General features: G+C 61.6%; 93 protein-coding genes, 2 tRNA genes, 1 other RNA gene and 1 pseudogene. 38 read left to right on the forward strand and 59 right to left on the reverse strand.

Going from position 1 to position 109202, the window contains the following annotated elements; genetic code table 11:
* Window positions 1-73 precede the first annotated feature (73 nt).
* The 10 genes from msrQ to mrcB all read right to left on the reverse strand — a co-directional run bounded on the left by msrQ (window position 74) and on the right by mrcB (window position 9917).
* A complete protein-coding gene (gene msrQ, locus ACQ4N9_RS05600; protein ID WP_390966848.1) occupies window positions 74-685 on the reverse strand; it encodes a protein-methionine-sulfoxide reductase heme-binding subunit MsrQ in 612 nt (203 codons plus the stop codon).
* On the reverse strand, window positions 685-1698 hold the full coding sequence (gene msrP, locus ACQ4N9_RS05605) for a protein-methionine-sulfoxide reductase catalytic subunit MsrP (RefSeq protein ID WP_390966846.1): 1014 nt from the start codon (window positions 1696-1698) through the stop codon (window positions 685-687). The genes msrQ and msrP overlap by 1 nt, the downstream gene beginning before the upstream one ends.
* A 74-nt stretch (window positions 1699-1772) precedes the next feature.
* Entirely contained in the window at window positions 1773-2624 is an 852-nt protein-coding gene (gene pssA / locus ACQ4N9_RS05610) for a CDP-diacylglycerol--serine O-phosphatidyltransferase (protein ID WP_110995968.1), read from the reverse strand.
* A 152-nt stretch (window positions 2625-2776) separates the two neighbouring features.
* Window positions 2777-3793, reverse strand: a complete 1017-nt coding sequence (gene ilvC / locus ACQ4N9_RS05615; protein WP_110995969.1) for a ketol-acid reductoisomerase — start codon at window positions 3791-3793, stop codon at window positions 2777-2779.
* A gap of 54 nt (window positions 3794-3847) precedes the next feature.
* Window positions 3848-4339, reverse strand: a complete 492-nt coding sequence (gene ilvN, locus ACQ4N9_RS05620) for an acetolactate synthase small subunit (protein ID WP_003250040.1) — start codon at window positions 4337-4339, stop codon at window positions 3848-3850.
* Between the two features lies 1 nt (window position 4340).
* Entirely contained in the window at window positions 4341-6065 is a 1725-nt protein-coding gene (locus tag ACQ4N9_RS05625) for an acetolactate synthase 3 large subunit (protein WP_390966843.1), read from the reverse strand.
* A 193-nt stretch (window positions 6066-6258) separates the two neighbouring features.
* Entirely contained in the window at window positions 6259-6426 is a 168-nt protein-coding gene (locus tag ACQ4N9_RS05630) for a hypothetical protein (RefSeq protein ID WP_390966841.1), read from the reverse strand.
* A 46-nt stretch (window positions 6427-6472) separates the two neighbouring features.
* Complete coding sequence (locus tag ACQ4N9_RS05635; RefSeq protein WP_390966839.1) at window positions 6473-6805, reverse strand: YqcC family protein; 333 nt, start codon at window positions 6803-6805, stop codon at window positions 6473-6475.
* Window positions 6802-7569, reverse strand: a complete 768-nt coding sequence (locus tag ACQ4N9_RS05640) for a tetratricopeptide repeat protein (RefSeq protein ID WP_390966837.1) — start codon at window positions 7567-7569, stop codon at window positions 6802-6804. Before ACQ4N9_RS05640 ends, ACQ4N9_RS05635 begins: the two co-directional genes overlap by 4 nt.
* Window positions 7570-7595: 26 nt before the next feature.
* Window positions 7596-9917, reverse strand: a complete 2322-nt coding sequence (gene mrcB, locus ACQ4N9_RS05645; RefSeq protein ID WP_390966835.1) for a penicillin-binding protein 1B — start codon at window positions 9915-9917, stop codon at window positions 7596-7598.
* Window positions 9918-10034: 117 nt separating this feature from the next.
* Between mrcB and ACQ4N9_RS05650 the strand changes: the two genes are divergently transcribed.
* The 3 genes from ACQ4N9_RS05650 (at window position 10035) to ACQ4N9_RS05660 (ending at window position 12474) form a co-directional block, all read left to right on the forward strand.
* Window positions 10035-11597: an AAA family ATPase gene (locus ACQ4N9_RS05650; RefSeq protein ID WP_390966833.1), complete on the forward strand. Its 1563-nt coding sequence runs from the start codon at window positions 10035-10037 to the stop codon at window positions 11595-11597.
* A gap of 99 nt (window positions 11598-11696) precedes the next feature.
* Window positions 11697-12044, forward strand: coding sequence for a pentapeptide repeat-containing protein (locus ACQ4N9_RS05655; protein WP_110995974.1), 348 nt, complete (start codon window positions 11697-11699; stop codon window positions 12042-12044).
* A gap of 151 nt (window positions 12045-12195) precedes the next feature.
* Window positions 12196-12474 (forward strand): TfoX/Sxy family protein, encoded by a 279-nt coding sequence (locus tag ACQ4N9_RS05660; RefSeq protein WP_110995975.1) that lies wholly within the window; start codon window positions 12196-12198, stop codon window positions 12472-12474.
* 171 nt (window positions 12475-12645) lie between these two features.
* Here ACQ4N9_RS05660 and ACQ4N9_RS05665 read toward each other — a convergent pair whose 3' ends face one another.
* Genes ACQ4N9_RS05665 through ACQ4N9_RS05680 form a run of 4 tightly spaced genes read right to left on the reverse strand, consistent with a single transcriptional unit; the run spans window position 12646 to window position 16224 of the window.
* Window positions 12646-13527 carry a ChaN family lipoprotein gene (locus tag ACQ4N9_RS05665; RefSeq protein WP_390966831.1) on the reverse strand — a complete coding sequence of 294 codons (882 nt, stop codon included), beginning with the start codon at window positions 13525-13527 and terminating at the stop codon, window positions 12646-12648.
* A gap of 11 nt (window positions 13528-13538) precedes the next feature.
* Window positions 13539-14306, reverse strand: a complete 768-nt coding sequence (locus tag ACQ4N9_RS05670; protein WP_125462564.1) for a heme ABC transporter ATP-binding protein — start codon at window positions 14304-14306, stop codon at window positions 13539-13541.
* A complete protein-coding gene (locus ACQ4N9_RS05675) occupies window positions 14306-15289 on the reverse strand; it encodes a FecCD family ABC transporter permease (protein ID WP_390966863.1) in 984 nt (327 codons plus the stop codon). The genes ACQ4N9_RS05670 and ACQ4N9_RS05675 overlap by 1 nt, the downstream gene beginning before the upstream one ends.
* Before the next feature lie 50 nt (window positions 15290-15339).
* On the reverse strand, window positions 15340-16224 hold the full coding sequence (locus ACQ4N9_RS05680) for a heme/hemin ABC transporter substrate-binding protein (RefSeq protein WP_390966829.1): 885 nt from the start codon (window positions 16222-16224) through the stop codon (window positions 15340-15342).
* A 162-nt stretch (window positions 16225-16386) separates the two neighbouring features.
* On the opposite strand from ACQ4N9_RS05680, the gene ACQ4N9_RS05685 reads away from it, so the two are divergent.
* Window positions 16387-16704 carry a Rieske (2Fe-2S) protein gene (locus ACQ4N9_RS05685; RefSeq protein WP_390966827.1) on the forward strand — a complete coding sequence of 106 codons (318 nt, stop codon included), beginning with the start codon at window positions 16387-16389 and terminating at the stop codon, window positions 16702-16704.
* On the opposite strand, the gene sfsA is transcribed toward ACQ4N9_RS05685, so the two are convergent.
* Window positions 16694-17410: a DNA/RNA nuclease SfsA gene (gene sfsA / locus ACQ4N9_RS05690; RefSeq protein ID WP_390966825.1), complete on the reverse strand. Its 717-nt coding sequence runs from the start codon at window positions 17408-17410 to the stop codon at window positions 16694-16696. The genes ACQ4N9_RS05685 and sfsA overlap by 11 nt on opposite strands.
* Window positions 17410-18582 (reverse strand): pyridoxal phosphate-dependent aminotransferase, encoded by a 1173-nt coding sequence (locus ACQ4N9_RS05695; protein ID WP_390966823.1) that lies wholly within the window; start codon window positions 18580-18582, stop codon window positions 17410-17412. Before ACQ4N9_RS05695 ends, sfsA begins: the two co-directional genes overlap by 1 nt.
* A gap of 212 nt (window positions 18583-18794) precedes the next feature.
* On the opposite strand from ACQ4N9_RS05695, the gene dksA reads away from it, so the two are divergent.
* The 13 genes from dksA (at window position 18795) to ACQ4N9_RS05760 (ending at window position 37590) form a co-directional block, all read left to right on the forward strand.
* The gene (dksA, locus tag ACQ4N9_RS05700) at window positions 18795-19241 is read left to right on the forward strand and encodes an RNA polymerase-binding protein DksA (RefSeq protein WP_153784930.1); all 447 of its coding nucleotides are present in this window, start codon (window positions 18795-18797) and stop codon (window positions 19239-19241) included.
* A 100-nt stretch (window positions 19242-19341) separates the two neighbouring features.
* Window positions 19342-20229 carry a tRNA glutamyl-Q(34) synthetase GluQRS gene (gene gluQRS, locus ACQ4N9_RS05705; protein ID WP_347150364.1) on the forward strand — a complete coding sequence of 296 codons (888 nt, stop codon included), beginning with the start codon at window positions 19342-19344 and terminating at the stop codon, window positions 20227-20229.
* Window positions 20230-20463: 234 nt separating this feature from the next.
* Window positions 20464-20640, forward strand: coding sequence for a hypothetical protein (locus ACQ4N9_RS05710; RefSeq protein WP_003250005.1), 177 nt, complete (start codon window positions 20464-20466; stop codon window positions 20638-20640).
* Window positions 20624-23599 (forward strand): sensor histidine kinase, encoded by a 2976-nt coding sequence (locus ACQ4N9_RS05715; RefSeq protein WP_189654515.1) that lies wholly within the window; start codon window positions 20624-20626, stop codon window positions 23597-23599. The genes ACQ4N9_RS05710 and ACQ4N9_RS05715 overlap by 17 nt, the downstream gene beginning before the upstream one ends.
* A gap of 4 nt (window positions 23600-23603) precedes the next feature.
* On the forward strand, window positions 23604-25052 hold the full coding sequence (locus tag ACQ4N9_RS05720) for a sigma-54-dependent transcriptional regulator (protein WP_390966820.1): 1449 nt from the start codon (window positions 23604-23606) through the stop codon (window positions 25050-25052).
* Between the two features lie 782 nt (window positions 25053-25834).
* A complete protein-coding gene (locus ACQ4N9_RS05725) occupies window positions 25835-27229 on the forward strand; it encodes a polynucleotide adenylyltransferase PcnB (RefSeq protein ID WP_347150362.1) in 1395 nt (464 codons plus the stop codon).
* A gap of 2 nt (window positions 27230-27231) precedes the next feature.
* The gene (gene folK / locus ACQ4N9_RS05730; protein WP_390966818.1) at window positions 27232-27711 is read left to right on the forward strand and encodes a 2-amino-4-hydroxy-6-hydroxymethyldihydropteridine diphosphokinase; all 480 of its coding nucleotides are present in this window, start codon (window positions 27232-27234) and stop codon (window positions 27709-27711) included.
* Between the two features lie 250 nt (window positions 27712-27961).
* Complete coding sequence (gene panB / locus ACQ4N9_RS05735; protein WP_390966816.1) at window positions 27962-28762, forward strand: 3-methyl-2-oxobutanoate hydroxymethyltransferase; 801 nt, start codon at window positions 27962-27964, stop codon at window positions 28760-28762.
* Complete coding sequence (gene panC, locus ACQ4N9_RS05740; protein WP_390966814.1) at window positions 28759-29622, forward strand: pantoate--beta-alanine ligase; 864 nt, start codon at window positions 28759-28761, stop codon at window positions 29620-29622. The genes panB and panC overlap by 4 nt, the downstream gene beginning before the upstream one ends.
* 194 nt (window positions 29623-29816) lie before the next feature.
* Window positions 29817-31481 carry a glucose-6-phosphate isomerase gene (gene pgi, locus ACQ4N9_RS05745; protein WP_390966812.1) on the forward strand — a complete coding sequence of 555 codons (1665 nt, stop codon included), beginning with the start codon at window positions 29817-29819 and terminating at the stop codon, window positions 31479-31481.
* Window positions 31482-31730: 249 nt separating this feature from the next.
* Window positions 31731-33665, forward strand: a complete 1935-nt coding sequence (acs, locus tag ACQ4N9_RS05750; RefSeq protein WP_390966811.1) for an acetate--CoA ligase — start codon at window positions 31731-31733, stop codon at window positions 33663-33665.
* A gap of 40 nt (window positions 33666-33705) precedes the next feature.
* The gene (locus ACQ4N9_RS05755) at window positions 33706-34575 is read left to right on the forward strand and encodes an oxygenase MpaB family protein (RefSeq protein ID WP_390966809.1); all 870 of its coding nucleotides are present in this window, start codon (window positions 33706-33708) and stop codon (window positions 34573-34575) included.
* 78 nt (window positions 34576-34653) lie between these two features.
* On the forward strand, window positions 34654-37590 hold the full coding sequence (locus ACQ4N9_RS05760) for a DUF748 domain-containing protein (RefSeq protein WP_390966807.1): 2937 nt from the start codon (window positions 34654-34656) through the stop codon (window positions 37588-37590).
* A gap of 222 nt (window positions 37591-37812) precedes the next feature.
* Here the strand turns inward: ACQ4N9_RS05760 and ACQ4N9_RS05765 are convergent, their stop codons facing one another.
* Entirely contained in the window at window positions 37813-38226 is a 414-nt protein-coding gene (locus ACQ4N9_RS05765) for a VOC family protein (protein WP_110995995.1), read from the reverse strand.
* A gap of 60 nt (window positions 38227-38286) precedes the next feature.
* On the opposite strand from ACQ4N9_RS05765, the gene ACQ4N9_RS05770 reads away from it, so the two are divergent.
* Window positions 38287-38589 carry a putative quinol monooxygenase gene (locus tag ACQ4N9_RS05770; protein ID WP_110995996.1) on the forward strand — a complete coding sequence of 101 codons (303 nt, stop codon included), beginning with the start codon at window positions 38287-38289 and terminating at the stop codon, window positions 38587-38589.
* Window positions 38590-38668: 79 nt separating this feature from the next.
* Here ACQ4N9_RS05770 and ACQ4N9_RS05775 read toward each other — a convergent pair whose 3' ends face one another.
* The 16 genes from ACQ4N9_RS05775 to rlmE all read right to left on the reverse strand — a co-directional run bounded on the left by ACQ4N9_RS05775 (window position 38669) and on the right by rlmE (window position 54670).
* The gene (locus ACQ4N9_RS05775) at window positions 38669-39019 is read right to left on the reverse strand and encodes a BON domain-containing protein (RefSeq protein WP_390966805.1); all 351 of its coding nucleotides are present in this window, start codon (window positions 39017-39019) and stop codon (window positions 38669-38671) included.
* A 294-nt stretch (window positions 39020-39313) separates the two neighbouring features.
* A complete protein-coding gene (gene pnp, locus ACQ4N9_RS05780) occupies window positions 39314-41419 on the reverse strand; it encodes a polyribonucleotide nucleotidyltransferase (RefSeq protein ID WP_390966803.1) in 2106 nt (701 codons plus the stop codon).
* Between the two features lie 244 nt (window positions 41420-41663).
* Window positions 41664-41933: a 30S ribosomal protein S15 gene (rpsO, locus tag ACQ4N9_RS05785; RefSeq protein ID WP_009404303.1), complete on the reverse strand. Its 270-nt coding sequence runs from the start codon at window positions 41931-41933 to the stop codon at window positions 41664-41666.
* A 149-nt stretch (window positions 41934-42082) separates the two neighbouring features.
* Complete coding sequence (gene truB, locus ACQ4N9_RS05790; protein WP_110995211.1) at window positions 42083-43000, reverse strand: tRNA pseudouridine(55) synthase TruB; 918 nt, start codon at window positions 42998-43000, stop codon at window positions 42083-42085.
* A 3-nt stretch (window positions 43001-43003) separates the two neighbouring features.
* A complete protein-coding gene (gene rbfA / locus ACQ4N9_RS05795) occupies window positions 43004-43402 on the reverse strand; it encodes a 30S ribosome-binding factor RbfA (protein ID WP_110995210.1) in 399 nt (132 codons plus the stop codon).
* A 116-nt stretch (window positions 43403-43518) separates the two neighbouring features.
* The gene (infB, locus tag ACQ4N9_RS05800) at window positions 43519-46059 is read right to left on the reverse strand and encodes a translation initiation factor IF-2 (protein WP_390966800.1); all 2541 of its coding nucleotides are present in this window, start codon (window positions 46057-46059) and stop codon (window positions 43519-43521) included.
* Between the two features lie 27 nt (window positions 46060-46086).
* Complete coding sequence (gene nusA, locus ACQ4N9_RS05805) at window positions 46087-47568, reverse strand: transcription termination factor NusA (RefSeq protein ID WP_110995208.1); 1482 nt, start codon at window positions 47566-47568, stop codon at window positions 46087-46089.
* Window positions 47569-47628: 60 nt separating this feature from the next.
* Window positions 47629-48087, reverse strand: a complete 459-nt coding sequence (gene rimP / locus ACQ4N9_RS05810) for a ribosome maturation factor RimP (protein WP_016391791.1) — start codon at window positions 48085-48087, stop codon at window positions 47629-47631.
* Between the two features lie 129 nt (window positions 48088-48216).
* Window positions 48217-48293: transfer RNA gene (locus ACQ4N9_RS05815), tRNA-Met, on the reverse strand.
* 99 nt (window positions 48294-48392) lie between these two features.
* Window positions 48393-48478: transfer RNA gene (locus tag ACQ4N9_RS05820), tRNA-Leu, on the reverse strand.
* Between the two features lie 20 nt (window positions 48479-48498).
* Window positions 48499-48891, reverse strand: a complete 393-nt coding sequence (gene secG, locus ACQ4N9_RS05825) for a preprotein translocase subunit SecG (RefSeq protein WP_011532138.1) — start codon at window positions 48889-48891, stop codon at window positions 48499-48501.
* A gap of 3 nt (window positions 48892-48894) precedes the next feature.
* Window positions 48895-49650, reverse strand: coding sequence for a triose-phosphate isomerase (gene tpiA, locus ACQ4N9_RS05830; RefSeq protein WP_390966798.1), 756 nt, complete (start codon window positions 49648-49650; stop codon window positions 48895-48897).
* 65 nt (window positions 49651-49715) lie between these two features.
* The gene (gene glmM / locus ACQ4N9_RS05835) at window positions 49716-51056 is read right to left on the reverse strand and encodes a phosphoglucosamine mutase (RefSeq protein WP_390966796.1); all 1341 of its coding nucleotides are present in this window, start codon (window positions 51054-51056) and stop codon (window positions 49716-49718) included.
* A gap of 16 nt (window positions 51057-51072) precedes the next feature.
* Complete coding sequence (folP, locus tag ACQ4N9_RS05840) at window positions 51073-51924, reverse strand: dihydropteroate synthase (RefSeq protein ID WP_390966794.1); 852 nt, start codon at window positions 51922-51924, stop codon at window positions 51073-51075.
* 8 nt (window positions 51925-51932) lie between these two features.
* A complete protein-coding gene (ftsH, locus tag ACQ4N9_RS05845) occupies window positions 51933-53840 on the reverse strand; it encodes an ATP-dependent zinc metalloprotease FtsH (protein WP_110995204.1) in 1908 nt (635 codons plus the stop codon).
* Between the two features lie 203 nt (window positions 53841-54043).
* Window positions 54044-54670, reverse strand: a complete 627-nt coding sequence (rlmE, locus tag ACQ4N9_RS05850; RefSeq protein WP_011532133.1) for a 23S rRNA (uridine(2552)-2'-O)-methyltransferase RlmE — start codon at window positions 54668-54670, stop codon at window positions 54044-54046.
* 102 nt (window positions 54671-54772) lie between these two features.
* On the opposite strand from rlmE, the gene ACQ4N9_RS05855 reads away from it, so the two are divergent.
* A complete protein-coding gene (locus ACQ4N9_RS05855) occupies window positions 54773-55081 on the forward strand; it encodes a YhbY family RNA-binding protein (RefSeq protein ID WP_027595032.1) in 309 nt (102 codons plus the stop codon).
* A 12-nt stretch (window positions 55082-55093) separates the two neighbouring features.
* Here the strand turns inward: ACQ4N9_RS05855 and ACQ4N9_RS05860 are convergent, their stop codons facing one another.
* The 8 genes from ACQ4N9_RS05860 to grpE all read right to left on the reverse strand — a co-directional run bounded on the left by ACQ4N9_RS05860 (window position 55094) and on the right by grpE (window position 65516).
* Window positions 55094-55543, reverse strand: a complete 450-nt coding sequence (locus ACQ4N9_RS05860; protein ID WP_347150346.1) for an MFS transporter — start codon at window positions 55541-55543, stop codon at window positions 55094-55096.
* Window positions 55521-56003, reverse strand: a complete 483-nt coding sequence (gene greA / locus ACQ4N9_RS05865; protein ID WP_178125730.1) for a transcription elongation factor GreA — start codon at window positions 56001-56003, stop codon at window positions 55521-55523. Before greA ends, ACQ4N9_RS05860 begins: the two co-directional genes overlap by 23 nt.
* Window positions 56000-59221, reverse strand: coding sequence for a carbamoyl-phosphate synthase large subunit (carB, locus tag ACQ4N9_RS05870; RefSeq protein WP_347150345.1), 3222 nt, complete (start codon window positions 59219-59221; stop codon window positions 56000-56002). The genes greA and carB overlap by 4 nt, the downstream gene beginning before the upstream one ends.
* 106 nt (window positions 59222-59327) lie before the next feature.
* Complete coding sequence (carA, locus tag ACQ4N9_RS05875) at window positions 59328-60464, reverse strand: glutamine-hydrolyzing carbamoyl-phosphate synthase small subunit (protein WP_125857392.1); 1137 nt, start codon at window positions 60462-60464, stop codon at window positions 59328-59330.
* A gap of 327 nt (window positions 60465-60791) precedes the next feature.
* Entirely contained in the window at window positions 60792-61598 is an 807-nt protein-coding gene (gene dapB, locus ACQ4N9_RS05880) for a 4-hydroxy-tetrahydrodipicolinate reductase (RefSeq protein ID WP_316906424.1), read from the reverse strand.
* 13 nt (window positions 61599-61611) lie between these two features.
* Window positions 61612-62736 (reverse strand): molecular chaperone DnaJ, encoded by a 1125-nt coding sequence (gene dnaJ / locus ACQ4N9_RS05885; RefSeq protein ID WP_347150342.1) that lies wholly within the window; start codon window positions 62734-62736, stop codon window positions 61612-61614.
* Between the two features lie 198 nt (window positions 62737-62934).
* Window positions 62935-64860, reverse strand: a complete 1926-nt coding sequence (gene dnaK / locus ACQ4N9_RS05890; RefSeq protein ID WP_110995197.1) for a molecular chaperone DnaK — start codon at window positions 64858-64860, stop codon at window positions 62935-62937.
* Between the two features lie 101 nt (window positions 64861-64961).
* Window positions 64962-65516, reverse strand: a complete 555-nt coding sequence (grpE, locus tag ACQ4N9_RS05895) for a nucleotide exchange factor GrpE (RefSeq protein ID WP_390966788.1) — start codon at window positions 65514-65516, stop codon at window positions 64962-64964.
* A 182-nt stretch (window positions 65517-65698) separates the two neighbouring features.
* On the opposite strand from grpE, the gene recN reads away from it, so the two are divergent.
* The gene (gene recN, locus ACQ4N9_RS05900) at window positions 65699-67372 is read left to right on the forward strand and encodes a DNA repair protein RecN (protein ID WP_110995195.1); all 1674 of its coding nucleotides are present in this window, start codon (window positions 65699-65701) and stop codon (window positions 67370-67372) included.
* 175 nt (window positions 67373-67547) lie between these two features.
* Here recN and fur read toward each other — a convergent pair whose 3' ends face one another.
* Window positions 67548-67952, reverse strand: a complete 405-nt coding sequence (fur, locus tag ACQ4N9_RS05905) for a ferric iron uptake transcriptional regulator (RefSeq protein WP_028691268.1) — start codon at window positions 67950-67952, stop codon at window positions 67548-67550.
* 97 nt (window positions 67953-68049) lie between these two features.
* On the opposite strand from fur, the gene ACQ4N9_RS05910 reads away from it, so the two are divergent.
* On the forward strand, window positions 68050-68571 hold the full coding sequence (locus ACQ4N9_RS05910) for an outer membrane protein assembly factor BamE (protein ID WP_110995194.1): 522 nt from the start codon (window positions 68050-68052) through the stop codon (window positions 68569-68571).
* Window positions 68572-68656: 85 nt separating this feature from the next.
* Here the strand turns inward: ACQ4N9_RS05910 and ACQ4N9_RS05915 are convergent, their stop codons facing one another.
* On the reverse strand, window positions 68657-69091 hold the full coding sequence (locus ACQ4N9_RS05915; RefSeq protein WP_110995193.1) for a type II toxin-antitoxin system RatA family toxin: 435 nt from the start codon (window positions 69089-69091) through the stop codon (window positions 68657-68659).
* A 161-nt stretch (window positions 69092-69252) separates the two neighbouring features.
* Here ACQ4N9_RS05915 and smpB point away from each other — a divergent pair, with 161 nt between their 5' ends.
* The gene (gene smpB / locus ACQ4N9_RS05920) at window positions 69253-69735 is read left to right on the forward strand and encodes an SsrA-binding protein SmpB (RefSeq protein ID WP_011532120.1); all 483 of its coding nucleotides are present in this window, start codon (window positions 69253-69255) and stop codon (window positions 69733-69735) included.
* A gap of 122 nt (window positions 69736-69857) precedes the next feature.
* Here smpB and ACQ4N9_RS05925 read toward each other — a convergent pair whose 3' ends face one another.
* Entirely contained in the window at window positions 69858-70625 is a 768-nt protein-coding gene (locus ACQ4N9_RS05925) for an FCD domain-containing protein (RefSeq protein ID WP_125462528.1), read from the reverse strand.
* Between the two features lie 259 nt (window positions 70626-70884).
* Between ACQ4N9_RS05925 and ACQ4N9_RS05930 the strand changes: the two genes are divergently transcribed.
* The 8 genes from ACQ4N9_RS05930 to ACQ4N9_RS05965 all read left to right on the forward strand — a co-directional run bounded on the left by ACQ4N9_RS05930 (window position 70885) and on the right by ACQ4N9_RS05965 (window position 80282).
* A complete protein-coding gene (locus ACQ4N9_RS05930; protein ID WP_110995191.1) occupies window positions 70885-72555 on the forward strand; it encodes a lactate permease LctP family transporter in 1671 nt (556 codons plus the stop codon).
* Window positions 72556-72618: 63 nt separating this feature from the next.
* On the forward strand, window positions 72619-73764 hold the full coding sequence (lldD, locus tag ACQ4N9_RS05935; RefSeq protein WP_390966784.1) for an FMN-dependent L-lactate dehydrogenase LldD: 1146 nt from the start codon (window positions 72619-72621) through the stop codon (window positions 73762-73764).
* Window positions 73765-73833: 69 nt separating this feature from the next.
* The gene (locus ACQ4N9_RS05940) at window positions 73834-76644 is read left to right on the forward strand and encodes an FAD-binding and (Fe-S)-binding domain-containing protein (protein ID WP_390966782.1); all 2811 of its coding nucleotides are present in this window, start codon (window positions 73834-73836) and stop codon (window positions 76642-76644) included.
* A gap of 788 nt (window positions 76645-77432) precedes the next feature.
* Window positions 77433-77672, forward strand: coding sequence for a hypothetical protein (locus ACQ4N9_RS05945; protein WP_125857381.1), 240 nt, complete (start codon window positions 77433-77435; stop codon window positions 77670-77672).
* Complete coding sequence (locus ACQ4N9_RS05950) at window positions 77669-77914, forward strand: DUF3077 domain-containing protein (RefSeq protein WP_258705681.1); 246 nt, start codon at window positions 77669-77671, stop codon at window positions 77912-77914. The genes ACQ4N9_RS05945 and ACQ4N9_RS05950 overlap by 4 nt, the downstream gene beginning before the upstream one ends.
* 147 nt (window positions 77915-78061) lie before the next feature.
* The gene (locus ACQ4N9_RS05955; RefSeq protein WP_125462523.1) at window positions 78062-78355 is read left to right on the forward strand and encodes a hypothetical protein; all 294 of its coding nucleotides are present in this window, start codon (window positions 78062-78064) and stop codon (window positions 78353-78355) included.
* Window positions 78356-78449: 94 nt separating this feature from the next.
* Window positions 78450-78841: a transfer-messenger RNA gene (gene ssrA / locus ACQ4N9_RS05960) on the forward strand.
* A gap of 184 nt (window positions 78842-79025) precedes the next feature.
* Window positions 79026-80282 (forward strand): integrase domain-containing protein, encoded by a 1257-nt coding sequence (locus tag ACQ4N9_RS05965; RefSeq protein WP_430932420.1) that lies wholly within the window; start codon window positions 79026-79028, stop codon window positions 80280-80282.
* Between the two features lie 208 nt (window positions 80283-80490).
* Here ACQ4N9_RS05965 and ACQ4N9_RS05970 read toward each other — a convergent pair whose 3' ends face one another.
* From ACQ4N9_RS05970 to ACQ4N9_RS05980, 3 genes are read right to left on the reverse strand one after another with little or no spacing between them, the layout of a single operon-like run.
* A complete protein-coding gene (locus tag ACQ4N9_RS05970; protein WP_430932390.1) occupies window positions 80491-80985 on the reverse strand; it encodes a hypothetical protein in 495 nt (164 codons plus the stop codon).
* 14 nt (window positions 80986-80999) lie between these two features.
* Window positions 81000-81500, reverse strand: coding sequence for a hypothetical protein (locus tag ACQ4N9_RS05975; protein WP_152989702.1), 501 nt, complete (start codon window positions 81498-81500; stop codon window positions 81000-81002).
* A 12-nt stretch (window positions 81501-81512) separates the two neighbouring features.
* Window positions 81513-82910, reverse strand: a complete 1398-nt coding sequence (locus tag ACQ4N9_RS05980; RefSeq protein WP_430932393.1) for a hypothetical protein — start codon at window positions 82908-82910, stop codon at window positions 81513-81515.
* Window positions 82911-83746: 836 nt separating this feature from the next.
* Between ACQ4N9_RS05980 and ACQ4N9_RS05985 the strand changes: the two genes are divergently transcribed.
* The 6 genes and pseudogenes from ACQ4N9_RS05985 to ACQ4N9_RS06010 all read left to right on the forward strand — a co-directional run bounded on the left by ACQ4N9_RS05985 (window position 83747) and on the right by ACQ4N9_RS06010 (window position 86819).
* Window positions 83747-84019 carry a hypothetical protein gene (locus tag ACQ4N9_RS05985; protein ID WP_430932422.1) on the forward strand — a complete coding sequence of 91 codons (273 nt, stop codon included), beginning with the start codon at window positions 83747-83749 and terminating at the stop codon, window positions 84017-84019.
* A 75-nt stretch (window positions 84020-84094) separates the two neighbouring features.
* Window positions 84095-85063, forward strand: a complete 969-nt coding sequence (locus tag ACQ4N9_RS05990) for a DUF932 domain-containing protein (protein ID WP_430932395.1) — start codon at window positions 84095-84097, stop codon at window positions 85061-85063.
* A gap of 31 nt (window positions 85064-85094) precedes the next feature.
* Window positions 85095-85751, forward strand: a pseudogene (locus ACQ4N9_RS05995) (hypothetical protein); the annotation flags it as partial.
* Window positions 85723-86220, forward strand: a complete 498-nt coding sequence (gene radC, locus ACQ4N9_RS06000) for a RadC family protein (RefSeq protein ID WP_430932397.1) — start codon at window positions 85723-85725, stop codon at window positions 86218-86220. The pseudogene ACQ4N9_RS05995 and the gene radC, both read left to right, overlap by 29 nt.
* Window positions 86221-86231: 11 nt before the next feature.
* Window positions 86232-86393 carry a hypothetical protein gene (locus tag ACQ4N9_RS06005; RefSeq protein ID WP_312352335.1) on the forward strand — a complete coding sequence of 54 codons (162 nt, stop codon included), beginning with the start codon at window positions 86232-86234 and terminating at the stop codon, window positions 86391-86393.
* 123 nt (window positions 86394-86516) lie between these two features.
* On the forward strand, window positions 86517-86819 hold the full coding sequence (locus tag ACQ4N9_RS06010; protein ID WP_312352336.1) for a hypothetical protein: 303 nt from the start codon (window positions 86517-86519) through the stop codon (window positions 86817-86819).
* A 47-nt stretch (window positions 86820-86866) separates the two neighbouring features.
* On the opposite strand, the gene brxL is transcribed toward ACQ4N9_RS06010, so the two are convergent.
* The 9 genes from brxL to ACQ4N9_RS06055 form a co-directional block, all read right to left on the reverse strand.
* Complete coding sequence (brxL, locus tag ACQ4N9_RS06015; RefSeq protein ID WP_430932400.1) at window positions 86867-88945, reverse strand: BREX system Lon protease-like protein BrxL; 2079 nt, start codon at window positions 88943-88945, stop codon at window positions 86867-86869.
* A gap of 3 nt (window positions 88946-88948) precedes the next feature.
* On the reverse strand, window positions 88949-91471 hold the full coding sequence (locus tag ACQ4N9_RS06020; protein WP_430932402.1) for a PglZ domain-containing protein: 2523 nt from the start codon (window positions 91469-91471) through the stop codon (window positions 88949-88951).
* Window positions 91471-91617: a hypothetical protein gene (locus tag ACQ4N9_RS06025; protein WP_430932404.1), complete on the reverse strand. Its 147-nt coding sequence runs from the start codon at window positions 91615-91617 to the stop codon at window positions 91471-91473. The genes ACQ4N9_RS06020 and ACQ4N9_RS06025 overlap by 1 nt, the downstream gene beginning before the upstream one ends.
* A complete protein-coding gene (gene pglX, locus ACQ4N9_RS06030) occupies window positions 91614-95498 on the reverse strand; it encodes a BREX-1 system adenine-specific DNA-methyltransferase PglX (RefSeq protein WP_430932406.1) in 3885 nt (1294 codons plus the stop codon). Before pglX ends, ACQ4N9_RS06025 begins: the two co-directional genes overlap by 4 nt.
* Window positions 95499-95501: 3 nt before the next feature.
* Window positions 95502-99140, reverse strand: coding sequence for a BREX system P-loop protein BrxC (gene brxC, locus ACQ4N9_RS06035; protein WP_430932408.1), 3639 nt, complete (start codon window positions 99138-99140; stop codon window positions 95502-95504).
* Between the two features lie 15 nt (window positions 99141-99155).
* Window positions 99156-99728: a BREX protein BrxB domain-containing protein gene (locus ACQ4N9_RS06040; protein WP_430932410.1), complete on the reverse strand. Its 573-nt coding sequence runs from the start codon at window positions 99726-99728 to the stop codon at window positions 99156-99158.
* On the reverse strand, window positions 99709-100494 hold the full coding sequence (locus tag ACQ4N9_RS06045) for a BrxA family protein (RefSeq protein WP_430932412.1): 786 nt from the start codon (window positions 100492-100494) through the stop codon (window positions 99709-99711). Before ACQ4N9_RS06045 ends, ACQ4N9_RS06040 begins: the two co-directional genes overlap by 20 nt.
* Window positions 100491-100991, reverse strand: a complete 501-nt coding sequence (locus ACQ4N9_RS06050; RefSeq protein ID WP_430932414.1) for a BrxE family protein — start codon at window positions 100989-100991, stop codon at window positions 100491-100493. The genes ACQ4N9_RS06045 and ACQ4N9_RS06050 overlap by 4 nt, the downstream gene beginning before the upstream one ends.
* 966 nt (window positions 100992-101957) lie before the next feature.
* A complete protein-coding gene (locus ACQ4N9_RS06055) occupies window positions 101958-102188 on the reverse strand; it encodes a helix-turn-helix transcriptional regulator (protein ID WP_330080672.1) in 231 nt (76 codons plus the stop codon).
* Between the two features lie 371 nt (window positions 102189-102559).
* Here ACQ4N9_RS06055 and ACQ4N9_RS06060 point away from each other — a divergent pair, with 371 nt between their 5' ends.
* On the forward strand, window positions 102560-103411 hold the full coding sequence (locus ACQ4N9_RS06060) for a hypothetical protein (RefSeq protein ID WP_430932416.1): 852 nt from the start codon (window positions 102560-102562) through the stop codon (window positions 103409-103411).
* Window positions 103412-103694: 283 nt separating this feature from the next.
* Here ACQ4N9_RS06060 and ACQ4N9_RS06065 read toward each other — a convergent pair whose 3' ends face one another.
* Complete coding sequence (locus ACQ4N9_RS06065) at window positions 103695-105233, reverse strand: MFS transporter (protein WP_390966762.1); 1539 nt, start codon at window positions 105231-105233, stop codon at window positions 103695-103697.
* A 187-nt stretch (window positions 105234-105420) separates the two neighbouring features.
* Here ACQ4N9_RS06065 and ACQ4N9_RS06070 point away from each other — a divergent pair, with 187 nt between their 5' ends.
* A complete protein-coding gene (locus ACQ4N9_RS06070; protein WP_390966760.1) occupies window positions 105421-106296 on the forward strand; it encodes a LysR family transcriptional regulator in 876 nt (291 codons plus the stop codon).
* On the opposite strand, the gene ACQ4N9_RS06075 is transcribed toward ACQ4N9_RS06070, so the two are convergent.
* Together ACQ4N9_RS06075 and gabP are read right to left on the reverse strand one after the other, a co-directional pair.
* Complete coding sequence (locus ACQ4N9_RS06075) at window positions 106260-107294, reverse strand: PDDEXK nuclease domain-containing protein (RefSeq protein WP_390966759.1); 1035 nt, start codon at window positions 107292-107294, stop codon at window positions 106260-106262. The genes ACQ4N9_RS06070 and ACQ4N9_RS06075 overlap by 37 nt on opposite strands.
* A 129-nt stretch (window positions 107295-107423) precedes the next feature.
* Window positions 107424-108815 carry a GABA permease gene (gene gabP, locus ACQ4N9_RS06080; RefSeq protein WP_390966757.1) on the reverse strand — a complete coding sequence of 464 codons (1392 nt, stop codon included), beginning with the start codon at window positions 108813-108815 and terminating at the stop codon, window positions 107424-107426.
* Window positions 108816-109202 lie beyond the last annotated feature (387 nt).

Genomic DNA, 109202 nt, shown 5'->3' on the forward strand with positions numbered 1-109202 from the left:
CGTCAACCATTAATTTCAAGAAACAGAAATATGGGAGATCGATGGGTTGAAGACGGCAAGATATCGCCCAGGCTCAGGCCGCCCTCTTACGCCCTCCCGCAAACCTGGGCACTCGCTTCGCCACCGCCGGAATTCGCAGCGCCATCAGCAATACCCCTACCCCTGCATAGATGGCCCATTCCTTCATATCTGAACGCACGATCCACAAGAAATGCAGCAACCCCAATCCAAGAATCACATACACCAGCTTGTGCAGCTTCTTCCAGCGCGCACCTAGCCGTCGCTGACTGTAGCGATTGGAGGTGACCGCCAAGGCCAGCAACCCAAGGAAACCCAACGCGCCGACAATGATGTACGGCCGCTTGCGCAGCTCAACCCCCAGCTGCCCCCAATCCAGGCCCAGGATGAACACCATATAAGAAGTCATGTGCAGCACTATATAAGCAAAGCACCACAAGCCCAGCTGCCGGCGCACCACGATCCAGCCCGACCACCCTGTCAGTTTCTGCAGCGGCGTCATGCTCAAGGTAATCAATAGAAAGACCAACGCCCCCAACCCAAGCCGATCCACCAGGATCTTGCCCGGATCTGGATCGAGCTGCCCCGTCGCCGCCTGATACAGCCACCAGGCAGGAAACAGGCAGCCGAGCACAAAGATCGCCAATCGCAACCAGGGATAACGCATCAATAGTTCTTCCGCAGATCGAGCCCGGCGTACAACGACGCTACCTCATCGGCATAACCATTGAACATCTGCGTTTCCCGCACATTGGGGCTGAACAGCCCGCTGGGCAAGCGCCGCTCGCGGGCCTGGGTCCAGCGCGGGTGATCGACCGTCGGGTTGACGTTGGCATAGAAACCATATTCATCCGGCGCCAGCCCTTGCCAGGTGGTATGCGGCTGCTCCGCCACCAGGCTGATGCGCACGATCGACTTGATGCTCTTGAAGCCATACTTCCACGGCACCACCAGGCGCAGTGGCGCGCCGTTCTGGTTAGCCAACTCCCGGCCGTACATGCCCACAGCCAGGATCGCCAACGGGTTCATCGCCTCGTCCAGGCGCAGCCCTTCTACATAAGGCCAGTCGATCAGGGCAAAACCGGAGCGCTGCCCGGGCATGCTCTTTGGGTCCTGCAGCGTTTCGAAACGGATATAGCGCGCCTTGGAAGTTGGCTCGACCTGCTTGAGCACTTGCGCCAGCGGAAAGCCCAACCACGGGATGACCATCGACCAGGCCTCTACGCAGCGCAGCCGATAAATGCGCTCCTCGAGCTGATAGGGCTTGACGAAGTCCTCCAGCGCATAGCGCCCGGGCTTCGCCACCTCGCCATCGACCACCAGGCTCCAAGGCTCGGTCTTCAGGCTGCCCGCATTGGCTGCAGGGTCGCCCTTGTCGGGCCCGAACTCATAGAAGTTGTTGTAGTGAGTGGCGTCCTTGAACGGTGTGATGGCCTCATCCTTCACGGTGACCGCCTGCCAGCGCGTGGCACCCAGCTTTTCGGTGAACCACGCAGGCGCCGCTCCGCCTGCGGCATCAGCATAGCGCGATGGCTCTGCGGCCACTCCCAAACGCGGCAAAGCGCCCAGGGCCATGCCTGCCAAGGTGCCACCCAGCATGCTGCGACGGGAAAGGTAGATGTGTTCGGGGGTGATCTGTGCCGACGTGCAGTCGGATGATCGGGGGAGTTTGATGAGCATGACGGCTCCACAGTACGGGCAACTGATGTACCCGTAAGACTATGGAGCCGGCAGGTTATTCCACGATTAAATCTTCATGAGGTTTTACGACGACCGCGCAGCAGGTACTGCAGCGGGCCGGAAACCGCATAAGCGAGGAAAATCAGCAGCAGGATGCGGGGCGGATCGCTGAACACGACCGCGAACACCAGCACCACGGCCAGGATCGCAACAAAGGGCACACGCCCCTTGAGATCCAGCTCCTTGAAGCTGTTGTACTTGATGTTGCTGACCATCAGCATGCCGGCAGCAGCTACCAGCAAGGCCACCAGGAACGACAGCTTGGAACCCTGGATACCGAAATCGCTGAACGCCCACACAGTGCCAGCCACAACGCCAGCCGCGGCTGGGCTGGCCAGGCCGATGAAGTAGCGTTTGTCGGCGGTACCGACCTGGGTGTTGAAGCGCGCCAGGCGCAGTGCAGCACCGGCCACATAGATGAAGGCGACCATCCAGCCGACCTTGCCCATGTCGCCCAGTGCCCAACCGAAGGCCAACAAGGCCGGCGCCACACCAAAGGCGACCATGTCCGACAGCGAGTCGTACTCGGCACCGAAGGCGCTCTGGGTGTTGGTCATGCGCGCCACACGGCCATCGAGGCCGTCGAGAACCATGGCGACGAAGATCGCGATGGCGGCGAAGGCGAAATACTTGCTCGCTTCGCGCGGATCACCAGCGCTCAGGGCGCTCTGCGCGCTCATCGAACTGATGATGGAATAGAAGCCGGCAAACAGGTTGGCAGTGGTGAACAAGTTGGGCAGCAGGTAGATGCCGCGGTGACGGACCTTGCGGCCTTCGGCGTCATGCCCTTCTTCGACATGCTCATCGATCGGTAGCAGGCTTTCGGCGTCGGAGGGCTTGTTCGGCTCTTCGGGACGTTCGCTCATGAAAAGTACCTTGCAACGGGGGTGGAATATGTTCGACACGGGCTCGCGAAATGGGTTCTGACGGCGAGCCACTGGTCGCTTTATACCAGAAGCCGGCAGTGCAAACGAAAAAACGCGGCCGAAGCCGCGTTTTTCATTTAGCCAAGCAAGACTTAGTTCTTGCTCTTGTCGACGATCTTGTTGGCCGAGATCCACGGCATCATCGAACGCAGTTGTTCGCCGATGATTTCGATACCGTGGGCGGCGTTGTTACGGCGCTTGGCGGTCATCGATGGGTAGTTGGTGGCACCTTCGCTGATGAACATCTTCGCGTATTCGCCGTCCTGGATGCGCTTCAGAGCGTTACGCATGGCCTTGCGGGATTCTTCGTTGATGACTTCAGGGCCGGTGACGTACTCACCGTACTCGGCGTTGTTGGAGATCGAGTAGTTCATGTTGGCGATACCGCCTTCGTACATGAGGTCAACGATCAACTTCAGTTCGTGCAGGCACTCGAAGTAGGCCATTTCTGGCGCGTAGCCAGCTTCAACCAGGGTTTCGAAGCCGGCTTTGACCAGCTCGACGGTACCGCCGCACAGAACGGCCTGCTCACCGAACAGGTCGGTTTCGGTCTCGTCCTTGAAGGTGGTTTCGATGATGCCGGTACGGCCGCCGCCCACGCCCGAAGCGTAGGACAGCGCGACGTTCTTGGCGTTGCCCGAAGCGTCCTGGTAGATAGCGATCAGGTCAGGGATGCCGCCGCCTTTGACGAACTCGGAGCGAACGGTGTGGCCCGGGGCTTTCGGCGCGATCATGATCACGTCGAGGTCGGCACGCGGAACAACCTGGTTGTAGTGGATCGAGAAGCCGTGGGAGAAGGCCAGGGTAGCGCCCTTCTTGATGTTCGGCTCGATTTCGTTCTTGTACAGAGCGCCCTGGAACTCGTCCGGGGTCAGGATCATGACCAGGTCAGCCGCAGCGACAGCGGTAGCAACGTCAGCAACTTTCAGGCCGTGGGCTTCAGCCTTGGCAACGGTAGCCGAACCTTTACGCAGACCGACGGTAACGTCTACACCGGAGTCCTTCAGGTTGCACGCCTGAGCGTGGCCCTGGGAGCCGTAACCGATGATGGCGACTTTCTTGCCCTGGATGATGGAAAGGTCGCAGTCTTTATCGTAGAAAACTTTCATGAAATACCCCTGGTTATATCTCGGCCCCTGCGGAGCCATCGCTAATTTTTGAAGTTAGATGCTGAGCACTTTGTCGCCACGGGCAATGCCGGTGACGCCACTGCGCACGGTTTCGAGAATCGATGCGGTGCCGATGGCCTGGATGAAGCTGTCCAGTTTGTCGCTGGTACCGCTCAGCTGCACGGTGTACACGCTGGCGGTCACATCGACGATCTGGCCGCGGAAGATATCCGTGGTGCGCTTGATCTCGGCGCGCTGGGCACCGGTGGCCTTGACCTTGACCAGCATCAGTTCGCGCTCGATGTGAGCGCTTTCCGACAGGTCGACCAGCTTGACCACTTCGACCAGCTTGTTCAGGTTCTTGGTGATCTGTTCGATCACTTCATCATGGCCGACGGTGGTCAACGTCAGACGCGACAGGGTCGGGTCTTCGGTCGGAGCCACGGTCAGGCTTTCGATGTTGTAGTTGCGCTGGGAGAACAGGCCGACCACGCGAGACAAGGCACCGGGTTCGTTTTCCAGCAGCAGGGAAATGATGTGCCGCATATCAGGTACGCTCCGTCTTGCTCAGCCACATGTCACGCATCGAGCCATCCTTGATCTGCATCGGATAGACGTGCTCGGTACGGTCGATCGCGATGTCGATGAAGACCAGGCGGTCCTTCATGGCAAACGCTTCTTCCAGCTTCGGCTTGAGGTCCTTCAGGCTGGTGATGCGGATACCCACATGACCATAGGCCTCGGCCAACTTGACGAAGTCAGGCAGCGACTCGACATAGGAATGCGAGTGGCGACCGTTGTAAGCCATGTCCTGCCACTGGCGGACCATGCCCAACACACCGTTGTTCATGTTGACGATCTTCACCGGCAGGCCGTACTGCATGCAGGTGGACAGCTCCTGGATGTTCATCTGGATGCTGCCTTCGCCAGTGACGCAGGCCACGTCATGATCCGGGAAGCTGAGCTTGATGCCCATGGCCGCCGGGAAACCGAAGCCCATGGTGCCCAGGCCACCGGAGTTGATCCAGCGGTTGGGTTTGTTGAAGCGGTAGTACTGCGCCGCGAACATCTGGTGCTGGCCCACGTCGGAGGTGACAAAGGCATCGCCCTTGGTCACTTCGCACAGCGTCTCGATGACCTGCTGCGGCTTGATGACGTTGCCGTCGCCCTTGTCGTAAGGGAACAGGCCACCGTCGCCACGCCATTCGTCGATCTGCTTCCACCAGGCATCCAGCGCCGCCTTGTCAGGCTGCTCGCCGATTTCCTTGAGGATGCCGAGCATTTCGTTGAGCACGCTTTCGACCGGGCCGACGATCGGCACGTCGGCCTTGATCATCTTCGAGATCGACGCCGGGTCGATGTCGATGTGGATGATCTTGGCGTTCGGGCAGAACTTGGCCGGGCCGTTGACCACGCGGTCGTCGAAACGCACGCCGACAGCGAAGATCACATCGGCATTGTGCATCGCCAGGTTGGCGGTGTAGCTGCCGTGCATGCCGAGCATGCCGAGGAACTGGCGGTCGGTACCCGGGAAGCCACCGAGGCCCATGAGGGTATTGGTGACCGGCAGGTTCAACGACTTGGCGATTTCGGTGAGGGCTTCGGAGCCACCACCAAGGATGACGCCACCGCCGGAGTAGACGATCGGGCGCTTGGCTGCCAGGAGCATTTCGGCTGCCTTGCGGATCTGGCCGGAGTGACCACGTACAGCCGGGCTATACGAACGCAGCTTGACCTTTTTCGGGTAGATGTACTCGAACTTCTCAGCCGGGTTGGTCATATCTTTTGGAATGTCGACCACGACCGGGCCGGGACGGCCGGATTGCGCAAGATAGAAAGCTTTTTTCAGAACTTCCGGGATTTCCGAAGCATGCTTGACCATGAAGCTGTGCTTCACGATAGGCCGGGAAATACCGATCATGTCGGTTTCCTGGAAGGCATCGGTGCCGACCATGGTGCTGGGCACCTGACCAGACAGGATGACCATCGGAATGGAATCCATGTAAGCGGTGGCAATGCCGGTGATGGCATTGGTCGCACCTGGGCCGGAAGTCACCAGTACCACGCCGGCCTTGCCGGTGGCACGGGCGTAACCGTCCGCCATATGGGTGGCAGCCTGTTCGTGACGGACCAGGATGTGCTGGACTTCCGGTTCCTTGAACAGAGCATCGTAAACATGAAGGAGAGCACCGCCAGGGTACCCGTAGATGTGCTTAACGCCCTCGTCACGCAAGAAGCGGACGACCATCTCAGCGCCAGATAAAAGCTCCACGTTGTTCACCTCTAAAACGCCAGAATACCGTCCTCACTGGACGGGTCTTATTAGGTTTACTGCCAAGCAGAGCATGAGCGAACGTCAGCACTGACTGAGCAAGTATTGGGAATGCCCTGGTGTGTTGCGGGCTTTCCCACCCAGCGCGAGGTAACGCGTTGCGGGGTGTTACAAGTCGGCGCGGGTGTGCGCCTCATGATCTGCTTAGCGGGTCTGCTTCTGGCAGTCCCTCTACAGCGGAATCTGGATTCTTGTGATTTGGCGCCAACAAGTCAAGAAAAATTATTGCCAATTTTTCCGCAAGATGAATCGCCAGCACCACTAAAAAGGCGCTCAGCAGCAGAACAATAAAGATTTCCATAAAAAAGGGCCACAATCTGCGGCCCTTAAAGGAAAAAGAGAAGAAATCAGGCGGAAGGCGCGATCAATTGATCGAATTCTGCCAACAGGCGCCGTAGCGCGCGGCTTTGTTCCGGACGATCGACAAACACCGTCTCGGCCATCACCAGGATGCCCGAGGCGTTCGGCAACGCCAGCCCATGCTCCAGGATCAGCTTCATGCGTGGCAGGAAGATCCACTGCAGCCACTGCTCGAAGCTCATGCTGTCCACCGCGAACGGCACCGTGCTGGCCAGCATCTCGTCGCTGGGCATATCAGCGCTCCACCAGCCCTGGACCTTGAGCTCTTGCTCGATCAGCAGCAGATGGTCGGCGATATCGAGAATGCGCTGCTCCATCACAGGTTGACCCGCGCCTTCTGCCGCGCCAGTGCGGCACCGGCGCTGTCGCCTTGTTTCTCGCGGGCCTGAGCGATGGTGTTCCACAACTGAGCCTGAAGGTCTGGACGGCCGTTGGCGTAGGTCAGCGCGCGACGGGCCAGTTGCTCGGACTGCGCCGCGTCACCTTGCGACAGGCGCACCTGGGCCAGGCGGAACAGCACCTGCGGCTCGCGCGGGGCGATGCGCTGGGCACGCTCCAGGCTCGAAGCGGCGCCGTTGAAGTCACCACTGCCCTGCTGCTGCTGGGCGGTGGTCAGCAGCGCCAGCACCGGGCCATCGAGTTGCTCGTCGGCGGACAGGCCGCCGGTGTTGGCGCGCGGGATGCCGGTCGGCGCCTGGGTGACGGCCGGAGGGTTGCTCATCGAGGCGATGTCGAACGGCTCATCGACCACCGGGTTGGGGTTGCTGGTGATGGGGCCAGTGCTGATCGGGCCCGGGGTGATCGGCCCGCTGCTGACCGGGCCAGGAGTGATCGGCCCGGTGCTGATCGGCGCGCCGCCGGTGCCTTGCGGGATCATCACGGTGACGCCGCCTTCTTCGGGCAACGACTGCGCCTGGCTGCTGCCGCCACTGGTCGGATAGGCCGAAGTGCGCTTGGCCTGGACCCGCTCACTGTTGGAGACCCGGGTGCTCGAATCCACCACCGGGATGTTGCCACGCTGGACGCTGGAGCAGCCTTGCAGCACAGCTACCGCGGTCAAGACAGGAATCCACCACTTCTTCACTTCACACCCTCTTCAAAAGCTCGTGCTCAATTCATCCACCCCTTGACCCAATCCATGACCGAGTCGGCCGGGTTCTGTTCGCCACCACAGGTGGCACCAGCGGGCGGTTCGCTGCCGCGAATATACGGCATCTGCACAGCTCCCGGACAGCTACCGTCGGACCCCTGGCCGCTGTAAGGGTCGATCCAGGCCTGCACCACGTTATCTGGTAGCGGCATGTCCAGCGGCAACGGGTCGGCCTTTTTCATGAAGCTGGTCCACACCTGCAACGCGCCGGTGGCGCCGGTGAACGGCGTCTTGCCGTTGTCGTCGCGGCCCAGCCAGACCACTGCCAGCAGGTCCTGGCTGAAGCCGGAGAACCAACTGTCGCGCGAGTCGTTACTGGTGCCGGTCTTGCCCGCCAGCGTCAGCGAGCTGGGCAGCACGCTATACACCGAACGCCCGGTACCTTCACGCATTACCCGCTGCATGGCGTTCTGCACCAGATAGATGGCACCGGGGTCGAAGGTTTGCTGGATCTGGAACGGGTAGCGCTTGAGCGGCTCACCTTCGGCGGTGAGCACGCTGCGAATGCCACGCATCGGTGTATTGAAGCCACCGTTGGCGATGGTCTGGTACATGGTCGCAACCTGCATCGGCGACATGCCGCCAGCGCCCAGCAGCATCGACGGGAACGCCGGCCAGTCGACCTGCACACCCAGGCGGCCGATGGTCTTGATCACGTTCGGCACGCCCACTTCCAGGCCGAGCTTGGCGGTCGACAGGTTGTAGGAGTTGGCCAGGCCCTGGTACAGGTAGATGGTGCCATGGGGACGGCGATCGTAGTTCTGCGGGCGCCACACCTGGCCGTCGGCGCCTTTGACCGAGAACGGCTCGTCCTGCACCCGGGTGGTCAGGCTGTACTTGCTCGGTTGCTCAAGCGCGGTGAGGTAGACCGCAGGCTTGACCAGCGAGCCGATCGGCCGCACGGCGTCGATGGCACGGTTGAAGCCGGCAAAGCCCGACTGACGGCTGCCGATCAGCGCCTGCACCTCGCCGGTTTCCGGGTTGGTGACGACCATCGCCGACTCCACCTCGTCGGCGCCCTTGCGCCCGGCCAAGCGCTTGAACGTCTCGCTCATGGCGGTTTCGGCCTTCATCTGCAGGATCGGGTCGAAACTGGTGAAGATGCGCAGGCCTTCTTCGGTCAAGTCTTCGTCGCGGTAGTCCTGGCGCAGCTGACGCTTGACCAGGTCGAGGAATGCCGGGAACGAGCTGTCGGCCAGGCTGCCGCGCTTGGTCACGCCCAGCGGCATCTTCTTCGCAGCATCGATCACTTCCTGGCTGGCCACGCCTTGCTCAGCCAGCAGGTCGAGCACCAGGTTGCGGCGCTGCAGGGCGCGCTCGGGGTAACGACGCGGGTTGTAGTAGGACGGTCCCTTGACCATGCCCACCAGCAAGGCAATCTGGTGCAGCTTGAGCTCCTGCAGCGGCTGGCTGAAGAAGAACTGGCTGGCCAGGCCGAAACCATGCACCGCGCGCTGGCCGTCCTGGCCGACGAAGACTTCGTTCAGGTACGCCTCGAGGATCTCGCGCTTGTCGTAGTGCATCTCCAGCAGCACGGCCATCATGGCCTCGGTCAGTTTGCGGCTGAGGCTGCGCTCATTGGTGAGGAAGAAGTTCTTCACCAACTGCTGGGTCAAGGTACTGCCGCCCTGACGCATGGCGCCCGAGGAGGTGTTTACCCAGATGGCCCGGGCGATGGACTTGGGCGATACGCCGAAGTGGCTGTAGAAATCGCGGTCTTCCGTGGCGATCAGGGTCTCCAGCAGGTACGGCGGGACCTGGTCGATCTTGATCAGGATGCGGTCTTCAAGATTCTTCGGGTAGATACCGCCGATCATCAGCGGCTCCAGGCGCACCACGTCGAGCTTGCCGCCGTTGGCACCGCTGAGCCCCGCAACGTAGTCACCGGAGAACCGTACACGCACGAACTGCGCCGGCTCCATGCCTTCATAGAACTGGAAGCCGCGGGTATTGAGGTCGACGTTGTTACCATTGATCGACGCCGCGCCCGGGCCATTGGCCGCACTCTCGCGACGGTAGCCGAGGGCATCGAGCTCGGTGAGGAAGTCGTTCTTGCTCAGTTTCTGGCCGACGAACAGCTCCAGCGGCCGGGCATACACCTTGGCCGGGATGGTCCAGCGCTTGCCGGAAAACTTCTCCTGCACAGTCGCATCGAGGTAGACCGCAAAACCGGCGATCAGGACAAGGCCGACTAGGCTGAGCTTGAGTGCCCAGCCCAACCAGGCGCGCGCACGGCCGGTCGGCTGCTTTTTAGGGGGGCGGGAATTTCGGGTACGAGTCATGGCGGCGGAGTATACGCACTTTCAAAAAGGGAGGCAGGCGCCCACAGGCGGTTTGCAGGGACGTCACCATTGACCATAATGGCGCCTTCGAATTCCCTGACCCCGAAAGGATCACTTGTGAGCCAAGCCCTGATCAGCGCGCTGCAGAACCCAGCACTTTACCCGCACCCTGTCGAGGGCTTCCAGCTCATCGAAACGCACATTTCCTGGGTCCTGCTCACCGGCGAGTTCGCCTACAAGATCAAGAAGCCCATGAACTTCGGCTTCCTCGACTTCACCGGCCTGGATCAGCGTGGGCATTTCTGCAACGAAGAACTGCGCCTGAACCAGCGCCTGACCGAAGGCCTGTACCTGGAAGTGCTGCCAATTACCGGCAGCGCCGAAGCCCCGCAACTGGGCGGCGCAGGCACGCCGATCGAGTACGCGCTGAAAATGCGCCAGTTCCCCCAGGGCCAGATGCTCAGCACCCTGCAGGCCAACGGTGAGCTGAACGCCGACCACATCGACCAGATGGCCCAGCAGATTGCCGAGTTCCACCTGCAGGCACCGAAAGTCGCCGTCGAGCACCCGCTGGGTACGCCAGAGGCCGTCATGGCCCCGGTGGAGCAGAACTTCGAGCAGATTCGCCCGTTCCTCAGCGACAAGGCCGACCTGCAACAGCTCGACAACCTGCAAGCCTGGGCCCAGGACAGCTTCAAACGCCTGCACGGCCTGCTCGAGGCGCGCAAGGCCGACGGTTTCATCCGCGAATGCCACGGTGACATCCACCTGGGCAACGCCACCCTGATCGACGGCAAGGTGGTGATCTTCGACTGCATCGAGTTCAACGAGCCGTTCCGCCTGACCGATGTCTACGCCGATGTCGGCTTCCTCGCCATGGACCTCGAAGACCGCGGCCTCAAGTGCCTGTCGCGGCGCTTCATCAGCCAGTACCTGGAGCTGACCGGCGACTACCAGGGCCTGGAGCTGCTGAACTTCTACAAGGCTTACCGCGCCCTGGTACGGGCCAAGGTCGCGCTGTTCAGCATGCCGGCCGACGCCGACGGCGTGCAGCGCGCCACCACCCTGCGCACCTACCGCAACTACGCCAACCTGGCGGAAAGCTACAGCGCCATCCCGTCGCGCCTGCTGGCGATCACCCACGGTGTTTCGGCGGTGGGCAAAAGCCATGTGGCCATGCGCCTGGTCGAAGCGCTGGGCGCGGTGCGCGTGCGCTCCGATGTCGAACGCAAGCGCCTGTTCGGTGAGCAGCAGCAGGCCCAAGCCGGTCAGTTGCAGGCAGGTATCTATGACCAGCAATCCAGCGCCGCGACCTACCAGCGCCTGCATGCGCTTGCAGAAATCATCCTGCGTGCCGGCTTCCCGGTAGTGCTGGACGCCACTTACCTCAAGCACGACCAGCGCAAGGCCGCGGCACAGGTCGCCAGCGAGACCGGCGCACCTTTCCTGATTCTCGACTGCCAGGCCCCCGAGGCCGTCATCGAGAGCTGGCTGGCGCAGCGCCAGGCCGGCAAGGCCGACCCTTCGGATGCCACCCTCGAAGTCGTCAAGGCCCAGCAGGCCAACCGCGAACCGCTCGATGGCGAAGAACAGAAGCACAGCAAGCGCGTCGAGACCCAGGAAAGCGCCAGCATGGACCAGCTGATCGACCAGATCCGCCAGCACCTGCCCGGCCTTTGACCCTCCAGGCGTGAAGCAGTCGACAGTTCACGCCTGAAGTCCGGCGCCTCTTCAGTGATGTCATTACAATGGCATCACACCCCACGAGGAGGCGCCGCCATGAACCAACCCCGGCAGCTGGACAACGTCCTGTACGCCCTGGTCCGCGACGAGAAGATCGCGACCTTCAACCGCGAAAAGCCAACGGACGCCCCCATCGATTTTCGCGGCGGCGATTTTCGTGGCCTGGACCTGCGCAACCTCGACGTGCGTGGCATCGACTTCACCGATGCATACTTTCGCGCCGCCGACCTGCGCGGCCTGGACCTGCGGGAAACCGGCCTGGAAGGCGCGAGCATCGCCCATGCGCAGATCTCCGGAACCTACTTCCCCAGCGAATTGAGCGCTGACGAGATACTCATGTCACTGAAATTCGGTACGCGCCTGCGCTATCGCACCGCGCGCTGACCCTCGGCCAGGCACCGCCCCGCGCCCCGGGGCGGCAACCGGTCGGGCCCCGATGGCAAAAGGCCGCGCATTTCCCAACCCCCGCTACACTCCTCTCTGACCTGCTCGCGATTTATCCCCAAGACCCGTTCAGCCATCGCAAGGAGGCTCGATGAACGATGAATTGCAGCACCTGAAAAATCTTGGCAAGACCTCCGCGCAATGGCTGCACGCCGTCGGTATCCACAGTGCATCGGACCTTCGTCGCCTGGGCGCGGTGGGTGCCTATCAAGCCGTAAGAACGCGAGGTTTCCGGGCTTCCAAGGTGTTGTTGTACGCCATAGAAGGCGCCTTGCTGGACATGCACTGGAACGATCTGCCGGTTGAACGCAAAGAGGCGCTCAACCAGCAGCTCGACGCGAAGAGCCCGGCACAGAAGATGGAAAAATAATTCACAGAAAGTCATTGACTCGGTAATGAGAATCGTTATGATTATCACGACTGGTCGCGAGACTGGTTGGGTAACCTGAAAGCCCCTGGTTCGGACTCTCAGATTATCTCCTCATCAGGCTAATCACGGTTATTGACCCGGCACTTTGCCGGGTCTTTTTTTGCCTGCGATTTACTGCCCTTTGCGCAGCTGGGCGCAATAATCCTGCTCGGGCAACGCCGCGGTGTACCAGACAAAATCAGCCTTGCCCGGCTCGACCGCCTCCCCCACTTGCGCCAGCAGCAACACCTTGCTGTCGCCTTTGGCCCCCAGGTCTGCCAGGTGCAGGGGCACGCCCAGGTCCTTGCGCGCGTGATAGCTGCCAGCGAACAGCAGCGCAGGTTGCGGCGCGCTCAGCAGGCGTTCGGCAATGCGCCGGTCGCGCTGTTGCTGAACGGCGAGCATTGCCGGCAGCTGGCTGTCCGGCAGCAGGTTGCAATGCCCGGCACGGACCTGTTCGCGCAATGCCTGCAACACATTCGCCGCATTGCTGCGCGCGCCTGGCGGGTTCACTGGCTGGCGATAAGCCTGGCGAATCTCGCCGGGGGACAAATTGGCCGACAGCAGCGGATAAGGTTGCGCCAGGGCTTCCCTCACGATCGGCCCGTAAAACGTCCAGTCCCAGCCATCCTGCCAGGCGAGGGCCTTGGGCAGGTCTTGTGGCAGTGGCCCGCCGTGCTGCAAGGCATCGACCAGCGGCTGCTGTTCGGGCTGCAGCATTTCCAGCAGCAGGCTGCCTTGCGGGCGGCGGCTCTCCAGGGCGCGCAGCAACCAGAGTTGTAGCGCATGGTGGTCAGGGTTGTCGTGCTGCTCGCCGACCAGTACCCGAGGTGCGCTGGCGAGTTGCTCGACCAGTTGCTCCGGGTTGATCAACCGGCCGCTGGCCAGATCGCGGATCTGGCCCAGCTGCGCGCTGTCACGGCCCTCGCTGCTTTGCCAGGCCGGCAGTGGTGGCAGGCTGGCCTGGCACCCCGCCAATGCCAGCACCAGGCAGACCGACAAGAGGTGACGCATGGCTGAAGCTCCTATCGCGTGATGATCAACGGATGGCCCCGCTCCGGATGCGCCTGCACCAGCACATCGATGCCGAACACCGCCTTGAGGGCCACTGGGGTCAGCACCGCCTGCGGCGTATCCAGCGCGTGGCAGCGCCCCTGCTCCAGCAGCAGGATATGGTCACAGTAGCGGGCCGCCAGGTTCAGGTCATGCAGGATCACCAGCACCGCTGCACCACGGTCGGCAAAACTGCGTACCGCCTGCAGCGTGGTGTGCTGGTGCAACGGGTCGAGCATGGATGTGGGCTCGTCGAGCAACAGCGTGGTGCCGGCCTCACCCGGCCACAGCTGGGCCAGCACTCGGGCCAGGTGCACTCGCTGGCGCTCCCCCCCAGAGAGGGCCAGGTAGCTGCGCTCGCCCAGGTGCCCGGCATCTGCCGCCTGCAATGCCGCATCGACGATCTCCCGATCGCGCTGCCGGCCACTGGCATGGGGCAGGCGGCCCAGGCCGACCACCTCTTCGACACTGAAGCCGAAGCCCAGGCTGGACACCTGCGGCAACACCGCCAGCCGCCGTGCCCGCTCCTGCCCAGGCCAGTCCTCCAGCCCCCGCCCGTCCAGACGCACTCGCCCGGCACTGGGCGCCAGCTCACCGCACAGGGCGCCAAGCAGGCTGCTCTTGCCGGCTCCGTTGGGGCCCAGCACGCCGAGGATCTGCCCTGGGTGAAGTTGCAGATGGATATCGTGCAGCACCTCGCTGCTGCCGCGCTTGAGCGACAGGCCTTCGACATCGAGCATCAGTTGCGCCCCTTGACCAGCAAGAACAGGAAGAACGGTGCCCCGATGAAGGCCGTGACGATGCCGATCGGCAGCTCTGCCGGCGCCAGGGCCAAGCGCGCGATCAGGTCGGCGAATAACAGCAGGGTGCCACCGGCCAGCAGCGACGCCGGCAACAACACACGGTGATCCGGCCCCGCCAGCAAGCGCACCAGGTGCGGCACCACCAGGCCGATGAAGCCGATCAGGCCTGCCGCCGCCACCGCCGCGCCGACACCCAGCGCGGTGCAGAACACCAGCTCACGTTTCAGCGCTTCCACTTCAACACCGAGGTGGCGGGCCTCCGACTCGCCCAGCAGCAAGGCATTGAGCGCCTGCGCCCGCCGTGGCAACCACAGCGCCACTGCCACCGTCACCAGCAGCAGCGGCCACAGGCGCTCATAGCTGGCGCCGTTGAGGCTGCCGAGGTTCCAGAACGTCAGGGTGCGCAAGGTCGCGTCATCCGCCAGATAGGTGAACAGCCCGACCGCCGAGCCGCCCAGGGCGGTCATGGCGATACCGGCCAGCAGCATGGTCGCCACGTTGGTCTGGCCGTCACGCCGGCCAAGGCGATAGACCATCGCCGTCACCCCCAGGCCGCCGATGAAGGCACATAACGACAGCAGGTACGGCGCGAACCACTCGGCTATGCCGCCCAGCCAGCTGCCCCCCACGATCGCCACAGCCGCCCCCAGGGCGGCACCACTGGCGACCCCCACCAGCCCAGGGTCGGCCAGCGGGTTGCGGAACAGCCCCTGCATGGCCACCCCCGACAGCGCCAGCACCCCGCCCACCGCCAGCCCCAGCAAGGTGCGCGGCAGGCGGATCTGGCCGAGGATCATTTCTGCCTGCTCAAGCCCCGCACCGCTGATCGGCACGCCGATCAGGCGCAAGCCGGCGCGCAGGGTATCGAACAGCGGCAGGCTGACCGGCCCCAGCGCCAGCGACAGCCAGACCGCCAGCAGGCACAACAGCGCAAGGCCAGTGAAAAGCGTGCGTGGCTGGACCCGCTGCCTCATGGGGCGAGGCTGGCCTTGGCGGCCGGGTAAAAGTTGGCGGCCAGCTCATGCAAGGTAGCGGGCAAGCGCGGGCCGAGGCCACCGACCAGCAGCGTCGGGTCGAGCGACAGCAGGCGCTTGTCGCGCACCGCACGCGAGCCGGCCAGGGCCGGGTTCTCCTTGATCAGCGCCTGCAGGGCGGCCTCGCCTGCCAGAGCACGGTCGGAGAACACCACCACGTCCGGGTCCAGCGCGGCCAGGGCCTCCACCGAGAAGTTCTTGTAGCCCTGGTGGTCGGCCAGGTTGCGCGCCCCGGCCTGGCGCAGCAGCCAGTCGCCGGAAGTGCCAAGCCCGGCGATCAGTGGCTTGGCCCCGGCGTGCCCGACCAGCAGCAGGACGCCTGGTGCTTTCTGGCTGGCCTGGGCCTGCTTGATCTTGTCTTGCAGCCCTTGCAACTGGCGGTGGTAGTCACTGGCCAGGGTTGCCGCCTGCTGCTCGCTGCCCAGCAATGCACCCAAGTGCTTGAGGTTCTCGTCCACCGCGGCCAGCTCGGCCTTGCTGGAGAACAGCTCGACCCGCACGCCAGCCTTGCGGATCTGCGCCAGCACCGGTGGCGGGCCCATTTCCTCGGTCCCCACCAGCACATCCGGGCGCAGGCTGAGGATGCCTTCGGCCGACAACTGGCGCTGGTAGCCGATGCTGGGCAATGCCTTGAGCGACTCGGGGTGCTGGCTGGTGGTGTCCACGCCGACCAGCCGCTGCTCCCCACCCAGCGCGCTGATCCACTCGCTCAGCGCGCCACCGGCACTGACCCAGCGCTGCGGCAGTTCGCCGGCCAGCGTCGGGGTAGATAAAAGCAGACCGGCACACAGGGCGATCAGGGCAGCGGGACGGCGCATCATCGAATTCCTTTGCTTGAAGGCGGGCCGCGCGCCTTGTGGCGGGCGGTGGAACTGCGCACCATAGGCAGCCTGGCGCGGCGAATGCGGGCAATTTGATAATTATTCGCATTGAAGCGTCAAGCCATCCCTTGTCACACGGCTTAACAGAAAGCACACCCCATCATGCATTTTCTCTGCGCCTCCACCAGCCTCAGCGAAGGCCAAAGCCGCGCGTTCAGCGTAGCCGGCATGCCACTGCTAGGCGTACGTCGCCATGGCCAGGTGTTCATCTACCGCAACCGCTGCCCCCATCGCGGCATTACCCTCAACTGGGCGCCAGACAGCTTCCTCGACGACAGCGCCAGCCTGATCCAGTGCGCCCATCATGGCGCGCAGTTCCTGATCGAGAGTGGCGAATGCGTGGCCGGCCCGTGCGCGGGCGAGTGGCTGGAAGCCCTGGACTGCCTGGAAGACAGCCAGGGCATCTGGCTTACCGAGTGAGCAGCACCGGCAGCGGCCGGTCGACCACGATCTGCTGTGCGTCCAGCCGGGTACCGTAGGCCAGCACCTCTACCCCATCCGCCACCGCCGTGCGCAGGGCCTGGGCGTACGCGGCGTCGATTTCCTGCGCCGGGCGCACGGCCTCGATGCCGGTGAGGTTCACACAATACAACTGCACCGCGCGAACACCCTGACGCGCCAACCCCGCCAGCTCGCGCAGGTGCTTGGCACCGCGCTGGGTCACGGCATCGGGGAAGGCCGCCACCGGGGTGTCCGGGTAACCGAGGGTCACGCTCTTGACCTCGACGTAAGCCTTGCTGCCGTCGGCATACTCCAGATAGAAGTCGATGCGGCTGCGCTCCTCACCGTAGGCCACCTCGCGCTTGAGCACGGTGAAACCGGCCAGTTCAGTGATGGTGCCCGCACGCAGCGCTTCTTCGACCAGCGCGTTGGCCCGCCCGGTGTTGACGCAGGCCAGCCGGCCCTGGGGCGTTTCGCTGATTTCCCAGGTACCGGGCAGCTTGCGCTTCGGGTCGTTGGAGCGGCTGAACCAGACCCGCCCGCCTTCACTCATGCAGTTGAGCATCGAGCCGGTGTTGGGGCAGTGGATGGTCATCTGCTCGCCATTGGCCAGCTCGATGTCGGCCAGGAAGCGCTTGTAGCGGCGCAGCAGGCGCGCCTCTTCCAGTTCGGGGAAAAGCGCCATCAGCCTTGCCAGCTCCGCAGGCCCCGGGCGATGCGCTGCACCGCCTCTTCCAGGCGCGGCAAGCTCTGGGTGTAAGCGAAACGCACATGGTGGCCGGCCTGGTGGCGACCAAAGTCCAGGCCCGGCGTGAAGGCCAGGTGTTCGGTTTCGAGGAAGTGCCGGCAGAAGGCGAAGGCATCGCCACCGAAGGCACTGATGTCGGCATACAGATAGAAGGCGCCCTGGGGCTCGACGGCGATGCCGAAGCCCAACTCGCGCAGGGCCGGCAGCAGGTAGTCACGGCGACGGGCGAACTCGGCGCGGCGCTCCTCGAGAATCGCCAGTGTTTGCGGCTCGAAGCACGCCAACGCCGCATGCTGGGCCATGCTCGGGGCACTGATGTAGAGGTTCTGTGCCAGCTTTTCCAGGTCAGCCACTGCCGACGGCGGTGCCACCAGCCAGCCAAGGCGCCAGCCGGTCATGCCGAAATATTTGGAAAAGCTGTTCAGGACGAAGGCTTCATCGTCCACTTCCAGCACGCTCGGTGCGTCCATGCCATAGGTGAGGCCGTGATAGATCTCGTCCACCACCAGGTGGCCATGGCGCTCGCGGCTCGCCCTGGACAGGCTGGCCAACTGGTCACGGTCGAGCACCGTGCCGGTCGGGTTGGCTGGCGAAGCCACCAGCGCGCCGACGGTGTCCTTGTCCCAGTAGCGCTCGACCAGGTCGGCGGTCAGCTGATAGTTCACCTCCGGCCCGACCGGCACCAACTGCGCGCCGCCTTCGACCAGGCGCAGGAAGTGGCGGTTGCACGGGTAGCCCGGGTCGGCCAGCAGCCAGTGCTTGCCAGGGTCGACCAGCAGGCTGCTGGCCAGCAGCAATGCGCCCGAGCCACCCGGGGTGATGAGCACGCGCTCGGGGTCGAGGTCTACGCCGTAGCGCTGGCCATAGAAGCCGGCAATCGCCTCGCGCAACTGCGGCAGGCCACGGGCCGCGGTGTAGCGGGTATGCCCTGCGGCCAGGGCAGCCTGGCCGGCGGCAACGATGGGGGCGGCGGTGGTGAAGTCCGGCTCGCCGATCTCCAGGTGGATCACGTCGTGGCCAGCGGCTTGCAGTTCGTTGGCACGGGCCAGCAAGGCCATGACGTGGAAGGGTTCGATGGCGCGACTGCGCGCACTGTGTGGCTGAGCCATGGGCCTTCTCTCAATTGGGTCTAAACTGGTGATTCCACCTGTACATACCAGCGAACGTGCCGCCCGCGCCGCTGTCAATAGCAGGCATAGGGCGGGGTAGCGCACCCCGTATCTATCTGGTAAGTTCGGCGGCTCGCAGTCGCAGGGCCGGCGGTCGCCGGAGATGGAAGTATCCTGCGCATTGGATCAGATGAGTGAGAGGCGGTCTATTCATGTCCACCCTAGAAAAGCAAAAAGCCAGTCAAACGCTCTATGGCGTCGAGCCGTACAAGGAAACCAAGGGTGAAGAATACATGGGTGCCCCGATGCGGGCCCACTTCACCAAGCTCCTGAACGGCTGGAAGCAAGAGCTCATGGCCAGTGTCGACAAAACCATGGACCACATGAAGGACGAGGCAGCCAACTTCCCCGATCCAGCCGACCGCGCCAGCCAGGAAGAAGAATTCGCCCTGGAACTGCGCAACCGCGATCGCGAGCGCAAGCTGATCAAGAAAATCGACAAGACCTTGCAACTGATCGTGGACGAAGACTACGGCTGGTGCGAGTCCTGCGGCATTGAAATCGGCCTGCGTCGCCTGGAAGCCCGTCCGACTGCGGACCTGTGCTTCGACTGCAAGGAAATCGCCGAGAAAAAGGAAAAGACGGTCGGCAAAGGCTGATCCGAATCCCGAAAAGACGGGGCGTACTGGTTGTGGGAGCGGGCTTGCCCCTTCCCACATCAGCTACGCCCCGTTTTCATTTATATAGCTCGCACAGCCCATGACCCCAGCCCCCTACATCGGACGCTTCGCCCCCACGCCCAGCGGTTACCTGCACTTCGGCTCGCTGGTCGCCGCCCTCGCCTCCTGGCTCGACGCCCGCGCCGTCAACGGCCGCTGGCTGCTGCGCATGGAAGATACCGACCCGCCACGCGAGATGCCCGGTGCCCGTGATGCCATCCTGCAGACCCTTGAACGTTACGGGCTGGAGTGGGATGGCGAGGTGGTTTGCCAGAGCCAGCGCCACGACGCCTATGCTGCCGTCGTCGATCGGCTGTTCAACATGGGCCTGGCCTATGCCTGCACCTGCTCGCGCAAGCAATTGGAGGGGCATCACGGCATCTACCCGGGTTTTTGCCGCAATGCCGGGCATGCCCGCGAAGGCGCGGCGATCCGCCTGCGGGTGCCAGAGCTGATCTACCGCTTCGATGACCGGGTGCAAGGCCGGTTCGAGCAGCACCTGGGGCGCGAAGTGGGCGATTTCGTCATCCAGCGCCGCGACGGGCTCTACGCCTACCAGCTGGCCGTCGTGCTGGACGATGCCTGGCAGGGGGTGACCGATGTCGTGCGCGGCGCCGACCTGCTGGACAACACACCGCGCCAGCTCTACCTACAGGAACTGCTGGGTTTCTCGCAGCCGCGCTACCTGCATATCCCACTGATCGTCCAGCCCGACGGGCACAAGCTGGGCAAGTCGTACCGCTCGCCGCCGCTCGAGCCGGACCAGGCCACGCCGCTGCTGCTGCGAGCATTGCGCGCGCTGGGGCAGCACACCGACCCGGCGTTGTTGGGTGCCAGCCCGGCTGAGGTGCTGGCGGTGGCGCGAACGCAGTGGCGGCCGGAACACATTGCGCGGCAGATGACGGTGCCAGAGGCCGAATTGCGCTGAGGTCTTGAAGGCCCTTTCGCGGGTAAGCCCGCTCCCACAGGGATCGAGGCGCTCGCAGTGCCTGTGGGAGCGGGCTTACCCGCGAAGAGGCCAATCCGGACGACCGCTATTACCAGTACAAAAGCCCAACAAATTCAAACCCTTGGCTAACCCTACCGATACCCGCTAGCATCGCCTGCGCCATTTTCACCAATAATAAGTCCAAACCCGCAGCGCCCAACCCTCGAGGCCAGCATGTACATCTATCGTTTGGTCCTGCTTCTGGTCGTGGGGATCTACCTGTTCTCCCCGGCCATCATGGACTGGTGGATCGAACCGACCGGAGCCTGGTACCGCCCCTACCTGCTCTGGCTGATCCTCATCGTCGTCACTTTCATCCTGCAGAGCCAACGAGATGCCGATGAGCTTTAGCCTGACCCAGATGATCCTGATCAGCGCCGCCTACCTGCTGGTGCTGTTCGGCGTGGCCTGGATCAGCGAACGCGGGCTGATCCCGCGCTCGGTCATCCGCCACCCGCTGACCTACACCCTGTCGCTGGGCGTCTATGCAAGTGCCTGGGCCTTCTACGGCTCGGTGGGGCTGGCCTACCAGTATGGCTATGGGTTCCTCGCCTGCTACCTGGGGGTGTCCGGCGCGTTCCTGCTGGCACCGGTGCTGCTCTACCCGATCCTCAAGATCACCCGCACCTACCAGCTCTCGTCGCTGGCCGACCTGCTGGCGTTCCGTTTCCGCAGCACCTGGGCCGGCGCGCTGACCACCATCTTCATGCTGATCGGCGTGCTGCCATTGCTGGCCCTGCAGATCCAGGCGGTGGCCGACTCCATCAGCATCCTCACTGGCGAGCCGGTCAAGGCGCGGGTGGCATTCGCCTTCTGTGCGCTGATCACCCTCTTCACCATTTTCTTCGGCTCGCGCCATATCGCCACCCGCGAGAAGCACGAGGGCCTGGTGTTCGCCATCGCCTTCGAGTCGGTGATCAAGCTGCTGGCCCTGGGCGGCATCGGCCTTTACGCGCTGTACGGCGTGTTCGGCGGCCCGCATGGGCTGGAAGTGTGGCTGCTGCAGAACCAGACCGCCCTCGCCGCCCTGCACACGCCATTGCAGGAGGGCCCGTGGCGCACCCTGCTGCTGGTGTTCTTCGCCTCGGCGATCGTCATGCCGCACATGTACCACATGGCCTTCACCGAGAACCTCAGCCCACGCTCGCTGGTCAGCGCCAGCTGGGGCCTGCCGCTGTTCCTGCTGCTGATGAGCCTGGCCGTGCCGCTGGTGCTGTGGGCCGGCCTGCGCCTGGGCGCCAGCACCAACCCGGAGTACTTCACCCTGGGGCTGGGCATCGCCGCCAACAACCAGGCCCTGGCCTTGCTGGCCTACGTCGGCGGGCTGTCGGCCGCCAGCGGGCTGATCATCGTCACCACCCTGGCGCTGTCGGGCATGGCCCTCAACCACCTGGTGCTGCCGCTGTACCAGCCACCGGCTGAAGGCAACATCTACCGCTGGCTGAAATGGACCCGCCGGGCGCTGATCGTCGCCATCATCACCGCCGGCTTCGTCTTCTACCTTACCCAGAACAACCACCAGAGCCTGGCCAACCTCGGCATCGTCGCCTTCGTCGCCACCCTGCAGTTCCTGCCCGGCGTGCTTTCGGTGCTGTACTGGCCGACCGCCAACCGCCGCGGCTTCATCGCAGGCCTGCTGGCCGGCATGCTGGTGTGGATGGTGACCATGCTGCTGCCGCTGCTGGGCAACCTGCAGGGCTTCTACATTCCGCTGCTGGACATGATCTACGTGCTGGACGACACCAGCTGGCACATGGCGGCCATTGCTTCGCTGGCGGCCAACGTCCTGCTGTTCACCCTGATTTCGCTGTTCACCAATGCCAGCAGCGAAGAGGTCAGTGCCGCCGAAGCCTGCGCGGTGGACAACGTGCGTCGCCCGCAACGCCGCGAGCTGCACGCTGCCTCGCCCCAGGAATTCGCCACCCAGCTGGCCAAGCCACTGGGCGCCAAGGCTGCGCAGAAGGAAGTCGAGCAGGCCCTGCGTGACCTCTACCTGCCGTTCGACGAGCGCCGCCCCTACGCCCTGCGTCGCCTGCGCGACCGCATCGAGGCCAACCTCTCCGGCCTGATGGGCCCGAGCGTGGCGCAGGACATGGTCGAGACCTTCCTGCCGTACAAGTCCGGCAACGAAAACTACGTCACCGAAGACATCCACTTCATCGAGAGCCGCCTCGAGGACTACCACTCGCGCTTGACCGGCCTCGCCGCCGAGCTCGACGCCCTGCGCCGCTACCACCGCCAGACCTTGCAGGAGCTGCCCATGGGCGTCTGCTCGCTGGCCAAGGACCAGGAGATCCTGATGTGGAACAAGGCGATGGAAGAGCTGACAGGCATCGCCGCCAAGCACGTGGTCGGCTCGCGCCTGGTGACCATCGGCGAGCCTTGGCGCGGCCTTTTGCAGGGGTTCATCAACGTCCCCGACGAGCACCTGCACAAGCAGCGTCTGGCCCTCGATGGCCAGCCACGCTGGCTCAACCTGCACAAGGCGGCCATCGACGAGCCACTGGCACCGGGCAACAGCGGCCTGGTGCTGCTGGTCGAGGACCTCACCGAAACCCAGGCGCTGGAAGACAAGCTGGTGCACTCCGAGCGCCTGGCCAGCATCGGCCGCCTGGCCGCAGGCGTTGCCCACGAAATCGGCAACCCGATCACCGGCATCGCCTGCCTTGCGCAGAACCTGCGTGAAGAGCGCGAGGGCGATGGCGAGATCATCGAGCTGTCCAGCCAGATCCTCGAACAGACCAAGCGCGTCTCGCGCATCGTCCAGTCACTGATGAGCTTTGCCCATGCCGGCGGCAGCCAGCAGAACAGCGAAGAGCCGGTGTGCCTCGCCGAAGTGGCGCAGGACGCCATTGGTCTGCTGGCACTGAACCGGCGCAATTTCGAAGTACAGTTCTTCAACCTCTGCGACCCCGACCACTGGGCCGAGGGCGACCCGCAGCGCCTGGCCCAGGTGCTGATCAACCTGCTGTCCAACGCCCGCGACGCCTCTCCGGCCGGCAGCGCCGTGCGCGTGCGCAGCGAAGTCAGCGATCACACCGTCGACCTGATCGTCGAGGACGAGGGCAGCGGCATCCCGAAAAGCATCATGGACCGCCTGTTCGAACCCTTCTTCACCACCAAGGACCCAGGCGAGGGAACCGGACTGGGGCTCGCTCTGGTCTATTCCATCGTGGAAGAGCATTATGGGCAAATCACCATCGACAGCCCGGCCGACATCGAGCGCCAACGTGGTACCCGGATCCGCGTGACCCTGCCCCGGCATGTCGTAGCGACGTCCCCTGTAATTCGAGACCGTCGAGAGAATTGAATCAATGCCGCACATTCTGATCGTCGAAGACGAAACCATCATCCGTTCGGCCCTGCGCCGCCTGCTCGAACGCAACCAGTACCAGGTCAGCGAAGCCGGCTCGGTGCAGGAAGCCCAGGAACGCTTCAGCATCGCCACCTTTGACCTGATCGTCAGCGACCTGCGCCTGCCCGGTGCCCCAGGCACCGAGCTGATCAAGCTTGGCCAGGGCACGCCGGTGCTGATCATGACCAGCTACGCCAGCCTGCGCTCGGCGGTGGACTCGATGAAAATGGGCGCGGTGGACTACATCGCCAAGCCCTTCGACCACGACGAAATGCTGCAAGCCGTCGCGCGCATCCTGCGCGACCGGCAGAACGCGCCAGCCGCAGCGGCGGTCGCCGAACCGCGGCCCACCAATGGCAAGGCCGGCGCGGACAAGTCCAGCCCCGCAGCCGCCAATGGCGAAATCGGCATCATCGGTTCCTGCGCGCCCATGCAGGACCTGTTCGTCAAGATCCGCAAGGTCGCGCCCACCGACTCCAACGTGCTGATCCAGGGCGAGTCGGGCACCGGCAAGGAGCTGGTCGCCCGCGCCCTGCACAATCTTTCGCGCCGGGCCAAGGCACCGATGATCTCGGTGAACTGCGCGGCGATCCCGGAAACCCTGATCGAATCCGAACTGTTCGGCCACGAAAAAGGGGCGTTCACCGGTGCCAGCGCCGGCCGTGCCGGCCTGGTCGAAGCGGCCGATGGCGGCACCCTGTTCCTCGACGAGATCGGCGAGCTGCCGCTTGAGGCACAAGCCCGCCTGCTGCGTGTGCTGCAGGAAGGCGAAATCCGCCGGGTCGGCTCGGTACAGTCGCAAAAGGTCGATGTGCGCCTGATCGCCGCGACCCACCGTGACCTGAAGAACCTGGCCAAGGCCGGCCAGTTCCGCGAAGACCTGTATTACCGCCTGCACGTGATTGCGCTCAAGCTGCCCGCCCTGCGCGAGCGCGGCAGCGACGTCAACGAAATCGCCGATACCTTCCTCGCCCGCCAGAGCGCGCGCATCGGCCGCGACGACCTGCACTTCTCCCACGAAGCCGAACAGGCCATCCGTCACTACAGCTGGCCGGGCAACGTGCGCGAGCTGGAGAACGCCGTGGAGCGCGCGGTGATCCTGAGCGAGAGCGCGGAGATTTCCGCAGACCTGCTGGGCATCGACATCGAGCTCAGCGACCTCGAGGAGGTCGATGGCCTGGCCCACCTGCCCGCCCTGGTAAGCAACGGTGCCGGCAACGCCAGCCACGAGCCCACCGAAGACCTGTCGCTGGAGGACTATTTCCAGCACTTCGTCCTTGAACACCAGGACCACATGACCGAGACGGAACTGGCGCGCAAGCTGGGCGTGAGCCGCAAGTGCCTGTGGGAGCGTCGCCAGCGCCTGGGCATCCCGCGGCGCAAGAGCAACGCCACCAGCGACAACTGATACACCGTCATACCTATCGCGGGGCAAGCCCGCTCCCACGCTTGATGCCCCTTCTGGAGCACCTGGCGTGGGAGCGGGCTTGCCCCGCGATGCTTTTGAGGGAAGCGCGGTAACAGATCAGTTCCCGCAAAAATCTGTTACCTCTGCCCTTCGGCGTAACAGCCCACGAGGCGTACGGTAACGAAATTTCTACATTTGCCCGGCGCGGACAGCCGTCGAAATGGCCAAAACCCCCGGATTCATTGGCTTTTCAAAAGTTGGCACGGCATCTGCTATATGTCTGGTACAAGAACAATAACAAGCACTGCAACTCAGAATAAGAACAAGACGAAACGGCTCACGCACAATAAAAACAAGACGGCGGAGGCGCAGCTAACTGATTCTTTTGGAGAGGAGCTGTGTTTGGGGCTTGCCCCACGATCAGACAGAGAACAACAAAAACTGCACTCAAAAGCAGCACCTGAACTGATTGGATCGAAAGATCAGCATCAACTCGGCGACCAAAGCAATCCGTTTGCTCTTCACCCCTGGTTTAGGGGTCGTTCACAAGCTTCGAGATTTGTGAACAGGGCACTCAACAAAAACAAGAAGCCCAGCAAAAAAACAATAAGAGCACACAACGACTTGGTGGGGAGCTTCGGCTCCCCATTGTCGTTTCTGGGCGTCTGCCACGCCCCTTGGCACGCCGCCTACACCATTCCCCCAGTAAATGCTAGAATCCCCGCCCATCATGCGGCCATTCTCCTATCCTTGGCCGAACATTCCTTCAAACAGTGCATCCCATGCTGAAGAAGCTGTTCCAGTCGTTCCGCCCGCCGGTCCCCGGCCAGCACCACAGGCGCACCACGCCTGAAGTGATCAACAAGAGCCAGCACTCGCTGCAGCGCAGCCAGTTCAGCCGCCATGCCGTGGGCATCGTCGAGCGCCTGCAGGCGGCCGGCTACCAGGCCTACCTGGTCGGTGGCTGCGTGCGCGACCTGATGCTGGGCATCACGCCCAAGGACTTCGACGTCGCCACCAGCGCCACCCCCGAACAGGTGCGTGCCGAGTTCCGCAACGCCCGCATCATTGGCCGGCGCTTCAAGCTGGTTCACGTGCATTTCGGTCGCGAGATCATCGAAGTCGCCACCTTCCGTGCCCCGCACTCGGACGAGGACCAGGCCGACAGCCACCGCTCCTCGCACAATGCCAGCGGCCGCATCCTGCGTGACAACGTGTACGGCACCCTTGAGGAAGACGCGCAGCGCCGCGACTTCACCATCAACGCCCTGTACTACGACCCGGTCAACGAGCGCGTGCTCGATTACGCCAACGGCGTGCACGATGTGCGCAACCGCCTGCTGCGCCTGATCGGCGACCCGACGCACCGTTACCAGGAAGACCCGGTGCGCATGCTGCGTGCCGTACGCTTCGCCGCCAAGCTGAACTTCGGCATCGAAAAGCACACCGTGCAACCGATCCGCCAGCTGGCCAAGCTGCTGCGCGAGATCCCGCCGGCGCGTTTGTTCGAAGAAACCCTCAAGCTGTTCCTTAACGGCCAGGGCGCGTTGGCCTTCGAGATGCTGGTCGACCTGGAGTTGTTCGAGCCGTTGTTCCCTGCCAGTGCCCATGCCCTGGAAGAGCGCCCGACCTACACCCACACGCTGATCAGCCAGGCCCTGGCCAACACCGACCTGCGCGTCAAGCAGGGCAAGCCGGTCACCCCTGCGTTCCTCTTCGCCGCCCTGCTCTGGCCAGCCCTGCCAGGCCGCGCGCTGCACCTGCAGAGCCAAGGCGTGCCGCCGATCCCGGCCATGAATGGCGCGGCCCACGACCTGATCGCCGAGCAGTGCCAACGCATTGCCATCCCCAAGCGCTTCACCCTGCCGATCCGCGAGATCTGGGACATGCAGGAGCGCCTGCCACGGCGCAGCGGCAAACGCGCCGACATGCTGCTCGACAACCCGCGTTTCCGCGCCGGCTACGACTTCCTGCTGCTGCGTGAAAGCGCAGGCGAGGAAACCGATGGCCTGGGCCAATGGTGGACCGACTACCAGGACGCCAATGACAGCCAGCGCCGCGACATGATTCGCGAACTGGGCAACCGCGACGACGGTGCCAGCACAGGCGCCGGCCCGCGCAAGCGCAAGCGCAGCCCCAGCAAACGCAAGCGTGACGACGACCAGGCGTGGGACTGAGCATGTATACCCGCGCTTACATCGGCCTGGGCAGCAACCTCGACGAACCCGCCGAGCAGCTGCGCAGCGCCCTGCAGGCGCTGGATGTACTCGCCGATACTCGCCTGGCAGCGGCTTCGGCGCTGTACACCAGCGACTCGCTGCTGCCCGGCCAGCCGCGCTACACCAATGCCGTAGCGGCCATCGATACCCGGCTGGCGCCGCTTGACCTGCTCGACGCCCTGCAAGCCATCGAGAACGACCAGGGCCGGGTCCGCCAGGAACGCTGGGGGCCGCGCACCCTCGACCTGGACGTGCTGCTGTTCGGTGACCAGCTCATCGACGTACCGCGCCTGAAAGTACCGCATTACCACATGCACGCCCGCCCCTTCGTGCTCTACCCGCTCGCCGAGCTGGTCGACGCCGACTTCCGCCTCGCCGATGGCCGCAGCCTGCAGCAAATGCTTCAGGATTGCCCGTTCGTCGGCCTGGAACGCCTGTAAAACGGGCGTTTCAGACGGCGGTAACGCCAGTAACACCCACCGCGTAACAATGCGGTAACACGGGTCATTGACTTCCCCCACCTCGCTCACGACTATAGGCGTCCCGCGGCGCCACTATGCCGCAATCACCCATTTAGGCCCGGACGGACCTGTGCCCGAACATCACAGACGATGATGTGCCGCTCCGCTTGATGAATACACGCGTTGTACGCAGTTGTCTTTCACAGCGCCTGAACGAGGATGCCCCTACATGCCTGAAGTAACCCTGACCACCCTGCATGGCCTGAAGGCCAAGGGTGAAAAAATCACCATGCTGACCTGCTATGACGCAACCTTCGCCAAGGCCGCAAGCCAAGCCGGCGTGGAAGTACTGCTGGTGGGCGATTCCCTGGGAATGGTCCTGCAAGGGCATGACAGCACCCTGCCCGTCAGCAACGACGACATGGCCTACCACACCGCCTGCGTCAAACGCGGCAACGACGGCGCGCTGATCCTCAGCGACCTGCCCTTCATGGCCCATGCCACCCCTGAGCTGGCGTTCAGCAACGCCGCCCAGTTGATGCGCGCCGGCGCCCACATGGTCAAGATCGAAGGCGCCGCCTGGCTGGCCGAGACCATCCGCCTGCTGGCCGAACGCGGCGTGCCGGTGTGCGCGCACATGGGCCTCACGCCACAGACCGTCAACGTGCTCGGCGGCTACAAGGTCCAAGGCCGCCAGGAAGCCCAGGCACGGCAGATGCGCGCCGATGCCATCGCCCTGGAGCAAGCCGGCGCCGCCATGCTGCTGCTCGAGTGCGTGCCCAGCGAGCTGGCCGCCGAGATCACCCAGGCGGTGGCCATTCCGGTGATCGGCATCGGTGCCGGTAGCGCCACCGATGGCCAGGTGCTGGTACTGCACGACATGCTCGGCCTGTCCCTCAGCGGCCGTGTGCCGAAGTTCGTGAAGAACTTCATGGCCGGCCAGGCGGACATCGACAGCGCGCTCAAAGCCTATGTGCAAGCCGTGAAAGACGTCAGTTTCCCTGCCAGTGAACATGGGTTCAGCGCATGAATACCGTCAAGACCGTCCTTGAACTGCGCGCCGCCGTGGCCCGTGCCCGCGGCGAGGGCAAGCGCATCGCGTTCGTGCCGACCATGGGCAACCTGCACAGCGGCCACGCCGCGCTGGTGACCAAGGCCGCCCAGCGCGCCGACTTCGTGGTTGCCAGCATCTTCGTCAACCCGCTGCAGTTCGGTGCCGGCGAAGACCTGGACAAATACCCCCGCACCCTCGCCGCCGACCAGGAAAAACTGCTCGAAGCGGGCTGCCACCTGCTGTTCACCCCCACCGTCGAGGAGATGTACCCCGATGGCATGGCCGTGCAGACCCGGGTCAGCGTGCCGCAGCTGTCCGAAGGCCTGTGCGGTGCCAGCCGCCCCGGGCACTTCGAAGGCGTGGCGACCGTGGTCAGCAAGCTGTTCAACATGGTCCAGCCCGACCTTGCCGTATTCGGTGAGAAGGACTTCCAGCAACTGGCGGTGATTCGCGCCATGGTTCGCGACCTGAACATGCCGATCCAGATCCTCGGCGAGCCGACCGTGCGCGCCGAGGATGGCCTGGCGCTGTCGTCGCGCAACGGTTACTTGAGTGCCGAGCAGCGTGCGGCGGCGCCTGCGCTGTACCGCGTGCTCAGCGCCATGGCCGAGGCGATCCGCCGTGGCCAGCGTGACTTCGCGGCGCTGATCGCTGAAGGGCAGGCGCAACTTGAAGCGGCGGGGTTCCGTAAGGACTACCTGGAGGTACGCCATGCACTGACCCTGCGCCCGGCACAGGTCGATGACCGTGACCTGGTAGTGATTGCGGCGGCGTACATGGGTAACACTCGGTTGATCGACAACCTGTACCTGCACCTGGAAGAACGCACCGCCTGACATAGCGCGGTCCTGTAGGAGCGGCCCATCGCGACACAAGGCCGCTCCTACAGCCTGAGCCCCAAACAATATTTCATCCCCCGCCCCGCCTGCCCCCATTCCCGCTTCCCGACCAATGCCTATAATGAGCAGCTTGCAACTGGCAAAGATCGCCAGTGTCATAGCCTGACCATGCACCAAGGAAACCATCCGCAATGGCGTATTACCGTACTCCCCACGATGTGACGGCGCTGCCCGCCTGGCAGGCGCTTCAGCAACACCGCGACGCCATGCAGGGCTTCAGCATGCGCGAAGCCTTCGCCGCCGACGGCAAGCGCTTCGAACAGTTTTCCCTGAGCTGCTGCGGGTTGTTCCTCGACTACTCGAAGAACCTCATCAACGAGCAGACCCGCGAACTGCTGGTGAACCTGGCCAACGAAGTCGAACTGGGCGACGCCATCAAGTCGATGTTCAGCGGCGAAATCGTCAACGGCTCGGAAGGCCGCCCGGTGCTGCACACCGCACTGCGTCGCCCGGTCGGCGACAAGCTCAGCGTCAACGGCGTCAACGTGATGCCGGAAGTGCACAAGGTGCTGAACCAGATCACCGAGCTGGTCGGCCGCATCCACGACGGCCTGTGGCGCGGCTACAGCGAAAAGCCGATCACCGACGTGGTAAACATCGGCATCGGCGGCTCGTTCCTCGGCCCGGAACTGGTCTCCGAGGCCCTGCTGCCCTATGCCCAGCGCGGTGTCCGTTGCCACTACCTGGCCAACATCGACGGCAGCGAATTCCATGAACTTTCGGCCAACCTGCGCGCCGAGACCACCCTGTTCATCGTCTCGTCGAAGTCGTTCAACACCCTCGAAACCCTGAAGAACGCCATGGCCGCCCGCACCTGGTACCTGGCCCAGGGTGGTTCGGAAGCCGAGCTGTACCGCCACTTCATCGCCGTGTCGAGCAACAAGGCCGCCGCCGTGGCCTTCGGCATCCGCGAAGAGAACATCTTCCCGATGTGGGACTGGGTCGGCGGGCGTTACTCGCTGTGGTCGGCCATCGGCCTGCCGATCGCCCTGGCCATCGGCACCGCCAACTTCAAGGAGCTGCTGTCTGGCGCCTACACCATGGACCAGCACTTCCAGACCGCGCCGTTCGACAAGAACATGCCGGTGCTGCTGGCCCTGCTGGGCGTGTGGTACGGCAACTTCTGGGGCGCCAAGAGCCACGCGATCCTGCCGTACGACCACTACCTGCGCAACATCACCAAGCACCTGCAGCAGCTGGACATGGAGTCCAACGGCAAGAGCGTGCTGACCGACGGCACCCCGGTGAAAACCGATACCGGCCCGGTGATCTGGGGCGGCGTGGGCTGCAACGGCCAGCACGCCTACCACCAGTTGCTGCACCAGGGCACCCAGATGATCCCGGCCGACTTCATCGTGCCGGTGGTGAGCTTCAACCCAGTGGCCGACCATCACCAGTGGCTGTATGCCAACTGCCTGTCGCAGAGCCAGGCGCTGATGCTCGGCAAGACCCGCGAGGAAGCCGAGGCCGAACTGCGCGCCAAGGGCCTCAACGAAGCCGACATCGCCAAGCTCGCCCCGCACAAGGTGATCCCGGGCAACCGCCCGAGCAACACCCTGGTGGTCGAGCGCATCAGCCCGCGCCGGCTTGGCGCGCTGGTGGCCATGTACGAGCACAAGGTCTTCGTGCAGAGCGTGATCTGGGGGATCAACGCCTTCGACCAGTGGGGCGTGGAGCTGGGCAAGGAGCTGGGCAAGGGCGTGTATCAGCGCCTGGTCGGCAGCCTGGAAGAAAGCGCCGAGGACGGCTCTACCCAGGGCCTGATCAACTACTTCCGCGGCCGTCATCGCGGTTGATGCCAAGCTGATAGACGACCGCTCTCACAGGCCTGCAAATAACTCGCTGATTTGCACGGGCCTGTGGGAGCGGCTTCAGCCGCGAACACCGGCGAAGCCGGTGCCCTCCACCGCGCCGCCTGCTTCGCGGCTAAAGCCGCTCCCACAGATCGCATGATTTCCGCGCCTCCAGGAACACCCCCGCCTTCTACACTGTCCATCGAATAGCCGCCGCAGTCCCACTCCTCTACAAGAGCAGGACCACTCGCCATGTTCGATATTCGCAACTACCCCCGGGCCCTGGCCGTCTGCCAGGCCGCCGAATTGACCGACGACGACTACCGCCGCCTCTACCGCCAGTCGGTGGAGAACCCCGACACTTTCTGGGCCGAACAGGCCAAACGCCTGGACTGGATCAAGCCCTGGGCCAGCGTGCAGCAATGCGACCTGAAAACCGGCTCGGCACGCTGGTTCGACGGCGGCCAGCTCAACGTCTCCTACAACTGCATCGACCGCCACCTGGCCCAGCGCGGCGAGCGGACGGCCTTGCTGTGGGAAGGCGACGACCCGAACGACAGCAAGACCATCAGCTACCGCGAACTGCACCGCCAGGTCTGCCGCCTGGCCAATACGCTCAAAGCACGCGGGGTAAAGAAAGGCGACCGGGTCTGCCTGTACATGCCGATGATCCCCGAAGCCGCCTACGCCATGCTCGCCTGCACACGCATCGGCGCCATCCACTCGGTGGTGTTCGGCGGTTTCTCGCCCGACGCCCTGCGTGACCGCATCCTCGACGCCGACTGCCGCACCGTGATCACTGCCGACGAAGGGGTGCGTGGCGGCAAGCGCATACCGCTCAAACAGAACGTCGACAAAGCCCTGGCCAACTGCCCCAATGTCAGCAGCGTGCTGGTGGTGCGCCGCACCGGGGGCGATGTGGCATGGAGCGATGGCCGCGACCTCTGGTACCACGAGGCCACCGCAAAGGCCGGCGATGACTGCCCCCCCGAACCCATGGCGGCCGAAGACCCGCTGTTCATCCTCTACACCTCCGGCAGCACCGGCAAACCCAAGGGCGTGCTGCACAGCACCGCCGGCTACCTGCTGCAGGCCACGATGACCTTCAAGCTGGTGTTCGACTACCGTGACGGCGAGGTGTTCTGGTGCACCGCCGATGTCGGCTGGGTAACCGGCCACAGCTACATCGTCTACGGCCCGCTGGCCAACGGGGCGATCTCGCTGATGTTCGAGGGCGTGCCCAACTACCCCGACACCTCGCGCTTCTGGCAGGTGGTGGACAAGCACCGGGTGAATATCTTCTATACCGCGCCCACCGCCCTGCGCGCCTTGATGCGCGAAGGTTCAGGCCCCTTGCAAGGCACCTCACGCGATAGCCTGCGCCTGCTCGGCAGCGTCGGCGAACCAATCAACCCCGAAGCCTGGGAGTGGTATTTCGAGGCGGTCGGGCAGCAGCGCTGCCCCATCGTCGACACCTGGTGGCAGACCGAGACCGGCGGCATCATGCTCACCCCTCTCCTCGGCACCCAGCGCCTCAAGCCCGGCTGCGCCACCCAGCCCATGTTCGGCGTGCAACCTGTATTGCTGGACGAAAAAGGCAAGCTCATCGAAGGCCCCGGCGCCGGGCTGCTGGCGATCAAGGCCAGTTGGCCAGGGCAGATCCGCAGTGTCTACGGCGATCATCAGCGCATGGTCGACACCTACTTCAAACCCCTGCCCGGCTATTACTTCACCGGCGACGGCGCCCGCCGCGACGCCGATGGCGACTACTGGATCACCGGGCGCATCGACGATGTGATCAATGTCTCCGGCCACCGCATCGGCACCGCTGAGGTCGAGAGCGCGCTGGTGCTGCACGACAGTGTCGCCGAGGCCGCGGTGGTGGGCTACCCGCACGACCTGAAGGGCCAGGGCGTGTATGCCTTCGTCACCCCCATGAATGGTGTCACCCCGGGCGATGCACTCAAGGCCGAACTGCTGGCGCTGGTCAGCAAGGAGATCGGCAGTTTCGCCAAGCCAGAGCTGATCCAGTGGGCCCCGGCCCTGCCCAAGACCCGCTCAGGCAAGATCATGCGGCGTATACTGCGCAAGATCGCCTGCAACGAACTGGACAACCTGGGAGATACCTCCACCCTCGCCGACCCGAGCGTGGTCCAGGGCCTGATCGACAAGCGTCTCAACCAGTAACCCGCGGCCCGGGCAGGGCTGCCCAGCCCGCAAGGTCGCCATGGAAGCCCTACGCCGCCGCATCGAAACCCAGGTCATGAGCCTTACCGGGCTGGCCCTCGGCCAGCTCGACCTGGAAACGCCCAAAGGCGACCCCGGGCTGTTCGGCCCTCAGAGCATCAGCTGGCAGGTGCACGGTGACTTCCCGAGCATGCTGGTGGGTGGCATCAGTGCGTTGATGCTGCAGCTGCTGCACCCACTGGCACTGGCGGGCGTGTGGGACCATTCGAACTTTCGCGAAGACCTGCTCGGCCGCCTGCGCCGTACCAGCCAGTTCATCTCCGGCACCACGTTCGGCTCGACCCGCGACGCCGAGTGGCTCATCGACAAGGTACGCACCATCCATCTCAAGGTGGTCGGCACCGCCGCGGACGGGCGCCCTTATGCCGCCAGCGACCCCGACCTGCTGACCTGGGTGCACGTGGCCGAAGTGAGCAGCTTCCTCGCCGCCCATCTGCGCTACCGCAACCCCGGCCTGCCTCGTGCCGATCAGGACGCCTACTACAACGAGATCGCCCTGATCGCCGAGCGCCTGGGCGCCCGCAACGTGCCACGCTCCTGCAGCCAGATCGAGGATTACCTGCAACACATGCGCCCACAGCTGCTCTGTGATGCCCGCAGCCTGGAAGTGATCGACATCCTGTTCAAGGCCCCGGCGCCCAGCCGCCTGGCCGAGCCGGTGGGCAAACTGATGCTCAAGGCGGGAGCGGACCTGCTGCCAGGCTGGGCCCAGCAAATGCTTAGCCTGCAACAAGGCCCGCTGGCCAGGCGCCTGATCCGCCTGGGCCTGGCCAACACCGCCCCGGTGCTTCGCTGGGCCATGCGCGACGGTTCGGCGCACCGCGCAAGGCGGCGCATGGGGATTGAATGAGGTGTTTTCTGACCCCGGCGGAACCTGTTGAACGTGCCATACTCCAAGCACTCCAGCCTGCTACAGACGAAGCGACACATGCACAAAGGATTGACTCGCGCCTTCGGCGCATTGCTGGCCCTGGTGGCCCTGTACAGCCTGCTCGGCTTCCTGATTCTCCCCGGCATCGCACTGCGCATTGCCAACCAGCAGCTGGCGCAGCACGCCACCGTGCCGGCGCACCTGCAGCGCATCGAACTCAACCCGTTCAGCCTCGAGCTGACGCTGTGGGGCCTGCAGATCGGTGAGCCCGGCAAGGAGCAGGTCGGTTTCGAACGGCTGTACGCCAACCTGGCGCTCGACAGCCTGTGGACCAAGGCCCTGCACCTGGAAGCCGTCGAGCTGGACAAGCCGCGCACCGAGCTGCTGTTCGCCAAGGATGGCAGCCTCAACCTGACCCAGCTGTTCAAGCTGCCACCCAGTGAGCCAAAAGCCGAAGAGCCACCCAGCGACCCGTTCCCGCTGCGCATCGGCAGCATCAAGCTCAGCGAAGGCTACCTGCACTTCGAGGACCAGCGCCCCAGCGAGCCGATCGAGTTCATCTACGACTCGATGAACCTGGAGCTCAAGAACCTCAGTACCCTGCCTGACGACAACGCCGACATGACCCTGGTGGCCAACGGCCCCAACGGCGGGCGCATCGATTGGAGCGGTACCCTGAGCCTCGCGCCGATCGCCTCCGAAGGCACGCTGAAAGTCACCGACGGCAAGATGAAAGCGTTCTGGCCCTATGTACGCGATGCAGTGCCCCTGGTGCTGGAAGATGGCGTCATCAACCTCGACACCCATTACAAGCTCAGCCTGGCCAAAGAAACCGAGCTGTTGCTGGACCAAACCGCCGTGCGCATTGCACCGTTCGCCATCAAGGCCCCCGACGGCCGACCGCTGGCGCGCCTGGCCAGCCTGGAGGTCAGCGAAACCTCCATCGACCTGGCCAAGCAGTTGGTGACCGTCGGCAAGATCCGCAGCGAAAAACTCGAAACCTGGGCGGCACTGGAGAAGGACGGCCAGCTCGACTGGCAGAAGCTGTTCGCCAGCCAGCCGGCCAAGGCCACCCCCAAGGAAAAGGCCGAACCTGCCGCCGCCGAACCCACCGACAAGGAAAAGGCCGCCAAGGCGCCGAGCAAGCCCTGGCAGGTATTGCTCAAGGACGTACAGGCGCGCAACTACATGATCCATCTGGCCGACCGCAGCCAGAAGGAACCTGTGGCGCTGGACGTCGGCCCGCTCAACCTCGACCTGCAGAACTTCGACAGCCTCAACCAGTCGCCCTTCACCCTCAAGCTCGATACCGGCGTGGGCAAGCAGGGCAAGCTGCAGGCCGCCGGCGTTGTCAACCTGGCACCGATCACCGCCAAGCTCGATGTGGCCACCCGCGACATCGACCTACGCGTGGCGCAGGCCTACATCAGCCCGTTCATTCGCCTGGAACTGCGCAGCGGCATGCTGTCCAGCGACCTCAAAGTGAACCTGAAGAGCACCGAGCCGCTGGCGTTCGACATTGGCGGCAAGGCCCAGGTCAACCAGCTGCATACCCTGGACACCATCAAGAACCGCGACTTCGTCAAATGGCAGCAGGTCAACGTCGATGGCCTGTCCTATGTGCATGGCGACGCCCTGTCGATCGACAAGGTGACCCTGCTGCAACCCTATGCGCGCTTCATCATCAACGAAGACCGCACCACCAACGTCAGTGACCTGCTGATCCCGCAACCCGCCGGGGCACCTGCGGCCTCCCAGAGCAAGCCTGCCACTGCCGGCAGCAGCAAGCCGCTGGGCATCCGCATCGGCCAGATCAACATCAACGACGGCTCGGCCAACTTCGCCGACCTGACCCTGACCCCCAACTTCGCCACCGCCGTGCAACAGCTCAACGGCCAGGTCGGCACCCTCGACAACCGCAAGCCGCAACCGGCCAAGGTGGACATCAAGGGCAAGGTCGACCGTTACGCGCCGGTGACCATCAAGGGCGCGCTCAACCCATTCAACCCGCTGGCCAGCCTGGATATCGCCACCAGCTTCAAGCGCGTCGAACTGACCACCCTGACCCCCTACTCGGGCAAGTTCGCGGGCTTTCGCATCCGCAAGGGACGCCTGAACCTCGACCTGCATTACCTGATCACCAACGGCCAGCTGAAAGCCGAAAACAAGCTGGTGGTCGAGCAACTGCAGTTGGGCGAGAAGGTCGACAGCCCGGACGCAGTGGACCTGCCGATCCGCCTGGCAGTGGCACTGCTCAAGGATACCGAGGGCAAGATCTCCATCGAGCTGCCGATCTCCGGCGACCTCAACAACCCGCAGTTCAGCGTGATGCCAATCGTCTGGCAGACCCTGCGCAACCTGGTGCTGCGCGCAGCCCAAGCGCCGTTCAAGTTCATCGGCGGGTTGGTCTCTGGCGGTGGTGCGGAAGATCTGGGCAATGTCTCGTTCGCCGCAGGTTCAAGCGAGCTCAGCCCCGACGCCCAGGCCTCGCTGGACAAACTGGCCTCTGCGCTCAAGTCGCGCCCGGAGCTGCGCCTGGAGATCGAAGGTACCGCCGCCCAGGGCAGCGATGGCCCGCTGATCGCCCAGCAGCGCCTGGAGCGCGAATACCAGGCCACCTGGTACAAGGTACTGCAGCGCCGTGGCGACAAGGTGCCGGCCAATCCGTCACTGCTGGTGGTCGATGACAGCGACAAGCCGCCCATGCTCGAAGGTATCTACCGCACCCGACTGAAGCAGCAACCGCCCGCCGAGTGGGAAAAGCTCGGTCGTGATGAGCGCACCACCAAGCTGCGCGAGGCAGTGATCAAGTCCTGGGCCGAGAGTGCCCCGCTGCTGCGTACCCTCGGCCAGGAACGGGCCAGCAGCATCAAGGACTACCTGGTGGACAAAGGGCAGCTCGAAGATGACCGGGTGTACTTCATCGACGCATCCCTCGGCCAGGCCGAGAGTGATGGCCGGGTAGTGACGCCGCTGCATCTGGATGCCGAGTAACTCGGCATCCGCCCATACCGCCCGATGATGCCTGTGCTGGGCTCATCGCTGCGGTTCGTCGCCACGACAAGCCAGCTCCCACAGGGATCGCGTGATCGTCAAGGTCAGCGCCGTACCTGTGGGAGCCGGCTTGCCGGCGATGAGGCCGACAGCCACAGCACAGGTAAGTCGCTCCCAGCGGCGCAGGATCAGCCACACCTGCGATCGCCATAAATCAAACACTCAAACCAACCGCTGCCCCGACACCGACGGGTGATACAGCGGCTGTACCTTGTTCCCCGCCGGGTCCAGCAAATGGAAGCTGCGCGCACCGTCGCCGTGGTTGAACGGGCGGTCGAGCAAGGTTACGCCACGGGCCTTGAAGTACTGGTACCAGGCTTCCAGCTCCTCCACGCTGTCGACGATGAAGCCATAGTGATCCAGGGTTTGCAGGCCATTGGCAGCACCTGCGCCGCGCCCCAACGAGAGGTTGTCGTTACCGCAGGTGAGATAGACCAGGTCCTCGTTGGCGCGATTGAGTACTTCCATACCCAGCACATCGACATAGAAGCGCTCGCACTCCTCCAGATTGGGCACCAGCAGGGCAATGTGGCGCAGGCCGTTGAGTCGGCCCGGGCGGGCAGGTAGATCGGTCATGGTCAGGACTCCATTTTTGTATACAATTCGAATGCGAATTTAAAACAAAAGGAAGCGCCTGTGTATAGCCTGTTTATCAAGACGCGCGTGAAGCCCGGTACGACCGAAGCCTTTCTCAGTGCCATCAAAGCCAATGCGGCTGCCTCGGTCGCTACCGAGCCAGGCTGCCTGGTGTTCGATGTGTCGGTGGACCGCGAAGACCCGCAGGTGATCTACCTGTACGAGATCTACCGCGACGATGCGGCCTACGAGGCCCATACCCAGACCGCGCACTTTCGCGACAGCCGGCCATTGGTGGAGCCGTTGATCCTGGAGCAGGTGTGTTTCGAGAGTGATGTGATCGCCCGCAATCCCGGGGTCTGATGAATAGTCAAAAGCCCCGGCAGGTGCCGGGGCTTTTGCGTCAAAAGTGGCCAATTCCCTTTGGCCGACGGGACATCCCTTATTCGGACTTCAGGCCATCAGCCGAGACGGCCTGTACGCCCTTGATTTTCTTGGCGATGGCGACTGCCATCTCTTTCTGCGCATCGGTAATCGCCGTTTCGGACGACAGCGACACAACGCCCTTGTTGGTTTCGACCTTGATATCGCTGCCCGGTACACCTTTCTCGGTCATCAGGTCAGCCTTCACCTTGGTGGTGATCCAGGTATCGGAGGTAGCTTCCTTGGCTTTGGTCACCTCACCGGCCGCAAGCGTCATCGGGGCCTGGGTGGACTGGGCAGCAAACGCCGCGTTAGCCATGGTCAGGGTCAGCGCGGTAGCAGTAGCGGCAGCAATGGCGAATTTCTTCATGAGAGTCACTCCTGTTTTTCGAAAGGTCTGCGCCGTGGTTCCTGGCGTCAGGTAGGAGTGATATTGCAGGGGCTGTGCCAGGTTTTTGTATTTAAATTAATCCTTATAAATCAGTTACTTATAAAAATCGCACGACATGATGGATCGTGCAATTTGCAAGTATGAGGGTATTGTTGAGTGCAAGTTGCAAGCTCGCCCGCAGGAAATGTGCCCAGCCTCCAGCGGCTCGACGGGCATGACCGACGCCCATAAAAAAAGGACCCCGAAGGGTCCTTCTTTGCAGCATCGAAATGCTTAGACGCCCGATGCCTTGGCAGCGGCAACGTCTTTGATCGACAGCTTGATACGGCCGCGGTTGTCCACGTCCAGTACCAGTACTTCGACTTCCTGGCCTTCCTTCAGGATGTCGGTGACCTTCTCTACACGCGCATCGCTGAGCATGGAGATGTGCACCAGGCCGTCCTTGCCCGGCAGGATGTTGACGAAGGCGCCGAAGTCGACGATGCGCTCGACCTTGCCGACGTAGATCTTGCCGATCTCGGCTTCTGCGGTGATGCCCAGGATGCGCTGCTTGGCAGCTTCAGCCGCTTCCTTGGTTTCGCCGAAGATCTTGATCGAACCGTCGTCTTCGATGTCGATCGAAGCCTTGGTCTCTTCACAGATACCGCGGATGGTGGCGCCGCCTTTACCGATGACGTCACGGATCTTGTCGGTGTCGATCTTCATCGCGATCATGGTCGGTGCGTTGGCCGACAGCTCGGTGCGCGACTGGCCAATGATCTGGTTCATCTGGCCGAGGATGTTCAGGCGCGCTTCCAGGGCTTGGCCCAGGGCGATTTCCATGATCTCTTCGGTGATGCCGTTGATCTTGATGTCCATCTGCAGCGCGGTAACACCTTTGGCGGTACCAGCTACCTTGAAGTCCATGTCGCCCAGGTGGTCTTCGTCACCCAGGATGTCGGTCAGAATGGCGAACTTCTCGCCTTCCTTGACCAGGCCCATGGCGATACCGGCCACCGGTGCTTTCATCGGCACACCAGCGTCCATCAGGGCCAGGGAAGCGCCACAGACCGAAGCCATGGAGCTGGAGCCGTTGGACTCGGTGATTTCCGATACGACGCGGATGGTGTACGGGAACACGTCAGCAGCCGGCAGCATGGCCTGGACCGAACGACGGGCCAGACGGCCGTGACCGATTTCGCGACGGCCAGCACCGCCCATGCGGCCACACTCGCCTACCGAGAACGGTGGGAAGTTGTAGTGCAGCATGAAGGGGTCTTTCTTCTCGCCTTCGAGGGTGTCCAGCAGCTGGGCGTCACGCGCGGTGCCGAGGGTGGCAACCACCAGGGCCTGGGTTTCGCCACGGGTGAACAGGGCCGAACCGTGGGTCTTCGGCAGTACGCCGACTTCGATGTTCAGCGGACGCACGGTCTTGGTGTCGCGGCCGTCGATACGTGGCTTGCCGTTGACGATGTTTTCGCGAACGGTGCGGTATTCGATCTCGCCGAAGATGTCTTTGACTTCACCGGCCGATGGCTGGCCTTCTTCACCGGAGAACTTGGCAACCGCCTGGTCGCGCAGCTCGCCCAGGCGCGCGTAACGGTCGGCCTTGACGGTGATGGTGTAGCCCTGGGAGACCGCCTCGCCGAACTCGGCGCGGATGGCGTTGAACAGCTCGGTGTTGGCAACGGCCGGTTTCCAGTCCCAGGTCGGCTTGGCGGCTTCGGCAGCCAGCTCTTTGACAGCCTTGATCACGGCCTGGAATTCGTCGTGGGCGAACAGCACGGCGCCCAGCATCTGGTCTTCGGTCAGCTCTTTGGCTTCCGATTCAACCATCAGTACGGCATCGGCGGTACCGGCGACGACCATGTCCAGGCTCGAAGCGGCCTGCTGCTCGTAAGTCGGGTTCAGCAGGTAGCCGGTGCTTTCGTGGAAGGCAACGCGGGCGGCGCCGATCGGGCCTTCAAACGGAATGCCGGAAATGGCCAGGGCAGCCGAGGTACCGATCATCGCAGCGATGTCCGGATCGGTCTTCTTGCTGGTGGAAACCACGGTGCAGACGACCTGCACTTCGTTCATGAAACCTTCTGGGAACAGCGGGCGGATCGGGCGGTCGATCAGGCGCGAAGTCAGGGTTTCTTTTTCGGATGGGCGGCCTTCACGCTTGAAGAAACCACCTGGGATCTTGCCAGCGGCGTAGGTCTTTTCCTGGTAGTGCACGGACAGCGGGAAGAAGCCCTTGCTCGGGTCTGCATGCTTGGCACCGACCACGGTCACCAGCACGGTGACATCGTTGTCGACGGTGACCAGCACAGCGCCGGTGGCCTGACGGGCAATGCGGCCCGTTTCGAGGGTAACGGTCGATTGACCGAACTGGAATTGCTTGATTACCGGGTTCACGGTTTCCTACCTTTTTCAGTGGCTCTGGGGGAACTGGTTTCTTGCGAATTCTTGGGCAGAACAGGGAATCGGCCCCGTTGACCGTCCAGATACAACACGAGGCTGGGAGCCTGGCGCCGAGCGGAAATCCCGCTCGGCATTGCCAGGCTGCCAACCTCGAAGATACGCATGGCGTGCCCAACGGGAACGCTGCCAGGCAGCGTTGCCGATGAATCCGCCATGCACACCACTGACCAGGCCGCTATTAGCGACGCAGGCCCAGGCGACCGATCAGGGCGCTGTAACGAGTGGTGTCTTTGCCCTTCAGGTAGTCCAGCAGCTTACGACGCTGGTTAACCATACGGATCAGGCCACGACGCGAGTGGTGGTCTTTGCCGTTGGCCTTGAAGTGGCCTTGCAGCTTGTTGATGTTCGCGGTCAGCAGAGCAACCTGAACTTCCGGGCTACCAGTATCGCCAGCAGCTTGCTGGTAGTCGGCAACGATTTGAGCTTTTTCTTCAACGCTGAGGGCCATGTGGCTTCTCCTGATAAACGGATCCCGCAAGCGGGGTCCAATAGGCCAGGGACTTGATCCCTGTATTAATAAAAAAGGTGTGACCGTGCCTACTGACAGCCACCCTTGTATCCGCAGGCTTTAGCCGAAGCCTGGGCCTGCGGTTTCGGTCATTCCGACCGAATCAGCCGACGTGGCGCCACGCGCCCGTCTTCGCTCACTTCACCGATACCGATGAAGCGACCGTTGTGATCCTGTACGCGGACCATGCCGAACTGCGGCGCATCCGGAGCACGCACGGCCTGGCCATGCAGCCAGTAGAACGCACTGTGCTCGGAAAGGCTCAACAGCGGCCAGTCCTGCAGCCCGCTGTCGGACGGCATGAGGAAGCGATCGAGCGCTTCGTTGCCACCTTCGGCGTGGGCCTGTTCGAGCTCCTCGAGGGTCACGGTCTGTGCCAGTGCGAAGGGCCCGGCCTGGGTCCTGCGCAGCTCGGCGACATAGGCGCCGCAGCCAAGTGCCTCGCCAATATCCTCCACCAGGGTGCGGATATAGGTGCCTTTGCTGCATCCTACGCTCAGCCGTGCACGGGTGCCTTCGCACTCGAGCAACTCCAAGCGGCCAATAGTAACAGAACGCGCCTCGCGCTCCACTACCTCTCCTGCACGTGCCAGCTTGTAAAGCGGCTGGCCGTCACGCTTGAGCGCCGAGTACATCGGCGGTATCTGGCTGATCGGGCCGCGAAAACGCGGCAGCAGTGCCTCGATGTCGGCGCGACCGACGGTCACCTCACGGGTCTGCAGGACTTCGCCCTCGGCATCACCGGTGTTGGTAGTCTGCCCCATCTGCATGACCGTTTCGTAGCCCTTGTCGGACTCGAGCAGGTATTGCGAGAACTTGGTCGCTTCACCGAAGCACAGCGGCAGCACGCCGCTGGCCAGCGGGTCGAGGCTGCCGGTGTGGCCGGCCTTCTCGGCATTGAGCAACCAGCGGACCTTCTGCAACGCGGCGTTGGAGGTGAACCCCAGCGGCTTGTCGAGCAGGATGATGCCGCTGACGTTGCGGCGGATACGTTTGACCTGGGCCACCGCTTACTCCTTGGCGCCCGGCTCGTCGGCATCCTTGTGCAGACGGTCTTCGGCGACCGCTCGCTCGATCAGTGCCGACAGGTGCACGCCACGGCTGACGCTTTCATCAAAGTGGAAATGCAGTTGCGGCACGCTGCGCAGCTGCATCGAGCGGCCCAGGTGCAGGCGCAGGAAGCTGGCGGCACTGTTGAGGGCCTTGAGCGACTGCTGCACGGCGTCCGGGGTTTCTTCACCCATGACGGTGATGAAGACCTTGGCATGGCCCACGTCGCGGCTGACGTCGACGGCGGTGATGGTCACCAGGCCCACGCGTGGGTCCTTGACTTCGCGGCGGATCAGTTCGGCCAGCTCACGCTGCATCTGATCGCCGATACGTTGGGTACGGCTGTATTCTTTTGCCATTTTTGCTACCTGTTTCTAAAGCGGCAAACGCCCGGTTCAGACACAAGCCTGACCGGGCGCTACCTGCAGAGGCGCTGCCAACCGCCGTACGACGGGGGTTGGCAGCGGGCTCGCCCTTAAAGGGTACGAGCCACCTGGACTTTCTCGAAGACTTCGATCTTGTCGCCGACCTTGACGTCGTTGTAGCTCTTGACGCCAATACCGCACTCCATGCCGTTACGCACTTCGGCAGCATCGTCCTTGAAGCGACGCAGCGATTCCAGCTCGCCTTCGAAGATCACAACGTCGTCGCGCAGTACGCGGATCGGACGGTTGCGGTACACGGTACCCTCGATAACCATACAGCCAGCGATGGCGCCGAACTTCGGCGAACGGAACACGTCACGCACTTCGGCGACACCCAGGATGTTCTCGCGAACATCGCTGCCGAGCATGCCGGTCAGGGCTTTCTTGACGTCTTCGATGATGTCGTAGATCACGTTGTAATAACGCATATCCAGACCTTCCTGCTCGACGATCCGGCGCGCACCGGCATCGGCACGCACGTTGAAGCCGAACAGCACCGCGTTCGAGGCCAGTGCCAGGTTGGCGTCGCTTTCGGTGATACCACCGACGCCGCCACCGATCACACGTACCTGAACTTCGTCGTTGCCCAGGCCGCCGAGCGAGCCCTGCAGCGCTTCCAGGGAGCCACGCACATCGGTCTTGAGGACGATGTTGAGGGTCTTCTTCTCTTCCTGACCCATGGTCTCGAAGATGTTTTCCAGCTTGCCGGCGTGAGCACGGGCCAGCTTGACCTCACGGAACTTGCCTTGACGGAACAGGGCAACTTCACGGGCTTTCTTCTCGTCGGCCACCACGGACATTTCGTCACCGGCGTCCGGGGTGCCATCCAGGCCGAGGATCTCGACCGGGATCGACGGGCCGGCTTCCTTCACAGGCTTGCCGTTCTCGTCGAGCATGGCGCGCACGCGGCCATAGTTGGAGCCGACCAGGACCATGTCGCCCTGACGCAGGGTACCGTCCTGAACCAGGATGGTGGCAACCGGGCCACGGCCTTTGTCCAGACGCGATTCAACCACGACACCGCGACCTGGAGCAGTCGGGGTGGCGGTCAGTTCGAGAATCTCGGCCTGCAGCAGTACGGCTTCGAGCAGTTCGTCGACACCGGTACCCATCTTCGCCGACACCTTGACGAACGGCGTGTCACCACCCCAGTCCTCGGAGGTGACGCCTTCGACGGCCAGCTCGTTGCGGATGCGATCGAGGTCGGCACCCGGCTTGTCGATCTTGTTCACGGCAACCACCAGCGGCACGCCAGCAGCCTTGGCATGCTGAACGGCTTCGCGGGTCTGCGGCATCACGCCGTCGTCCGCCGCCACCACCAGGATGACGATGTCGGTAGCCTTGGCACCACGGGCACGCATCTGAGTGAACGCAGCGTGGCCTGGGGTGTCGAGGAAGGTGACCATGCCACGGTCGGTTTCGACGTGGTAGGCACCGATGTGCTGGGTGATACCACCGGCTTCGCCAGCAGCAACCTTGGCACGACGGATGTAGTCGAGCAGCGAGGTCTTACCATGGTCAACGTGACCCATGACGGTAACGACCGGCGCGCGCGATTCGACTTCACCTTCGAATTTCAGCGATTCGGCCAGGGAGTCTTCCAGGGCGGTATCGCTGACCAGGGTGACCTTGTGACCCAGCTCTTCTGCTACCAGCTGAGCGGTTTCCTGGTCGAGCACCTGGTTGATGGTAACCGGAGTGCCCATCTTGAACATGAACTTGACGACCTCAGCACCTTTGACCGACATGCGCTGGGCCAGGTCCGAAACCGTGATGGTCTCGCCGATGGTCACGTCACGGATGACGGGGCCGGACGGGCTCTGGAAGCCATGCTGGTTGCGCTTCTTGCCTTTGCTCTTGCCACCGCGGCCACGACGGAAACCATCGCTTTCTTCTTCGGTGGTACGTGGCGCGGCACGTGGAGTCGGAGCCTTTTCCTTCTCCTTGACCTTGACCTTGACCGACATGCGCGGCGCTTCGCCACGGCCGGCAGCAGCTGGGCCACCACCACGACGATCGTCATCACGGCTGCGGCTTTCGTTGCGACGGGTCTCGTCTTTCTTGCGCTCGGCAGCACGTGCGGCGGCGTCTTCGGACACCGGCGCATTGGCCACTACCGGGGCAGCAACAGCGGCAGGCTCGGCCTTGGCTATCGGGGCAGCGGCCGGGGCATCGGCGGCCTGACGGCGTGCCTGCTCCTCGTTGCGCTGGCGCACTTCGGCTTCGACCTTCTCGCGAGCGGCGTTTTCAGCCGCGCGGCGCTCTTCCTGCTCGCGCTTCTGCTCAGCCTGGATCTCTTCCGGGCTGCGCTGCACGAATACTTTCTTCTTGCGTACTTCTACGCTGATGCTCTTGCTACCGGCGACACGCAGGGTGCTGGTGGTCTTGCGCTGCAAGGTAATCTTGCGCGGCTCTTCCGCCTTGCTCTTGTGGCTGCTCTTCAAATGGGTCAGCAGGGTCTGCTTCTCATTATCGGTCACTACCTGACCGGCGTCGGTGTGCGGCAGACCTGCCTCACGCATCTGCTGCAGCAGGCGCTCTACCGGTGCCTCGACCTCTTGGGCCAGTTCTTTCACCGTGACTTGCGTCATGCACTTCTCTCCTCAGGCCGCGCCTAATTACTCGAACCAGTGGGCTCGGGCGGCCATGATCAACTTGCCGGCACGCTCTTCGTCGATGCCGTCGATGTCGAGCAGATCGTCGATCGACTGCTCGGCCAGGTCTTCGCGGTTAACCACGCCGCGCACCGCCAGTTCGGCCGCCAGGTCCTTGTCCATACCCTCGAGGGAGAGCAGGTCTTCGGCCGGATGGGCGTCTGCCAGTTTTTCTTCGGTAGCGATGGCCTTGGTCAACAAACGGTCCTTGGCTCGAGCGCGGAGCTCATTGACGATTTCTTCGTCAAAGCCATCGATGTTGAGCATTTCTTCCAACGGTACGTAGGCAATTTCTTCAAGGTTGGTGAAGCCTTCGTCGACCAGCACTTGTGCCAGTTCTTCGTCGACTTCCAGTTCCTCGACAAAATTACGCAGGATGTCGCCGGTTTCAGCCTGTTGCTTGGCCTGGATGTCCGACTCGGTCATCACGTTCAGGGTCCAGCCGGTCAGCTGACTGGCCAGACGAACGTTCTGACCGCCACGACCAATGGCCTGAGCCAGGTTGTCGGCACCAACGGCGATATCCATCGCATGGGCGTCTTCGTCAACGATGATCGCGGCAACCTCTGCCGGCGACATGGCGTTGATGACGAACTGCGCCGGGTTCTCGTCCCACAGGACGATATCCACACGCTCGCCACCCAGCTCGCCGGATACGGCTTGGACGCGCGAACCACGCATGCCGATACAGGCACCTTGTGGGTCGATGCGCTTGTCCTTGGAGCGGACGGCGATCTTGGCACGCGATCCCGGATCACGGGAGGCGGCCATGACTTCGATGAGGCCTTCGGCGATTTCCGGCACTTCGATGGTGAACAGCTCGATCAGCATCTGTGGCGCAGTGCGCGACAGGATCAGCTGTGGGCCACGGTTCTCGGTGCGGATTTCCTTGAGCAGTGCACGCAGGCGCACACCGACCCGGAAGGTCTCACGGGGGATGATGTCTTCACGGGCCAGCAGCGCTTCGGCGTTGTTGCCCAGGTCGACGATGACGTTGTCGCGGGTGACCTTCTTCACGGTACCGGAGATGATCTCGCCAACGCGTTCGCGATAGGCGTCGACCACCTGGGCGCGCTCAGCTTCGCGAACCTTCTGCACGATGACTTGCTTGGCGGTTTGCGCAGCAATGCGACCGAACTCGATCGATTCGATCTTCTCTTCGATCACGTCGCCAACTTTGGCTTCAGGATGACTTTCCTGAATCTTTGCTGGCCAGACCTCGATTGCCGGATCATCCAGATCCGCTTCCTCGACGACCGTCCAGCGACGGAACGTTTCGTAGCTACCGGTGTGGCGGTTGATTTCCACACGCAGGTCGACTTCGTCCTCAAAACGCTTTTTGGTTGCAGTGGCCAGAGCCACTTCCAGCGCCTCGAAAATGACGCCGGGCGGTACACCCTTTTCGTTGGATACCGATTCAACAACCAGCAGTACTTCTTTGCTCATCGTACGCCTCGCCTTGCGCAAGCCATTGGGCCCGTAAATTTCCGCCGGGCCCGGCACGTCTCAGTCAAAACTGGGAATAATATTGGCCTTGTCGATCGAGTCGATCGGCAGCAGGAACTCATGGTTATCCACCTGGACCACCACATCCTGCTCCTCCACACCGCGGAGAAGGCCCTGGAAGTTACGACGACCTTCGAAGGGCGTACGCAGCTTGATCTTCACTTGCTCGCCGGCATGCGAGGCAAACTGTTCCAGAGTGAACAGCGGGCGATCCATGCCTGGAGAGGAAACCTCGAGGGTGTATTCACTGCTGATCGGGTCTTCCACATCCAGGATGGCACTGGCCTGACGGCTGACCGCTTCACAGTCCTCCACCAGAATGCCGCCTTCCTTGTCGATGTAGATACGCAGTACCGAATGCTTACCTTGGGAGACGTATTCGATCCCCCAGCACTGATAGCCCAGCCCCTCGACCACTGGGGCCAACAAGGCCTGCAACTGTTCTAGCTTGCTCGACACCTGAACCCCCTCGTGCATGCTGTGCAAATAAAAAATGGGCGAAGCGCCCATCCCTGAAAGCGCCGTAGGACAACGACGCCGAAAACTGTTGGCTAGCAAAAAGCCCCTGAAAAGGGGCTCCGCTGAAGCTGGTTGCGGGGGCTGGATTTGAACCAACGACCTTCGGGTTATGAGCCCGACGAGCTACCAAGCTGCTCCACCCCGCGACAAAGCTGGGGCGAAAGTATAAGACCGAACCCCCTTGAGGGTCAATCCAACCTCCACCTACAAGAAAGCCCGCTTAAAGCGGGCTCTCTTGCTTCAATTGGTACCGAGAAGGGGACTCGAACCCCTACACCCTATGGGCACAACCACCTCAAGGTTGCGTGTCTACCAATTCCACCACCTCGGCAATACTACATTTGAAACCCGTTACTGCTGCTCTTTGGCCGGAGGAGGTACATCACCAGAGTTGGTGGTTTCGCTCTTCTGCTGCTGGAGCACCGGTACATCATCGTTGACTGCCGGCTTTTGCTCTTTGACTTCCAGCACTGCTGGATCTGGCAGACCAGCTTGAGTCAGCTGGTGAGCCTGCTGCTTGGCGAAGTATCCTAACCCAAGTGCAGTCAAAAAGAAAGTGGCGGCAAGTATAGCAGTAACTTTACTCAAAAAGGTAGCGGAACCTTGGCTTCCGAACACAGTATTTGAAGCACCTGCGCCGAAAGATGCACCTGCTTCCGCACCTTTACCCTGTTGCAGCAGCACCATTACTACCAGTGCCAACGCCGCCAACAGATGAAAAACAACTACGACTGTTTCCAGCATTGTTCAGTTTCCTGCGGCGCGACAAATTGCACCGAATTCGTCTGCATTCAGGGACGCTCCACCAATGAGCCCCCCATCGATATCCGGCATGCCGAACAGTTCGGCCGCATTGGCCGCCTTCACGCTGCCGCCGTAGAGAAGCTGCACGTTAGCTGCAACTTCGGCGTCCTTCGCCGCCAACTGCTCACGGATGGCTGCATGCACATCCTGGGCTTGCTGTGGCGAGGCCGTCAAACCAGTACCGATGGCCCATACAGGCTCATAGGCAATTACTGCATTGGCAAAAGCGGCAACACCGAACGCGTCGATAACACTGCTTAGTTGACGCTCTACAACTTCAAGCGTCTTGCCTGCCTCGCGCTCCTCGAGAGTTTCCCCTATACAGAGCACTGGCGTCAAACCACTTTTCTGAGCAGCTGCAAACTTTTGATTCAGCACTTCGTTAGTTTCACCAATAATTTGGCGACGCTCGGAGTGCCCGACCAGAACATATTTGCAACCAACTTCAGCCAACTGACTCGGTGCAACTTCGCCGGTCAGCGCGCCTTGTTCAGGCTGTACAGCAGAATTCTGTGCGCCGACGGTGACTCCCTTTCCTTCCAGGCCCTTGATCACTTGATCAATGAACAGGGACGGCGGAAACACCGCGACTTCCACACCGCTTGGCAGGGGCATATTGCCCAAGCCCTGAGTCAGCTCAGCGACGCTGGCGCGGGTACCGTGCATCTTCCAGTTACCAGCTACCATGGGGCGACGCATGCTTTACCTCGTCGGTCAAAGTGGGCGCAGATCTTACCCAACCCGATCTGCGCTGGCAAGCCTCTTCAGGCACAAACTTCAGCGACCAGCTTGGCCAGGGCTTCGGCATGGCCACGCACCTGGTTTTCGTCGTCGCCCTCGACCATCACGCGCACCAGTGGCTCGGTGCCGGACTTGCGCAACAGCACACGCCCGCGGCCCGCCATGTCTTCGGTCGCCTTGTCGCTTGCGGCCTTCACCAGCGGGTTTTTCAACGGGTCGCTCTTGCCTGCTTCGAAGCGCACATTGATCAACACCTGAGGGCACTTGCGCACGCCCTGGCGCGCCTGGGCAAGGGTTTCGCCGCGACGCTTGAGGGCCATCAGCACCTGCAGCGCGGCGATGATCGCATCACCGGTGGTGGTGTGGTTACAGCACACGACATGCCCGGAGTTTTCACCCCCCAGCAGCCACTCACGCTCAATCAGTTCGGCCATGACATAGCGGTCGCCGACTTTCGCCCGCACGAACGGAATGTCCAGTTCCTTGAACGCCAGCTCCAGGCCGAGGTTGCTCATCAAGGTACCCACCACGCCGCCCTGCAGCTTGCCGCGCTCGTGCAGGTCACGGCCGATGATGTACAGCAGTTCGTCACCGTCGACGATGGCGCCGGTGTGATCGACCATCAGCACCCGGTCGCCATCACCGTCGAAGGCGATACCCAGGTCGGCATGCCCGACCAGCACCGCAGCCTGCAACGACTCGATGTGCGTCGAACCGCAGCCCTCGTTGATGTTCAGGCCATCCGGTGCGGCATGCAGCACCGTCACATCGGCGCCCAGTTCACGGAACACGCTGGGGGCAACTTTGTAGGTGGCGCCATGGGCGCAATCCACGACGACCTTGAGGCCGTCGAAGTTGGTACCGGTAGGCACGCTGCTCTTGCAGAATTCGATGTAGCGGCCCGCCGCATCGTTGATGCGCGAGACCTTGCCCAGCTTGCCCGAATCGACGACGGTCATCGGCTGGTCGAGCAATTCCTCGATCATCAGTTCGACTTCATCCGGCAGCTTGGTGCCATTACCCGAGAAGAACTTGATGCCATTGTCGTCGTGCGGGTTGTGCGACGCACTGATGACGATGCCGGCTTCGGCGTGGAAGGTGCGAGTGAGGTAGGCGATCGCCGGGGTCGGCATCGGCCCGAGCAGCATCACGTCGGCACCGGCGGCAGAAAGGCCGGCCTCGAGCGCCGACTCGAACATGTAGCCGGAGATACGGGTGTCCTTGCCGACCAGTACACGGCAGTGGCCCTGCTTGCGGAAGGCCATGCCCGCGGCCCAGCCGAGTTTCAGCATGAAGTCCGGGGTGATGGGGAACTGGCCAACGCGACCACGGATACCATCGGTACCAAAGTATTTTCTGCTCATAGGGACTCCAGTTTTCTTATTCGGCGCTCTGCACGGCGGCGATCATGCGCACTACATCGACCGTTTCGGCGACATCATGAACACGCAGGATGCTCGCGCCCTTGGTCATGGCCAATGCCGCCAGCGCCAGGCTGCCGTAGAGCCGCTCACCGACTGGGCGATCCAGCGTGAGGCCAATCATGCTCTTGCGCGAAACGCCCACCAGCAGCGGCCGCCCAAGGCGGTAAAGCGCTTCCATGTGTTTGAACAGGCTCAGGTTGTGCTCGAGGGTCTTGGCAAACCCGAACCCGGGATCGAGGACGATACGATCGGCGTCGATACCGACCGCCGCACAAGCCGCCATGCGCTGCTCAAGATAGCGCGTGACATCGGCGGTCACATCCTCGTAATGCGGATTGTCCTGCATGTTGCCCGGCTCGCCGCGCATGTGCATCAGGCATACCGGCAGCCCTGTAGCGGCAGCCGCATCAAGCGCACCGTCGCGTTCCAGGGCGCGCACGTCGTTGATCAGGCCAGCGCCGACGCGGGCCGACTCGCGCATGACTGCGGGCGTCGAGGTATCCACGGAGATGATCACATCAAGGCGGCTGCTGATCGCTTCGACGATGGGCGCCACGCGCTCCAGCTCCTCGAGGGGCGAAACAGCCCGGGCACCGGGACGCGTGGACTCGCCGCCGACATCGACCAGGGTCGCGCCGGCGGCCACCATCGCCTCGGCGTGACGCAGCGCTGCGTCGCGCTGGCTGAAGTGCCCGCCGTCGGAGAAGGAATCGGGGGTGATATTGAGGATACCCATGACATGGGTACGGGACAAATCAAGAACCCGGTTGCCGCAAGGCAACCGGGTCGGGTACTGCTGTGAACTCATGGCTACCCTTAGTGTTGAGCCGCTGGGCCGCCGATCGGCGACTCCGGACGATCACCCTGGGAGGCCTGGTTGCCGGAAGTGCCGGCATCATTGTCCCAGTCACGAGGTTCACGCGGGGTGCGGCCGGCCATGATGTCGTCGATCTGGTCGGCATCGATGGTTTCATACTTCATCAATGCTTCGGCCATGGCGTCGAGCTTGTCACGGTTGTCGGTGAGGATCTGCTTGGCTGTGGCGTAGCACTGATCGATGATCGCACGCACTTCCGAGTCGATCATCTTGGCGGTCTCGCCCGACACGCTGGCGTGCTGGCTGCCGGCGCTGCGGCCGAGGAACACTTCGCCCTCTTCTTCCGCGTACATCAGCGGCCCGAGCTTTTCGGACAGGCCCCACTTGGTGACCATGTTCCGGGCAATCTGGCTGGCACGCATGATGTCGTTGGAGGCACCGGTGGTGACGCCATCGAAGCCCAGGGTCATTTCTTCAGCGATACGGCCACCGTACAGCGAGCAGATCTGGCTGATCAGCGCGCGCTTGGACAGGCTGTAGCGGTCTTCTTCCGGCAGGAACATGGTCACACCCAGCGCGCGACCACGCGGGATGATCGACACCTTGTAGACAGGATCATGCTCAGGCACCACGCGACCAACGATGGCGTGACCGGCTTCGTGATAAGCGGTGTTCTGCTTCTCTTTCTCGGACATGACCATGGTCTTGCGCTCGGCGCCCATCATGATCTTGTCCTTGGCCAGCTCGAACTCCTTCATCTCGACCACGCGCTTGCTGGCGCGGGCGGCGAACAGCGACGCCTCGTTGACCAGGTTGGCCAGGTCGGCACCGGAGAAGCCAGGGGTACCGCGAGCGATGACCGCCGGGTTGACGTTCTCGCCAATCGGGACCTTGCGCATGTGGACCTTGAGGATCTGCTCACGACCACGGATGTCCGGCAGGCCGACCACCACCTGGCGGTCGAAGCGGCCCGGGCGCAGCAGCGCCGGGTCGAGTACGTCCGGACGGTTGGTGGCGGCGATGACGATGATGCCATCGTTCATCTCGAAGCCATCCATCTCGACCAGCAACTGGTTGAGGGTCTGCTCACGCTCGTCGTGACCGCCACCCATGCCGGCGCCACGGTGGCGACCGACGGCGTCGATTTCGTCGATGAAGATGATGCAAGGGGCGTGCTTCTTCGCCTGCTCGAACATGTCGCGCACACGGCTGGCACCGACACCTACGAACATTTCAACGAAGTCGGAACCGGAGATAGTGAAGAACGGCACCTTGGCTTCGCCGGCGATGGCCTTGGCCAGCAGGGTCTTACCGGTACCTGGCGGGCCCACCATCAGCACGCCACGCGGGATACGGCCACCCAGGCGCTGGAACTTGCCCGGGTCGCGCAGGAACTCGACCAGCTCGCCAACCTCTTCCTTGGCCTCGTCGCAACCCGCGACGTCAGCCAGCGTGGTCTTGACCTGGTCTTCGGAGAGCAGGCGCGCCTTGCTCTTGCCAAAGCTCATCGGCCCGCCTTTACCGCCGGCACCGCCCTGCATCTGGCGCATGAAGAACATGAACACGGCGATGATCACCAGGATCGGGAAGCTTGCCACCAGCAACTGAGTCCAGATGCTCTGCTGCTCGGGCTGCTTGCCTTCGACGGTCACGTGGTTGTCGACCAGGTCGCCAATCAGGCCGTTGTCGGTGATGGCCGGGCGGACGGTCTTGAAGTTGTCGCCGTCGGTGCGCTTGCCGGTAATGATGTAGCCGTCGACGGTCACGCGCTCGACCTTGCCATCCTTGACCTGCTGGATGAAGTCGGAATAGTTGAGGGTCTGCGGCTCGTTAGGGCTGGAGAAGTTGTTCATCACCGTCACCAGGACGGCGGCGATGATCAACCACAGGATCAGATTCTTTGCCATGTCGTTCAATTCGCTACCCTCTGAGGCCGGCGCACGACGCAGCCGTGCCTCGCATGATATTCATCGCCCTAACTTACTACATTACCTACGCAACCGCAGGCACCGTCTGTAACCCTTTGTGAAAGCTAGACTACACGAAGTTCGGACGATCCAGACGGGGTAGCTGATTGGAATTAACTATCGGCCACCCCGCAGCACGCCTTTCATGCCCCTTTGAAACCCTTGCCCAACAGGTACTGTTCGCGGGAACGATCCCGCGAGGACGATGGCTTGCGCATCTGCACCTTGTCGAACTTGCTGCGCACGTCCTTCAGGTACATGTCGAAACCTTCGCCCTGGAAGATCTTGATCAGGAAATCCCCGCCTGGCTTGAGCACGCGGGTTGCCAGATCCAGGGCCAGCTCACAGAGGAACATGGCGCGCGGCATGTCCACCGCGGGCGTACCACTCATATTGGGGGCCATATCGGAAATCACAAGGTCTACGTGCGAATCGCCGACCGCTTGCAGGATTTGCTGCAGCACTTCGTCCTGGGTGAAGTCACCCTGGATGAAGGTCACGTCCGGGATCGAGTCCATTTCCAGGATGTCCGAGGCGATCAACCGTCCTTGGCCACCAATCAGACGACTGGTCACCTGCGACCAGCCCCCTGGCGCCGCGCCGAGGTCGATCACGCTCATGCCGGGACGGATCAGGCGGTCTTTCTCCTGGATCTCCAGCAGTTTGTAGCTCGCACGGGAGCGGTAGCCATCCTTCTGTGCCTGTTTCACAAAAGGGTCGTTGAAATGCTCGCGCAGCCAGTTTGCGCTGCTTTTGGAACGTTGTACCACGGGGCACCTCGATGATATGCGTCGTGTTTGACTGGGCGGAGCCAGGGGCCCTCGGGTAAAATGCCCGTCAATTTTACAGAATCAGACGAAAAGGGTCAGATTATGCCGCTCAATAACGAGCAGAAGAAGCAATACAAGTCCATTGGTCATGACCTGAAGCCGGTCCTGATCGTTGCTGGCAACGGTGTGAACGAAGGCGTCGCCGCCGAACTGGAGCGCGCCCTGGCCGATCACGAGCTGATCAAGGTCGAAATCCGTTCGGAAGACCGTGAAGAGCGCGCCGCCGCGATCGCCGAACTGTGCAAGGTCGGCCGCGCCGAGCTGGTGCAGACCATCGGCAAGAAAGCGCTGATCTATCGCAAGAACCCACAGCCGAACAAGCAGCTGTCCAACATCCACCGCTTCAAGTAAGGGTGGAGCCGATCAGTGGCGCGCCTTGCGCGCCCTGACCGGAACCGGCTGGGCCACCAGCACGATGCCGGAAAAACCCAGCACCAGGAAGCAGAACATCTGCCAGCGTTCGCCCACGGAAATACCGTAGCGCAGCGTGTAGTAGCTGACACAGGCAGCAAAGCCAAGCAGCAACATCTGCCCACGGAACTGCTGCCACCAGGCCGCCAGGCCGTCCACCCTCGCCAATACCGCCAACTGGGTCAACAGCCCGAGCATCGCCACGCCGATCAACCAGCGGTCGATCTGCGCGGCCACATCATGCACCAGCAACGGCGCAAGGCCACTGACCTTGAGCGCCGGCACCAGCCCCACATGGAACACCCACAGGCCACCGACCCAGAATACCTGGGCCAGTTGCCAGAGGATCCCCTCGAGGGATGGCGCCCGCAGGCGCCGGTCAGATGTGCTGGACTTCGACAATCTCGTACTCGACAGTGCCGCTTGGCGTCTTGATGACGACTACGTCGCCTTCTTCCTTGCCGATGATGGCCTTGGCGATAGGCGCACCGCTCGAGAGCTTGCCTTGCTTCACGTCAGCTTCATCTTCACCGACGATCTGGTATTTCACCCGTTCGTCGGTCTCGGTATTGGCCAGCTCCACGGTGGTACCGAAGATGACCTTGCCGGTGTGGGCAATAGTGGTCACATCGATTACCACAGAGTTCTGCAGACGGCCTTCGATATCACGGATACGCGCCTCGACCATGCCCTGCTCTTCGCGGGCGGCGTGGTATTCGGCGTTTTCCTTGAGGTCACCCAGCTCACGGGCTTCACCGATCGCCTGGCTCAGGCGCGGGCGCTCGGTCTTGCTCAGGAACAGGTGCTCCTCTTCCAGGGCGCGAGCGCCCTGGACGGTCATCGGGTACTTGGTAATGCTCATGCTTTGAGTCCTGCATGCAGATCCTGCAAGCGACGAACGGTCTTTTCAGGGCCGAATTTCAGCGCTTCGCAGATGGCTTCACCAGCCGCAATGGTAGTGGTGCAGTAAATCTTGTGCTGCAGCGCATTGCGACGAATCGAGTACGAGTCGGCGATCGACTGGCGGCCTTCGGTGGTGTTGATGATCAGCGACACTTCGTCGTTCTTGATCATGTCGACCACGTGCGGGCGACCTTCGGTCACCTTGTTAACGCGACGCACCTTCAGGCCAGCAGCTTCGATGATCTTCGCGGTGCCAACAGTGGCGACCACTTCGAAGCCCAGGGCGATCAGGTCGCGGGCAACGCCAGCCACTTGTGGCTTGTCGTCGTCACGCACGCTGATGAACGCGGTACCGCCGGTCGGCAGCACTTCGCTGGCGCCCATCTGGGCCTTGGCGAAGGCTTCACCGAAGCTATCACCGACGCCCATCACTTCACCAGTGGACTTCATCTCTGGGCCGAGGATCGGGTCGACGCCTGGGAACTTGGCGAACGGGAATACCGCTTCCTTGACGCTGTAGAAGTTCGGGATGATTTCCTGGGTGAAGCCCAGCTCTTTCAGGGTTTTGCCGGCCATGACACGGGCGGCGATCATCGCCAGCGAGGTGCCGATGCACTTGGAAACGAACGGCACGGTACGCGAAGCGCGCGGGTTGACTTCGATCACGTAGATCTTGTCGCCCTGCAGGGCCAGCTGCACGTTCATCAGGCCAACCACGCCCAGTTCCAGGGCCATCTTCTTGACCTGGTCGCGAACCTGGTCCTGCACGTCCTGGCTCAGCGAGTACGGCGGCAGCGAGCACGCCGAGTCACCGGAGTGAACGCCGGCCTGCTCGATGTGCTGCATGATCGCGCCGATCACCACGTCGGTGCCGTCGCACACCGCATCCACGTCCATCTCAATGGCGCAGTTGAGGAAGTGGTCGAGCAGTACCGGGCTGTCGTTCGACACTTGAACCGCTTCACGCAGGTAGCGTTTCAGCTCGTCCAGCTCATAGACAATTTCCATGGCACGGCCGCCCAGTACGTAGGACGGGCGCACCACCAGCGGGTAACCGATCTTGCCGGCGGCAACGATGGCTTCGTCTTCGCTGCGCACGGTGGCGTTTGGCGGCTGCAGCAGGCTCAGGCGCTGAACCATCTGCTGGAAGCGCTCACGGTCTTCGGCACGGTCGATGGCGTCAGGGCTGGTGCCGATGATCGGTACACCGGCCTCTTCCAGGGCGCGGGCCAGTTTCAGCGGGGTCTGGCCACCGTAGTGGACGATGACGCCCTTCGGCTTCTCGACGCGGCAGACTTCCAGCACGTCTTCCAGGGTCAGCGGCTCGAAGTACAGACGGTCGGAGGTGTCGTAGTCGGTGGAGACGGTTTCCGGGTTGCAGTTGACCATGATGGTCTCGTAACCGTCTTCACGCAGGGCCAGCGCCGCGTGCACGCAGCAGTAGTCGAACTCGATGCCCTGGCCGATACGGTTAGGGCCACCGCCGAGGATCATGATCTTGTCACGGGTCGACGGGTTGGCCTCGCACTCTTCCTCATAGGTCGAGTACAGGTAGGCGGTGTCGGTGGCGAACTCGGCGGCGCAGGTGTCGACGCGCTTGTACACCGGGAACACTTCCAGCTTGTGGCGGTGGCGGCGCAGGTTCTTGTCGGTGATGCCCAGCAGCACGGCCAGACGCTGATCGGAGAAGCCCTTGCGCTTGAGGCGCAGCATGTAGTCCTTGTCGATCGCCGACAGGGCCAGGGTCTTGACCTTCTCTTCTTCCTTGATCAGATCTTCCATCTGCACCAGGAACCACATGTCGATGCCGGTCAGGGCAAAGATTTCTTCGCAGGTCATGCCCGAACGCATGGCGTCGGCCACGTACCAGATACGCTCGGCGCCCGGCACGGTCAGCTCGCGCTTGAGGATGCTGGCAGCTTCCGGGCTGGCCAGGTCGACTTTCGGGTCGAGGCCGCAGGCGCCGACTTCCAGGCCGCGCAGGGCTTTCTGCAGGGATTCCTGGAAGGTACGGCCGATGGCCATGACTTCACCCACGGATTTCATCTGGGTGGTCAGGCGGGCGTCGGCTTTCGGGAATTTCTCGAAGGCGAAGCGCGGCAGCTTGGTGACGACGTAGTCGATCGACGGTTCGAAGGAAGCCGGGGTGCGGCCGCCGGTGATGTCGTTCTGCAGTTCGTCGAGGGTGTAACCGATGGCCAGCTTGGCGGCGATCTTGGCGATCGGGAAGCCGGTGGCTTTGGAAGCCAGTGCGGACGAACGCGATACGCGCGGGTTCATCTCGATCACGACCATGCGGCCAGTGTTCGGGCAGATACCGAACTGCACGTTGGAACCGCCGGTTTCCACGCCGATCTCACGCAGCACCGCCAGCGAGGCGTTGCGCATGATCTGGTATTCCTTGTCGGTCAGGGTCTGCGCTGGAGCAACGGTGATCGAGTCACCGGTGTGCACGCCCATCGGGTCGAAGTTTTCGATCGAGCAGACGATGATGCAGTTGTCCTTTTTGTCGCGGACCACTTCCATCTCGTACTCTTTCCAGCCGATCAGCGATTCGTCGATCAGCAGCTCTTTGGTCGGCGACAGGTCCAGACCGCGGGTGCAGATTTCTTCGAATTCTTCACGGTTGTAAGCGATACCACCGCCAGTGCCGCCCATGGTGAACGACGGGCGGATGATGCATGGGAAGCCGAGCTTCTCGAGGACCGCGTAGGCCTCTTCCATGCTGTGGGCGATACCGGAGCGCGGGCACTCCAGGCCGATGTCTTTCATGGCCTTGTCGAAGCGCGAGCGGTCTTCGGCCTTGTCGATGGTGTCGGCGTTGGCACCGATCATCTCTACGCCGAATTTCTCCAGAACGCCGTGGCGCTCCAGGTCCAGGGCGCAGTTCAGTGCGGTCTGGCCGCCCATGGTCGGCAGCACCGCGTCCGGGCGCTCTTTCTCGATGATCTTGGCCACCGACTGCCATTTGATCGGCTCGATGTAGGTAGCGTCGGCCATGGCCGGGTCGGTCATGATGGTGGCCGGGTTGGAGTTCACCAGGATGACGCGGAAACCTTCCTCGCGCAGGGCTTTACAGGCCTGGGCGCCGGAGTAGTCGAATTCGCAGGCCTGGCCGATCACGATCGGGCCAGCGCCGAGAATCAGGATGCTTTTGATGTCTGTACGTTTTGGCATGGTTGTCACTCAAATCCGCGGGTCAGTCGGCAAGCCGTCTTGAACAATCTGGGTCAGGCGCTTCCGGGCGCGGCACACGCCGCCCCGGGGCCTTGCAGCAGGATGCTCAGCGGCGCTTGGCCATGGCATCGATGAAACGATCGAACAGTGGCGCGACGTCGGTCGGGCCTGGGCTCGCTTCAGGGTGGCCCTGGAAGCTGAACGCGCTCTTGTCGGTGCGCTCGATACCCTGCAGGGTGCCGTCGAACAGCGACTTGTGGATGGCGCGTACGTTAGCCGGCAGCGTGGCTTCGTCAACGGCGAAACCGTGGTTCTGGCTGGTGATCATCACCACGCCGGTGTCCAGGTCCTGGACCGGGTGGTTGGCACCGTGGTGGCCGTGGCCCATCTTCACGGTCTTGGCGCCGGAGGCCAGGGCCAGCAGCTGGTGGCCGAGGCAGATGCCGAACACCGGGATCTCGGTGTCGAGGATCTCTTTGATCGCCTGGATGGCGTAGTCGCATGGCTCGGGATCGCCAGGGCCGTTGGACAGGAACACGCCATCGGGGTTGAGCGCGAGCACTTCGCTGGCCGGGGTTTGCGCCGGCACCACGGTCACGCGGCAGCCGCGGGCAACCAGCATGCGCAGGATGTTCAGCTTGACGCCGTAGTCGAAGGCAACCACGTGGTACGGCAGGTCGGCGGCTTCGAGGGTCGGGTGGCTGTCGGTTTTCAGTTCCCACACGCTGGAGCGCCACTCGTAGCGTTCCTTGGTGGAAACGACCTTGGCCAGGTCCATGCCCTTCAGGCCTGGGAAGGCGCGGGCGGCGGCGATGGCCTGCTCTTCGGTGATGTTGTCACCGGCGAGGATGCAGCCGTTCTGGGCGCCCTTTTCACGCAGGATACGGGTCAGGCGACGGGTGTCGATGCCAGCGATGGCGACGACATTGTTGGCCTTGAGGTAGTCAGGCAGCGACTGGGTGTTACGCCAGTTGCTGGCCAGCAGCGGCAGGTCACGGATGACCAGGCCGGCGGACCAGACGCGGTTCGACTCGGCGTCTTCCGGCGTGGTGCCGGTGTTGCCGATGTGCGGGTAGGTCAGGGTAACGATTTGCTGGGCATAGGAAGGGTCTGTAAGGATTTCCTGGTAGCCGGTCATAGCAGTGTTGAACACCACCTCACCAACGGTCTGACCGTCGGCACCGATGGCTTCACCGCGAAAAATACTGCCGTCGGCAAGGGCGAGTATGGCTGGCTTTGTCAAGAAGACCTCCCGTAGATCAAGCATGAAAGGGCGATCGCAGGTTGCAAAAAAGCGGAGTGACGTATGGACACGTCACCCCGCTTTCATGTGCTGAATTCAATTCGCTGCGCGCTTTTAGTGGACACACTAAAGCTGTAGCTTACAGAAAAGTGCGTTTTGGGTCTACCGCAGATGTGTCTCTAAAACACATGAATGCGACAGGCTGACTTCGGCGGCGACCCCTTCGCGGGTAAACCCGCTCCCACAGGGACCGCGCGCGCCTTCAGCCCTGCGCTATCTCTGTGGGAGCGGGTTTACCCGCGAAGAAACCAACGCCGCGCTAACGGCTTAATGCAGCTCGAGCACGTCCTGCATGTCGTACAGCCCAGGCTCACGCCCATCCAGCCACAGCGCGGCACGTACCGCCCCCTTGGCGAAGGTCATGCGGCTCGACGCCTTGTGGGTGATCTCCAGGCGCTCACCTTCGGCGGCGAACAGCACGGTGTGATCACCGACCACGTCGCCGGCACGCACCGTGGCAAAACCGATGGTCTTGCGGTCACGGGCGCCGGTCTGGCCTTCACGGCCATAGACCGCCACTTCCTGCAGGTCACGCCCGAGCGCATTGGCGACCACTTCGCCCATGCGCAGCGCAGTACCCGAAGGCGCATCGACCTTGTGCCGGTGGTGCGCCTCGATGATCTCGATATCCACGTCATCACCCAGCACCCGGGCCGCCATGTCCAGCAGCTTGAGGCTCAGGTTGACGCCCACGCTGAAGTTGGCAGCGAAGACGATCGGGATCTCCTTGCCCGCCTCGGCCAGCTGCTCTTTCTCTTCCGGCGTGAAACCGGTGGTGCCGATGACCATGGCCTTGCCCGCCTTGCGGCAGAACGCCAGATTCTTCAGGGTCACCGAAGGGTGGGTGAAGTCGATCAGCACATCGAACTCGTCGACCACCTTGGCCAGGTCGTCGCAGATCGTCACGCCGATCCGGCCCAGGGCCGCCAGCTCACCGGCATCAGCCCCGACCAGCGAGCTGTCGGGACGATCGATCGCCGCCGTCAGGCCGGCCTGTGGCGCCTGTTGCTGCACCGCCTCGACGAGGGTCTTGCCCATCCGCCCTGCCGCGCCCATCACTGCAATACGTCGCATAGCCTGTTCCTTGTCAGAGATCGCCGAAGAAGCGCTTCACGCCTTCGAACCAGCCACTGGCCTTGGGCGAGTGGGAGCTGTCGCCCTCGAGGGAGGCACGCAGCTCTTCGAGCAGCTCGCGCTGGCGACGGCTGAGGTTGACCGGGGTTTCCACCGCCACGCGGCACAGCAGGTCACCCGCCGCACCGCCACGTACCGGCGCCACACCCTTGCCACGCAGACGGAACTGCTTGCCGGTCTGGGTGCCTTCCGGGATTTTCAGCTTCACGCGGCCGTCCAGGGTCGGCACTTCCAACTCGCCGCCCAGGGCTGCGTCGGTGTAGCTGATCGGCACTTCGCAGTACAGGTGCTTGCCGTCGCGCTGGAAGATCCCGTGCTCACGCACGTTGATCACCACATACAGGTCGCCGGTCGGGCCGCCATGAGCACCCGCCTCGCCTTCGCCGGACAGGCGAATGCGGTCGCCGGTATCGACGCCAGCCGGCACCTTGACCGACAAGGTCTTGTATTCCTCGACACGGCCTTCGCCATGGCAGGAATTGCAAGGGTCGGTGATGATCTTGCCCTGGCCATGGCAGCGCGGGCAGGTCTGCTGCACCGAGAAGAAGCCCTGCTGCATGCGCACCTGGCCGATACCGCCACAGGTTGGGCAGGTCGACGGGGTCGAGCCCTTCTTGGCACCCGAACCGTCGCACGGCGCGCAGTTGACCAGGGTAGGCACACGAATGCTGACCGTGGTGCCACGCACCGCTTCTTCAAGATTCAGCTCGAGGGTGTAGCGCAGGTCGCTGCCGCGCTGAGCGCCGCCACGCGAGCCGCCACGGCCGCCACCAAAGAAGTCACTGAAGACATCGCCGAAGATGTCGGAGAAGTTGGCGCCGCCGAAGCCCGCACCACCGCCACCCATGCTCGGGTCGACGCCGGCGTGGCCGTACTGGTCGAACGCCGCGCGCTTGCTCGCGTCAGACAGCACTTCGTAGGCCTCGTTGGCCTCCTTGAACTTGTCTTCCGACTCTTTGTCACCCGGGTTGCGGTCTGGGTGGAACTTCATCGCCAGCCGGCGATAAGCCTTTTTCAGGTCAGCTTCACTGGCGCCGCGCTCGACACCCAGGACCTCATAATAATCACGCTTGGACATAGGTCATTTGCACCTTGTTGGGCGTCCGGCATCCGCGCCGCGCCATCAACACTTGCCTGGCAACCACAAAAGGCACCCGACAAATGCTGTAAAAATTCTCGAATTCCAGATACGCCAACGCGGGAGCAAGCCCCCGCGCGGCGACATCCTACCAGCTCACCGGCAAACGCCGTTGAGCTGGCCGACAACGTGCAGGCATTACTGCTTGTTGTTGTCTTTCACTTCTTCGAACTCGGCGTCAACCACGTCATCGTGCTTGGCTTCCGGCTCGGCTTGCTGCTGGGCGCCGCCCTGCGGCTGCTCGGCCTGCTCTGCGTACATCTTCTGAGCAACCGGCGCGGAGACCTTGGACAGCTCCTCGACCTTGGCGTCGATGGCAGCCTTGTCGTCGCCTTTGACGGCGGCTTCCAGGGCAACCACGGCAGCCTCGATGGCAGTCTTCTCTTCGGCAGTGACCTTGTCACCGGCCTCATTGACCATCTTGCGGGTCGAGTGAACCAGCGCATCACCCTGGTTACGGGCAGCGGCCAGCTCTTCGAACTTGCGGTCTTCCTCGGCATTGGCCTCGGCGTCACGCACCATTTTTTCGATCTCTTCGTCGGACAGGCCGGAGTTGGCCTTGATCACGATCGACTGAGCCTTGCCGGTGGCCTTGTCTTTGGCGCCGACGTGCAGGATGCCGTTGGCGTCGATGTCGAAGGTCACTTCAATTTGTGGCACGCCGCGTGGTGCTGGCGGAATGTCAGCCAGGTCGAACTTGCCCAGCGACTTGTTCTGCGAAGCTTGCTTGCGCTCGCCCTGCAGCACGTGGATGGTCACGGCGCCCTGGTTGTCGTCGGCAGTCGAGAACACCTGCGACTTCTTGGTCGGGATGGTGGTGTTCTTCTCGATCAGCGCGGTCATCACGCCACCCATGGTTTCGATACCCAGGGTCAGCGGGCTGACGTCCAGCAGCAGTACGTCTTTGACGTCACCGGCCAGTACGGCGCCCTGGATGGCAGCACCCATGGCCACGGCTTCGTCCGGGTTGACGTCCTTACGCGCTTCTTTACCGAAGAAGTCGGCAACGGCTTTCTGCACCATCGGCATACGGGTCTGGCCACCGACCAGGATCACGTCGTCGATCTTGCTGGCATCAATGCCGGCGTCTTTCAGGGCGATGCGGCATGGCTCGATGGTACGGTTGACCAGGTCTTCGACCAGCGACTCCAGCTTGGCGCGGGAGATCTTCACGTTCAGGTGCTTAGGACCGGTGGCATCTGCTGTGATGTACGGCAGGTTGACGTCGGTCGACTGAGCGGAAGACAGCTCGATCTTGGCTTTTTCAGCGGCTTCTTTCAGGCGCTGCAGGGCCAGCGGATCGTTCTTCAGGTCCATGCCGGACTCTTTCTTGAACTCGTCGACGAGGTAGTCGATCAAGCGCATGTCGAAGTCTTCGCCACCCAGGAAGGTGTCGCCGTTGGTGGCCAGTACTTCGAACTGGTGCTCACCGTCGACTTCGGCGATTTCGATGACCGACACGTCGAAGGTACCGCCACCCAGGTCATAAACGATGACGGTGTGGTCGCCCTTGCCCTTGTCCATGCCGTAGGCCAGCGCAGCAGCGGTCGGCTCGTTGATGATACGTTTTACGTCCAGGCCAGCGATGCGGCCGGCGTCTTTGGTCGCCTGACGCTGGCTGTCGTTGAAGTAGGCCGGAACGGTGATGACCGCTTCGGTGACTGGCTCGCCGAGGTAGTCTTCGGCGGTCTTCTTCATCTTTTTCAGGACTTCGGCGCTGATCTGCGGCGGAGCCATCTGCTTGTCGGCGGCCTCTACCCAGGCGTCACCATTGTTGGCCTTGACGATCTTGTAAGGCACCAGCTTGATGTCTTTCTGCACGACATCTTCTTCGAAACGGCGGCCGATCAGGCGCTTCACCGCGAACAGGGTGTTGTGCGGGTTGGTGACTGCCTGGCGCTTGGCCGACTGACCAACCAGGATCTCGCCGTCGTTGGCGTAGGCGATGATCGAAGGCGTGGTACGCGCGCCTTCAGCGTTCTCGATAACCTTGGCGGTGCCGTTTTCCAGCACGGAGACGCAGGAGTTGGTGGTCCCCAGGTCGATACCGATGATTTTGCCCATGTTAACTCTCCCGAAACTTGAATTTGGTCGCAGCGACTACACAAGACGACTGCGGAAATACTTGAGTGCTTGACACCTAAATGGGGGTACCCAGCAGGATTTCAAGCCTTCTCGTTGATAGATGGCTGAGCTGCCGCCGGCGCCTTGCTGACCACCACCATGGCGGGGCGCAGCAGACGGCCATTGAGCAGGTAACCCTTCTGGAACACGTTCAGCACGCTGTTCGGCTCGACCTCGGCGTTTTCCTGCATGGCCATCGCCTGATGGTGCTCGGCGTTGAACGGCTGGCCGTGCGGGTCGATGGCTTCGAGGTTGTAGCGCTTGAGAGTGTCCTGGAACATCTTCAGGGTCAGCTCGACGCCTTCGCGGATCTTCTTGACCTGCTCGTCTTCGACGTTGGAGTGGGCCAGGGCCAGCTCCAGGCTGTCGATCACCGGCAGCAGGTCGCCGGCGAACTTCTCCAGGGCGAACTTGCGAGCCTTGTCGACTTCCAGTTCAGCGCGACGAACGCTGTTCTGCGCTTCTGCAGCGACGCGCAGGGATTGATCCTTGGCGGCGGCCAGCTGCTCCTCGAGCTCCAGAACGCGGGCGTCGGCAGTAGCTGCAACGGCCTCTTCGGGGTTCAGGTTCTTTTCATCCAGCTGTTCGTCAGCCATTGGGTATCTCCTCCGCAATTTCTGTTGTGCGAGCCAGGCTCGCCTTGTCTTGCCGGCTATATGGGGTCGGAAAAACCAGGTTCAAGGGCTGCGCGGGAAATCCACATTCATCAGCCGGGCATTGTCAGACCAGCAAAAAGCACTGTATAAATATCCAGACCACACCTTCGGGAGCCGCCCACATGCTGGTGCACCTGTCCATTCACAACTACGCCATCGTCGAACACCTCGACCTCGAACTCGCCCGCGGCATGTCCGTCATCACCGGCGAAACCGGGGCCGGCAAGTCGATCATGCTCGACGCCCTCGGCCTGGCGCTGGGCGATCGGGCCGACAGCGGCGTGGTACGCCCAGGCGCAGACAAGGCGGACATCCTCGCCACCTTCGACCTGGTGGACATCCCCGAGGCCCATGGCTGGCTCGCCGAACGCGACCTCGAAAGCGACGGCCCCTGCATCCTGCGCCGGGTGATCACCGCCGAAGGCCGCAGCCGCGGCTACATCAATGGCACGCCCTGCCCGCTCGGCGACCTCAAGGCCCTGGGCGAGCTGCTGATCGACATCCACAGCCAGCACGAGCATCAGTCCCTGCTCAAAACCGACACCCACCGCCGCCTGGTGGACGAGTATGCCGGCGCCATCGACCTGGCTCGCCAGGTACAGCTTGCAGCCAAGCGCTGGAACCAGACCCGCCAGGAGCTCGAGCGCCTGAGCAACTCCGGCGACGAGCAGCGCGCACGCCACCAACTGCTGAGCTACCAGCTCGAAGAACTGGACAACCTCGGGCTCGGCGAAAACGAGCTGGAGCTGCTGGAGCAGGAACACAAGAACCTGACCAACGCCGAGGCGCTGTTCGGCATCTGCCGCCAAGTTATCGACCAGTGCAGCGAAAGCGACTCGGGCAACGTACTCAGCGCCCTGACCGTCAGCCTCAACCGCCTCACGGCGGTCAGCAATGCCCCCAGGGCCCTGGGCGAGGCGGTCAACCTGATCGCCAGCGCACAAATCCAGGTGGAAGAAGCCGTCGGTGAACTGAACCGCTTCCTCGACAACTTCGATGCCGACCCGCTACGCCTGCAGGCACTCGAAGAGCGGCTCGACACTATCTATACCCTCGCCCGCAAGCACCGCGTGCACCCCACCGAGCTGCCGCAGCTGCAGCAGCGCCTGATGGAAGAGATCGAAGGCCTGAACGCCAGCGATGAATCGATCGAACGCCTGGGCGAAGAGCTGGCAGCCTTTGCCCAGCACTATAAAGAACGGGCCCGCGAACTGAGCGCCCTGCGCGAACAAGCCGCCAAACAGCTGGCCACCGCCGTAGAGCAGGAAATCCAACGCCTGGGCATGCCGGGCGGGCGCTTCTGCATCGCGCTTACCCCCTTCGACAATGGCGACCTCTCACCCCACGGGCTGGAGCAGATCGAGCTGCTGGTCAGCGCCAACCCGGGGCAGCCGCTCAAGGCCTTGGCCAAGGTAGCCTCGGGCGGTGAGCTGTCGCGTATCAGCCTGGCAATCCAGGTGATCACCGCACAGACCTCGCGCATCCCCACGCTGGTGTTCGACGAAGTGGACGTCGGCATCGGCGGCCCCACCGCCGAGATCGTCGGCCAGTTGCTGCGCCGCCTGGGCGAGCGCGGCCAGGTACTGACCGTGACCCACCTGCCGCAGGTAGCGGCGCAGGGGCATCACCACCTGTTCGTGCACAAGGTGCGCAACAGCGACACCACCCACACCGCCGTGGCCAGCCTGGCCAAGCGCGAGCGGGTCGAGGAAGTGGCGCGGATGCTCGGCGGCATCGACCTGACCAAAGAATCGTTGGCCCATGCACGCAAGATGGTGGTAACCAGCAAAACTTGAGGCCGCGCGAACCGTGGGAGCGGGCTTGCCCCGCGATAGCGCCAGCAAGAACAACATACAGTGCCGAGTTGACGTCATCGCGGGGCAAGCCCGCTCCCACGTCCCCTCAACCACTTTTTAGAAAGCACAAAGGCGACCCGAAGGTCGCCTTTGTCGTCAGTAACGAGCTAAATCGTTACTTCTTTTTACGCACATAGAGGACCAGGTTGTGGTCCACCAGCTCGAAGCCGTGCTCGGCAACGATCTCTTTCTGGCGCTTCTCGATTTCGGCATCGAAGAATTCAATGACTTCACCGCTGTCCACGTTGACCATGTGGTCGTGGTGCTTGCCATCCGCCAGTTCGAACACAGCATGGCCGCCATCGAAGTTGTGACGCTCCACCAGGCCAGCCGCTTCGAACTGAGTCAGCACGCGGTACACGGTCGCCAGGCCGACATCTTCGCCAGCTTCCATCAGTGCCTTGTAGACATCCTCCGCACTCATGTGACGCTGCTCGGCGGAGTCGAGCATCTGAAGAATCTTGACTCGAGGCAGGGTTACCTTGAGGCCCGCTTTGCGCAATTCGCTATTTTCAACCATGGTCAGCTTTCTCGCCGATGCTGCTTCGCAGCTTCTCTTAATACGGGTATGATCGGGGTTTACGTTGTCCAGCCAAGATAGTGGAAGTCGCCCACCGATGCAAAACACCAAGCTCTTGCTAACCAGCCTCACCCTAGTGGGACTGCTCGCACTCGCCGGTTGCTCGTTTCCCGGGGTTTACAAAATCGACATCCAGCAGGGCAATGTCGTCACGCAGGACATGATAGACCAATTACGCCCGGGAATGACCCGCCGGCAAGTAAGGTTTATCATGGGCAATCCGCTGATCCAGGACCCCTTCCACACCAATCGGTGGGACTACCTGTACAGCCTGCAGCCTGGTGGCGGTCAGCGCCAGCAAGAGCGCATGAGCATTTTCTTCAACGAAAGCGACCAACTGGTCAGCCTGGCCGGCGACTTCATGCCAGGCGTCAGCCGCGACCAGGAAATCCTCGGCGGCAGCGGCGATACCACGGTCAGCCCGGCGCACCAGCCAAGCCAGCAACCGGAAAAACCGGCCAAGCCAGGCTCGTTGGAAGAGACGCTGCAAAAAGAGATCGACACCATCGAGACCACCCCGGTCCCGACGCCAGCACCGCTGGACACCTCGCCGCAATAACCGCAGGCGACAACGAAAAAGCCCGGACATTGTCCGGGCTTTTTATTGGGCGACTGCCTGGCAAGCTTCAGTGACAGCCAACGCCTCAGGCATTCAGCTGCTTGGCACGCTCGCAGAACGCATCGACCATGGTATTGGCAGCCTGATTGAACAGCGGCCCCAAGGTTGCGCGCACCAACGCGCCGGCATAGTCGAACGACAGATCGAGGCTGATCTTGCAGGCCTTCTCGCCCAGCGGCTTGAACACCCACAAGCCATGCAGCTGGGAGAACGGCCCCTCTTCAAGGTTCATTTCGATCGACTGCCCCGGCACCAGCACATTGCGCGTGACGAAGTGCTGGCTGATGCCACCCTTGGCCACCTCCAGCCTGGCGCGCATGTGCGTGTCGCTGCTCTCGATCACCGTCGAGGCCGAGCACCAAGGCAAAAACGCCGGGTAGCTGGCCACATCGTTGACCAGGTCGTAGAGCGCCTGGGCAGGGTAAGGCAGCAGGGCGGAGCGTTGAATATGGGTAGTCATCCAGGCGTCACTTCCAAACGGGACGGCAGCGCTACATAGCGCCTCGAATACGATTCTGTTGATCAGAGCAAGGGCAGTATTGTCCGGGATTCACACAACAGGCTCAAGCGCACCTAAACCCCATAGCCGAGGACGCGGCGACTCCCTATAATGCCGCCCCTATGGCTAAGCAAAAGAAACATCCGACCGGGACCATCGCGCAAAACAAAAAGGCGCGACACGATTACTTCATCGAACACAAGTTCGAGGCCGGGCTGGTCCTGTCCGGTTGGGAAGTAAAGAGCCTGCGGGCCGGCAAGGCGCACCTGACCGACAGCTACGTGCTGCTCAAGGATGGCGAAGCCTGGCTGTTCGGCAGCCACATCACCCCGCTGACCACCGCCAGCACCCACGTCATCGCCGACCCTATCCGCACGCGCAAGCTGCTGCTGAACAAGCGCGAGCTTGAGCGCCTCGAAGCGGCCGTGGCGCAGAAGGGCTATACCTGCGTGGCGATGTCGCTGTACTGGAGCAAGCACCTGATCAAGTGCGAGATCGCACTCGGCAAGGGCAAGAAGGAATTCGACAAGCGCGACACCGTGCGCGAACGCGATTCCAACCGCGAGCTGCAGCGCACCATGCGCAACAAGGGCAAGGAAGAGTAATCCGCCTTTCGACCGCGGTGCCTGCTTCGCGGGTAAACCCGCTCCCACAGGTATGGCGCTGAATTCAGATTCGGCGCCATACCTGTGGGAGCGGGTTTACCCGCGAATGCCATCACACCGGCCTACCGCCCGCTGCGCCGCTCCGCCCGCGCCACCCGCTGGGCCTCTTCCTGCGCCTCTTCCAGCACCTCCTGCACATACAGAATGTGCCGGCTGGAAACCTCCCGCGCATCCTCGGCACGCCCCTCGACAATCGCCTCGTACAGCTCACGGTGCTGGCTGATCAACATGTCGCGCGTCTCGCTGCGCTGCTGGTACATGCCGCCGATATTGGTCACCACGTTGCGTTTGAGCAGGTCGAACAGCCCACGGATGGTATGCAGCAACACAGCATTGTGGCTGGCCTCGGCGATCGCCAGGTGGAACCGCGCATCGGCCGCACCCTCCTCTGCCCGATCGACTTCACCGACCCGGTTATAGCAATCCTGCAAGGCATCGAATGCCACCTTCAGCCGCTCACGATCAGGCCCCGTGGCACGCTGCGCCGCGTAATAAGCGCATGAAGCCTCCAACGTGTGGCGGAACTCCAACAGGTCACGCTGCGCCTCGGGGCTGCCTTCGAGCAGCTTCAGCAAAGGGTCGCTGAAGGTCGAACCCAGCGACTCGGCCACATAGTTGCCACCGCCCTGGCGACTGACCAGCAACCCCTTGGCCACAAGCTTCTGGATCGCCTCGCGCAACGACGGGCGGGACACGCCGAACTGCTCGGCCAGCGCGCGCTCGGCCGGCAGCCGCTGCCCCGAAGTCAGCGTGCCTTCCAGAATCATCCCTTCCAACCGATCGACGATGTCGTCGGACAGGCGCCGTTGGCGGACCTGATCAAAAACCATCTACATGCTCTCCACAAACCCCGGCGTGCGGATCCCGGGGGCGCCTATTCTGCGCCTATCCGGCCTGTGCCGACACCATCAGCCGGCGATTTTAGCCACCCATCAGGCGCCCGCTCATCGGCATCCGACCAAAGTTTTGCACGGGACAAATTGACACACCCGCAATGGCGCTTTTAACCTAGCGACCAGCCATTGTAAATTGGTCTTACCAATTATCCAATGCCAGTGCCTTACCAACAAAAATTAGGGGCCACCCCATATGCAAACCTGGCAACAACTCTATAGCCCGCTTGGTAGTCTTGGTCTGTCCGCACTGGCGGCGGTCATCCCTATCGTATTCTTCTTCCTTGCCCTCGCCGTGTTCCGCCTCAAAGGCCACGTCGCCGGCAGCATCACCCTCGCGCTGTCGATCCTGGTGGCGATCTTCGCCTTCCAGATGCCTGTCGACATGGCCTTCGCCGCCGCGGGTTATGGCTTCCTCTACGGCCTCTGGCCGATTGCCTGGATCATCGTTGCCGCGGTGTTCCTCTACAAACTCACGGTCAAGAGCGGCCAGTTCGAAGTGATCCGCAGCTCGGTGCTGTCGATCACCGACGACCAGCGCCTGCAAGTGCTGCTGATCGGCTTCTGCTTCGGTGCCTTCCTCGAAGGCGCCGCCGGCTTCGGCGCCCCCGTGGCCATCACTGCCGCGCTGCTGGTGGGCCTGGGCTTCAACCCGCTGTACGCCGCCGGCCTGTGCCTGATCGCCAACACCGCCCCGGTGGCCTTCGGCGCCCTCGGCATCCCGATCATCGTCGCCGGCCAAGTGACCGGCATCGACGCCTTCCACATCGGCGCCATGACCGGCCGCCAGCTGCCGCTGCTGTCGCTGTTCGTGCCGTTCTGGCTGGTGTTCATGATGGACGGCCTGCGCGGCGTGAAGGAAACCTGGCCTGCCGCCCTGGTAGCCGGCCTGAGCTTCGCCGTCACCCAGTACTTCACCTCCAACTTCATCGGCCCAGAGCTGCCCGACATCACCTCGGCCCTGGCCAGCCTGATCGCCCTGACCCTGTTCCTCAAGGTCTGGCAGCCCAAGCGCTCGTTCAGCGAAGCCAAGGGCAGCGTCGGCGCCGCCGTGGTGCAGTCGAGCGGCAGCCAGCCGAGCCCATACAGCTTCGGCGAGATCTTCAAGGCCTGGTCGCCGTTCCTGATCCTCACCGTGCTGGTGACCATCTGGACCCTCAAACCATTCAAGGCGGCGTTCGCCCCGGGCGGCGCGATGTACAACTTCGTGTTCAACTTCGCCATCCCGCACCTCGACCAACTGGTGATCAAGACCGCGCCGATCGTCGCCGCGCCCACCGCCATGCCCGCGGTATTCAAGCTCGACCCGATCTCCGCCACCGGCACCGCGATCTTCCTCTCCGCGCTGATCTCCATGGCCGTGCTGAAGATCAACTTCAAAACTGGTCTGACCACTTTCAAAGAGACCTTCTGGGAGCTGCGCTGGCCGATCCTGTCCATCGGCATGGTGCTGGCCTTCGCCTTCGTCACCAACTACTCGGGCATGTCTTCGACCATGGCCCTGGTACTGGCCGGCACCGGCGCCGCGTTCCCGTTCTTCTCGCCGTTCCTCGGCTGGCTGGGCGTGTTCCTGACCGGCTCCGACACCTCGTCCAACGCCCTGTTCAGCTCGCTGCAGGCCACCACCGCGCACCAGATCGGCGTCAACGACACCCTGTTGGTAGCCGCCAACACCAGCGGCGGCGTGACCGGCAAGATGATCTCGCCGCAGTCGATCGCCGTGGCCTGCGCCGCCACTGGCCTTGTGGGCAAGGAATCCGACCTGTTCCGCTTCACCGTCAAGCACAGCCTGTTCTTCGCCACCATCGTCGGCCTGATCACCCTGGTCCAGGCCTACTGGCTGACCGGCATGCTGGTTCATCACTAAAGTGAAAGGGGCCGGGCGCGCCGCTGCGCCCGGCATCTCCTTCAACCCACGCTGCGAGAATCCATGATCATTTCCGCCTCCACCGACTATCGCGCCGCGGCCCAACGCAAGCTGCCCCCCTTCCTGTTCCACTACGCCGATGGCGGCGCCTACGCCGAACACACGCTGCGCCACAACGTCTCGGACCTGGCCAGCATCGCCCTGCGCCAGCGCGTGCTGAACAACATGTCCGAGCTCAGCCTCGAGACCAAGCTGTTCAACGAAACCCTGAGCATGCCCGTGGCCCTGGCCCCCGTCGGCCTCACCGGCATGTACGCCCGCCGCGGCGAAGTGCAGGCCGCCCGCGCCGCCGCCGCCCACGGCATCCCCTTCACCATGTCCACCGTGTCGGTGTGCCCGATCGAAGAAGTGGCCCCGGCCATCAACCGGCCCATGTGGTTCCAGCTGTACGTGCTCAAGGACCGCGGCTTCATGCGCAACGCCCTGGAGCGCGCCAAGGCCGCCGGCGTGCAAACCCTGGTGTTCACCGTCGACATGCCCGTGCCCGGCGCCCGCTACCGCGACGCCCACTCCGGCATGAGCGGCGCCAACGGCCCGCTGCGCCGTGTGCTGCAAGCCATGACCCACCCGCAATGGGCGTGGGACGTCGGCGTGATGGGCCGCCCCCACGACCTGGGCAACATCTCCGCCTACCGTGGCAACCCCACCGGCCTTGCCGACTACATCGGCTGGCTGGGTAACAACTTCGACCCGTCCATCTCCTGGAAAGACCTGGAGTGGATCCGCGAATTCTGGGACGGCCCGATGATCATCAAGGGCATCCTCGACGCCGATGACGCCCGCGACGCAGTCAAGTTCGGCGCCGACGGCATCGTCGTCTCCAACCACGGCGGCCGCCAGCTCGACGGCGTGCTGTCCAGCGCCCGCGCCCTGCCGGCCATCGCCGACGCGGTGAAGGGCGATATCAAGATCCTCGCCGACTCCGGCATCCGCAGCGGCCTCGACGTGGTGCGCATGATCGCCCTGGGCGCCGACACCGTGCTGATCGGCCGCGCCTTCCTCTATGCCCTGGCTACCCACGGCGAGGCCGGGGTGAAGAACCTGCTGGAGCTGTTCGAGAAGGAAATGCGCGTGGCCATGGTGCTGACCGGCGCCAAGTCCATCAGCGAGATCACCCGCGACTCGCTGGTCCGCGAACTGGGCGCCTGAGCGCCCGCTACCGCCTGAAAACCCGGGGCACGCCGCGCGCCAGACGCCGCGGCCCCGCGAGGAGACTGCATGAGCCTGCCCGCCGCGTTCCTGCGTGATGCCGAGCGCCTGATCCCCGCCGAACGCCGCTTCGACGACCCCACCTCGACCCTGGCCTTCGGCACCGACGCCAGCTTCTACCGGCTGATCCCCAAGCTGGTGGTGCGCGTGGAGTCCGAAGACGAAGTGGTCGGCCTGCTTCAGCTGGCCCAGCGCGAGCGCGTGCCGGTCACCTTCCGCGCTGCCGGTACCAGCCTGTCTGGCCAGGCCATCAGCGACTCGGTGCTGATCGTGCTCGGCGACAGCTGGAACGGCCGCGAGATTCGCGGCCAAGGCGAGCAGATCCGCCTGCAACCCGGCGTCATCGGCGCCCAGGCCAACGCCTGGCTGGCCCCTTACGGGCGCAAGATCGGCCCCGACCCAGCCTCGATCAACGCCTGCAAGATCGGCGGCATCGTCGCCAATAACGCCAGCGGCATGTGCTGCGGCACCGCGCAGAACACCTACCACACCCTGGCCGGCCTGCGCCTGGTGCTGGCCGACGGCACCCGCCTGGACAGCGAAGACCCGGCCAGCGTCGCCGCCTTCGAACAGAGCCACGCCAGCCTGCTCGACGAACTCGCCCGCCTGGCCCGCGAGACCCGCGCCAACACCGAACTGGCCGACCGCATCCGGCACAAGTACCGGCTGAAAAACACGACCGGTCTGTCGCTCAACGCACTGGTGGACTACGACCAGCCACTGGATATCCTCCAGCACCTGCTGGTCGGTTCCGAAGGCACCCTCGGCTTCATCAGCGCCGTCACCTACGACACCGTGCCCGACCACCCGCACAAGGCCAGCGCCCTGCTGGTGTTCCCCACCGTGGAAAGCTGCTGCCGCGCCGTGACCGTGCTCAAGCGCCAGCCGGTGTCCGCCGTCGAACTGCTCGACCGCCGCAGCCTGCGTTCGGTGCAGGAGATGCCGGGCATGCCGGCGTGGGTAAAGGACCTCTCGGCCAACGCCTGCGCCCTGCTGATCGAGTGCCGGGCCGCCAGCCAGAGCCTGCTGCACGAGCAACTGCAACAGGTGATGGCGTCGATTGCCGACTACCCACTGGAACAGAAGGTCGATTTCAGCGAAAACCCAGCGGTGTACAACCAGCTGTGGAAGATCCGCAAGGACACCTTCCCCGCCGTCGGCGCCGTGCGCCAGACCGGCACCACCGTGATCATCGAAGACGTCACCTTCCCCATCGAGCAACTGGCCGAGGGCGTCAACCGCCTGATCCAGCTGTTCGACAAGCACCGCTACGACGAGGCGATCATTTTCGGCCACGCCCTGGAAGGCAACCTGCACTTCGTCTTCACCCAGGGCTTCAACAGCGCCGAGGAAGTGGCCCGCTACCAGGCCTTCATGGACGACGTGGCGCAACTGGTGGCGGTGGAGTTCGGCGGCTCGCTCAAGGCCGAGCACGGCACCGGGCGCAACATGGCGCCCTTCGTCGAGCTGGAATGGGGCAAGGACGCTTACCAGCTGATGTGGCAGCTCAAGCGCCTGCTCGACCCCAACGGCATCCTCAACCCCGACGTGGTGCTGAGCGAAGACCCGGACATCCACTTGAAGAACCTCAAGCCGCTGCCGGCCGCCGACGAGATCGTCGACAAGTGCATCGAGTGCGGTTTCTGCGAACCGGTGTGCCCGTCCAAAGGCCTCACCCTCAGCCCCCGCCAGCGCATCGTCATGTGGCGCGACATCCAGGCGAAGAAGCGCGCCGGCGTCGACACCCGCGAGCTGCTGCACACTTACCAGTACCAGGGCATCGACACTTGCGCCGCCACTGGCCTGTGCGCCCAGCGCTGCCCGGTGGGCATCAACACCGGCGACCTGGTGAAGAAGCTGCGCGGCCAGGCTGCCGAGCACGTCAAGGCCGCCGACTGGCTGGCCGAGCACTTCCACACCACCCTGCGCGGCGCCCGCCTGACCCTGGCCGCCGCCAACGGCGCCCGCAAGCTGCTGGGCGCGCCACGCATGGCCCGCCTCAGCGCCAGCCTGAGCAAAGCCAGCAAAGGCCGCCTGCCGCAGTGGACCCCGGCCATGCCGCAGCCCCTGCGCGCCATCGCGCTCAACGCACCGAGCAACGATGCCCGCCCCCGCGTGGTCTACCTGGCCGCCTGCGTCTCCCGCGTGATGGGCCCCGCCTATGCCGACCGCGAACAAAGCTCGCTGCTGGACAAGACCCGCGCCCTGCTGGAAAAGGCCGGTTACCAGGTGGTGTTCCCCGACAACGCCGACAGCCTGTGCTGCGGCCAGCCGTTCGCCTCCAAGGGCTACCCCGAGCAGGCCGAGCACAAACGCCAGGAGCTGATCACCGCCCTGCTGCACGCCAGCCGCGGCGGCCTCGACCCGATCTACTGCGACACCAGCCCCTGTACCCTGCGCCTGGTGCAGGACCTGGGTGAAACACGGCTGGACCTTTATGACCCGGTGCGGTTTATCCGTACCCATCTGGTCAACAAGCTGGAGTTCACGCCCCAGGACGAACCGGTGGCCGTGCATGTGACCTGTAGCACCCAGCATTTGGGCGAGAGCCAGGCGCTGATCGATTTGGCGCGGCGCTGCAGCAAGAATGTGGTTATTCCTGAAGGTATTCACTGCTGTGGGTTTGCTGGCGACAAGGGATTCACCACGCCCGAGCTCAATGCCCACTCGCTGCGTACGCTCAAGGATGCGGTGCAGTATTGCAGTGAAGGGATTTCTACCAGCCGCACCTGTGAAATTGGGCTGTCGAGCCATAGTGGGATCGACTATCACGGGTTGGTGTATCTGGTGGATCGGGTGACACGGGCGCGGGCGGTCTGATTGTTGGTGGGGATTGCGTCAGGGCATGCAGGTGCCTGGCTGTAGGTTGCATCAAGGCATGCAGGTGCTCGCCACAGCTCTTGCAGCGCCTATGAGATCGAGCGCCGCCCGCACGGCGCATCGCTGGCAAGCCAGCTCCCACATCTGTTTCGGGCCAGTTACTTCTGTTGTTTCATCGCTGTACGCCTTGTTGGTTCGACTCGATATTGAGGTGGGCACCACTGGCGCCTCGCCTGACTCAAGACATGCACCAAGGCGGGCAGCGGTACCTTCACAGGCATAATTGGCCCGAAACAAATGTGGGAGCTGGCTTGCCAGCGATGCGCCGCGCGGGCGGCGCTCGATCTCATAGGCGCCACAAGAGCTGTGGCAGGCACCTGTATGCCCTGATGCAATCACCAGCCTGGCACCTGTTTGCCCTCACGCGGTAGCCAGCCAGGAGCACCAAGGGCATACCACTCACCCCGTAAGACATTTCCGAACCTGCAACCAAATGCTTCTGCCCAAAAGGCTTGGGAACTATCCTACGCACCTGCCGGAAGTTGCTGCGTTGTCGGGGAAATCCCTCAGGGCTAACTTCACCCAGTCGCCACATTTGGTGACCGGGTGTGAGAACCCGACGCGAAAAGTCTACGGCAACTCTGTTATGGCAGCCGTGCCCGGGCAGACTTCGGTCTGGCCGAGGTTCACTTCCGCGTCGGTTTCTCACCCCGTGTACGGCTGCCACCCCTCGTCCCGTGAGAAAGGCATGGACGGCAGCTTCCATGAACTACGCGGAAGTGTTAACCATGAAAAAGATCGTCCCCGACCCACCCCGTTTCTTCCCTTACCTGTCCATCTCCCCCGACCTCACCCCCGAAGCCGCCCGCGCCGAAGCCACCTCCCTGATGGCCTGCCTGCGCGAAGTCCTCGACATGTACTTCGACACCAACAGCGAAGAACAGCGCCATACCCTGCTGAACACCTGCATCTACCTCAACCAGTTGCTCTACCCCCTGATCCGCCACGAAACAGGAGCGCAGCCATGACCGAGCCCACCAACCACTGGACCACCTCAGGCACCACCACCTGCCTGGAGCTTTACCGCATCCAGCCCGGCATCCCCTTCCAGCATGCCTTCAGCGAACTCTCGGTATTGCTAGGCTGCATCCGCCACCTCACCTGCGAAGCCGAAATGGAAGGCGACCTGATCGCCGGCGGCACCGCCCGCATCCTCAGCGCCATGGCCAAGGCCCTGATCGACGACATGGAAATCGGCATGGGTCACTGACCCCACAGCCAACGCCGGCCCCTGTGGGAGCCGGCTTGCCGGCGATGCGAGGGCAAAGCCCTCGCCCCCAACCCGATTGAACCCTCACCAATCCCCGGCAGTCCACCCAACAGGCCCACCTTCCCGAGGCCTCACGAGGAGACACCCATGAAAGGTACTGCGCTATCCGCCCTGTTCGCGGCCGCCACCCTGCTGGCCTCGCCCGTATTCGCCGCCGATGACCTGTGCGCCCTCAACCTGCAGAAGATCGACGACGCCATGGCCACCGCCGGCGCCACCTCCGAAGGCATGGACAAAGCCGTCACCGAACACGTCGACAAAGCCAAGGCCGCCCAGGCCTCGGGCGATACCAAGGAATGCATCGCCATCACCAGCAAGGTGCTAGAACGCCTGGAAAAAACCGAAAAAGGCGGCGGTGGTGCCAGCGGCAGCGGTGCCTGAGCCCTGCGCAGGGCGGCGACAGTCGACGCCGCCCGCTCAAGGGCGTATACTCCGTCCTACGTGCCGAAAGGTACGGTCAGCTAGAGCTGAGTGTGGGGCCGATTAGGATTCGACGCCGGTAGCGAAACTCTAGGTGCATGCCGAGTTGGTAACAGAACTCGTAAATCCACTGTTGCAACTTTCTATAGTTGCCAATGACGAAAACTACGAGGGCTACGCTCTCGCTGCGTAAGCAGCTGAGCCCGCTCTCCTGGTAGCTTCGGCTCCAGCAATCATCAGGGGATGCCTGTAAACCCGAAATGATTGTCATACAGAACAGGATCGTCGTGCAGCACGTTGGGGGCGAAGCGACTAAAACTTACCCAACTCATCCAAAGCACCCTGCCCGTCGGGCGGCTGCGGATTAAATCAGTAGACACGGCTAAGCATGTAGTACCGACAGCGGAGTACTGGCGGACGGGGGTTCAAATCCCCCCGGCTCCACCAAATTTACATCTAAAGACGTCCACGGACGTCTTTTTTTTTGCCTGAAAGCCAGTAAGTACGCGGCTTTCTACGCCATCGGCGTCCACGGACGTCCATGAGCAGCTACACCTTTTGGCATTCCAAATGGCATTCCAAGCCCGTAGGTGCTAATTTTTGGAATGCCATAATCAAGTCTGGAATGCCAATGTGCGCACAAGCTACCCGCCTCTCTGAACTCAAAGTCAAATCTGCCAAGCCTGCTGAAAAGGACTACGTCCTATTTGATGGCGGCGGACTTCAAATGCGAGTGAGAAGCAATGGCTCTAAGCTGTGGAACTTCAACTATCGACACCCTGTGACGAAGAAGCGGATCAACATGGGACTAGGAACCTTCCCTGAAGTCTCGTTAGCGCAAGCACGCAAGGGTTCCGTTGAAGCGAGGGAAGCACTTGCCCACGGCATCGACCCTAAAGAGAAACGGGATGCTGTGCTGCAAGCTAAACAAGCTGCGACTGAGCACACATTCCAGAATGTGGCGACGTCCTGGTATGAGCTGAAGAAAGATGCTGTGACGCCGGCCTACGCTGAGGACATCTGGCGCTCACTAACGTTGCACGTATTCCCGGATTTGGGCTCCACACCGATCTCAGCCATCAGCGCACCGCAAGTCATCAACCTGCTCCGGCCACTCGAAACCAAGGGCAGCCTTGAAACCGTGAAGCGGCTGACGCAGAGGCTCAACGAAATCATGACCTACGGGGTCAACTCGGGACTGATCCACGCGAACCCGCTCAGCGGTATCCGCTCCGTCTTCAAGAAACCGAAAACGAAAAATATGGCGGCACTGCCCCCCGATGAGCTGAAAGAGCTCATGGTGGCAATTGCCAATGCCAGCATCAAAAGAACAACCCGCTGCCTAATCGAATGGCAGCTCCACACCATGACCCGGCCAGTCGAGGCAGCAACCACCTGCTGGGCAGATATCGACATCGAGAAGAAGATCTGGACGATCCCTGCGGAGCGTATGAAGAAGCGCCGCACGCACATTGTCCCGCTTACAGAGCAGGCTCTCGCGCTCCTGGAAGCGATCAAACCCTACAGCGGACATCGGGAGTATGTGTTCCCCGCAGACCGGAACCCCCGCACCCACTGCAACAGCCAGACTGCCAACATGGCGCTGAAGCGAATGGGCTTCGAGGGGCGTCTGGTCAGCCACGGCATGCGCTCGATGGCCAGCACCATCCTCAACGAGCATGGCTGGGATCCCGAATTAATCGAGGTAGCACTTGCCCACGTCGATAAGGACGAGGTTCGCAGCGCCTACAACCGTGCGGACTACATCGAACGGAGACGCCCAATGATGGCCTGGTGGAGTGAGCACATCCAGGAATCAGCGACGGGCAATCTATCGGTGTCAGCTATCCAGGAGAATCGGGACAGAAAAGTCGTTTTGATACGCTGACCATCAAACTGCCCCAAAGTAACCGGTCGCAACAGGCTACAAAAGGCCAGAAGCGGTCAATTTAGGGCGATTGGTTTCGGCTGTGAATCAGCCGATCAATGCAACTCATAAGCTAAACCTGACTGCCGGTGTCACATAGTTATCGATGAGCCTACCCTATGGCTGTGGAGGTTAAGGTGATGCCCGCCAGCAATAGCATGAACATTAATTAGCGTTTCCCTGGCTGGACCAAGTCGACCATACGACCGACCATGACCTCAATGCTTGCCCGAATCTGCCGTTGATGGTCGTCGTCGATCAACGAAGGATCCATGACCTCTTCGAGTTTCTCGAAGGCTTTCAGAACCGGCGTGAGGACACTGTCGACCTGGTTCAATCGCTGGAGCTCAGGCGCCGTTTGTGCTTTGACTTTTTCGAGGTCTGCCTGAGCTTTCTGCACTTCTTTTTCAGCTAACTTGACGCGTTGCTTCCACTCAGTAGACGTTTTTTTCAATTCGACAGCTGATTGCAGCACACCAACCAGGTCGCGAAGCAGCCCAATGCCTTCAGTCAGCACTTGGGCGCGATCTCCACTAAACGCGGTTTCACGCTTGATTTGCTCCTGCAATGTTTTTTCCTTGGCAAGGTCAAGGGCATCGCTCGACTTGCTGACCGCGCTGGGTTTGGCGAGGCTGGCCGGCAGTTTGAATCGCTCATTGGACATGGCTAAGACTCCGTTCAATTAACACTGGTATTGAAATATTCCACACTGCGGCGCAGCCCTTGGTCTGCTTCCATCAAACGCTCAAACGCCGAGTCAAATGACCGAGCATCTGGCAAATCGCTGCTCCTTATCAACGACAACTCATCCAAACAATGACGTGTCAGTTGCACGCATTGAAGCGTCATCCGTCCCACCACCTGGCGAACTTTTGCTGCTTGTTCCATTTCTTTTCGAGCCAGGTCAATGTCTTGGGCCAGCGCTGCACGCTCAAGCTCGAGACGCTTTTCTTCTTGGGGAATCAAAGCTTTTAGACCGTCTCGGTGCGCACGGGCTTGGCGCAATTTCAAGTAAGAGTCGATAGCTCCCAATACTGCGGATGCTGCTTCGATGCTCATCAAAACCGGATTGGCACCGGCCGAGGCTTTTTTCAGGCCCTCTTTAATGCCATGTCGGCTGGCGGCGGAGATGAAGGTCTTTGTAAAGTAGAACGCATGCCTTGGTATCTGAGTGCTCATAATTTTTCCATTTCAAAGCTGTACCCAACACCATGTACCAGTGCCTGCCTTTGCCACACGCTGGGCGATGTCAGGAGACATGTGTTGAGTGAAGTCCTCCTCACACACGTCAGCCTCTTGGGCTTTGATGCGACCATTCCGTGGCGCCCATACGGTGCGGGTTGCGGGCTCCCAGAAGAGTGGTTGCCCTGCTTCCAGATAACGAACCATAAGCAACGCGTCGCACCCTTTCTCTCTGGGCGCAGGCCTGAACGGTGGTTTTCCAACTGGTTGAAAGTTTTTCCACAGGCCTGCAAGCACCCAATGCAACGGCACATCAAGTTCCAGGGCTCTCCAGTTTGGGGTTTGAGACAAGAACACGCGAACGTGGGGATTTCGGAGCATGGCAGTCAGTTGCTCGCCTTGCGCCTCGCTGATTTGAGCGCGCATCAGCAAATTATCCGGCAGTTCGCTGCCCCTTAAACGCATGAAGCGCTTCTGCTGTTTATGGCTGAATACGGGCGCTGGAAGATGGCGAGGGTATGTTTGAGCCACTGCATGATTTGGGTGAATTTGCTGATCGGCAGGTGCTGCGCTTGCAAACAATCCACCGACGCCAGCGTCATTGAGCAGTTTTGAGGTGGCCACGCCTGCCAACAATCGTTCGCCCGAGCGCCTGATGATTTGTCCCTCTACCAGGTCTTCCTCGACAAGCAACTCAACGATGTCTTGGACTGAAATCAACGGCAAGCCAGTCAGCTCGGCAATTTCATTGACGTTCAATTGTTGACCCAGTGCTTCAAGGACAAAAAGCCCTACGGCATCACAACGTCGGGGCACCCGGGCAAATGTGCGCACCTGAAATTCCATCGCTTTAAAATACAACGAGATGCACGGTGACTCTGGTCGCAGCGAGCAAGCCTTGATGCTTGCGGTAACACGCCCCTTGCGGGCACGTTTGTCAGTGAGCCAATTCTCCTCAAGCAGAAGATTGCTGATCTGCACGTTGTGCTCTTGAGCGATATTCAGAGCTTCAGAAGGATGATCAATCCAGCTCCAACTGATCTCGGCCAATGGTACCCAGAGGCGCAGTTGCCCGGCCATCAGCCAGGCGCCTCGATCATCAAAACGCTCTACCTGCGCCTTCACGATAGTGCCTGGTTGCAGATTGCTCAAAGCATTGCGTAGCCGAGCCTCAGCTAGCGCATGGACACTCCCCTTCCAGCCCTTTTCATCAAGGCTGGTTAATACGAACTCCAGGTGGTCGCCCACGCTAAATAGGCTTACTGGGTTTTCGACCTTGGCGTTTGTGCTCAACAATTCATGCTGAGGAATCAAGACAGATGTGTCCTGATACTTTACGAGCACAGATTTTGGCAAAATTTTTACCACGCTGCCTGCGACAATCCTTCCGCAATTTTCTCGACCCATCGGCGCACTCGTTTCTCTCGCTGGACGAGAGGCCGTAGCCGTCCGACTCGAGCGCTCCGACCGAGAATTACGTTCTGAAGGAGAAGGCTCAAGCACGCTCAGCAGGCGTGAAAGAAAATCAAGCAATCCAGCATCTCCATCCATTGATAGGCTGTTTAATAGCGCCGTTAACATCATGTTTAGGACTGCCCATGAGTGTTTTGCACTCAGGCTTTTTGGGGGCCATGGCAATACCACCGGCCAAGATTGGGTTGTGCCTAGTGGGTTGCAGTAAAACGTAAAGACAGTCGCACACTACATGGAGCACCACTGGCTTGGCACGACGATAATCTTATCCCCCTCCTCCCTGCAGAATCCGCGAATTCGCTAAAGTCCTTACGATGGAGGCTTTATGCCACGCCCAACCCCATTGGAAGGTAATACCTCAGGTGCCGAACGGCAAGAGGGTGGCTAGGCCGAGTACTCGCTATGAGCCGCAATGAAATAAACGTAAGGAAGTGACGCGCCCGCCAGCAGCGTCGCCACCTCACAGCCTCAAAAAATGCAGTACCTACCTAGCCACAAGAAGGAGCAAGTGCTCGGAATAGTCACCCGTATTGGTTGTTTGCAGCTCTTCGTGACAGACAGCTATCGGCTAAGGCCCCCTAGATCAGACGTCCAGTTTTGGCCGACTGTTGCCCGTTATGCCATTGGTTTCGCTGCTGAAAGCGGCCATTCGATTCGAGAAAATCTCAATCACACATTACCGCAATGACATCACCACCCTGGAGGTTCGTCCCATGTCATTGCAGTGCCCCAAATGTCACTCCCCAAAAGTCGCTTCCTTCCATCACGCCATGAAAGTCGGCGCGACCATCGGCACCGTGGGCGGTGTTGCGCGTGGCGTCAGCGCGGCTCTAGCTGGTGGCCAGACCGGCGCAGCCATCGGCGCTATCGCCGGACCGGTCGGCATTACCCTCGGCTCCGTATCGGGTGCCATCCTCAGCGGTCTGGCCGGCGGTGTCGGTGGCTGTGCACTCGGCGCTCAGCTCGGTGAATCACTCGACCGCCACGTCCTGGCCCACAACCTCTGCCTGCTCTGTGGTCATCGCTTCAACCTGCCGGCCTGATTGGCCCTCTCTCCTTCCATTTATTCGTCCGGTCACAGCGCTTTATGCCGGCCTGCACTCAAAGGAATCACTCACATGGCACATCTCATCGAAACCATGGCCTACGCTGGCGCTACCCCGTGGCATGGCCTGGGCAATCAGCTCACTCAGAAGCAACCTATCGAAGTCTGGCAACGCGAAGCTGGTATGGACTGGCAGATTCAGGAAAGCCCCGTGCATTTCAAATCGGATGCCGTCGGCCACCTGGGCGCGATCCACTCCTTCCCCGAGCAAAAGGTGCTCTACCGCTCCGACAGCAAAGCGCCGCTGTCGGTGGTCTCTCAGCGCTACCACACGGTGCAGCCCCGAGAGGTACTCGAATTTTATCGTGACCTCACAGAGGTCTCCGGCTATGAATTGGAAACGGCCGGCGTACTCAAGGGCGGACGCAAGTTCTGGGCGCTGGCGCGTACCGGGCAAGTCGTGGCGCTCAAGGGCAACAACCAAGTGAATGGCTATCTGCTGCTGGCGACCTCCTGCGACGGCACCCTGGCCACCACCGCCACGCCAACTACCGTGCGGGTGGTCTGCAACAACACCCTGACCATCGCCCTGGACGGCACCAGCCGAGCGATCAAGGTGCCGCACAACACCCGCTTCGACCCCAAGGCGGTAAAGAAGCAACTCGGTATCGCCGTCTCGCAATGGGACGACTTCATGTACCGCATGCGCGCGCTGGCCGAGCGCCGAGTGCAGTGGCATGAGGCGCTGGGCTTCTTTATGAACGTGCTGTGCGAGACCAGCCCGACCGGTGCTCTGCCGGAGCAACTGCCCAACGAGCGTGCCCTGGGCAAGGTCCAGGAACTGTACGAAGGCCATGGTCGCGGTAGCCAGCTGGACTCGGCACGCGGCACCGCCTGGGGCTTGCTCAATGCCGTGACCGAGTTTGTCGACCACGAACGCCGCGCGCGTAGCAACGAGTACCGCATGGACTCGGCCTGGTTCGGCCAGGGCGCGCAGATCAAGCAACGCGCCTTGGATGCCGCGCTGCAGCTCGCCGCTTAACTCTCACTTACCTCTTCCCTCGCGCCCGGTCAACGGTGAGACCTGCAAGCGCATCACCCAAGACGGTATGCAGTCGCTGCCCTGCCCTTCGCCGGATGCCTGCCCATTGGCCAAGGGTAATGCCTGCAGGCCCTACGGACGGCTGAACGTGGTCATTGGCGATGAGGATCCGCTCGGTAGCTTTGTGTTTCGCACCACTGGCTTCAACAGCATCCGCACCCTCGCCGCCCGGCTGCATTACCTCCAGGCCATCTCGGGCAACCGCCTGGCGTGCCTGCCGCTGGAACTGCGCCTGCGTGGTAAGTCCACCCGCCAGAGCCATGGGACGCCGATCTTCTACGTCGACCTGACGGTACGCAGTGGTTTGGACATGGCCGAGGCGCTGCAGGCCGCCAACGAGCTCGATGCGCAGCGGCAAGCAACAAGCTTCGATCAAGCCGCGCTGGATGAAGCCGCGCAGCGTGGCTTCGCCAATGGCGCGTTCGAGGACAGCGAGGAAGACGCCAGCACCATCGTCGAGGAGTTCTACCCCGTCGAGGAAAGCCAATCCCCAGCCGCCAACCCTCCCCAGCGATCTGCGAAAAACAGCCTGGCCGAGAGGCTGGAGGCGCAAGCCAAGCGCCATACCCCATGGATTGATCACCACCAAGGAGCAGACCATGCGACTGCACAAGCTGAAAGCCAGTGACTCGACCGGCACCTACCTGGTCGAGTCGCCGGTCACCGAAACCGAAATTCTATTGATGGCCCAGCAGTTGGCGAATCTGCGTCTGCGCCGGGGGCGAGTACTGACCTCACCAAAGGAAGTGTTCAGCCACCTGCAGGCGCTGCTGAGCAATTACGAGCATGAAGTCTTTGCCCTTCTCCACCTTGATAGCCGACATCGAGTTATCGCCTTCCAGGAAATTTTCAGGGGCACGCTCGACGGCGCCAGCGTTTATCCACGCGAGGTTGTTAAGGCAGCCCTGGAGCACAACGCCGCCGCCATAGTCTTGGTGCACAACCATCCCTCTGGCGACCCTGAACCCAGCCAGGCGGACCGCAACCTGACCCACAAACTGAAGGAGGCACTGAACCTGGTCGGAGTGCGGACGCTGGACCACATCATCGTGGGCCGCGAAGGCAGTGTGTCATTGACCGAGCTGGGCTACCTGTGAGGAATACGAAAATGAAGCTACTGCGTGTCTTTGCTGCAGTTTTCATTTTCGCAGGCATCCTTGCAGGCTGCCTGGCGCTTATGCTGCTGGTGATTCTGATGGTGCGCTTTCCGCCACTGCTCTTCGTCGTGTTGCTGGCGTGTTGGATGCTAAGCTGGTTGCAGCGGGGCTAATTCGATAGGCACATGTTCAGGTAGAGTCGCTTGTCTGCGACTCTACCTGAACAGATCCGGGGATGTTCTTTTTTTACCAGTCAGGCAGAATCCAGCGCCCAGCTGAACTATAGACAAGCACTGATGAAACTACTCAACACCTACGACGACCGGGACGAAGCCGAAGCTGCTGCCGAAATGCTTAGTGGGGACAAACGCTTGGCCAGCGAACGCGACGCCACCGTGGTCATCTACAACCTCTTCGGCATTCCCAGTTGGGGCAACTTCCACCGTCTGGGCATGTACAACCTGGACGAACTGAAGAGACTGCTGGAGCGCCGTCCCACATGGCAGCCCGCCGATCAAGCTCAGCATGTCGAGATCCTCTCTACGCTAAATACCGTGGCGAAGAACTACGAAATCAAGTTGCCAGAGCACTGGCTGTGACTGCCCGAACAAAGCTCTCAACGAGAACTCCGCTCGACAGCCCGCAGTCACCCCTTCGCCTTGAAGATATCGACCTTAGTCTCCAGGCAGCGCCGCAGAGTCAGGTCGTTCGCTCCAATGCCAAACCAGCTGTCCGGCTTCTGAAAGAAGTCAAGGCCACGGCCGATCTTGATCACCCAGCCAGTGTCGATGCGGATCTCGCGGTCGTGCAGGTTCTCGTTGATCCTGACCTCCAGAGCGATATCCATCTCTAACAAGCTCTGCTTGAGTTCTTCCAGACGCTCCGCAGCATCCTTGAGGTCGGTGTCCTGGTCATAGCTCGTGGTCAGCTTGATGGATCTAACCGTGGGTGACTTGATCACCGCCTCGCAGAAACGCACGAAGTTATGGATCTGGTGGTTGGCTCGAATATAGGGATCTTCGATTTCCACGTTCTTCGCTCCCCTTAGGTAGGGAAGCAATATCGATTCGTAGCTGTAGCCAGTATCACCGTAGTGGATGGTGTAATGCTGCTCTTGCAGCTCTGCTTCGTCGACAGAGGCCGCAACCAAAAGCGGCTGCTCAACCGTGGCGAAAGCTGCCACAACCGGCTGATCGACGGACACAGGTGCAATACGCCCCTCCTCCCCGGCACTGGCGTGTATGCTCTTGCGGGTCGGCTCCTGAGTGGCAGGTGCATTACGTGACTCAGGGCAGTAGACCACCACCTCGTTGCCTGAAGCATCGAGGTAAGACAAATTGATCCGCGCATACTCGTCATCGGTCTTACGCTTGTTCATCTGCTCTTTGACACGTCGGCGGCCTTCTACCGCATAGGCCACGTACTCGGCGAACTCTTGGTCGGTCGGTGGTCCATTGGGATGAAGGATCTTCAGGAAGGCACAAACGGTCTTCTTGATGCCCTTCTCGTCACGACCCTCAACCGCCCTGCCCAGTTTGATGCGTTTGCTGACCTCCTCGTAACGGTTGGTCTGCTTCAACTGGTAGTGGAAAGCTTCGGCAAGGTAATCGGTGATGAAACCGTAATGACTGGTCAGGAATTCACTGCTGTTCTTCGGCATTTCCCAGCCCGGCAGGTAACATGCGAAACGATCCTGTACCGCCAGGTCGAACTCCTTGGGCAACGGCTGGAACAGATCATGAACTTCCGAGTTGACGACCTGCTCGACTGAAAGATCCAGATTCCCCACGAAGGCCATGGAGGCATCGGCAATGACCTCAACACCACGAGAGAAACGCCCATTGGCCATGAAGTCCTTCATGATCTGGATGGTGTCCTGGTCCTTGACCTTGATTCCGCCCACCTCATCAAATGCCACCGTATCCCAGTAACCTACCAGTCCGATCTTGTGACGCTGGTTGTTGTAGAACAGGGTGGCCTTGGTGGTCTGGCCACCGCTGATCAGCGTCGAGTAGGGCGAAAACTCGCTGAAAAAGTAGGACTTGCCGGTACCTCGCGGCCCCAGCTCGATAAAGTTGTAGTTGGGCTCAATCAGCGGGGCCAGCCTGGCAATGAAGTGCAGCTTGACTCGCTGCGCCAACTTGCTCGGCTCCAACCCCACAGAGCGCAGCACCACATCCAGCCATTCGTCCCGAGTGAATTGCTCGCGCCCCTCGCAGTAACGCTCGAAGTCGAAGCGACTCATCTGGATCGGGCGCAGATCTTCGATGTAGAAGGCGTAGTCGTCGTCTTCGATCTCGTTAAAGGCCAGGGTCACCTCAGCCCACAGACCGCCTTGCAACAGACGGTCGTGGTCGCGGTAGTACTTCTCGCTGATTGCCACCTTGCGAGAGTCGAAGTTCTCCAAGGCCGCCCAGTGACGGCGATCCTTCTCCACGTAGTTGACGTGCACCTTGTCGATGAAGCGATGCTTGCCCTTGGTGGCCACCTTCGACTGGGCTGCGTTCGCCTCGTTGGGCCGCACGTAGTTCTCGTTGAGGGTGTCGAGAACCGCCTCCAGGCCTGCCTGGATCTCCGAGTCATCGTCGCTAGCACAAAAGCGCGCCAGGAGGAACTCCAGTACGAAGGTAGGCACGTTGGTGCCCTTCTTGATCCGATGCAGCAGATCCTTGCGCACCACCTTGCCGTCGAACGTCGACGTGAGCTTCTGATCCAGGGTATCCATGGTTTACACCGCGTAGTCCGTTTCCAGCTCGATCTGGCTGTAAATGGCGTTGGTCTTCGGGTTCAGTGCCTTCACCTTGAATTTGCCCTCAAACTCCATCTGCATCTTCAGAGTGACCTGCACCCTTTCCCCGGCCTTGAGCGTCAGCGTACCAGTTGCTGGGTTCACAGCACCACCAGCCTTGCCCTCACCCACCACCTCGCCCTTGCTGCTGTGAGCCTCCAGCAGGATCTCGAAGTCACTCTCGGTCGAGAATATGTCTGCGGCCTCAACAGCTACCTCGATCACCGGCACCCGCGTGGTAATGCGCTTGGCGCCGTTCTTGTAAGAGATGCTGATCGCCGCCTTGTTGAGGCTCGGCTGCCCCTGGGCTTTCAACTGCATGGTGATGACCGGTACCACGCACTCTTGCAGTGAAGCACCGCCGTGATAGTACAGCAGCCCACTGCGATAAGCGGCGAGCGTTTGCGGCCCGGCGAACTTGGCAAAGTCTCCACGGATACCCAGCTTGTCGGCCCCCATCACCAGGTGGTTGGCGTCTGCGCTGCCATCACCCAGAGCGCAGCGGTCATGCACGACCAGCCAGTTACCGATCGGCTTGCTGCACACGTCCCCTGCCCCCGCATGGTTGTTCATGAAGAACCCATGGTCGGTGGCAATCACGACTTCATGAAAGCCACGCTGGGTCAGCTTATGGACAGCCACCCGGATACGCTTGAGGGCGTTTGTTATTTCCGCAGGCGCGGTATCCGGATGATTCTCGAAGTGGCTGTCGATCTCCACTGCACGCAGTACCAGTAAGTCGATGTCAGCACCAAAATCGATCCGATCCCGGACGAAGTCTTCTAACCGACCTTCGGCAAACCGCTGGCCATAACGTTTCCTGAACACCTCCATGCGCTGCGCTACGGTGTTGACCAATTGATCGCCCAGCATGGGCTGAATGCTCTGCTCAGCATTGCGCAGGAACAGCTGCTGACCTGCCCCCGGCAACAAGCTGGCCATGCCAACTGGAGTCACACTGGGCAACTGCGCCAAAGCGGTACTCAGCTCGACAACACCATCCTCTGCCAGTTGCCTTTCCAACGCTACGCCCAGCTCGTAGCGAAGGGCATCGATCATCAGGTAGGCGACCTTACGACCGTTCTGTTGCAGCTTGGGCGCAACCAGCCGATCAAATACATCCGCGTTGGCGAGATACCCCGGCAATGGCCAGCCGCTACTCTGCAAATGGCGGGTGAAGACGACCTGCACCTTCTCAGCCAGCTTGCCGTACTGCTTTCGGGCCTGTTGCTTGACAGGCGTCATCACCCCATCGGCATCCTGCCACTCGAAATCGCTGACGGCCTGTTCGAACTCGCGATGCAGACGATCGCCCTCGCGCAGCGAGCCCACGTAGAACTCCAGCAAGGCATCCAAGTTGCGAGTGTGATCGCCCAGCTGACGATCCAGATCTTCACAGCTCTGTATCAGTTCCAGAGCCGAGCGCACCAGATCCCACTGACCATGGCTTTCGCCCTTGCCAGTCCATACAGAGCGCTGGTGCTGCTCAAGAATGCGTCTTACCTGATCGGTGTCATCGTCGAGGATGGCCGCAACAGCACGATTGAGGAAAGTGCGCTCCTCGAAGGGGAAAGTATCCCGCTGGCCTAGATTGACCAACTCGGTGCAGTGATCGACCAGCCCCAGCTCAGCCTCGACTTCCTCGGCCCTGTCGATGTACAGGCTCTGGGTCCGCCAATCATTGCGCAGATCATCACAGAGTCCCTCGATCACAGGTCTGGCGATGCTATCTGCACGTGGAATGTCGGCCAATGCCGCTGGTAATTGCTCGGGCAGATCGAAGACGAACTCGCTGAACAGCACGAAACGCCACAGCTCGCTGGCAATCGAAGACCAAGTCTTGCCCTTGGTCTTCAGCGACAGAGCAATGCTACTCTTCAGCAGGTCACGAGCCTCGCTTACCCAGGTATCACTATTCTTGAGGTCAGCTTCTTGTGAGGCGCTCGGTGCCAACAGGGCGAAAAGGATGTCACGACTGGACTCCACCTTGAGCAAGGCGCGCAGATTCGGCCAACCCAGCCCTCCCCCAACGGCGTCGATCACCGCGAAGCTCGGGTTGGGGTCAGCCTGGAAGATCTGGCGAATGGCAATGGACTGATCGGGCTTGGCCTTCAGACACAGGCTGAGAAAGCTGTCGCTGTCACCACTCGGAAAAATCTCGCCACAGGCGCCATAGATCGCAAAAGGATCGGCTTGCTTGGCCTCCTCGATCAGTGGCTGAGTGACCGGGACATAGACCAGCAGCTTTTCCAGCTGCCCCTTGCCCAGTGCGACCAGTGCCTTGCTGGCCTGCTCGCGGCTGAGGATGCTGCTCACGGATGCATCTACCACCTCGCAACGCTCATCAGCCAGCGCCAGGCAGGTTTCCCTATAGCGCCGCTCCGGGTCGTAAACAACCAATACGCCGCGCTTCGACAGACGCGGCGCGAAAATTTCCTGTTGTATGAAGATCTGAATATTCATCAAACAACAGCCCCTTCAACAGCAATGAGTACTCGCCAGAGGCCGGGCTGGTCAGGAGACTCGCCGTTTGCCAACTGCTTCATTGCAGCCTCAACTAACATGGCTCGGTTGTCCTGGGCTTTTCTGGACTGTTGCATGGTGCTCATTCGGCGCTCCCTGCTTTCTTGCGGCCACGAGCCTTAGCTGCTGGCTTTAGATCGGGCTCGATATAGAGGTGTTCCAGGTTGTGTGCAATGGCCAGCGACTTGTCGGTGATGCACTTGTCGCGCACGCGCTGCGGCCAGTAGTTCATCGCTAGATGCGCCCAGTCATAGTCGCCCTTATCCAGCTTTGCCCAGGTGTCTTTAAGCACTTTCTGCCAGGGCTTAAGGCGGAACAGCTTCCACAGCGGAGCGGCAGTGATCTGTACACCATCGTCGTGATGGGGGCGGTAGTTAGGGGCGATTTCTAGCAAGCTGTCGCGCAGGTCAGCGAGCTCGTGCTCCAGGCTGGACAGTTCCTCCAGACGTTTTTCGTCCTGCCTACTACGGCCGGTGCCCTTGTCTCGCAGTCCTTGCGCCTCTCCGCGCACATCCTCTAGCTTGGGATCGACGAAGTCGTTGACGGCGGTGAATAGCGTCTGGTCGCTCAAGCTAGGATAGTAGAGCCACAGTGTATAACTTCCAGAAGCGGTCGAAATCGGCCAGTAAATCGGGGCCTTGCGGCGGCTCTTAGAGTAGCGTTTGAGATGGAGGGCGAAAAAGTCCTTTTGCAGCCAACGGCGCATGTTTTCAGCTAGGGGAACATCGACGGCCTCCAGCACCTTCTCCACCAGGCGGACAAGGTCGTGTGGGTGCCCCAGATCATCAACCAGAATGCCTGCATGCTGATGAAAAGGCGTAGAGCCATTTGGCAACATACCGGGACTTTGAGCTGGAAGCGGGTCAAATGGCCCCAGCTCTGGAGGTGAAGCACGCTCACCAGTGACCAAGTGCCAGTCAAAGCGGCCGAATGCTACACCAATGGCCCATGATTGAGCTGAAGTGACCTCATCAACCATATCGTCACCATCTAAAGGTTCGTCGCTTGATTCGCCATCATCTTCAGCGTCCACAACGCCAGATGGCCTCACCAACGCCTCGTTATGGTCCCGCTGCAAATCGTGAAACTCTTCTGGCGTAAGTCCACAGAGTTCAGCTATTCGCCCATCAAAGGTTGCGCCAATCAACGTCTCTCGATTGAATGGTTGACGCAGCTCATTGGCGACATTGAGTGAAGGAGACGTGAATAAAATTTCGGTTTCGTCACACTTGAAAGTCCTAGCCATCCGCTCACGGACATTCGATATAATTTGCGCAGCATCATTTAAGTCATTAGGTTGCGGCTTAATATAAGGAATTGCCGAGACCATTGAATTTTGGAATTTTGGCTGCCAGAATGCCTCTCCTCGAAACCTCGCAACCGCAGTTGCAAGATTTGAAGACAATAGAGCCGCTAACCAAATTTCATTATTCTGACTGGGATATACCTGGCTTCTCCCCGCCGTCGGAATAACTCCCGCCGGAACCAAATAGGGAACAAGACGACTTGAGCGTAACATGTAACTGAGTGCCGGCTTGAAATAGAAATTTTCTGAGCGAACGTATTTTGAAGGAGAGTCACCTTTCCCGACATGGAAAGCCTTAATCTCTGCTCCATCACGTAGCCAATTCACACATGCATGGATGGATGAAAGTACTGGCGATGCTGCTTCAGTCTTTGAATACCATGCCCACTTTTTTCTATTACTCGCCTGAAGACACTGATTTTGCAATTGTTCAATATTAGAAGTCTCGGTAGGCACAATGATGAAATCGCTATCAACCTCCCACCACAACCTTAGGAATCTAAAGTCGTCGCCGGTCTGCAACCCAACCCGAATCGAACATGCCAATGGATCAACAGCGGAATGACCTGCAATTTTTTTTGCAATTGAATCATTTAGCCAATATACGTAAGGCATATCTTCAAAGATCGAGAATTGCTCGACACGACCTCTAAAAAAATCACTTCCACTGCACCCATTCTTCAGCAGATGAATGGATTCGAGTAAGCCATTGTTTTTGTCACTTCTATTTAGCTCCCGAAAGAAGATAGCCTCTTCCTTTCTTTCGCTCCTCTCCCATGTGACAGCTGCTGTTTCCACCATTGCATCAAGCACGCCCTGCCCAAGATCAACAAAGCTCTCGAGTGAAAGATCTTCTGCCAACACTGTTTTTCGAAATGCAGAGAAGCTTTGTAAGAAAAAACATGTTCGGCTCACGATTGCACCGACACGTCCACTCGGCCTGACCAATTGCGCTGCACGCTCAATAAAATGAGTGAGAATGTTCCCCTTGGATCGTGGCAAGGTGCTTTCAAGATAGCTTTTTGTAGAGCGCGCTGGCTCACCAAATGGGGGGTTCATGACCAAGACGTCAAATCGCTCGCGTGCGAGGTCTATCAGACGCAATCCCTCTAGAGCATCCTGAGCGAATAACCGTCCTTGATAAGTGGATTTTGCTGCCTGGGCAAACTCAACCAGTGCAGTGCGCAGACGCTCTTCAGCCTGCACCCAGTCTTCCTGCTCTTCGGCGGCAAAAAGGCCGGTGCCAGTGCCGAGGTAGATCTGCCGGATCAGACTGGGCAGTTCGCGCTCTACTTGTAGTAGCACGCCGAGCTCCGGAAGCCCTTTGAGCAATTGCAGGGTCTTTTCGAACAACTCGACATCAAGCTTGTCGAGACAGGCGGAGAACTGCTGCCGCAGCTCGCGCTCGGCTGGCGGAGCCACCGCAGCCACGATATGACCACGTCCCACATCCGGGCGCAACTGTGCCTTGACCCCGGCATCATGCCAAGCACGCTGTGCCCGTAGCCACAGCGCCAGAGAGGCTATTTGCGCAGCTCGAGGGTCGATATCTACGCCGTAGATGTTGTGTTCGACGATCAGCCTTGGGATATCGCGGAGATAGGCGTCCCGGTCGGAATAGGTGTGGCAAAGCGGAAACAGGTTGGCATCTGGCTGGGTGGCTACATCGAGCGAACCAGGACCCTGGGTTTGCTCCCAGTCCCAGGCCTCTTGATAGAGCTGTAAGAACAGATCAAAGGCGTACAGACCGAAGTGCATTGACCCGCAGGCTGGATCGAGCAGCTTGAGCGTACGAGGGTCCCTCAAGCGTTCGCCAACTTGCGGTTGCTCGTCCGGCTTAACCAGAAGGTACTGGCAACGTTCGCGCAATTCAGTCAGTCCGCCAGTGGCATTGAACCACAGACGCCCTAGGGTGTTGTCGACTAGGTACTCCACCACATAGCGCGGGGTGAAGAACTGATTACGTACTGCCAACTCTCGGCTGTTGCGCGGTGCCTGACTGGCATCGCGCATGGCTTTGCGCTCCTCTTTGGAGTTGAAGTACTGATAGATCCAGCCGATAGTTTCGTCTTCGCCCCAAAGTGACTGTATTTCGTGGTGATTAAGCACCTCTAGTACCGCCAGCAAAGCAGGCTCGCGTGGGAACAGGCGGCCCTGGGCCGCATAGCGGTCGAACAGCGCCGGCAGATCAATTGCGAACTCATCGAACAGGCTGAACAGAAAAGTACGATAGGCTTCGCCGGTTTCGCCTAAGGCACTCCCAGCGACCATCTTGTACAGTTCAAAAGCCTGGGACTGCTGCCCCTGACTGACCACCGCCGCCGCCAGGAGGCCTCGCGCCTCCATCATTAACAGGGCGGCCAAGCGGTTGAGTACTGTGAAGGCCTGCTCGCGGATGATGCGGTCGATAGCGGCGATTCGATGGGCTTTGTCGTCCTCATCCACGGCCAGGTAGTGCGCGAGCGTGTCGCGCAGCAGTTGGGCGGTCTGCCGATCCTGGTCACTCAGGTGGGCCAGCCGCTCCAGGCTGGCCACCTCGCCGCTATGCGGGTCTATGCCGTAGGCTTGCCGCAACTGGATACTGAACTCGTCACTGAGCAGCCTGCGGCAGTCGCTGACCAGCTTTTGCAGGCGGTTGCGGGTGCTCTGATCAAATGCCATGGTTCACTCCTCCACCTGCACATCCAGCTCGAAAGCATGGGCGTATTTCAATTCGCTCTTGAGCTTTTGCAGCGCCTGGATCATAGCGTCCAGGTCGGACAGCGAGGTAATGCGTGAACGGGCCTTGAAGTTGCGGGTAATGGTCTTGCTCTCCTGTACCCCCTCCTGTTCCTTTTCTTGCTGCTCCGACTTGACCTTCTCTTGCAGGCGCTCGCGTCCCAGGCGCTCGATACGCTGCTTGAGCTGCTGCACCTGGCTGTGGATTTCGTAGTCACGGTTGACCAGTGCTTGCAGGCCGGCAATATCCGGTTGTATCTGGAGGGTCAAGCCTTCCAGCTTACCCAGCAGCTCCTGCTGCTCTTGCAGGGTCAGCTCGCTCCACTCGGGGACGCGTTGCAAATCGACTTCCGCCTCTTTCAGGCGCTCAGCCTGAGCTGCCTGCATGGCCTCAGCAGCACTGCTCACTTGGGCTCGCAGGTGGGTCAGGCTGGTATTGAAGTCGGCGGAGTGGCTATGGAAGTCCAACTGTTGTAAGCGCTGCTCCAACTGGGCGAAGGGCTCTGCCAGTTCCTCCTTGAGCCGGGCGGGAATATCGGTTTGCGGTAGCCCATCGATGGCACGGCGATGATGCTGAAGATCGCGCAGGGTCTGCTCCAGGCCCTGCTCCAGGCTGTTGCGCACATCGGCGGCCCATTTGAGGGTCTCGTAGAGGGCCGAGTCCTGCTTGCCCAGCCGTTGCGGCGCATCTGAGGCATCGGTCAGAAGGACATCGGCGATATCCCGACTCAGGCTGTCAAGGCGCTCAACGCCCGGCAGCCCTAAACCTTTGAGTTTTTCCGCCAAGGGTGCATAACGCTGTTGCAGGTTGGGAAACAGCTTGGTGGTCGCCTTGCTGATGGAGTCCTCCAGCGGCACGACCAGGTCGCCGCTCAGTTCGGTCAGCCGGGTCGAAGCTAGGGCGAGCATCTCCATCGAGGGCTTGTCCTCGCGCAGGGAAACACCGACGCTCTTGAAGCTGTTGTTGGTCTTCAACGCATCGATGGCTTGCTGGCCGTTTACGGTGACCTCACGCCCAGCGACTTTGAGCTTGATCTCGCCAGCCACCAGCATGGCGGCCAGCAAATAGCGCAGCGTGTCCGGAGACCAACCGAACGGCGCATCGGCGAACTTGTCGCTGAGGCTCTTGCCCTCGACGATCCCCAGCCGGTCGATGTGGTCGCGGATGCTGATCAGTGCCTTGTGGTCGGTACGGATGTTGGCCTTGCCAGACTGAACCTGCACCAAACTGAGCGGATCGAGCTGGGTAGTAATACCGGTGAGATTTCCAACACGCAGGAACTTCTCGGCCAACTCGGTGGCTGCGCGCACAGGTGCTTCGCCATAGCGGTCGAACACCTGGTCCGCAACTTCGCCCAGGTGTTTGCGCGCGGCATCAGCCAGCTCGCTACCCAAGTTCGCCACGGCATTCAGTTGGCCCCGGAAAACGAAGGAGCCTTGCAGCAGGCTGCGCTTGATCAGGCGCTCCAGCTCGGCATTCAAGCGATTGGCACGATCCGACTGACCGTTGCAGTACTCCTTGACCTCCTGATCGGGGTCATTTCGGTACTTGTTGGCGATTTCCTTGCAGCGATAGATTTCCGCCGTCAGGTCGTCGATTTCAGGGGTGGTACGCCCGACCAGGAAGATCTGGTACTGGGTCTGCTTGTGGCGCGACTCATCCACCGAGCGGGTACGCGTGGCGTCGTAGTCCTTCGGATCGACCAGCTCGACGATGGTCTGGATGGTGTTGCGATCCCCGGCCAGAGCAACCGGAAGGCCGCCCTGGCTCTGGGCCTTGAGGCCGGCGTGCACCGCCAGGGAGCCGTGCAACTGGGTGCTCGGGAGCGGGCTGTAAGCAGTCGTCAGCGCATTGTTGGCGATACGCTTGAGCTCGACGGTGCGCAGCGGAATCTGGCTGCGTTCCTGCTCGATATCGTTGAGCTTCTCGCTAAAGAAGCACAAGCAGCCGTCTTGCTCGCCAAAAGGAACTATGGGGTCACTAATCAGATCTTCGATGGCCTGCTTGATCGCCTCCGCCTGGCTGGGTGCGTAAATGCTGCCATGCATCAGGCTGCTGACGTTCTGCCGGGTGATCGGCAGATTACCGAGGATTTGCAGGACGCCTACAGTCTTGGCGATGTGCTGGTGGATCGGCGAGTGGCTGAAGCGAATCTTGCAAACGCTTTCGACGGCCTTGTGAATGCTGGCGAATGCGCGCTGAATATCTTTTTCCAGGGCGTCATACAGCGTCACCGTGGTGGCCAACCAGCCAACCGGCTGATCAGCGATGGGGGTCTTGCCCTCGCCCGGCTCGACCAACACATCCTGGATCACCTTGATCGCCGAGCGCAGACCGATACCGCCCGTGGAGCGCGCCAAGGCGCCCAGCAGGTGCAACAGGATGTCAAAGTGCGCCGGCAGGAAGGGGTACAGGTTGGTGAAAGTAGCCTTGTCGAAATCCGCGCCGTAAGCGCGGGCGTCCTCCAGTTTGGTGTTGTGACGCAGGGCTTGCCCGTACTGGTCGAACAGAGCGCCAATCTCGGCGCTCCCCTGCGGCGACTTGCCGAGCAGACGGGTGTAGCAGATTTCCTTGATGTCATTGGCTTCCAGGTCGATCTGGATCGGGAAGCGGTCTTTGAGCTTGAACAGCTGCGGCGAGTTGAGCGAGGCGCGCGGATCGTCCTCGGTCAGGGTCTGTTGCGCGGTACCGATGATCCAGACCTTGCCATCACCCAGGGCCTTGAGGTTCTTGGCCAGTCCGTCGAGGTTGAGGATCAGGTTGGGACGCGAGCCGACGTACTGCCCCACTTCATCGATGATGAAGATGATGTAATCCTTGCCGGAGGCCTCACGGGCGATTTCCAGCATCTCCTGAACACGGTCGTTCTCGAAACGGATGACCTCGCTGGACTCGGTGCTGAACGAGCTCTCGGTCTTGAACAGGTTAGGGTAGAGCTGGTGAGCCATGGCCGGCACCAGGCTATCTACGACCAGCTCGTCATTGCGATAGTTCTGCCACTCTTCGCCCCCCGCCATGTCCTTAAACAGATCGAGGAACTCCTGGTAGCGGCCATCCTTCTTCAGCTTGCGCTCCAAGGCCGCCACCTTGAGGTTGCGCGAATAGCCGGCCCATTGCAACACCTTGTAATAGAGGACGGTGGAGACCTCCTCCATGGTGGCACCCGCCACCTGCTCGCTGGCTAGGTCGAGCATCAACACAGCCGCCGGGAAGCGCTTGGCGACGGTGCTGAGCAACTGCCGGGTAGTAGTCTTCTTCAGGCGGTCTTGCAAGTGCTGAATAAACGGCACACTGTCAATCTTGATGCTGTCGTCGAAGGCCAGGCCTAGATACTTGGTCAGCGAGCTCTTACCAGAGCCGTAAAAGCCGGAGACCCAGACCCCTACCTCGTTCTCACCACCAACATCCATCGCGGCCTGCATCTTGAGCAGCAGTTTGTTGAACTGCTCGTCGATGCTGTCGGTCACCACATACTCGGCGATCTCCGCCTTGAGGCGTTCCTCCTGGGAGACCCCATAGGTGATGACCTTCTCGATGCTGCGGTAGATGTTCTTGCTGGGGTCGAAAAGCTGTTTGATTTCCATACGAGTCTCTAATTCTTAGCCGCCGACATGCACTGAGCGGTAGTTGCCGTCCTCGGGGTAGAAACCGAGGAATTTCAGACGGGTCTTGCCAGTGCGCACGCCGGGGTAAAAGAACACGGTGGGCACGTGGAATTTACCTTGCAGCTTCCCTTCAATGACACCGATACGCATGAAGGGGTGCAGGGCCTCAAGATCGGACACCAGCAGGATGGCCTTGGGCTTGCCTTCCAGGGTGCTGAGTTTGGCTTCCAGCCGATCCTGGAGCGCGCCGCTAGCAATGGCGTTCGCAAGGGAAGTATTGGTCTTCTCCCAGGATTGGGGGGCACGTTGGTCTGCTGCCAGCCAGATCTTACGCAGTGGTGCTTTGCCGAGGATGTCGGCGATTTCGTCAGCAATGGAAAGCGTATGGACATCCCAACCATCGTTATGCAGACGCGCTTCCCAGGCGGGCTGCTGACGCTTCACCTCCAGAATCTGCTCCGGGTGAAAAACCAGATAAAAAATCGGCTCGAAGCTGGCATGACCGAACTCGCGCCCCTGTCGAATACGTTCGATCAGCTCGTTGAAGTCAGCCTTGAGTGAGGACATCGATCACCTCGTCCATGTGCTTGTGTATCCAACTGATGTGAGTGACCTCGGCAGCGGATTGCATGATCAGGAAGCCTCGCAACGACAGACGCTTGAACTGAGCGCGTACATCTTCACGCTCCAGACCGAACAGCTGCCAATCGCTGTGGCCAACGATCTGGTTGTCTCCCAGCCCCTGAAACTTCAAGTCGTAGGCCAGGTAAGCTGCGACCTTGGGTTGGATCCGGAAGGGCAGAATCCGGCGGGGACCACGGCCATTGTCAGAAAGCAGCTCGTAGTTGGCGCAGCAGCCAATCAGGTATGAGGAGATGCGTTTGATGGTGGTGTCCGACCAGGATTTCTGGGTCTTACCCTTGCGCACAGCGGTCAGTACGAACTCGCGGGCCTCATCCAATGAGAGACTGTCTCGTCCGGCGCTGTAGCGCGGCCAGTACTGCTCACAGACAAACTCCTCCAGGATCAGGTTGGCTCGCGCGGTGTGCAGGAACAACAACTGACTGAACTCCTGGCGCGTCAGGCTACCGGCCAGGCGCTTGAGTGCAGCAGCCGTCCCCAGCGTACGCAGGTAGCGCGGAGCAAAGCTCTCGGCGACGATGTTGTGTAGGCGGCGAGCCGAGATCAGCGGGAACAATCCCGAAACCAAGGCCTTCTCTGACAGCTCGCTGGTGCTCATTCCGGGCTGGTAAAGCTCGAACAACAGCCGTGTTTCCTCGATGAGCCCCAACCCAGCCTGGAGCTGAGTGGTGTAGAAACGTGTTGCGCTCACTGCGCCTCCCGCAGGTATGGGAAACACTGGATCCCCTTGTTGAAGGCATCCAGGTATAGCGCAGCACAGGACTTCAGAGCGTCCCCCAGCCCATCCCTCAGATCGCCCACGACCACCGGTCCCTCAGTGGCACTGGCTGTTTGCCCTGCCAGCTCAGCAAGTCGCACGAGCGCCTGATCGCGACTGGTGACTGTGGCACGGATGCTGGCCTCGGAGACCTTGTCAGCGAACACGCTAGCGGCAGACTGCTCGAAAATCTCGGGGAGCCTGAACAGGTGGAAGCTGCGCCCCTCCCCGATGTGCTCCTCATGCTTGCGTGCGGCGGCAGCGGTCACGCCCTGGTACTGCGCCAGAGCCGTAGAACGGGCGAACACCGGCCCCAGGAAGGCTGCGGCGTTGAGGCTGTAGAACTGGCTAGGCCACCAGGCTGGCTGCTGCTCACCGAGGTAACCGATGAGCACTCGCAGCTCGGCAATGGTTTTTGCGTCCTTGATCATAGGTGGCATCTCGTCGTTCGACTGGCAAATGACTGAATCATAAGGGGTAATGCATCGATTTAGGGCAGAAATCTTGGATGAATATATCAGGTTAGTAGCAGCTCTACATAAGGGTGGAGGCTGCACACCTAGAAGGCACGCAGATCAAAACGGCCTGAGACCTCGCACAGATGGACGCCTGGACGCTGCGCAAGCAATTCAATGTGATGCTGGATAAAAAAGCGTACGTGAGCTGCAGGGTGTGGCCTGCCTGGATATTGAGCACGAGATCGAGCCGAAGCAGGAAATATGCTCCAGCCGCTTCTTAGGCATACGACTGCGCGAGTTGCCAGCTACCTAGGAAATCGCCACCGCTGCATTGAAGCACCCAGAGATCCCCGCAGGACTTCAAGGCTACCTTGCACAGGTTGTTAGCACGTCCGAGGTTTATCCTCAGCGGAGGCGTTTCAGCTGCCCCACTCGCAGGCATCGTGCACCCTCAGGCCTCAAGCGCAGGTGCTGAGCATCTTTGACGAGATACTTCACGACCTTGTGCACATGACGCCGAATCGACCGGTCACGCCTCTCGATGCGACCAATACCACACTCGCCCCCGTATTGCTCCTTGTTGTGGTTGCAACTGTGCCCGTAACCCTGGGCACCTGGTTGGTTGTTGTGCACACCAGGTACGTGTTATGTATTTTTTAACCGATGACCTATCCCTGCCTGTGCAGTAGGTGCAGTACCGAACAAGCGCAAATGGATATTGATTTATAAATATTGATAATCAGTAGCTATATCACTAGAAGCAGCCCAGCCCATTACCAACCCTCCCGGCGAGACCTGGCAATGGGGAGCAACATTGCCCTACCTGCCGAGAGATTTGCCGAATCGCATCTTGGGAGAGTTAGCTGAGAACACAGAACCTTCCCAAGCGGCATAAACGCCATGACCAGCCGTAGCAAGTCATGGCGCAAATGGTCAGTTCTAGCTTGCCACACTCAGGTGGCCAGTGCCGCGCACCGCAATACCCTCTGCCAGATCACGCTCCTCGATCCTCGCCAGGATCCAGTCGTGCACCTCGCTGTCGACCCAACCGACGCAGCGGTCCCCCAGCGAGACGGGTTTCGGGAAGGTGCCCTCCCCGATGTATTTGTAGATGGTCGACCGAGCAAGGCCGGTCGAATCGATGACTTCTTTCAGGCGGATGATCCTCATGAACGGGGCTCCTCGTATTCGTTCAGAGGATTGGCAGAGACGGTAAAAAAACACTGACGGGCTGATCCGCTGGCGCTCCTCGAAGTCACCTACAGCCCGTGAACGTACATCCGCGAATTCTCTGGCCCCCGAGTGCTGACTTAGGCCATAGCACTGGCTCGCGGCTACTCGACTGTAGAAAACTCGAAAAACAATCAAAAAACCTGCTGAAATCCCAGTAAAAATGGGGTTTACACGAAATATTTTATTCTAGAATCGCCATAGAGACTGGATAGATTTCACAAATAACCTCGCTAGAATCACTCTAGAATGGATGTAGAATCAGACGAAACTCCGTACCGGAAATACCCTTAAATCGGGATTGAAATAATGTGAAGACTGACAATTACGCGCGTAACAAAGATGCAGACAGGCTGAGCGAGTTGCTCCAAGAACCTCATCGAAACCATCGCCACGACATCTGGCTGTGGCTGCACCTCTACCATTACAAAGAGGCGAGGCTTGACCTCAGAACCTGCAATGGCCTAACCATGCGTGACGAGATAGCCAGAGCCCTGAGGGACCGTAGGCACCCACTGTCCCGCATCCCCCGAGAGAAAGATCGACTCCTGCTTCCAAACGAGAAGCTGGAGTGGATCGAAGAGGATGAGCGGCAGCATCGATGGCTGATCCACGAGATCGAGAAAATGACTGGCTTGCGCCTGCCTCACGGCCTAGTCCACCTCATCGGCAGAGATCGCCTCATTGGCATGATCGACCTTTGGGATATCGATATCGTCGAAAAGGCATCTGAGGTCGAACAGCTTCACCGTGACTGGCTCAGGCACAAGGAGAAGGACAATGAGTTCGAATGGTTCACCGATAAAAAGGAAAGCGAAAGACGCTGTGTCTGTGCCTGGGAGTGGCTTAAAAAAAATCATCTGTCGCCGCGCACTAGGCAAACGCCAATCAGCAACTACCAAGAGCTGCTGATGTTCTTCGATCAAGGGGATATAGGCCGTCACGAACGGACGGCCATACTTCGAGAGATCAAAAGGCGATGGAATCGTAAGCAATTTGACGAGCGTACCGCCGACAAGAAGCAGGTCAACGTCATTCTCTCGAAAACGGTGATCGCCCAGCTTGATGCGCTAGCGAAGGCGCACGGGCTGAAACGAGCTCAAATTATTGAGAACCTGGTGAGGATGGAGACTGACGCTGGAGTATACCTAGCTGAACGCTAGCTATACCCCCTCAAGGTGGCACGAGGTACCAAGCAAATCCTATCGGCATTCCAAATGGCATTCCAAAAGAAAAATATAACCGTAAAAATATCTTTAAATCAATTCCTTACATATCCAGTTCAGATTACCCCGGCGCCGACTCAACAAGTCAAAATTCACTTACCGGGAGTTTCTCACGGATCTCAAGTGGAAAACGGGCATCTCTCGGGACCAAGTTGGGACTAAGTCGGGCCTAAGTCGTCATCAAAGATGACAACGACCCCGAACGGTCCGGCCCCTCAGTTCACTCTACAGCCAATCCCGCAGCCACACTCGGTAGCGGCCTACTAAGCAACACACCCACGATCAGCGCAAACACCAACGCCGCCACACCTGCGCTCTGCAACACCGCCTCAAACCCACCCACAAACGCCCCCCGCGCCAACGGCGCCGCCACCTCGCGCAACCCCGGCTCAAGCATCGCCAACGCCGCCTGCAAATCCCCCGCCGCCACCCGCGTCGCCATTTCCCCAACCTTCCCCAACGCCTCCGGCGCCACCCCAGCCATGGCCTCACGCAACAACTGCCCACTACGCGCCGCAAGCACCCCACCAAGAATCCCGATGGCCAGCACAATGCCCCCAAACCGTGTGGTAGTGCTCAACCCCGAGGCCATCCCAGTACGCTCACGCGGCACGCAAGCCATGATGTTTTTCTGCGTATCACCATTAAGCAACCCTGCCCCCGCCCCCAGCACCAAACTGGCCAAGGCAAAAGCCCCATAGCCCCCCTCCCCAACCGCCCAGGCACAAGCCAGGTTCCCCACCCCCACCAACACCAGCCCCAACGCAAACACCTGCGCCGCACTCAACCTAACCGCCAGGCGCATCCCCAACCGCGGCGTCAGCAGCATGGCCACGGCAAACGGCAACATCCCCGCCCCCGCCTCAAGCGCCGACAGTTGCAGGCCGTTCTGCAAGTACAGCGGCAACAGGGTCATCATCACCTGGGCACAGGCGGCATAGGCGAACATCCCCAGCAAGGCACCGATGAACCGCCCGCTGCGCATCAATTGCAGATCGATCATGGGCCGTGCCTGGCTACGCTCGACCATCACGAACAGGCCAAACAAAAAGGCTGCAATCACCAACCGGCCCAAGGTAGGTGCGCTGTCCCAGCCGACCCGGTTGGCGTCGATCAGCGCCCAGATCAGGTAACCCAGGCTGCCGGCAAAGGTCAGGCTACCCAGCGGATCAAGCCGGGCGGCAGCGCTGTCGCGGGACTCTTCGACGCTACGCATCACCATCAGCGCCAGCACCGCCACCAGCGGCAGGTTGATGTAGAAGATCCAGCGCCAGCCCAGGGTGCTGGCGATCAAGCCACCGAGCAGCGGCGCAAAGGTGATGGTGGCGCCCATGCAGGCGCCCCAGAAAGCCCAAGCGCGCAGGCGTTCCTGTGGCTCATGGAAGCGGTGACCGATGGCGGCCAGGGCGGCGGTGAGCAGCAGCGCCGCGCCCACGCCTTTGCAGGCACGGGCCAGGTCGAGCCACAGCAGGTTCGGCGCAGCACCGCAGGCCAGGGAAGCCAAGGCAAACAGTGCCAGCCCGAGCAGCAGCATGCGCCGTCGGCCAAAGCGGTCGGCCAGGCTGCCGGCGGGCAGCAGGCAGGCGGCGAAGGCCAGCAGGTAGGCGCTGACCACCCATTCGATGTCGGCGAATGAGCCGGACAGGTCGCGGGCGATGCTGGGCAGGCTGACGGCAACGATGTTGGTGTCGAGGATGATCAGGGCGCACACGGCCGAGGCGGTGAACAGGGTGAAACGCGCAGAGGCGGGGGTGGACATGGCAAGGCTCCAGGGGGCGCCATCGCGGGCCACGAGATGCCCGGCGATGGCATTGAGGCTCGGCCGGTCATCGGGCTTTGCCGCCGCGACGCCAGCCTTGTAGTGTTGCCCTCACCATAACGCCGCCGGGCGCGGGGCTTGTTAGCCGCCACGTCCTGCGTCATTAGCCCCCGGCTAACGAGGCCCCATGGAAATCCGCCACTTCCGCTACTTTCTCAGCGTCGCTCGCCACGGCCATTTCACCCGTGCGGCCGAGCAGCTGGGCATCGCCCCGCCTACCCTCAGCCGGCAGATCCAGGACATGGAGAAAGCGCTGGGTGTGCTGCTGTTCCAGCGCAGCCAGCGCGAGGTACGCCTGACCGCCGCGGGCGAAACATTGCGGGTGGAAGCCGAGCAGGCGGTGCGCCAGTTCGACGCTGCACAACTCAGCGCGCAGCGCGCCGCACGTGGCGACAGTGGGCGCATCGAGCTGGGCTATGTGGCTTCGGCGGCCTACTCTGGCACCTTGCAACAGCAAGTGACCCGCTTCAGTGACGCCCACCCCGGCGTGCATCTGAATATCCGCGAGGCGCCCATGGATGCGCTGCCCACGCAGGTGCTTGACGGCCAACTGGACCTGGCCTACGTACGCTCGCCGATGGAACTGCCGGACGGGCTGGAAGCGATTCCCCTGCATGAAGAAGGCTTCGTCCTGGCGCTGCCCGCCGGCTCGCGCCTGAACGAGCTCAAGCAGCTCCCGGCCAAGCGCCTGGCCAATGAAACCTTCATCCTCCCCGAGCAGATCTCCGGCACCCTGGAGGTCGCCGCACAGGGTGGTTTCGTCCCGCGCCTGGGCCCGCAGCCGGGCAGCCTGGTGGCGGTGATCACCCTGGTATCGCTGGGCCAGGGCGTTGCGCTGGTGCCGGAATCGGTCGTGCGGCGGATCAACTTGCCGCAGGTGAACTACCGGCCTGTCGAGGATTGCCGGGCGAGCTCGTGGTTGAGCCTGTTGCACCGGCGCTTCGAGAAGTCACCGGCCGTCGCCCGCTACATCGAGGCGGTGCGCTCGGCATCCAGCGCGTAGAACTCCTGCAGCTTGGCCTGCAGCAGGGCCTTGTCCGGCAGGCGGGTCTGGTACTCGGCGATCAGCGCGGGCGACAGGCTGCGGTTCAGTGCGTACTCCACCACCTCATCGTCCTTGCTGGCGCAAAGCAGCACGCCGATGGCGGGGTTCTCGTGGGCTTTGCGTTCGTTGCGGTCGAGGGCTTCGAGATAGAAATCCAGCTTGCCCAGGTACTCGGGTTCGAAGCGCCCCACCTTCAGTTCAATCGCCACCAGGCAGTTGAGGCCACGGTGGAAGAACAGCAGATCGAGGGCGAAGTCACGGCCGCCCACTTGCAATGGGTAGTGCGAGCCGACGAAGCAGAAGTCGCGGCCCAGTTCCACCAGGAAGTCCTTGAGGCGGCCGAGCAACCCTTGGTGCAGGTCGGCCTCGGCGTGCCCGCCCGGCAGGCCGAGGAACTCGATCATGTAGGCATCGCGGAACACCTCCAAGGCCGCCGGATGGGCCTGGGTGAGCGCGGCCGAAGCCTTGGCCGGTTGCGTCACGCTGCGCTCGAACAGCGCGGCCTTGAGTTGGCGCTCAAGCTCACGGCTCGACCACTTCTCCTGTGCGGCCATGCGCAAGTAGAACTCACGCTCTTCGGGGAGTTTGCACTGGCTGAGAATGATCAGGTTTTGGGTCCACGGAACTTGTGTCAGCAGTGCTGACACTTTCTCCTCATGCCCACGATAGACCTCATAAAACTGACGCATGCGGAACAGGTTCCGCCGAGTAAAACCTCTCAACCCCGGCTGGGTCAGCGCCAGATGATCCGCCAATTGGCTGACCACGCCGTCACCCCATTCGGCCGCCTCCAGTTTGCCGCTGATGTATGCCCCAACCTGCCAATACAACTCGATGAGCTGGGTATTCACAGCCTGGACTGCGCGCTGGCGAGCCGTCTGGATCAGTGCAATCACTTCAGCGAAGCGCGTGTTGGCCGTTACCGACGCGGTTGCATCTTGAGACTCGGTGTTCATGCGGCGACTCCCTGGCGAAGATCAATGAGCGCAAGAGTCTATGGGCATTCATCACATTGGCTGGCAACGCAACTGTTGCAAAACGCAAAGAGGGCGCCCAGTGGCGCCCTCTCGTTCACGGCACAGCCATCAGCCCATCGACCGCGCCCCCACCACCCGCGCATGCCCCCGCGTGGTCACGATCCCCAGGAACGAAATCACGATTGCCAGCCCCAGCGTTGCGCTCACCTCGGCCCGGTGCTCCTCGGTGAACATCATCACTCCCAGCGCGCAGCTGATGAAGATGATCACCGCCCAGGTCAGCCATGGGAACAGCCACATCTTGAACTTGAGGTTGGCGTTTTCACGCTCCAGGCGGCCACGCATGCGCAGCTGCGAAATGGCGATCACCAGGTACACCAGCAAGGCAATGGCGCCGGAGCTGGCCAGCAGGAACTCGAACACGCCCTTGGGTGCGAAGTAGTTGAGGATGGCGATGGCCGCACCGATCAGGGTGCTGCCGAACACCGCCGCACGCGGCACGCCCACCTTGGAGGTTTCCTTGAGAAACGCCGGGGCATCGCCGCGCTTGGCCAGCGAGTACATCATCCGCGAGGCGATGTAGATCGACGAGTTCATGCAGCTGGTCACCGCGATCAGCACCACGAAATCGACCATCAACGCGGCGTTGGGGATGTTCATGATTTCCAGTGCACGCTGGTACGAACCCACCACCGCCAGCTGCGGGTCGTTCCACGGCACCACCGAGATGATCACGAAGATCGACAGGATATAGAAGGTGCTGATGCGCCAGATCACCGAGCGGGTGGCCTTGGCGATGTTGCGCGCAGGGTCGCTGGATTCGGACGCGGCGATGGTCACCGCCTCGGTGCCGATGAAGCTGAACATCACGGTGATGAAGGCGCCGATCACCGCCGACCAGCCCTTGGGCGTGAAGCCGCCGTGCTCGGCCATCAGCGTGCTCAAGCCGCTGACCTCGCGGTTGGGCAGCCAGCCCATCAGCGCGGCGAAGCCCAGGCCGATGAAGCCGAGGATCGCCGTGACCTTGAGGATCGCGAACCAGAACTCGAACTCGCCGTACTTGGCCACGCTGAACAGGTTGGTGCAGGCCAGCAGCAGCACCGAGGCCAGGGCGAAGATCCAGCTGTCCACCTGGGGGAACCAGGCGTTGAGCACATGCCCCGCGGCCAGGGCCTCGATGGGGATCACCAGCACCCAGAACCACCAGTACAGCCAGCCGATGGTGTAGCCGGCCCAAGGGCCGATGGCCTGGTCGGCGTAGGTGGAGAATGACCCGGTGTCAGGGTGTGCCACGGCCATTTCGCCGAGCATGCGCATCACCAGCACCACCAGGGTACCGGCGACGAAATACGAAAGTATGGTGGCGGGCCCGGCCGCCGCGATGGCGTGCCCGGAACCTACGAAAAGCCCGGCGCCGATGATGCCGGCGATGGACAGCATCGTTACATGACGCGGCTTGAAACCTTGTGCAAGGTTGCCATCAGATCCCACGGTGCTCATTGATCTTGTTCTCTTTTTGCTGACACAAGGAAGGGACGGGCAGGTACAGGCGAAAAAGCATCTCCTTGAAAAACAATAAGAATGACACGTCGCTCAGGCGCTGTTGTTGAACTTCTTCACGCTTTTGCAGAGCCACGCAACGAACGATCCGGGGAGTTATTTAAGCCGTGCGGGGCATGGGGAAATTGTTCGAGAACGTCCCGCAAGTTCGCGATCACGACACCCCGTGCCCGATCCCGTCAGATGTCGTGATTGGCTTGTCTGGAAACGACGTGGGCCAGGCGCCCACAAAAAAGCCCCGGTCTCCCGGGGCTGTGCTGCACAGGCGTCTGCCTACGCCTGACCGACACGCGGGGTGTCGGATGGCAGCAGGGAACTGTTGTGTGG

The sequence above is a fragment of the Pseudomonas sp. ES1 genome (assembly GCF_050586605.1).
GTDB classification, from domain to species: Bacteria; Pseudomonadota; Gammaproteobacteria; order Pseudomonadales; family Pseudomonadaceae; genus Aquipseudomonas; species Aquipseudomonas sichuanensis.

What these genes read in the sequence shown, in the direction of transcription:
- ACQ4N9_RS06025 (WP_430932404.1), bottom strand. Translation starts at nt 91,617, where the DNA reads ATGAGCACCATGCAACAGTCCAGAAAAGCCCAGGACAACCGAGCCATG.
- ftsH (WP_110995204.1), bottom strand. Translation starts at nt 53,840, where the DNA reads ATGGCAAAGAATCTGATCCTGTGGTTGATCATCGCCGCCGTCCTGGTG.
- ACQ4N9_RS05685 (WP_390966827.1), top strand. Translation starts at nt 16,387, where the DNA reads ATGCATTTTCTCTGCGCCTCCACCAGCCTCAGCGAAGGCCAAAGCCGC.
- brxL (WP_430932400.1), bottom strand. Translation starts at nt 88,945, where the DNA reads ATGGATACCCTGGATCAGAAGCTCACGTCGACGTTCGACGGCAAGGTG.
- ACQ4N9_RS05665 (WP_390966831.1), bottom strand. Translation starts at nt 13,527, where the DNA reads ATGCGTCACCTCTTGTCGGTCTGCCTGGTGCTGGCATTGGCGGGGTGC.
- ACQ4N9_RS05715 (WP_189654515.1), top strand. Translation starts at nt 20,624, where the DNA reads ATGCCGATGAGCTTTAGCCTGACCCAGATGATCCTGATCAGCGCCGCC.
- ACQ4N9_RS06005 (WP_312352335.1), top strand. Translation starts at nt 86,232, where the DNA reads ATGAAGCTACTGCGTGTCTTTGCTGCAGTTTTCATTTTCGCAGGCATC.
- ilvN (WP_003250040.1), bottom strand. Translation starts at nt 4,339, where the DNA reads ATGCGGCACATCATTTCCCTGCTGCTGGAAAACGAACCCGGTGCCTTG.
- ACQ4N9_RS05755 (WP_390966809.1), top strand. Translation starts at nt 33,706, where the DNA reads ATGGAAGCCCTACGCCGCCGCATCGAAACCCAGGTCATGAGCCTTACC.
- carB (WP_347150345.1), bottom strand. Translation starts at nt 59,221, where the DNA reads ATGCCAAAACGTACAGACATCAAAAGCATCCTGATTCTCGGCGCTGGC.
- ACQ4N9_RS05695 (WP_390966823.1), bottom strand. Translation starts at nt 18,582, where the DNA reads ATGGCTCAGCCACACAGTGCGCGCAGTCGCGCCATCGAACCCTTCCAC.
- dksA (WP_153784930.1), top strand. Translation starts at nt 18,795, where the DNA reads ATGTCCACCCTAGAAAAGCAAAAAGCCAGTCAAACGCTCTATGGCGTC.
- gabP (WP_390966757.1), bottom strand. Translation starts at nt 108,815, where the DNA reads ATGAGCACCGTGGGATCTGATGGCAACCTTGCACAAGGTTTCAAGCCG.
- ACQ4N9_RS06075 (WP_390966759.1), bottom strand. Translation starts at nt 107,294, where the DNA reads ATGAACACCGAGTCTCAAGATGCAACCGCGTCGGTAACGGCCAACACG.
- tpiA (WP_390966798.1), bottom strand. Translation starts at nt 49,650, where the DNA reads ATGCGTCGCCCCATGGTAGCTGGTAACTGGAAGATGCACGGTACCCGC.
- ACQ4N9_RS05950 (WP_258705681.1), top strand. Translation starts at nt 77,669, where the DNA reads ATGACCGAGCCCACCAACCACTGGACCACCTCAGGCACCACCACCTGC.
- secG (WP_011532138.1), bottom strand. Translation starts at nt 48,891, where the DNA reads ATGCTGGAAACAGTCGTAGTTGTTTTTCATCTGTTGGCGGCGTTGGCA.
- glmM (WP_390966796.1), bottom strand. Translation starts at nt 51,056, where the DNA reads ATGAGCAGAAAATACTTTGGTACCGATGGTATCCGTGGTCGCGTTGGC.
- acs (WP_390966811.1), top strand. Translation starts at nt 31,731, where the DNA reads ATGTTCGATATTCGCAACTACCCCCGGGCCCTGGCCGTCTGCCAGGCC.
- panB (WP_390966816.1), top strand. Translation starts at nt 27,962, where the DNA reads ATGCCTGAAGTAACCCTGACCACCCTGCATGGCCTGAAGGCCAAGGGT.
- ACQ4N9_RS05945 (WP_125857381.1), top strand. Translation starts at nt 77,433, where the DNA reads ATGAAAAAGATCGTCCCCGACCCACCCCGTTTCTTCCCTTACCTGTCC.
- dnaJ (WP_347150342.1), bottom strand. Translation starts at nt 62,736, where the DNA reads ATGTCCAAGCGTGATTATTATGAGGTCCTGGGTGTCGAGCGCGGCGCC.
- gluQRS (WP_347150364.1), top strand. Translation starts at nt 19,342, where the DNA reads ATGACCCCAGCCCCCTACATCGGACGCTTCGCCCCCACGCCCAGCGGT.
- recN (WP_110995195.1), top strand. Translation starts at nt 65,699, where the DNA reads ATGCTGGTGCACCTGTCCATTCACAACTACGCCATCGTCGAACACCTC.
- ilvC (WP_110995969.1), bottom strand. Translation starts at nt 3,793, where the DNA reads ATGAAAGTTTTCTACGATAAAGACTGCGACCTTTCCATCATCCAGGGC.
- folP (WP_390966794.1), bottom strand. Translation starts at nt 51,924, where the DNA reads ATGAGTTCACAGCAGTACCCGACCCGGTTGCCTTGCGGCAACCGGGTT.
- ACQ4N9_RS06070 (WP_390966760.1), top strand. Translation starts at nt 105,421, where the DNA reads ATGGAAATCCGCCACTTCCGCTACTTTCTCAGCGTCGCTCGCCACGGC.
- panC (WP_390966814.1), top strand. Translation starts at nt 28,759, where the DNA reads ATGAATACCGTCAAGACCGTCCTTGAACTGCGCGCCGCCGTGGCCCGT.
- msrP (WP_390966846.1), bottom strand. Translation starts at nt 1,698, where the DNA reads ATGCTCATCAAACTCCCCCGATCATCCGACTGCACGTCGGCACAGATC.
- ACQ4N9_RS05655 (WP_110995974.1), top strand. Translation starts at nt 11,697, where the DNA reads ATGAACCAACCCCGGCAGCTGGACAACGTCCTGTACGCCCTGGTCCGC.
- ACQ4N9_RS05955 (WP_125462523.1), top strand. Translation starts at nt 78,062, where the DNA reads ATGAAAGGTACTGCGCTATCCGCCCTGTTCGCGGCCGCCACCCTGCTG.
- rbfA (WP_110995210.1), bottom strand. Translation starts at nt 43,402, where the DNA reads ATGGCAAAAGAATACAGCCGTACCCAACGTATCGGCGATCAGATGCAG.
- ACQ4N9_RS05910 (WP_110995194.1), top strand. Translation starts at nt 68,050, where the DNA reads ATGCAAAACACCAAGCTCTTGCTAACCAGCCTCACCCTAGTGGGACTG.
- nusA (WP_110995208.1), bottom strand. Translation starts at nt 47,568, where the DNA reads ATGAGCAAAGAAGTACTGCTGGTTGTTGAATCGGTATCCAACGAAAAG.
- ACQ4N9_RS05855 (WP_027595032.1), top strand. Translation starts at nt 54,773, where the DNA reads ATGCCGCTCAATAACGAGCAGAAGAAGCAATACAAGTCCATTGGTCAT.
- ACQ4N9_RS05925 (WP_125462528.1), bottom strand. Translation starts at nt 70,625, where the DNA reads ATGGTTTTTGATCAGGTCCGCCAACGGCGCCTGTCCGACGACATCGTC.
- ACQ4N9_RS05725 (WP_347150362.1), top strand. Translation starts at nt 25,835, where the DNA reads ATGCTGAAGAAGCTGTTCCAGTCGTTCCGCCCGCCGGTCCCCGGCCAG.
- dnaK (WP_110995197.1), bottom strand. Translation starts at nt 64,860, where the DNA reads ATGGGCAAAATCATCGGTATCGACCTGGGGACCACCAACTCCTGCGTC.
- ACQ4N9_RS06040 (WP_430932410.1), bottom strand. Translation starts at nt 99,728, where the DNA reads ATGTCCTCACTCAAGGCTGACTTCAACGAGCTGATCGAACGTATTCGA.
- ACQ4N9_RS05765 (WP_110995995.1), bottom strand. Translation starts at nt 38,226, where the DNA reads ATGACCGATCTACCTGCCCGCCCGGGCCGACTCAACGGCCTGCGCCAC.
- greA (WP_178125730.1), bottom strand. Translation starts at nt 56,003, where the DNA reads ATGAGCATTACCAAGTACCCGATGACCGTCCAGGGCGCTCGCGCCCTG.
- folK (WP_390966818.1), top strand. Translation starts at nt 27,232, where the DNA reads ATGTATACCCGCGCTTACATCGGCCTGGGCAGCAACCTCGACGAACCC.
- ACQ4N9_RS06065 (WP_390966762.1), bottom strand. Translation starts at nt 105,233, where the DNA reads ATGTCCACCCCCGCCTCTGCGCGTTTCACCCTGTTCACCGCCTCGGCC.
- ACQ4N9_RS05975 (WP_152989702.1), bottom strand. Translation starts at nt 81,500, where the DNA reads ATGAGCACTCAGATACCAAGGCATGCGTTCTACTTTACAAAGACCTTC.
- radC (WP_430932397.1), top strand. Translation starts at nt 85,723, where the DNA reads ATGCGACTGCACAAGCTGAAAGCCAGTGACTCGACCGGCACCTACCTG.
- ACQ4N9_RS05680 (WP_390966829.1), bottom strand. Translation starts at nt 16,224, where the DNA reads ATGATGCGCCGTCCCGCTGCCCTGATCGCCCTGTGTGCCGGTCTGCTT.
- dapB (WP_316906424.1), bottom strand. Translation starts at nt 61,598, where the DNA reads ATGCGACGTATTGCAGTGATGGGCGCGGCAGGGCGGATGGGCAAGACC.
- msrQ (WP_390966848.1), bottom strand. Translation starts at nt 685, where the DNA reads ATGCGTTATCCCTGGTTGCGATTGGCGATCTTTGTGCTCGGCTGCCTG.
- ACQ4N9_RS05760 (WP_390966807.1), top strand. Translation starts at nt 34,654, where the DNA reads ATGCACAAAGGATTGACTCGCGCCTTCGGCGCATTGCTGGCCCTGGTG.
- ACQ4N9_RS05660 (WP_110995975.1), top strand. Translation starts at nt 12,196, where the DNA reads ATGAACGATGAATTGCAGCACCTGAAAAATCTTGGCAAGACCTCCGCG.
- ACQ4N9_RS05630 (WP_390966841.1), bottom strand. Translation starts at nt 6,426, where the DNA reads ATGGAAATCTTTATTGTTCTGCTGCTGAGCGCCTTTTTAGTGGTGCTG.
- smpB (WP_011532120.1), top strand. Translation starts at nt 69,253, where the DNA reads ATGGCTAAGCAAAAGAAACATCCGACCGGGACCATCGCGCAAAACAAA.
- ACQ4N9_RS06050 (WP_430932414.1), bottom strand. Translation starts at nt 100,991, where the DNA reads ATGATCAAGGACGCAAAAACCATTGCCGAGCTGCGAGTGCTCATCGGT.
- ACQ4N9_RS06055 (WP_330080672.1), bottom strand. Translation starts at nt 102,188, where the DNA reads ATGAGGATCATCCGCCTGAAAGAAGTCATCGATTCGACCGGCCTTGCT.
- ACQ4N9_RS05965 (WP_430932420.1), top strand. Translation starts at nt 79,026, where the DNA reads ATGTGCGCACAAGCTACCCGCCTCTCTGAACTCAAAGTCAAATCTGCC.
- ACQ4N9_RS05720 (WP_390966820.1), top strand. Translation starts at nt 23,604, where the DNA reads ATGCCGCACATTCTGATCGTCGAAGACGAAACCATCATCCGTTCGGCC.
- ACQ4N9_RS05930 (WP_110995191.1), top strand. Translation starts at nt 70,885, where the DNA reads ATGCAAACCTGGCAACAACTCTATAGCCCGCTTGGTAGTCTTGGTCTG.
- lldD (WP_390966784.1), top strand. Translation starts at nt 72,619, where the DNA reads ATGATCATTTCCGCCTCCACCGACTATCGCGCCGCGGCCCAACGCAAG.
- pglX (WP_430932406.1), bottom strand. Translation starts at nt 95,498, where the DNA reads ATGGCATTTGATCAGAGCACCCGCAACCGCCTGCAAAAGCTGGTCAGC.
- grpE (WP_390966788.1), bottom strand. Translation starts at nt 65,516, where the DNA reads ATGGCTGACGAACAGCTGGATGAAAAGAACCTGAACCCCGAAGAGGCC.
- pssA (WP_110995968.1), bottom strand. Translation starts at nt 2,624, where the DNA reads ATGAGCGAACGTCCCGAAGAGCCGAACAAGCCCTCCGACGCCGAAAGC.
- ACQ4N9_RS05990 (WP_430932395.1), top strand. Translation starts at nt 84,095, where the DNA reads ATGGCACATCTCATCGAAACCATGGCCTACGCTGGCGCTACCCCGTGG.
- ACQ4N9_RS06010 (WP_312352336.1), top strand. Translation starts at nt 86,517, where the DNA reads ATGAAACTACTCAACACCTACGACGACCGGGACGAAGCCGAAGCTGCT.
- pgi (WP_390966812.1), top strand. Translation starts at nt 29,817, where the DNA reads ATGGCGTATTACCGTACTCCCCACGATGTGACGGCGCTGCCCGCCTGG.
- sfsA (WP_390966825.1), bottom strand. Translation starts at nt 17,410, where the DNA reads ATGGCGCTTTTCCCCGAACTGGAAGAGGCGCGCCTGCTGCGCCGCTAC.
- ACQ4N9_RS05940 (WP_390966782.1), top strand. Translation starts at nt 73,834, where the DNA reads ATGAGCCTGCCCGCCGCGTTCCTGCGTGATGCCGAGCGCCTGATCCCC.
- ACQ4N9_RS05710 (WP_003250005.1), top strand. Translation starts at nt 20,464, where the DNA reads ATGTACATCTATCGTTTGGTCCTGCTTCTGGTCGTGGGGATCTACCTG.
- ACQ4N9_RS05670 (WP_125462564.1), bottom strand. Translation starts at nt 14,306, where the DNA reads ATGCTCGATGTCGAAGGCCTGTCGCTCAAGCGCGGCAGCAGCGAGGTG.
- ACQ4N9_RS05915 (WP_110995193.1), bottom strand. Translation starts at nt 69,091, where the DNA reads ATGACTACCCATATTCAACGCTCCGCCCTGCTGCCTTACCCTGCCCAG.
- infB (WP_390966800.1), bottom strand. Translation starts at nt 46,059, where the DNA reads ATGACGCAAGTCACGGTGAAAGAACTGGCCCAAGAGGTCGAGGCACCG.
- ACQ4N9_RS05970 (WP_430932390.1), bottom strand. Translation starts at nt 80,985, where the DNA reads ATGTCCAATGAGCGATTCAAACTGCCGGCCAGCCTCGCCAAACCCAGC.
- mrcB (WP_390966835.1), bottom strand. Translation starts at nt 9,917, where the DNA reads ATGACTCGTACCCGAAATTCCCGCCCCCCTAAAAAGCAGCCGACCGGC.
- ACQ4N9_RS05775 (WP_390966805.1), bottom strand. Translation starts at nt 39,019, where the DNA reads ATGAAGAAATTCGCCATTGCTGCCGCTACTGCTACCGCGCTGACCCTG.
- rpsO (WP_009404303.1), bottom strand. Translation starts at nt 41,933, where the DNA reads ATGGCCCTCAGCGTTGAAGAAAAAGCTCAAATCGTTGCCGACTACCAG.
- ACQ4N9_RS05980 (WP_430932393.1), bottom strand. Translation starts at nt 82,910, where the DNA reads ATGGGTCGAGAAAATTGCGGAAGGATTGTCGCAGGCAGCGTGGTAAAA.
- brxC (WP_430932408.1), bottom strand. Translation starts at nt 99,140, where the DNA reads ATGGAAATCAAACAGCTTTTCGACCCCAGCAAGAACATCTACCGCAGC.
- fur (WP_028691268.1), bottom strand. Translation starts at nt 67,952, where the DNA reads ATGGTTGAAAATAGCGAATTGCGCAAAGCGGGCCTCAAGGTAACCCTG.
- ACQ4N9_RS05985 (WP_430932422.1), top strand. Translation starts at nt 83,747, where the DNA reads ATGAAAGTCGGCGCGACCATCGGCACCGTGGGCGGTGTTGCGCGTGGC.
- ACQ4N9_RS06020 (WP_430932402.1), bottom strand. Translation starts at nt 91,471, where the DNA reads ATGAATATTCAGATCTTCATACAACAGGAAATTTTCGCGCCGCGTCTG.